Genomic DNA, 115,343 nt, shown 5'->3' with positions numbered 1-115,343 from the left:
GTCGATGCGGTTGGTCATCGTGCCGGAGGTGACCAGCGTCTGGGTGAGCAGCTGCCCGGGGGAGAGCTGATAGGGGCTGCCGGCCCGGCGGAGCGCGGTGAGGACGTCGAACTCCCAGGGCTCCAGGCCGTGCTCCGAGAACGCCAGGCGGCGCGCGCGGTCCAGGTGCCGGGCCAGTCTGCTGACCCGGCTGAGCACCTCGAGCGGTTCCACGTCGAGGTCCGGGCGTTCCCTGCGCCACGCCGCGACCAACCGATCGACCTCGTCCTCCATGCGATCAAGTGTAGTGGTTGTGTCGACGTGAAGTCTCTTGATGTCGAATATCTTGACATCGAGATAGAGGGGCGGGGAGAGTGAACGTCATGACCGAACCCACCTGGGACCCCGCCCAGTACCTCCGACACGCCGACCACCGCGCCCGCCCCTTCACCGACCTGCTCTCCCGCGTGCCCCCGCTGCCCGGCGACCGGCCCCGCATCGCCGACCTCGGCTGCGGTCCGGGCAACGTCACCGTCCTGCTCGCCGAACGCTGGCCCACCGCCCACATCACCGGCTACGACAACTCCCCCGAGATGCTCGCGAGGACCGGCACCCGGGCGGGACCCACGCCCGGCGGCGGCCGCTTTGACTTCGCACACGCCGACGCCCGCACCTGGACGCCCGACGAGCCGCACGACCTGATCGTGAGCAACGCCACCCTGCAGTGGGTCCCCGGACACGCCGCGCGCTTCGCCGACTGGGTGACGGCCTTGAAGCCGGGCGGCACGCTCGCCTTCCAGGTCCCCGGCAACTTCGGCTCCCCCAGCCACCGGCTGATGCGCGAAGTCGCCCACTCCGCCCGCTGGAGGGACCGCCTCGCCGGCACCCTCCGCCACGACGACGCGGTCCTCACCCCCGAGGCGTATCTGCACCACCTCACCGCGCTCGGCTGCGAGACGGACGTCTGGGAGACGACGTATCTGCACCTGCTGCCGGGTGAGGACCCCGTCCTCGACTGGGTGAAGGGCACCGGGCTGCGGCCCGTCCTCACCGAGCTGGGGGAGGAGGCGGAGGAGTTCGTCGCCGACTACCGGACGGCGCTGCGCGAGGTGTACCCGGCGACCGAGCACGGCACCGTCTTCCCGTTCCGCCGCATCTTCGCCGTCGCCCGGAAGGGAGCCTGACCCGATGCTGACCGCCGTCGACCACGTCCAGCTCGCCGCCCCGCCCGGCTCCGAGGACCGGCTGCGCGCGTACTACGCCGGCGTCCTCGGCATGACGGAGATCCCGAAGCCGCCGGTGCTCGCTGCGCGCGGGGGCTGCTGGTTCCAGGCCGGGGCCGTGCGACTGCACCTGGGCATCGAGGATGATTTCCGCCCCGCGAAGAAGGCCCACCCGGGGCTGCGGGTCACCGGGATCGAGGCCTACGCGGCGCGGCTCGCCGAGCACGGCGCGCCGATCACCTGGGACGACGACCTGCCGGGGCACCGGCGCTTCTACGCGGAGGACCCGGTGGGGAACCGGCTGGAGTTCCTCGAGCCGTTCGCGACAACGCCCTGAGCCGGGGCGCCGAGGCCGCACCGGCGCGTGGAGGCTGCACCGGCGTGTGGAGGCTGCACCGGCGTGTGGAGGCCGCACCGGCGTGGAGGCCGCACGGGCGTGTGGAGGCCGCACCGGCGTGTGGAGGCCGCACCGGCGTGGAGGCCGCACCGGCGTGTGGAGGCCGCACCGGCGCGTGGCGGCCGCGCGGGCGCACCTCAGCTCTTGCGGTGACCTATCAGCCGCGGCTTCTGCTCCAGCCCGTCCAGCCCGTGCCACGCCAGGTTGACCAGATGCGCGGCGACCTCGGCCTTCTTCGGCCGGCGCACGTCCAGCCACCACTGACCCGTCAGCGCCACCATCCCGACCAGCGCCTGCGCGTACAGCGGCGCCAGCTTGGGATCGAAACCGCGGCTCTTGAACTCGCGGCCCAGAATGTCCTCCACCTGCGTCGCGATGTCGGAGATCAGCGACGCGAAGGAGCCAGTCGACTGGGGGATGGGGGAGTCCCGGACGAGGATGCGGAAACCGTCCGTGTACTCCTCGATGTAGTCCAGCAGGGCGAACGCGGCCTGCTCGCACAGCTCACGCGGGTGCCCGGCCGTCAGGGAGCTGGTCACCATGTCCAGCAGGCGCCGCATCTCGCGGTCCACCACCACCGCGTACAGCCCCTCCTTGCCGCCGAAGTGCTCGTACACCACCGGCTTGGAGACCCCGGCCTTCGCCGCGATCTCCTCCACCGACGTGCCCTCGAACCCCTTGGCGGCGAACAGCGTCCGGCCGATCTCCAGCAGCTGCTGGCGGCGCTCCGCACCGGTCATCCGGGTGCGGCGCGGGCGCCGCGGCTTGTCGCTGCTGGGAGTGCTCGAGTCGGTCGCCACACCGCCATCATGCCGTGCCGGAGGCCACCTTCCCGCCCGGGGAGCCACTCCCGTCACCGGAGCGACGCGAATCGATACGCGAGCGTGACGGCCAGCGCACGTCGTACGCCCACCCCAGCTGCTCGAACCAGCGGATGATCCGCGCCGAGGAGTCCAGCTGACCGCGCTCCACGCCGTGCCGCGCCGACGTCGGGTCCGCGTGGTGCAGGTTGTGCCACGACTCGCCGCACGACAGGATCGCCAGCCACCACACGTTGCCCGAACGGTCACGCGACTTGAACGGCCGCTTGCCCACCGCGTGGCAGATCGAGTTGATCGACCACGTCACGTGGTGCAGCAACGCCACCCGTACGAGCGACCCCCAGAAGAACGCGGTGAACGCGCCCCACCACGACATCGTCACCAGCCCGCCGATCAGCGCGGGCAGCGCCAGCGACAGGGCCGTCCACAGCACGAACTGGCGGGAGATCGCCCGCATCGCCGGGTCCTTGATCAGATCCGGGGCGTACTTGTCCTGCGGGGTCTGCTCCTCGTCGAACATCCAGCCGATATGAGCCCACCACAGGCCCTTCATCAGCGCCGGAACCGTCTCCCCGTACCGCCACGGGGAGTGCGGGTCACCCTCCGCGTCGGAGAACTTGTGGTGCCTGCGGTGGTCGGCCACCCAGCGCACCAGCGGCCCCTCCACGGCCATCGACCCCGCGATCGCCAGCGCGATCTTCAGGGGACGCTTCGCCTTGAACGAGCCGTGCGTGAAGTGACGGTGGAAACCGATCGTGATGCCGTGGCAGCCCAGGTAGTAGAAGAAGACCAGCAGGCCCACATCGAGCCAGCTCACACCCCATCCCCACGCCAGCGGCACTGCCGCGACAAGCGCCAGGAACGGGACGGTGATGAACAGCAGCAGCGTGATCTGCTCGATCGAGCGCTTCTGCTCGCCACCCAGCGTCGCGGAGGGCAGCGGAGAGTCGTCGTTCGCCTTCGGGGCGTCTTCGATCACATCGGAGCTCGTGGTCATGGGGGCGTCCCCTGTGGGGTCGAGGGTCAGGACAATTGTCCGGATACGGCACCCGTCGTGCTCCCGCCGGCTGACGGGAGACCTACGGTTCCGTAACCTACGGCGTCGTAAGTATGGCAGCGCGTCGCCCGGCGGCAAGGGCCCGAAAGCCTGCGCGTCCGCATCGCCACCTATCCTTGGAGTCGGTCGGACAGCGCGGTCCGCTCTGATTTCTTCCCGGATGCCCGGTCCGTATGCGGCACCCGCCGCGCACGGCACCCATCCGGGTTCCCCTCCCAGACGAGCTTCAACACTGCAAGGAGCCGCACCTGTGAGCAGTGCCGACGACCAGACGACGACGACCAGCAGTGAACTGCGCGCCGACATCCGCCGACTGGGCGACCTGCTCGGCGAGACCCTCGTCCGTCAGGAGGGCCCCGAACTCCTGGAGCTGGTCGAGCGGGTCCGCCGACTGACCCGCGAGGACGGGGACGCCGCCGCCGAACTGCTGCGCGGAACCGAACTGGAGACCGCCGCCAAGCTGGTGCGCGCCTTCTCCACCTACTTCCACCTGGCGAACGTCACCGAGCAGGTGCACCGAGGCCGGGAACTGCGCGCCAAGCGCGCCGCCGAGGGCGGGCTGATCTCCCGCACCGCCGACCGCCTCAAGGACGCCGACCCCGAGCACCTGCGCGAAAGCGTCCGCAACCTCAATGTGCGCCCCGTCTTCACGGCGCACCCCACCGAGGCCGCACGCCGGTCGGTCCTCAACAAGCTCCGGCGCATCGCCGCACTCCTGGAGACCCCCGTCCTCGAGTCCGACCGCCGCCGCCTCGACACCCGGCTCGCGGAGAACATCGACCTCGTCTGGCAGACCGACGAACTCCGCGTCGTGCGCCCCGAGCCCGCCGACGAGGCCCGCAACGCCATCTACTACCTCGACGAACTCCACGCCGGCGCCGTCGGCGACGTCCTGGAGGACCTCACCGCGGAACTCGAACGCGTCGGCGTCAAGCTCCCCGACGAGACCCGCCCCGTCACCTTCGGCACCTGGATCGGCGGCGACCGCGACGGCAACCCCAACGTCACCCCCGCCGTCACCTGGGAAGTCCTCATCCTCCAGCACGAGCACGGCATCAACGACGCCCTGGAGACGATCGACGAGCTGCGCGGCTTCCTCTCCAACTCCATCCGCTACACCGGCGCCACCGAGGAGCTCCTGGACTCCCTCAAGACCGACCTGGAGCTCCTGCCCGAGATCAGCCCGCGCTACAAGCGCCTCAACGCCGAGGAGCCCTACCGCCTCAAGTCGACCTGCATCCGCCAGAAGCTCGTCAACACCAAGCACCGCCTCGCCAAGGGCACCCAGCACGAGCCCGGCCGCGACTACCTCGGCACCGCCGAACTGCTGCAGGACCTCAGAGTCATCCAGACCTCCCTGCGCGCCCACCGCGGCGGCCTCTTCGCCGACGGCCGCCTCGCCCGCACCATCCGCACCCTGGCCGCCTTCGGCCTCCAGCTCGCCACCATGGACGTCCGCGAACACGCCGACGCCCACCACCACGCCCTCGGCCAGCTCTTCGACCGGCTCGGCGAGGAGTCCTGGCGCTACGAGGACATGCCGCGCGAGTACCGCCACAAGCTGCTCGCCAAGGAACTCCGTTCCCGCCGCCCCCTCGCCCCCACCCCGGCCCCGCTCGACGCGGCCGGCGCCAAGACCCTCGGCACCTTCGAGACCGTCAAGCGGGCCCTGAAGGTCTTCGGCCCCGAGGTCATCGAGTCCTACATCATCTCCATGTGCCAGGGCGCCGACGACGTCTTCGCCGCCGCCGTCCTCGCCCGCGAAGCAGGCCTGATCGACCTCCACGCCGGCTGGGCCAAGATCGGCATCGTGCCCCTCCTGGAGACCACCGACGAGCTCAAGGCCGCCGACACCATCCTCGAGGACATGCTCTCCGACCCCTCCTACCGGCGCCTGGTCGCGCTGCGCGGAGACGTCCAGGAGGTCATGCTCGGCTACTCCGACTCCTCCAAGTTCGGCGGCATCACCACCTCCCAGTGGGAGATCCACCGCGCCCAGCGCCGGCTGCGCGACGTCGCCCACCGCTACGGCGTGCGCCTGCGCCTCTTCCACGGCCGCGGCGGCACCGTCGGCCGCGGCGGCGGCCCCACCCACGACGCGATCCTCGCGCAGCCCTGGGGCACCCTCGAAGGTGAGATCAAGGTCACCGAACAGGGCGAGGTCATCTCCGACAAGTACCTCATCCCCTCCCTCGCCCGCGAGAACCTGGAACTGACGGTCGCGGCCACCCTGCAGGCCTCCGCCCTGCACACCGCCCCCCGCCAGTCCGTCGAGGCCCTCGCCCGCTGGGACGCCGCCATGGACGTCGTCTCCGACGCCGCCCACGCCGCCTACCGCAGGCTCGTCGAGGACCCCGACCTCCCGGCGTACTTCTTCGCCTCCACCCCCGTCGACCAGCTCGCCGATCTCCACCTCGGCTCCCGCCCGTCCCGCCGCCCCGACTCCGGCGCCGGCCTCGACGGCCTGCGCGCCATCCCCTGGGTGTTCGGCTGGACCCAGTCCCGGCAGATCGTCCCCGGCTGGTTCGGCGTCGGCTCCGGCCTGAAGGCCCTGCGCGAGACGGGCCTCGACACCGTGCTCACCGAGATGCACGAACAGTGGCACTTCTTCCGCAACTTCATCTCCAACGTCGAGATGACCCTCGCCAAGACGGATCTGCGGATCGCCCAGCACTACGTCGACACCCTCGTCCCCGACGACCTGAAGCACATCTTCGACACCATCCGCGCCGAACACGAGCTGACCGTCCGCGAGGTCCTCCGCGTCACCGGCGAACAGGAACTGCTCGACGCCCAGCCGGTCCTCAAGCAGACCTTCGCCATCCGCGACGCCTACCTCGACCCCATCTCCTACCTGCAGGTCGCCCTGCTCAAGCGCCAGCGCGACGCGGTCGCCGCCGGCGCCGACCCGGACCCGCTGCTGGCACGAGCCCTGCTGCTCACCGTCAACGGCGTCGCAGCCGGCCTCCGCAACACCGGCTGACCCCGACTCCGGCCCCGACACGACGGTGCCCCCGAGCCCTTGCGAGGCTCGGGGGCACCGTCACACCCGGCGGGCGTCAGCCCCTGGAGGCCCTGCGACGCCACAGCACCAGACCACCGCCGGCGGCCACCAGCACGGCCGCCGCACCGGACAGCAGCCCCACCGGAGCACTGCTGCCGGTCTCGGCCAGACCACCGCCACCGGCCGGCGACGACGGCGACGCGGACACCGACGGCACCGCGCCCGCCCCGGAGGACGACGGACTCGGCGAGGCGCTCGCCCCCGCCGTCCCCGACGGAGAGGGGGACGCGGAGGGCGAGGCCGACGGCGAGCCCGACGGCGTGGCACCGCCCCCGCCGGAGTCCTCGCACTTCGTCCAGAACACCTTGTGCTTGGCCGCGCCCTTCTCGCCGTCGAAGTTCCAGAACAGCTTGTAGTGTCCGTCGGGCAGCGTCATGTCGGCCGTACGGCCATGGCCGTCGGCGTCCAGGGTGATGTCACCGGTCTTCACCGTCGCGCCCTTGGGCTTGCCGGTCGGGGCCCAGGCCTCGATGTGCCAGTCCACCTGCTGCCGGCCGTCGAAGTGGAAGGCGTCCAGGTAGAACGAGCACACGTGCGGCTCGTTGCGCTGGTCGTACTCGTCCGTCGCGGCCTTGTGGATCTTCACATCGCCGTTGTCACCCCGAGCCGAGGCGTGGGCGGACGGAGCGGTCAGCAGCGCTGCTGAGGCGACGGCGACAAGGGCGCCGGCGCGCATGAGGGTACGCATGGGCAGTCCATCTTCGGGAAACGGAACGGAAGATGTGGAGGGGGCCGGCTCAGCTTCCTGCCCACTCGGGAACCTGGTCAAGCCACAGGAACTTCCCTCACGCTCCATCTGTGACCATACGCCTCGAACGTCCCAGTAACGATCAGGGAACGCAAAGGTTTTCTACGAAATAGTGAGCGAAAAAGACCACCGGCCTCGGCCCCCACCTCACAACGCCACGAACGCCGCCGTCACCAACGCGACCCCGGCACCCGCCAGCACCCACGCCGCCCGTGACAACCGCAGACCACCCGCCACCACCACCGACGCCAGCAACAGGGCACCACCCAGCGGCAGCCACGCGCACAGCACCCCCGCCGGACCGGACCGCACCACCTCAGCCGAATCCGGCTTCACCACCACCGCGTACGTCCGCCCACGCCGCACCGCGACCGACTTCTCGATCACCACACTCCTGCGCGCCGTCGCCCCCGCCGACAACGGCCTGAACGGACCACTGCACGCCTGTGCCCCACACCGCTCCACCGTCACCGTGCCCCGCTCACGGCCCTTGGTCAGCATCACGTACTGCGCCGTGCCCCAGGAACCCCACACACCCGCGACCACGATGAGCACGGCGACCGCACCCATCACCGCGAGCCGCCCGAACCGCAGCACCGCGACCGCACCCTGAGAGGACGAGACGGCAGAAGGCATGCGGGCGATCCTTGGCCATGCCCACGCGCCCGGTCAACTCCAGCAGGACCCGGTGGGCCCACATATCACGAGTTGTACGTGCTCTGCGCCCGCTCCAGCCCATCGATCACCAGACACTCCACCGCATCCGCCGCCCGGTCCACGAGGTAGTCCAGCTCCTTGCGCTCCGCGGAGGAGAAGTCCTTCAGCACGAAATCCGCCACCTGCATACGCCCCGGCGGACGCCCGATCCCGAACCGCACCCGGTGATAGTCCGACCCCAACGCCTTCGTGATCGACTTCAACCCGTTGTGACCGTTGTCGCCACCACCGAGCTTCAACCGCAGCGTCCCGTAATCGATGTCCAGCTCGTCATGCACCGCGACGACGTTCCCCGCCGGCACCTTGTAGAAGTCCCGCAGAGCGTTCACCGGACCACCCGACAGGTTCATGAACGACATCGGCTTCACCAGGACCACCCGGCGGCTTCCCGGACCCGGCGGCCCGATCCGCCCCTCCACCACCTGCGCCTGCGCCTTCCCCGCCCGCTTGAACTTCCCCCCGATCCGCCCAGCCAGCAGATCCGCCACCATGAACCCCACGTTGTGCCGGTTCATGGCGTACTCGGGCCCCGGATTGCCGAGCCCCACGATGAGCCAGGGCGCGCCTGGATCGGTCGTCACGTCCACGTCTCCTTGATACACGCCGGCCGCCACTCCCGAAGGAGCGGCGGCCGGCGAAACAGTCTCGGGTGAGGATCAGGCCTCGGCAGCGGCCTCTTCGCCCCCGGCCTCGCCCTCAGCGGCCTCCTCGGCCTGCGCGGCCAGCACCTGGAGCACCACCGCGTCCTCCTCGACGGCCAGCGTCACACCGGACGGCAGCGTGATGTCCTTGGCGAGGACCGAGGCACCGGCCTGCAGCCCCTCGACGGACACGGTGACGGCCTCGGGGATGTGCGTGGCCTCGGCCTCCACGGGAAGCGCGGACAGCACGTGCTCCAGCAGGTTCCCGCCCGGGGCCAGCTCACCCTCGGTGTGCACCGGGATCTCGACGTTGACCTTCTCGCCGCGCTTCACCAGCAGCAGGTCCACGTGCTCCAGGAAACCCTTCAGCGGGTCACGCTGCACGGCCTTCGGAATCGCCAGCTCGGTGCTCTTGCCGTCGATGTCCAGCGCGATCAGGACGTTCGGCGTACGCAGCGCCAGCAGCAGGTCGTGACCCGGGAACGTCAGGTGCAGCGGGTCCGAACCGTGCCCGTAGAGCACACCCGGAACCTTGCTGTCACGGCGGATACGACGCGCGGCACCCTTGCCGAACTCGGTGCGCGTCTGGGCGGCGATCTTCACCTCGGACATCTCTCACTCCTCGTAGTAGTACGTAGGACAAACGGTCGGGGTCACCCGGCCACGAACGGCCTGCTACGAAGAGCGCGTCGATAACGGACCACCGCATCCCGAGAACGGGTGCGGCCTCCCTCGCCGAGCAACTGCAGCAGTTTACTCGGAGAAGGAGGCCACACCCAAAACGATCTCCACCGGCCCCAAGGGCCCGGGACCTACTGCTCGTCGAACAGGCTCGTCACCGAACCGTCCTCGAACACCTCACGCACCGCACTCGCGATCGTCGGCGCGATGGACAGCACCGTGATCTTGTCCAGATCCCCGCTCAGCTCACCCGGCGTCGGCAGCGTGTCCGTGAACACGAACTCACTCACCCGCGAGTTCTTCAGACGATCCGCCGCGGGACCCGACAGCACACCGTGCGTCGCCGTCACGATGACATCCTCCGCGCCATGCGCGAACAACGCGTCCGCCGCCGCACAGATGGTGCCACCCGTGTCGATCATGTCGTCGACCAGGACGCACACCCGGCCCTCGACCTCACCCACGACCTCATGCACCGTCACCTGGTTCGCGACATCCTTGTCCCGCCGCTTGTGCACGATGGCGAGGGGCGCGCCCAGCCGGTCGCACCATCGGTCCGCGACGCGCACCCGGCCCGCGTCCGGCGACACCACCGTCAGCTTGTCCCGGTCCACCTTGCCGCCCACATAGTCGGCGAGCAGCGGAAGCGCGAACAGGTGATCCACCGGACCGTCGAAGAACCCCTGGATCTGGTCCGTGTGCAGGTCAACGGTCAGGATGCGGTCCGCACCCGCCGTCTTCATCAGATCAGCGATCAGACGCGCCGAAATCGGTTCACGTCCCCGGTGCTTCTTGTCCTGCCGCGCGTAACCGTAGAACGGCACGATCACAGTGATCGAGCGCGCCGACGCACGCTTCAGCGCGTCGATCATGATCAACTGCTCCATGATCCACTTGTTGATCGGCGCCGTGTGGCTCTGGATCAGGAAACAGTCGGCACCCCGCGCCGACTCCTGATAGCGAACATAGATCTCACCGTTCGCGAAGTCGAAGGCTCTCGTCGGGACAACCCCGACACCCAGCTCATGGGCGACCTCCTCGGCAAGCTCGGGGTGGGCGCGGCCGGAGAAGAACATCAACTTCTTCAGGCCGGTCGTCTTGATCCCGGTCACGACACTGTCTCCTCAGAGGTGTTCGCAGCTGGCTGCCGAGACGACCGTGTCCACCACATACGAGGGGCCGTCTCAGCTGATGGGGGGTGCAGGTGTGCACTTATCACGGTACGCCGTCCCAGACGCACCCGTTTCCGGTCAGGCCTCGCCCTCCGGCTCCCGGGAAGCCGCCTCGGCCGCCTTCGCCGCCGCGCTCCCCGGACGCTTACGAGCCACCCAACCCTCGATATTCCGCTGCTGACCACGGGCCACGGCCAGCGAACCGGGCGGCACATCCTTCGTGATCACAGACCCGGCAGCGGTGTACGCGCCGTCCCCGATCGTGACAGGGGCCACAAACATGTTGTCCGACCCCGTCTTGCAGTGAGACCCGACGGTCGTGTGGTGCTTGCTCTCCCCGTCATAGTTCACAAAGACACTCGCAGCACCGATGTTCGAGTACTCGCCGATCGTCGCGTCACCGACATAGGACAGATGCGGAACCTTCGTACCCTCACCGATCGAGGCGTTCTTCGTCTCCACATAGGTACCGATCTTGGACTTCGGACCGAGACGGGTACCGGGGCGGAGGTAGGCGTACGGGCCGACGGACGCCTGCGGTCCGACCACCGCGCCGTCGGACACGGTGTTGTTCACCCGGGCCCCCGCGCCCACCTCGGTGTCCTTCAGCCGCGTGTGGGGACCCACCTCGGCACCCTCACCGACATGCGTCGAGCCCAGAAGCTGTGTCCCCGGGTGCACGACGGCGTCCTGCCCGAATGTCACGGTCACATCGACCCAGGTGGTGGCGGGATCCACGACGGTCACACCCGACAGCATCGCGGCCGTCAGCAGCCGGTCATTGAGGACCCGGCGCGCCTCCGAGAGCTGCACACGGTTGTTGATGCCGGCGATCTCACGGTGGTCGGCCGCGACCGACGCCCCCACCCGATGCCCGGCCTCCCGCAGAATCCCCAGCACATCCGTCAGGTACTCCTCACCCTGACTGTTGTCCGTCCGGACCTGCTTCAGCGCCTCGGCCAGCAGTCGGCCGTCGAAAGCGAAGACACCCGAGTTGATCTCACGAATCGCCCGTTGCGCGTCACTGGCGTCCTTGTGCTCCACGATCGCCGTGACCGCACCCGAGTCGTCCCGCACGATCCGGCCGTAACCGGTCGCGTCCGGAACCTCGGCCGTCAGCACCGTCACCGCATTGCCGTCGGCGGAGTGCGTGGCGGCGAGCCGCTGCAACGTCTCACCCGTCAGCAACGGAGTGTCGCCGCACACCACGACGACGGTCCCGTCCACGGAACCGCCGAGCTCCTCCAGGGCCATCCGCACGGCATGCCCCGTACCGTTCTGCTCGGCCTGCACAGCCGTACGCACTCCCGGGTCGATCTCGGCCAGGTGCGCCGAGACCTGCTCCCGGGCGTGGCCCACGACGACGACGAGATTCTCGGGCTTCAACTCGCGCGCGGAGGCGAGCACATGCCCGACGAGGGAACGGCCGCAGATCTCGTGCAGAACCTTGGGTGTGGCCGACCTCATACGGGTGCCCTCACCCGCTGCGAGAACAACGACGGCGGCCGGGCGGTTGGCGCTCACGGGGATGCCCTTCGGCTTCAGGGGGTGGGGTGGACATCCGCAGGATACCGGGGGGTTTCTTGGGGGACATGCGAGCGGGCCCTGACGGTGTGGTCAGGGCCCGAGCGCGAGCAGCTCCCCCATCAGGATTTGAACCTGAACTTAAGGGACCAAAACCCTCAGTGCTGCCGGATTACACCATGGGGGATTAAGCCCGACTAAACCGGACATTCGGTTGGCTCGCCGAGTCGGCACCCCACACTATGCCGTACCAAGAGCCCTTGATGCGACGGTACATCTCGGCGCCCTTCGGAACTTTGATCAGCCGAGCAGGTCGAGCCGGGCGAGGAAGACTTTGATCATGCCGGGACCGCTGTTCACGACACCGACTTGCTCGCGGCGGTCGTACGGCTTGTCCTTGCCGCCCTCGGCCCTGTAGGGACTCGCGCCCGGCAGGAACGGTTCCCGGGCCGACGGGTTGCCGATCGCCTGCTTGGCCGCTTCCTTGGTTTGCTGCCGTTCCTCGTCGCTGGAATCGGGCCTTCCGGGGTCGAACGGTGTGCGATTCAGCAGTTCGAGGGATTCCGGGGCGTTTCGCTTCTGTTCGGTTACGGAGTGTGGTGTGGCGCAGTCGTGGAAACTCGCCGGAAAAGCCGCGCCCGGCGCCCGTAGGCTGGTGCCATGACCACGTCGGGGGAAGTGCACACCGCGGCCGGGGGGCCGTGGTGGTGGGTGCGGTGGCGTAGTGCCGCGCTCGATGTCGGGCTCGCGGCGGTGTCCGCCGTGGAGTGTGCGGCGGAGGGACTCCAGTTCTCGCGGGATGCCGGGTTGCCGGCTCCGGTGGGGATGGTGTTCGGGTTGTTCGCCGGTCTCACGTTGTTGCTGCGGCGGCGGTGGCCGGTTGCCGTCGTGCTGGTGAGCATCGCGATCACGCCGGCGCAGATGGGGTTCCTGATGGGCCTCGTGGGGTTGTACACCCTGTCCGCTTCCGAGCTGCCTCGGCGGATCATCGGTGCGCTGACGGGTATGTCGTTCGTGGGGATGTTCGTCGTCACGTATGTGCGGGCGCATCAGGGGATGGTTCGCGGTGATCTGTCGATCGCCGGGGGGTTCATCCCGTTTCTGTCGGTGACCACTGCTCTCGGTATGACCGCTCCTCCTGTGTTGCTGGGTTTGTATGTGGGGGCTCGGCGGCGGCTGATGGAGAGCTTGCGGGAGCGGGCCGATTCGCTGGAGCGGGAGCTGGTACTGCTCGCGGAGCGGGCGGAGGAGCGGGCGGAGTGGGCGCGGAACGAGGAGCGGACGCGGATCGCGCGGGAGATGCATGACGTCGTCGCGCATCGGGTGAGTCTGATGGTCGTGCATGCCGCCGCTCTTCAGGCTGTGGCGCGGAAGGATCCGGAGAAGGCGGTGCGCAATGCCGCGCTGGTGGGGGACATGGGGCGGCAGGCACTGACCGAGTTGCGGCAGATGCTGGGTGTGCTGCGGACCGGGGACGGGGTCGTGGAGCGGCCGGGTCGGTCCGCTGTGTCTCTGGCGGCGGTGGGGGCGGCTGCGGTCGCCGCCGCCTCCCGGGTCGCTGAGGCGAGGTCGTCCGACGGGCCCTGTCTGTCCGAGTTGGAGGAGCTGGTCGGGCAGTCCGCGGCGGCGGGCATGGTGGTGGACCTGTCGGTGGAGGGGGAGGTGCGGTCGTATGCGCCGGAGGTGGAGCAGACGGCGTACCGGGTGGTGCAGGAGGCGTTGACGAACGTCCACAAGCATGCGGCGGGGGCGAAGACGCATGTGCGGTTGGCGCATCGGAGTGCGGAGATCGCGATGCAGGTGGAGAACGAGCCGCCGCCGGAGCCGGGTTCGGTGCAGACGGCGCGGTTGCCGAGCGGGGGCAATGGCCTGGTGGGGATGAAGGAGCGGGTCAGTGCGCTGGGTGGGGTGTTCGTGTCGGGGCCGACGGATGCGGGTGGGTACCGGGTGTCGGCGGTGATTCCGGCCCAGGCGGCCTGACGCGGTTCCGGTGGGCTGTCACCCGGCTGTGAGGCGTACGGGTTCGATTCCGGTCAGCAGGGTGGTGAGGCCGTGGTCGATGTCGGGGCCGAGGTACCAGTCGCCGGTGTGGTCGAGGGCGTAGGTGCGGCCTTCGGTGTCGATGGCGATGAGGGCGTGGCTGTCGGTTTCCTCGCCGAGGGGGGTGACTTCGGTGTCGAGGGCGCGGCCGAGGTCGCCGAGGGTGCGGGCCATGTGGAGGCCGTGGAGGGGGTCGAGGTGGAGGGTGGCGGGGGCGAGTTGGCGGCCGGGGCCTTGCGCGGTGATGTGGAGGCCGCCGAATTCGGCCCAGGCCTCGACGGCGGCGGGGAAGACGGCGTGCCGGTGGCCTGCGGGCGAGGTGTGGTTGCGCAGGGTGTCGGCCCAGATTTCCGCTTGCTTTATGTCCCAGCGGCCTGGTTGCCAGCCCGCGGCGCGCAGTGCGGCGTCGACGGGGACGGAGAAGCGTGTGGTGGCGGTGCGGTCGGCGTGCATGTGCGGGTCAGTCCTGGCGGGTGGGGTCGATGATGCGGACGCCGAAGTGGGCGCTGAGTGCGGTGCAGGCACGGCAGGGTGGGGCGAAGCCGCCGTGGAGGGGGTCGCCGTCCTCGCGGATGCGGCGGGCGGTGAGCTTGGCGTGTTTGAGGGCTTTGCGGGCTTCGCCGTTGGTCATGGGCTTACGGGCGGCGCGTTTGCTGCGGGCGGCGTCGGCGGCGGTGATGTGGCGGGAGATGAGGATGGTTTCGGCGCAGCGCCCGGTGTAGCGGTCGCGTTGGCCGCTGGTGAGGGTGTCGAGGAAGTCCTGGACGAGGGGGTGCAGGGCGGGGGGCTGGTCGCTGCGGGCGGCGGTGCCGGTGAGGGTGGTGCCGCGGACGGAGAGGGCGGCGGCGATGGTGGGGAGGATGCCGTCGCGGCGGTGGCGGAGGGTGGGGGCGGGGGGTGTGTCGGTGGCGCTCCAGCCGATGCGCGGGTCGCCTGACGTGTCCGTTGCTGCCGTGTGCATGATCGTCTTTCCCCTCCGTGCATCCCCCCGGTGGGGACACAGACTGCCAAATGCCGTGGCGGGTGCGGAAGCTGGGGCGGTGTGACACGCCCGTGTCGGGGTGTTGCGTCACGGTGGGGTGACGGCTGGTCACGTGAGGGTGTCCAGCCGGGGGCCGGGGGAGTGGTGGGCCGGTGACCGGTGTCGTCGTACCGCATAGGCTGTCGGCGTCCGTGATCCGTTTCGCCGTAGAGGCCAGAGGAGAAAGCCGCAGGGGGCAACCGTGAGCACAGGTCGGCTCGGGCACCAGGCCGCGCCGCCGAATGCGGCATACGCCGGGCAGGTCGTGCACTTTCCGGATCCGGTGAGGGCGGCTCGGCATCCGAGGGGGGTGCGGGTCGACGAGTACGGTTATCCGGATTTCTCGCCGTATGCCCGTGCGGCCGCGGAGATCGCGGAGCCGCCGGAGGGCTTCGGTGTGGACGAGTTGCGGTTGACGGACCATGTGTCGGCGAACGCGGCGCTGGCGGCGTCGGGGCACGAGTTGTGGGACACGGTCGCGTCGGTGGCGACCCCGCATGGCTGGACGTGGCATCACGTCCGGGGGTCGCGGCGACTGGAGTTGGTTCCGGTCGAGGTGAAGGCGCTGCTGCGGCATCACGGCGGGATCGCGACGGCGAACGTGGATCACGGCAAGCGGGGGACGCGGCCGTTGCAGGAGACGCGGCCGGCGCATTTCGGGTTGCCGAAGTCGTCGGTGGCGGTGACGGAGTCGCAGGTGCAGGGGGTCGAGGAGGACCTCGGGTATCGGCTTCCGGGCGCGTACCGGTCGTTCCTGAAGGCGGCGGGGGGCTGTGCGCCGGTGGGCACGGCACTGGACGCGGAGTTGGGGCTGCTGGTGGACCAGCCGTTCTTCACGGTGCGGGACGAGGCGGCGGTCAATGATCTGGTCTATGTGAACAAGTGTCTGCGTGACCATCTGACGAAGGACTATCTGGGCGTCGGTTTCGTGCAGGGCGGGCTGCTGGCCGTGAAGGTGAAGGGCGACCGGATCGGTTCGGTGTGGTTCTGCGCGTATGACGATGTGCGGGACGTGGATGCGTCGTGGTCGCCCGCCGAGCGGGTGGAGCGGTTGTTGCTGCCGTGCGGTGACGACTTCGACGAGTTCCTGGGGCGGCTGGCCGGTGATCCGCCGGAGTTGCAGACCGTGGCGAATCTGATGGTGGACGGCGGGTTCGCGCGGGCGGTGCCGGTGTCGTCCGGGCCGTCGGCGTCCTCGGTGGGGGAGTGAGTTCGGGCGATGGTGACGTTCGCGCAGGCGCAGGAGCGCGCGGAAGAGTGGATCAACGGGGACGTGCCGGCGTATCTGCACCGTGAGGTGCGGGTGCGGGAGTTCGAGCTCGGGTTCGTGGTGTGGGCGGAGGACCGCGAAGGGGGGCCGCGATCGGACGGGGGCGCTCAACGGCTGGTGATTGCCCGGGACAGTGGTGAGGCGACGCTGTGGCCGGGCCTGCCGGTGGGTGAGGTGATCCGCCGTTACGAGGAGGAGTACGGGGCGCGGGACGCGCAGCCGCCGTCGGTGCCGGCGTCTGCGGCACGGGTGGATCTGAACCAGACGTCGTTCCTGTTGACGCCGCCGGAGTGGCTGCAGGAGGCGGCGGACCGGAGGGGGGTTCCGGATCGCCGGGCGTCCGGTGACGGTGTGCCGGAGGGCGCGGGTGCGTCTCCGGTCGCGGCGGCTTCTTCGGACGGGTCGGGTACGGCGTGGCCTGCGGCCGGGGGTGGTGAGGAGGTGCCGGAGACGTCCGCGGGGGATACGCCGTGGGCGGGGACCGACACCAACGCGGAGGCGGGCGAGGACGGTTCGGTGCCGCTGCCCCGAACCGTGTTCGCGCCGCCGTTGAGCGACGTGGACGAGGGCGTCGCGCCCGGTGCCCCCGGTGAGCCGGGCGCGCCGGGTGCCGCGGCACCGCCGGCGTACGGCCGTCCGCAGGGTCCGGGCACGCCCGCGCCCGCTGGGCCTGCGCCCGGCGTGCCGCAGGCTCCCGCGCCGAACGCCGCGGACATCGCGGACGCCGCGACCAGTAAGGCGGCGCCCCCGCGGGGGACGCGTGCGGGGGGCCCGCCGCATCCGCCGGGCGCGCCCGGGGTTCCGGGTGCGCGGCCGGGTGCCGCACCTCCGCCGTCGCCCGCACCGGGGGCTGCGGCGGGCGGGTATGTGCCGACCCGGTTCGTCGCGCAGCCCGGCCCGGACGGCCCCGAGGGGACGGCGGGTCCCCGCAAGCCCCCGCTCACGCCGGAAGTACCGCCGCCGGGCGGCCCCCGGCCTCCGGGTGCGCCGAACCCTCCGGGTGCGCCGAGCACGCCCGGCGCGCCGCCCTCTGCGGGTGGCGTGCCCCCGGACGCCGTACACCACGCGCCCACCATGCTCGCGGACCCAGGCCGGCCCGGTCCGGGCGCTCCGGGCGCCCCCACGCCCCCGGGCGCGCCGGGCCGCGGGGCCCTGCCCGCGGCTCCCGGGCAGCCCGGTGCCCCCGCCGCGCCGAACCCGCAGGGTCCCCCGCAGCCGCAGGGCACCCCCGGTGCCGTGCATCACGCCGAGACCGTGCTGGCCGCCCCACCGGTCGCAGGCCCCGGTACTCCCCCGCCGCCCCCGGGCGCGCCCGGCACGCCGACGGGCGCCCCGCAGTCGCCGGGGCAGCCCCTGCCCGGGCAGCCGCCGATGCCCGGACAACAGCCGCCGGGGCAGCCGCCGATGCCCGGACAGCAGCCGCCGGGGCAGCCCGTGCCCGGTGCCCAGCCGTCGTACGGTTATCCGCCGCAGGCCCCGCCGACCGTCGGCCCCGGCTACCAGGCCGTGCTGCGCTACCGTGCGCAGGACGGCTCCGAGCAGCAGCTGATCCGGCGTTCGGCGCCGGGCATGCCGCATCCGGAGTGGCAGATCTTCCATGAGCTGCGTGCCATGAACGTGCCGCCGGACCAGGTGCTGGAGCTGCACACGGAGCTGGAGTCGTGCGAGCTGCCAGGCGCGTACTGCGCGCGGATGATCCGGGAGAACTGGCCGCAGGCGCGGATCACCAGCATCGCCCCGTACGGCACCGACCACGCCTCCCGTCAGCAGGGCATGCGCCAACTGCTCGCTCACCAGGGCGAGTTGCACCAGGTGGCGGACGGCCCGGCGCGACCGGGCCCGGTGCGTGCGCCGCTGCCGGCGGTACAGCCGGCGCCGCCGGTCCCGCCGGAGGGCATCGCGCAGGAGCTGGCCGGGGTCTTCGGTCCCGGGATCTTCCGGTCCGAGCAGGCGGCGGTGTCCCGGCAGGGTGTGCCGCCGATCGTGGCGCACACCTTGGTGGTGGCGGGACTGCCGTTCGACATGGGCCCGTTCTTCTGGGCGCAGGCCCAGCCGGGCCGTCCGGTGCCGACGCTGGCGGAGCTGGCGCAGGAGCGCGGGGTGCAGCCGGCCTCGGACGCGGGCTCGTACCTGGTGATGGGCAGTGACTTCGGCAAGGCGATCTGTGTGCAGTACGGGACGGCGAACATCGTCGCGGTGCCCGTGGAGCCGGGGCCGGGTGGCGCTTCGGCGCCGCCGCAGTTCGTGAACACGGGTCTGCCCGAGTTCGTGCGCTGTCTGGCCCTGCTCGGCCGGATGTGGCGGTTGCGCTACGGCCTCAACCAGGAGCAGGCGGGCCGCTGGACGGTCGACTTCCAGGCCCAGCTCGCCTCGCTCGACCCTGCGGCGCTGGCTTCTCCGGAGAGTTGGTGGTCGGTGCTGCTGGAGCAGATGTGGGACGGGTTGCTGTGAGCTCTTCCCGAACAGCCTCTTTCTGACGCCTCGTCAGTTCCGGGCCCGGTCGTGCGGACGACCGGGCCCGGCTGCATTTTCGGGTGATCTTCGGGGCGATCCGTTGCTTGTGCGTGGAGTGTCGCGTTATGAACGATTCCGGCTGATCCATCAAGATGTGCGCAAAATCATCGATTCGTGGGTCAGGTGGAGAGGGGTTCCACGATGAGCAGCGCATCCGCGGTGCCGTACGGCTTCGCGTCCGTGCGGCGCGGCTACCGTCGCGACCAGGTCGACGCCTACACCTCGGCCCTCTCGCGGGAGCGCGACGCCGCCTGGGAGCGGGCCGCCCGGCTGACGGTGCTGGCCAGGGAGATGGAGACCGCTCTGCTGCGGCTGAGCGAGAGGGCGGCGCAGCTTCCCGCGCAGACCTACGAGGGCCTGGGCGACCGGGCCGGGCGACTGTTCGACCTGGCGCGGGAGCAGGCCGGGACCGTGCGGGAGGAGGCGCGGCAGGAGGCCGGGCGCCTGCTCGCGGAGGCGGAGGAGGAGGCGCGGCGGGTGCGGGAGGAGGCGCAGGCGTACGCGGACGAGGTACGCGGTGACGCCGAGGAGCGGGTCCGCACCCGGCTGCTTGCGGCGCGGGCCGAGGCCGACGACGTGCGGATCACGGCGCGGCGCGAGGTGAAGGAGGGGCGCGGGGAGGCGCTGGCGGCGCTGCGTGAGGTGAGGCAGCGCACGGCGGCGCTGCTCGCCGAGCAGGAGCAGGAGCAGGCCGAGCGCCGGGCGGACGAGGAGCGGGTGGCTGCCGAACGGGTCGCGGAGGTGGAGGCGTGGGAGGCGGAGCGGGTGGCGGGTGCCGAGGCCGCGCTCTCGGAGGCGGAGCGGGCACTGGCCGGGGCCCGGGAGTCGGCCCGGCAGGTGCAGCGGGACGCCCAGGCGCGCGCCGCCGAGGTGGTCGCGGAGGCGAGGGTGCGCGAGGACCGGATCGCCCGGGAGACGGAGCGGGTGCTGCGGGAACACGGTGAGACCTGGGACTGTGTGCAGGCCCAGATGGACCATGTGCGCAACAGCCTGGCCATGCTGACGGGCCGGGCCCCGGCGGAGTAGGCGGCCTCCGGCGGGCCCGGCCGTTCGTCAGCCGCTCCCGCGGGCGGCCCCCGCCAGGATCCGGCCTTCCACCGCCTCGTACTGGCGGCGCTGCTCGGCGGCCTTGTCGCGGCCGGAGGCGAGCGTGCCCAGCCAGCCGTAGGCGAAACCCAGCGGGATGGAGACCAGACCGGTGGTGGTGAACGGGAACCAGTTGAAGTCGGCGTCGGGGAAGGCCGCGGCGGGGGAGGCGGAGACCAGGTTGGTGCCGGTCATCAGCACGAGGGTCGTCAGCGTGCCGCCGATCAGCGTGCACAGCAGGCCGGTTCTGGTGTAGCGGCGCCAGAACAGGCTGTACACCAGGGCCGGTGCGATCGCGGACGCGCCGATGCAGAAGGAGAGCGTGGCCAGCGGTTGCAGACTGCGGTGCTGGACGAGGGTGGCGAGCAGGATCGCCACGGCACCCACCGCCATCGCCGACAGGCGTGCCGCGGTCATCTCGCGTCGCGCGGGCATCTCGTGCTTGCGGGCCGCGAAGACGTCGTGTGCGAGGGAGTTGGCACAGGCGAGGATCATTCCGGCCACGGAGGCGAGGACGGTCAGGAAGATCGCCGCCGTGACCGCGGTGAACAGCAGTGTCGCGCCGGTCGACACGTCCGTCCCGAACGCGGCCCGGGAGCCCAGCAGATACGCCGTACGGCCCTGGGGGTCGGCCGCCGCGATGGTGGCGCGTCCGATCAGGGCGGTCGCGCCGAAGCCTACGACCGTGATGACGGGCACGAACAGGGCCACCGACGGCACCGCCCAGGACATCGAGCGACGCACCTGCCGGGCGCTGTTCGCCGTGTACATCCGCATGGTGATGTGCGGCAGACAGGCGCCGCCGAGCACCACCGTGAGCTCGGAACTGATCATGTCGAGGCGAGGTGCCGGGCCGCCCGCGAACTCCAGGCCCGAGTGCAGGAAGGCGGGGCCGACGCCGCTGTTCTTGGCGGCGGTCGCGAACAACGCGCCCGGGTCCCAGTCGAAGCGGTGCAGGATCAGCGCGGCGACGGCCGCGCCGGAGCCGAGCAGCATCACGATCTTCAGGATCTGGATGAGGGCTGTGCCCTTCATGCCGCCGATCGCCGCATAACTGATCATCAGCGCGCCGAGTCCGATGATGCAGCCCGTCTTCAGGGCATCGCTGGAGAAGCCGAGGATGAAGGCCAGCAGGTCGCCGGTGCCGGCCAGTTGGACGAGCATCAGCGGCAGCAGTGCGGTGAGGGTCACGGCGCACGCCGTCATGCGCACCGCCCTCCCGGGCATCCGCCGTGCCAGCACGTCGCCCATGGTGAACCGGCCCGCGTTGCGCAGGGGTTCGGCCAGCAGGAACATCAGCAGCATCAGCGACAGTGCCGTGCTCAGTGCGAGGACGACACCGTCGTATCCGGCGAGGGCGATGATCCCGCTCGTGCTGAGCACGGTGGCGGCGGAGATGTAGTCGCCCGCGATGGCGAGGCCGTTGCGCATCGGGGACAGGGAGTTGTAGCCGGTGTAGAACTCGGCGAGGTCGTCCCGGTCGGGTCCGGTCATCACGCACAGCAGGAGCGTGATCGTGGCGACCGTGGTGAAGGCCACGAGTGACATGGCCTGCGCGGAGCTGCTGAACCCGGTCATGCCTCCCGGCAAGCTCGCCGTGGTCATCGTGCCGCCCTCCGCCCGGTGTCCAGTTCGACCTGTCTGCGGATGCGGTCGGCGATCGGGTCGACGCCGCGGCGTGCCGTGTACTCGTACACGCCGATCGCGACGCAGGCGACGGGGAGCTGGAGCAGTCCGAGCAGCAGGCCCATGGTGAGGCCGCCGGAGACGGTGGCGGTCATGAAGGAGGGCGCGAACGCGGACAGCAGGAGGAACAGCACGAAGTAGCCGAGGGCGGTCAGGGTGGCCACGCGCCGCTGCCACCGGTAGGCAATGCGCAGCAGGCGCAGGTCGCTGTGGTGTCCGAGCGGCGGATGGGCCGGCATCCGGGGCCGGGCCGGCGGGGCGGGCGGCTGCTGCCAGGGGTACGCCGGGTACTGCGGGTACGGCGGGGGTGAGTGGTGCGGTACTGAGTACTCGGGGGACGAGTGCCGCGGTATGAACGCGTCGGACATCCCGGTTCTCCTTGCGTGGCTCGGATCCGGTGCGGCGGACCGCAGGGAGCGGGGGGTGAGCGACGCACGTTACTCGGGGGAACCGGGCGGCGTAAGCCTTTCGGCAAACTGGCCGGTCGGTATGCGCTTACTACACCGACCTGTGATGTTACCCGTGGTTACACCTGGTCGCGCCGAGGGGCGGGGGTCCGGCGGGCCGACGGGGGCGGGCGGATAGGGTTACGGGCGTGTTCGTACTTGAACTGACCTACACCGCTCCGCTCGAAGCCGTCGACGCCGCCCTGCCGGAGCATGTGGCCTGGCTGGACGAGCAGTACGCCGCAGGTGTCTTCCTCGCCTCCGGCCGCAAGGTCCCGCGCGACGGCGGGATCATCCTGGCCGTCGGCGAGGACCGGGCGGCGATCGAGCGGCTCACGGCGACCGATCCGTTCGTGGCGGCGGGCCTGTGCACGTACCGGATCACCGAGTTCCTGGCGACCGGAACGGCGCCCGCGCTCGCCGCGTACCGGCAGCGGCCGCCCTCCTGAGGCCGATGTGCGCCACCGGCGCAGGTGGGCTACAGTTGATCACGTGCTGGTCGCCGGAACTCCCGGTGCCCGGTGACGCGTTGGTGGTCCAAGGAAAGACGCCCCGCTTCCTGCGGGGAGATGCAGGTGCAAGGCCTGCCCGGCGCTCCGACACGAAGCCCCGTCCCGCGGTATGCGGGACGGGGTTTCGTCGTTCCGGCGCGGCCGTCACGCCGTTACGTCAGCGTCCACTTCTGGTTGCCGCCGCCGTTGCAGGACCACAGGACGAGAGCGGGGCCAAGTCAACGGCTTCGACAGGAGCGCATGTGGTGCGGCCGACAGGGCTCGCCGTGGAAGGTTGACCCTCACGCGACGGAAGGGTGGAGCCTGGGTGCGCCGGAGGATGGAGGCGACCCCGAGAAGAACTCCACCCAGCGGTGGACTGCCCCTAGGGGTTACTCCGTATCAAGGCCCGGGGCCCTCTCGTCCCCCCGGAGGACGAGAGGGCCGGGCCCGTTCCTTAGCCTGGCTTTACGTCGCCGGGGAGCGGCCGGGGCGCACGGGGGTCGCTTCGGCCGCACCGGAGGGGGTGGGGTTTTCCCCAGCGGAAGAAGGGGCCCGGCACCAGCGCGCCGGACCGGGCCCCGGCAGCAGACTGACCGGCGTACTCATCGCGCCGATCGGTCCCGTCGATCGGCCGTACCGATCGGCTCACTCGAGCGCACTGTCGTTCACTGACGAACAAAAGGGGACTCACCATGACATCGGCCGTGACCATTCCCAGGCACGGGGGTACTGGAGGGCGTACGGCCGTTGCCGCGCGGGCTCGGCAGGTCGTGAAGGCGTACGGCGCGGGGGAGACCCGGGTCGTCGCCCTCGACCACGTCGACGTGGACATCGTCCGCGGCCAGTTCACCGCCATCATGGGCCCCTCGGGGTCCGGCAAGTCCACACTGATGCACTGCCTCGCCGGACTCGACACCGTGACCAGCGGCCAGATCTTCCTGGACGAGACCGAGATCACCGGCCTGAAGGACAAGAAGCTCACCCAGCTGCGCCGCGACCGCATCGGCTTCATCTTCCAGGCGTTCAACCTGCTGCCCACACTGAACGCCCTGGAGAACATCACGCTGCCCATGGACATCGCCGGCCGCAAGCCGGACAAGGCGTGGCTGGACCGGGTCGTGGAGACCGTGGGCCTGGCCGGGCGGCTCAAGCACCGGCCCAGCCAGCTCTCCGGCGGCCAGCAGCAGCGCGTCGCCGTGGCCCGGGCCCTGGCCGCCCGGCCCGAGATCATCTTCGGTGACGAACCGACCGGAAACCTGGACTCCCGCGCGGGCGCCGAAGTGCTGGGCTTCCTTCGCCGCTCGGTCGACGAGCTCGGCCAGACGATCGTCATGGTCACGCACGACCCGGTCGCAGCCTCGTACGCCGACCGGGTGCTGTACCTCGCCGACGGCCGGATCGTCGACGAGATGTTCAAGCCGACCGCGGACACCGTCCTGGACCGGATGAAGGACTTCGACGCCCGGGGGCGCACGTCATGACCGTCCTGAAGACCTCGCTGCGCAACTTCTTCGCGCACAAGGGACGCATGGCCCTGTCCGCCGTCGCGGTGCTGCTGTCGGTGGCGTTCGTGTGCGGCACGCTCGTGTTCACCGACACGATGAACACGACGTTCGACAAGCTGTTCGCGGTGACCGCGTCCGACGTGACCGTCTCGCCCAAGGCCGCGAAGAACGACAAGGCCCCGCAGGGCGGCGTGCCCGAGTCGCTGCCGGCCTCTCTGCTGGACCAGGCCCGCAGGGCTCCGGGCGTCAGGTCGGTCGAGGGCGGTGTCAGTTCGCCGAACGTGACCGTCGTGAACGACGACAACGAGAACATGGGCTCCTCGACCGGCGCTCCGACGATCGCCGGGAACTGGACCGGCAACGACCTGAAGTCGATGGACCTCACCTCCGGTCACGCCCCGCGCGGGCCGGCCGAGATGCTGGTCGACGCCGACACCGCGGACAAGCACCACCTGAGGATCGGCGACGAGCTGCGCACCATCGCGCAGACCGGTGACTTCAAGGCGCGGATCGTCGGCATCGCCACCTTCAAGGTGACCAACCCCGGCGCCGCGATCGTCTGGTTCGACACCGCCACCGCCCAGCGGGAACTGCTCGGCAGCACCGGCAGGTTCACGCACCTGGACATCACCGCCGCGTCCGGTGTCTCGGACGAGCAGCTCAAGCAGAACGTGACGCGGGCGCTCGCCGGGACCGGGTCGTACAGGATCCAGACGGCGAAGGAGAACGCCGACGAGAACCGCAAGAGCGTCGGGTCGTTCATGAACGTCATCAAGTACGCCATGCTCGGCTTCGCCGGGATCGCGTTCCTGGTCGGCATCTTCCTGATCATCAACACCTTCTCGATGCTGGTCGCCCAGCGCACCCGCGAGATCGGGCTGATGCGGGCGATCGGCTCCTCGCGCCGCCAGGTCAACCGATCGGTGCTGGTGGAGGCGCTGCTGCTGGGCGTCGTCGGCTCGGTCCTGGGCGTCGGGGCCGGGATCGGCATCGCGATCGCTCTGATGAAGCTCATGGGGTCCGTGGGCATGGACCTGTCCACCCAGGACCTCACGGTCAAGGCGACCACCCCGATCGCCGGACTGGTCCTCGGCGTCGTCGTCACCGTCCTGGCCGCCTATCTGCCGGCCCGCCGCGCCGGCAAGGTCTCCCCGATGGCCGCCCTGCGGGACGCCGGCACCCCGGCCGACGGCAGGGCGGGCCGGGTGCGCGCTCTGGTCGGCCTGGTCCTCACCGGTGCCGGTGCCGCCGCCCTGTACGCGGCGGCGAGCGCCAAGAAGGCGAGCGACGGCTCGCTGGTCCTGGGCGTCGGCGTGGTGCTGACCCTGATCGGCTTCGTGGTCGTCGGCCCGCTGCTGGCGGGCGGAGTGGTCCGGGTGATCAGCGCGGTGCTGCTGCGCATCTTCGGCCCGGTGGGCCGCATGGCCGAGCGCAACGCCCTGCGCAACCCGCGCCGCACCGGCGCCACCGGTGCGGCCCTGATGATCGGCCTCGCGCTGGTCGCCTGCCTCTCGGTGGTCGGCTCCTCGATGGTGGCCTCGGCGACCGAAGAGCTCGACAAGTCGGTCGGCGCGGACTTCATCGTCCAGGGCAACCAGCGGATCGTGCCCCAGGCCGAGAAGGCCATGCAGGACAGCCCGGGACTGGCCCATGTCACCCGTTACAAGGTGCTCGACGCCACCCTGACCGCCCCGGACGGCAGGGCCGACGACACCGGGGTCACGGCCGCGGACCCGTCGTACGCCGAGGACCTGCGCCGTACGACGACGGAGGGCACCCTGTCCGCCGCCTACGGCGACGACGCCATGTCGGTCGGCTCCGACTACGCCAAGAAGCACGGCGTGCACGTCGGCGACACCGTCACCGTCGCCTTCAAGGGCGGACGGACGGCGAAGCTCAAGGTCGCGGCGATCACCAGCGACGACACGTCCCTCGACCGGGGCGCGCGCTACATGAGCATCGCGACCATGGAGAAGTACGTCCCCAAGGACAGGATCCCGCCGAACCAGATCATGTTCGCCAAGGCCAGGGACGGCCGGGAGAAGCAGGCGTACGCGGCCCTGAAGCAGGCGATGAAGCCGTACCCGCAGTACCAGGTGCGCGACCAGACCGACTACAAGAAGGAGCTGAAGGACCAGGTCGGCCAACTGCTCAACATGGTGTACGGCCTGCTCGCCCTCGCGATCGTCGTCGCGGTCCTGGGCGTGGTGAACACGCTGGCCCTGTCGGTGGTGGAGCGGACGCGGGAGATCGGTCTGCTGAGGGCGATCGGCCTCTCCCGCCGCCAGCTGCGCCGCATGATCCGCCTGGAGTCGGTGGTGATCGCCCTCTTCGGTGCCCTGCTGGGTCTCGGCCTGGGCATGGGCTGGGGCGCCACCGCGCAGAAGCTCCTCGCCCTGGAGGGCCTGAACGTCCTGCAGATCCCGTGGGGCACGATCACGACCGTCTTCATCGCCTCGGCCTTCGTGGGCCTGTTCGCGGCCCTGATCCCGGCGTTCCGGGCCGGCCGGATGAACGTGCTGAACGCGATCGCGACGGAGTAGCCGGGAGACGGGGGCCACGGGGACGGGCCGGGTCCGGTGGGGTGCCACCGGACCCGGCCGCTTTCACGACCTCACCGCCGGCCTGCCGGGAACGTCGTCGTGCGGCGCAGGCGGAAGCCGAGCGACTCGTAGTGGCGTATGGCGTCGGTGTTGCCCGCGCCGCCGTGCAGGGCACCGCGCCGGCGCCGGCTGATCCTCCAGGTCCTCCAGTCGCGCCTCCGGCTCGGCGGGCTCCGTCGGGTCGATGAACACGGCAGCCGGCCGGCCGTGATCAGTGGTCGTGATCCGTCGGCGCGCGTGCGCGGTCCGTCGGACCGGTGATCCGAACTGTGCCCGGGCTTCGGTGACGGGGAATGCGGCATCCGTGCTGGGAGGCGTGACACCCGTGCACAGAACCGTACGGAGCGAGGATGCACCGAGACGATCACTCGGAGGGTGAGTCCCACGCCGCTGCCGCCCCTCGGCCGGGGTTGTCCACAGCCCCGACGGCCACGAGCGCGGCGTCGTAGGCTGGACAACCCGGTCCCCGAAATTCTCGCGGCCGGGTGTTCGTGTTGCCCACTCCCGGGACGGGATGCCCCCTCATGAGCCTGCACGGTCTGCTCGACGCCGTCGTCAAGGACGCCGCACTCGCGGAAGCGGTCAAGGCCGCGACCGACGGCAACCGCATGCACGTCGACCTCGTCGGCCCCCCGGCGGCCCGCCCCCTCACCGTGGCCGCCCTGGCCCGGGACGCGGGCAGGCCCGTCCTCGCCGTGACCGCGACCGGCCGCGAGGCCGAGGACCTCGCCGCCGCGCTGCGCTCCCTGCTGCCACCCGACGGCGTCGTGGAGTACCCGTCCTGGGAGACCCTCCCGCACGAGCGCCTCAGCCCCCGCAGCGACACCGTCGGCCGCCGTCTCGCCGTCCTCAGGAGGCTCGCCCACCCGAGCCCCGACGACCCCGAGACCGGCCCCGTCTCCGTCGTCGTCTCCCCCGTCCGCTCCGTGCTCCAGCCCCAGGTCAAGGGCCTCGGAGACCTTGAGCCGGTGTCCCTGAGAGCCGGCCGGAGCGCCGACCTGAACGATGTCGTGGACGCCCTCGCCGCCGCCGCGTACTCCCGCGTGGAACTGGTGGAGAAGCGCGGTGAGTTCGCCGTGCGCGGCGGCATCCTCGACGTCTTCCCGCCCACCGAGGAACACCCCCTGCGCATCGAGTTCTGGGGCGACGACGTGGAGGAGATCCGCTACTTCAAGGTCGCCGACCAGCGCTCCCTGGAGGTCGCCGAGCACGGCCTGTGGGCGCCGCCCTGCCGCGAGCTGCTGCTCACCGACGACGTACGGCAGCGCGCCGCCGCCCTCGCCGAGGACCACCCCGAGCTCGGCGAACTGCTCGGCAAGATCGCCGAGGGCATCGCCGTCGAGGGCATGGAGTCCCTCGCGCCCGTCCTCGTCGACGACATGGAACTGCTGCTCGACGTGCTGCCCGCGGGCGCCATGGCCGTCGTGTGCGACCCGGAGCGGGTGCGCACGCGCGCCGCCGACCTGGTGGCCACCAGCCAGGAGTTCCTGCAGGCGTCCTGGGCCGCGACCGCCGGATCGTGGCGCGCGGGCGAAGCCCGCTCGGCTGAGGGCGGTGGCGGGCCACGGGCGGGAGGCGAGGCTCCCATCGACGTCGGCGCCGCCTCCCTGTGGTCCCTCGCGGACGTCCGGGACCGGGCCCGCGAGCTGGGCATGCCGTGGTGGTCGGTGTCACCGTTCGCCGCCGACGCCGACCTCGACGCGGACACCCTCACGCTCGGCATGCACGCCCCGGAGACCTACCGCGGCGACACCGCGAAGGCACTCGCCGACACCAAGGGCTGGCTCGCCGACGGCTGGCGCACCGTGTTCGTCACCGAGGGCCACGGTCCGGCGGCCCGCACGGTCGAGGTGCTGGGCAACGAGGGCATCGCGGCCCGCCTCGACGCCGACCTCGGGGCGCTGTCCCCGTCGGTCGTGCACGTGGCGTGCGGTTCGATCGAGCACGGCTTCGTGGACCCGGCCCTCAAGCTGGCCGTGCTCACCGAGACCGACCTGTCCGGCCAGCGGACGGCGACCCGCGACGGCGCCCGGATGCCGGCCCGCCGCCGCAAGACGATCGACCCGCTGACCCTGGAGGCGGGCGACTACATCGTCCACGAGCAGCACGGCGTGGGCCGCTACATCGAGATGGTGCAGCGCACGGTCCAGGGCGCCACCCGCGAGTACCTGGTGGTCGAGTACGCCCCGGCCAAGCGCGGCCAGCCCGGCGACCGCCTCTACATCCCGACCGACCAGCTGGAACAGATCACCAAGTACGTCGGCGGCGAGGCCCCGACGCTGCACCGCCTGGGCGGCGCCGACTGGACGAAGACGAAGGCGCGGGCGAAGAAGGCGGTCAAGGAGATCGCCGCGGACCTGATCAAGCTGTACTCCGCACGCATGGCGGCCCCCGGCCACGCCTTCGGCACCGACACACCGTGGCAGCGGGAGCTGGAGGACGCGTTCCCGTACGCGGAGACCCCGGACCAGCTCACCACGATCGCCGAGGTCAAGGACGACATGGAGAAGACGGTCCCGATGGACCGCCTGATCTGCGGCGACGTGGGCTACGGCAAGACGGAGATCGCGGTTCGGGCCGCGTTCAAGGCGGTCCAGGACGGCAAGCAGGTCGCCGTCCTGGTCCCGACGACCCTGCTGGTGCAGCAGCACTTCGGGACGTTCAGCGACCGCTACTCCCAGTTCCCGGTCAACGTGAGGGCCCTGTCCCGTTTCCAGACGGACACGGAGGCCAAGGCGGTCCTGGAGGGCCTGCGCGACGGCTCGGTGGACGTCGTCATCGGCACCCACCGGCTGTTCTCCTCGGAGACCAGGTTCAAGGACCTGGGCCTGGTCGTCGTGGACGAGGAGCAGCGCTTCGGCGTCGAGCACAAGGAGCAGCTGAAGAAGCTGCGCGCCAACGTCGACGTGCTGACGATGTCCGCGACCCCGATCCCCCGGACCCTGGAGATGGCGGTGACGGGCATCCGGGAGATGTCCACCATCACCACCCCGCCGGAGGAGCGGCACCCGGTGCTGACCTTCGTCGGGCCGTACGAGGAGAAGCAGATCGGCGCCGCGATCCGCCGTGAGCTGCTGCGCGAGGGCCAGGTCTTCTACATCCACAACCGGGTGGAGTCCATCGACCGGGCGGCGGCGCGGCTGCGCGAGATCGTCCCCGAGGCGCGGATCGCCACGGCCCACGGCCAGATGTCGGAGCAGGCGCTGGAGCAGGTCGTCGTCGACTTCTGGGAGAAGAAGTTCGACGTGCTGGTCTCCACGACGATCGTCGAGTCCGGCATCGACATCTCCAACGCCAACACGCTGATCGTGGAGCGCGGCGACACCTTCGGCCTGTCCCAGCTGCACCAGCTGCGCGGCCGGGTCGGCCGTGGCCGCGAGCGCGGCTACGCGTACTTCCTGTACCCGCCGGAGAAGCCGCTCACGGAGACCGCCCACGAGCGGCTGGCGACCATCGCCCAGCACACGGAGATGGGCGCGGGCATGTACGTGGCGATGAAGGACCTGGAGATCCGGGGTGCCGGAAACCTCCTGGGCGGCGAGCAGTCCGGCCATATCGCGGGCGTCGGATTCGACCTGTACGTGCGGATGGTCGGCGAGGCGGTCGCGGACTACCGGCGTCAGCTGGAGACCGGCGAGATCGAGGAGGAGGCCGCGCCGCTCGAGGTCAAGATCGAGCTGCCCGTCGACGCCCACGTTCCGCACGACTACGCGCCCGGCGAGCGGCTGCGCCTGCAGGCCTACCGCGCGATCGCCTCGGTGAACTCGGAGGAGGACATCAAGTCCGTCCGCGAGGAACTCGTCGACCGCTACGGCAAGCTGCCCGAACCGGTCGAGAACCTCCTGCTGGTGGCCGGTCTGCGCATGCTCGCCCGTGCCTGCGGTGTCGGCGAGGTCGTCCTGCAGGGCACGAACATCCGCTTCGCACCGGTGGAGCTGAGGGAGTCCCAGGAGCTGCGGCTCAAGCGCCTGTACCCCGGCAGCATCGTCAAGCCGGCCGTCCACCAGGTCCTGGTCCCTCGCCCCAAGACGGCGAAGGTGGGCGGAAAGCCGCTGGTCGGGCGGGAGTTGCTCGGCTGGGTCGGGGAGTTCCTGACGTCGATCCTGGGCTCGTAGGCGTGGGCTCCCGGGGGACGATCGCCTCCCCCGGAGCCCGAACGGCGATCGCCTGGCAGGACCCGTCCCGGTCCGGGAGGCTCCGGTGACGAGGTACGTGCTGACGGCTGCGTCGCCGCATGCCGTGCCGCCTGTCAGGTGGGCGCCGTGTCCGCCGTGGTCGACCGTCACCGGGCGGGCCCGCCGGCCGAGCGCCTCCCACATCCTGAGAGCGCCGAAGTACGGTGCCGCCGGAGCAGCCCGTGGCGAAGACGGTGTGTCATACGGGCAGGGCTCACCGATCTGCCATCCACCCGGCCGTGGCGAACACCCCCCGACCGTAAGGCGGTTGGCCCCTGGCCGACTCGCGCGGAGTCGTTCTCCCCACCGGCGACACGCCCTGCGTGCACCCGTTGCCCCGGCGGGTGGTATGGACATGACTGATCCCCGGCTACCGTGAAACCCGGTAGAACGTGCCCGGCACGGGCCGTACGGCAAAGAAGGGGCGTCACGTGATGCGTCTGAGGGGTGGGGTCGCCACCGTCGCCGTGGTGCTGGCCACCGGTTTCACGCTCGCCGGTTGCAAGGGCGGTGCCGCGCCCGCGGACGGTGGCCCCTCCGGCTCCTCCGTCTCGACCGTCGGCAACGGCCGGGCTGTGAGCCCGCTGGACAATCCGGACGGCACGAAGCCGGGGCTTGCGGCGATCAGTTCGGCGGCGGACAAGGCGAAGGCGCGGTCGTTGATCGGGAAAGTGGCCACGAAGGGACGGGGTCCCAGGACGGGGTACGCCAGGAACGAGTTCGGCTACGCCTGGATGGACTCGGCTCCGGGCGGTATCCCCTTCTCTCACAACGGCTGTGACTCGCGGAACGATCTCTTGAAGCGCGATGGTGAGAAGGTCCGCTTCCGGGCCGGTTCGAACTGCGTCGTCACCTCCATGACGCTGCACGACCCGTACACCGGCAAGACCATCGAGTGGACCAAGTCCCACGCCACGACGGTGCAGATAGACCACGTCATGCCGCTCTCCTACGACTGGCAGATGGGCGCCGCGCACTGGACCAAGGGCAAGCGCGAGGACATCGCCAACGACCCGCTCAACCTGATCCCGGTGGACGGACCCAGCAACGGCGCGAAGGGCGACTCCGGACCGGCGACCTGGCTGCCTCCGAACCAGCAGATCCGCTGCGCCTACTCGGTGCGTTTCGCCCAGGTGTCGCTGAAGTACGACCTTCCCGTGACGGCGGCCGACAAGCAGATGATGCTGCGGCAGTGCGGCGGGTGACGCTGCGGCAGTGCGGCGGCTGTTGCTGCGGGCAGTGCGGCGGGTGAGGCAGCGGTCTCGCGGCCGGCTGCCCCTGGTCGTCGTCGTCATGACCCGGCCGGGGAGGTACCGTACGGCGTCCCGTCCGTGTTCGTGTACGTGGACGGGCCTCCACGTAGACATGATCCCGAGAGACGAAGGTGAACGGCCGTGAAGCAGGAGATGGGCGCCGCGCGCGCGACTGAAGCGGTGACAGGCACCGTGCCCGGGCTGCTGTTCCGGGCGGCGCTGGCGGTCGTCCCCCTGGTGAGTCTGGGAATGCTGGGTGCCGTGCCCTCGCTTGTGCTCGCCTTCCGGCGGGGCACGCGCGCCGACTGGCTGGCGGCGTCGGTCTTCAGCGTGGTGAACGTGGCATGGCTGTTCCAGGCCGTGCTCACACCGGTGGACACCCACGGCCTGCAGTACGCCGCCGACGTCCTGCTGCTGTTCGCCTCCACGCTCGGAGCGGCGCTGCACTGTCTGCTCGTCAGGCCCTCGGGCGGCGACGCACGATGAGGACCCGGTGTGGTCGGCGGCGGGCACGGCGGAGAGCGTCCCCGTCGCCGAGCCCGGCGAAAGTCTCAAGGAGACGATGACGCAAGCGATCAGACGGGCCGTGCGCGCGCCCAACGCGTGAACTGCGGCTCGGGTTCCGGTTGGTTGATAAAGATCGGCTAACGTTGCCGATCTCATGTAGAACCTTTGCGTGCTCTTGGGGCAGGCTTGCGAAGCTTTTGTCGGCTCGTGAGTAAAGGCTGCCCATGCGTGTGCGCTGGGTCCGCAGTCCTCGCTTGTTCCCGCCGGGTGGTACCGGCAGGCGCAGAGCGAGGGCTACGGCACTTTCTGTTCTTGTCTCCCTCTCCTTCATGCTCACCACCGAGACGGCGGAAGCCACCGGTGCCACGCTGTCGCCGCTGAGCATGCCCGAGTTGTCCCTGTCCGGTTTGTGGAGGTGGGCCACCGAGTCCCCGCTGGACACCCCGGATCAGGAAGGTGGCACCGCCCGCGGCAAGAGCCACCGCGCCTCCTCCGAGGCGACCGACGCCGACCGCGGCGTCGGCCGCAGGCCCGGCAAGGGCAAGGGTGAGCTCGACCCGTACAAGCGCCCCGTCGAGAAGGCCGGGAAGGTCACGACCGGCCCTGCCAGGGGCACGGCGAAGAGCTTCGACCCCCGCACCAGCAGGCGCAACGCCAAGAAGTCCACGGCCACGTCGGACTACTACGTCAACACCGACGGCTCCGTCACGATCCGCCACTACAGCGGTCGTACCAACTTCAAGGCGGCCGACGGCAGCTGGAAGCCGATCGACACCAGCCTGGTCACGGGCGAGGACGGCCGGTTCGAGCAGAAGGCCAACTCCCTCGGCGTCGCGTTCGCCCCGAACGCCGCCGACGAGCAGCTGGCCTCCGTCGACTTCGGCGCCGGCCGGTCCCTGACGTACGCGCTGCGCGGCGCGGGCAAGGCGGCGGCGACCGAGGACGAGAGCGGCAGGGTCGTCTACGACGGCGCGCTGCCCGAGACGGACGTCCAGCTCGTCCCGATCGCCGACGGCTTCAAGGAGAACCTGGTCCTGCGCTCCCGCGACGCGGCCGACTCCTGGCTCTTCCCGCTCGACGCCAAGGGCCTCACCCCGCGTCTCGCCGAGGACGGCGACGTGGAGTTCACCGATGCCGACGGCAAGGTGACCGCCACCATCCCGCACGCCTACATGGAGGACTCCCGGATCGACCGGCGCTCCGGCGAGGGCACCCGCTCCGGGAAGGTCTCCTACCAGCTGACCACCGTGGACGGCGAGCCGGCGCTGCGGATGACCGCCGACCGGGCGTGGCTGGACGACCCGAAGCGGGTCTACCCGGTCACCGTCGACCCGACGACGGTCCTCGCGAGCGAGGCGACGTACGTCGAGAACGACTACAGCGCCAACCGCTCCGCCGAGACCCAGATCAAGGTCGGCTCCTACGACGCGGGCACCACGAAGGCCAACTCCTTCCTGCAGTTCTCGTCACTCGGCACGACGCTCGCCGGCCAGAAGGTCTCCGCGGCGACCCTGAACGTTTGGGCGCTGTGGTCCTCGACCTGCACCGCTGAGCCGTTCTCCGTGTACCCGGTGACCCAGTCGTGGTCGCCGACCACGACCACCACCTACCCCGGTCCGTCGTACGGCTCCGCCATCGGCTCCGCCACCGTCAATCCCGGTGCTTCCTGCACCAACACGAGCGGCAGCGCCAGCGTCGGCGTGAAGATGCCGGTGACGCTGTCGACGTCCTGGTTCACCCAGGTGGCCACCGGCGGTGCCAACCGTGGTCTGGCGCTCGCGGCGCCGACGAACGACAACCTGCACTGGAAGAAGTTCCACTCCGACGACTCGGTCACGGCGAGCTGGCGCCCGTCGCTGGACCTGACCTACGCGCCCAACACCAAGCCGCAGGTCAACGCGCAGTACCCGCCGGAGAACTTCCAGGCCCACACCCTCCAGCCGGAGCTGCTGGTCTATGCGAGCGACGCGGACAAGTGGCCGAACGCGGCTCTGACGTACACCTTCGAGGTCTACGACGCCGACTCCGGCAGCACCACGCCGGTGGCCACCTCCGGCGCGATGTCCAGGAGCAGCTGGAAGATCCCCGCGGGCAAACTCACCTGGTCCAAGAACTACGTCTGGTACGTGGGGGTGAGCGACGGCTACGACGAGGTGACGTACTCCAGCCGCTTCACCACCGCCGTGCCGCAGCCGCCGGTGACCTCGGGCCTGGCCCAGAACACCGACGGCCACGACTTCGACCCGTCCGAGGCGAACTACACCACGGACGACAGCGACGCGGACGTGGAGGTGGTCGGTCCCTCGCTGGAGATCGACCGCTCGTACAACAGCATCGACCCGCGGATCGACAGCGCCTTCGGCGCCGGCTGGTCGACGGTCGTCGACATGAAGGCGGCCGAGGACAAGGACCCGTCGGGCACGGTCACCAGCGTGATCGTCACCTACCCGGGCGGTGAGCAGGTCGCCTTCGGCCGCAACAGCGACGGAACGTTTCAGCCTCCGCTGGGGCGCTACGCCCGTCTGCAGTCGGTGAGCGGCGGCTACACGCTGACGGACAAGGACTTCACGGAGTACGCCTTCAAGCAGGCGACCGCGAAGGCCGGTATCTACGCGATATCCAGCATCAAGGACTACGCGGGCCGCACCGAGACGTTCACCTACAACACGTCCGAGCAGCTGACCAAGATCACCAACGAGACGTCCAAGCGCTCGCTGGGCATGACCTGGCAGACCCCGACCGGAGCCACCACCGCGCACGTCGCGACGGTCTTCACCGACCCCGCCACGGCCGGCGACTCCAGCACCGTGCAGACCTGGCAGTACAGCTACTCGGGTGACCAGCTGACCAAGGTCTGCCCGCCGGCCGACTGGGCGCACTGCACCTCGTACACGTACGCCACCGGCAACCACTACCGCACCACGGTGCTGGACGCCGACCCGTACGCGTACTGGCGGCTGGGTGAGGCCGCAGGTGCGACCGTCGCCAAGGACGCGGTCGACACCAACCAGGGCCGCTACAACGGCCTGTACCACAACGTGACCCTGGGCGGCTCGTCCGTGCTCGCGGGCTCCACGCAGACCACGGCCACGTTCAACGGCACCACGTCGTACGTGGAGATGCCGTCCGCGCCGGGGGCGACGCCGTCGTACATGACGGTGTCGCTGTGGTTCAGGACCACCACGGCGGGAGGCGTGCTGTTCTACTACGGCGACAAGCCGCTGAGCGATGCCGACCCGGCGAACAACACGACGAAGAACACCCCCGCGGTGTACGTCGGCACCGACGGCAAACTGCGCGGCTGCCTGGCCATGTCACCCAGCTGCAGCCCCAACATCGTCTCCGGCGCCACCGTCACCGACGGCCAGTGGCACAACGCCGTCCTCACCGGTCAGGCCACCAGCCAGACCCTGTACCTCGACGGTGTGGCCCAGGGCTCCCTCTCCGGCACCATCAACGACTGGAACCAGCCCTACATCTCGCTCGGCGCGGGCGTCAACACCCAGGGCTGGCCGGCGATGAACCCCAACGACCAGCTCGGGCACTACACCGGCCAGATGGCGGAGGTCGCCATCTACTCCGAGCCTCTCGACCCGTCGGTGATCACGGCGCAGTACCAGGCCGCCAAGCGGTCCGCCGGTCTGCTCAGCAGGGTCACCACACCGGGCCTGAAGACCCAGTCCCAGGTCGTCTACAGCACCACCGACGACCTGGTCACGCAGGCCACGGACGGCGACGGCGGCACCTGGAAGCTCAACCCGCCCACCGTCACCGGCTCCTCGCAGGTCTACCGCTCCGCCGTGATGGGCTCCGCGCCCACCGGCTACTGGCGGCTGGCCGACACCCAGGGCGCCGCGCAGGCCGCCAACGAGATCCACACCGGCTTTGGTACCTACAGCACCGTCACCCAGGGCGTCACGGGCCCCTTCGGTACCGGTGACGTCACCGCCGCGTCCTTCAACGGCACGTCCTCCTACGCCGAGATCCCGTTCACCCCGTGGCATGGCTCCTCCTCGCGCGCCGTCGAGCTGTGGTTCAAGACCGGCAGCCCCGGCGTGATCATGTCCGACCAGTCGCAGCCGCCCACCCTCGCCACTCCGTCCGGCACCTGGAACCCGCTGCTGTACGTGGGCGCCGACGGCAAGCTGCACGGTCACTGGTGGAGCGTCTCGGGCTCCGGCGGCACCGCCTTCGGGTCCACGGGCACCGTCGACGACAACCAGTGGCACCACGCGGTCCTGTCCGCCTCGGGGACGACCCAGACGCTGTACCTCGACGGCACCAGGCAGGCCGATTTCAGCGGACAGGCGGGCGACCAGTCCAACACCCGCACCTTCGTCGGCGCGGGCTTCGGCAAGTACTGGTACCAGTCCCCGGGTGACGTCAGCTTCTTCAACGGCTCGATCGCCGAGGTCGCGGCCTACGACCACGCCCTGAGCGCGGACGACGTCGAGCAGCACTGGTCGGCGTACAAGGCGTCCTCGGGCGTCGCGCCGGTGCGCACGGTGACGCTCACCGACCCGACCGACAAGACGCTGACGTACGTCTACGACGCGGAGATGAGCAATCGTCTGCTGGCCGCGATCGACACCAACGGCCGGCGGACCACCTACGGCTACGACACGGGCGGCTTCCTGCACACCGTGACCGACGCCAACGGCAACCGGAGCACCACCGGGCACGACGTCCGCGGCAACACGGTCTCCCAGACCGACTGCCAGGACACGGCCGCGAACAAGTGCGCCACCGAGTACTACACGTACTACCCGGACGCGACCACCGCGTTCCCGCCGATGGACCCCCGCAACGACCTGCTCCTGACCGAGCGGGACGCCCGGTCCGCGTCCGCCACGGACAACACCTACCTGACCAGCTACACCTACGACAGCGGCGGCAACCTGCTGTCGGTGACCAGCCCGCCGGTGGCCGGCCATCCGAACGGCCGCACCGCCACCACCGCCTACACCACCTCCTCGACCCCGGCGGCCGAGGGCGGCACGGCGGTGGCGCCCGCGGGTCTGGTCGACACGGTGACGACACCGGGCGGCAGGACGACGAAGTACGCCTACTTCGCCGACGGAGACCTGGCCCAGGTCACGGACGCCAACGGCGCCGAGATCGAGTACACCTACGACAACCTGGGACGGAAGACGGCGCAGACCGAGATATCGGACGCCGACGCGGACGGTCTGACCACGACCTGGTCGTACGACAAGAACGACCAGGTGATCACCGAGACCGACCCGTCGGTCACCAACCGCGTCACCGGGGCGGTGCACCAGGCGCACACGACCACGGCCTACGACTACGACGGCGATGTCACCTCCCAGACCGTCTCCGACCTCACCGGCGGTGACACCTCGCGGACGACGTCGATGACGTACGACGCCCACAACCGCGTCGCCACACGGACCGACCCGGGCGGCGACGTCACGTCGTTCGAGTACGACGTCTACGGCAACAAGGTGAAGGAAACCGACCCCGAGGGGAACGTCAACACCTACACCTACGACGCCGAGGGTCGGCAGCTCACCAGCAACCTGGTCAACTACACCGGCGACCCAAACAGCCCCTCGTCGCCCACCACGCTGGTCCAGGAGTCCCGGGCGTACGACCCGGCGGGCCGGCTCGCGTCGATCACCGACGCGATGGGCTGGGTGACCGAGTACACCTACACCGACGACGGCCTGGCGGCCACGGTCACCCGCAAGGACCCGGCCGGCGGCAAGCAGTTCGTGGAGGAGTCCAACACCTACGACATGGCCGGGAACCTGACCAAGCAGGTGACCAACGACGGCCGGACCACCACCACGTTCGCAGTGGACGCGGACGACCGCGTCACGTCCTCGGTGCTCGACCCGACCGGGGCCAACCGCTCCACGAAGGTCTCCTACGACCCGGACGACAATGTCGTCAGCGAGACGGAGACCGACCCGGCGACCGGCGACGTCAGCACCTCGGACACGCTGTACGACAACCTGGGCAACGTCACCGCGACCACCGTGCACGACGGCACCACCGCTCCGGTGGCGCGCTGGAAGCTGTCGGAGTCCAGCGGTCCCACGGCCGACGACTCCTCCGGCGGCAACCGCAAGGTGACGCTGGGCAGCGCCGTCACCCGCTCCACCGAGCACGGCGGCTCCGCGGTCTTCAACGGCACCACCGGCGCCTACGGCCAGGCCGACGGTCCGGCAGTGAACACCAGCGGCAGCTTCACCGTCTCGGCCTGGGTCAAGCTCGGCTCGACGAGCGCGAACAGCACCTTCCTCGCGCAGGACGGCAAGGTGGCCAGCGGCTTCCAGCTGTACTACTCCACGGCGTACGGCTGGACCTTCAACCGCCACGGCTCGGACATCAGCGGCGCGTCGACCATCCGGACCTACTCCGGCACGTCGGCGGTGACGAGCGGTACCTGGACCCACCTCACCGGTGTCTACGACCAGGCGACCGCGTCGCTGAAGCTGTACGTCAACGGCTCCCAGTCCGGGACCACGACCGCCTTCACCTCCCCCTGGGAGGCCACCGGCCCGCTGCAGATCGGACGACGGCTCTACAACGGGACGTACGCCGAGAACGCCGACGGCTCGATCGCCGACGTCCAGATCTACGGTGAGGCACTGACCGCCTCGCAGGTGTCGTCGCTGTACGACGGCACCCTGCCGGCGGCCGGCAGCTCGATCAGGTCCACCACGTGGAAGCTGGACCAGCGCGGCCTGCCCGTGTCGATGACCGACCCCAACGGCAACACCACCGACTACGGGTACGACGAGGCCGCCCAGCAGACCACCGTCACCGAGCCGGTCGTCAACGCCGAGACGAACGGCGGCACCGCCACGGCCGTCCGCCCCATCTCGATGACGGGGTACAACACGTTCGGTGAGGTGACCGAGACCTCCGACCCGACCGGCAACGTCACGGTCACCGCCTACGACGCCGAGGGCCAGGAGACCTCGACGAGGCTGCCGGACTACACCCCGCCGGGCTCCTCGACGCCGATCACGGCCACCTCCTGGAACGAGTACAACAAGCTCGGCCAGGTCACGGCGGAGGTCGACCCGCTGGGCAACCGGACGACGTACACGTACACGCAGCTCGGCGACGTGGCCTCCGTCACGGAGCCGGGCGGCGACAAGTCGACGTTCGTGTACGACACCAACGGCGACCTGCTGTCGACCACCCGCCCGAACGGCGCCCGGGAGGAGTCCACCTGGGACTACCTCGGCAACGAGCTGACCAGCACGGACATCGTGCGCCAGCCGACCCAGCGGGCCTACACGGCGATCAACGAGTACAACGCGCCCGGCGGTGACCTGTCCCGGCGGGTCAGCCCGACGGGTGTGGCGGAGTCGTACCAGTACAACGCTCTCGGCGAGGTCACCGAGGCGACCGACCCCGCGGGCAACGTGTCGACGTTCACCTACAACATGGACGGCCAGGTCCTCACCGCGAAGGACCCCGACGGCACCAGCACCAAGAACACCTACGACGGTTACGGCCAACTGGTCACCACCCAGGACCTGGACGCGCAGGGCGCGGTGCTGCGCACCAGCCGCTCCACGTACGACCGTGCGGGCAACCCGCTGTCGGTGACCGACTACCGGGGCCACACCACCACGTTCACCGTGGACCCCACGGGCCTGGTCACCAAGGCGGTGGAGCCGGTCTCCGCGACCGAGTCGATCACCACGACCTACGGCTACGACGCGGCGGGCAACCGCACACGCTTCACCGACGGCCGCGGCAACCCGTTCATCACCACCTACAACACCTGGGGGATGCCCGAGTCACTGATCGAGCCGTCCACCCCGGCCCACCCGGACCTGGCGGACCGCACGTTCACCACGGTGTACGACGCGAACGGGCGGGTGAAGGAGCAGCGCTCCCCGGGCGGTGTGGTCGTCACCAACGAGTACGACGCCAAGAGCCGGCTGACGAGGACCACCGGCACGGGTGCGGAGGCCGCCACGGTCGACCACACCTACGCGTACGACTCCGACGACCGCGTCACGGCCGTCGCGGGTGCGGACACGGATCTGAACACCTTCAGTTACGACGACCGCGGTCTGCTGCTGTCGACGTCCGGCCCGTCGGGCACCTCGTCCTTCGCCTACAACGGCGACGGCGCGATGACGTCCCGCACGGACGCGTCGGGCACGTCGACCTACGGCTACGACACGGCCGGCCGGCTCAAGACGGTCGACGACGGGGCCACCGGCTCCACGCTGACCTACACCTACGACGTCAACAACAACGTCAAGCAGGTCGACTACGGCACCGCCAAGTCCAAGCGGGAGTTCTCCTACGACGCCCTGGACCGGATCACCAACGACAAGCTGACCTCGCCCACCGGCAAGGTCCTCGCCTCCCTCTCCTACGGATGGGACGAGAACGACAACCTGACGTCGAAGACGACGACGGGTGTCGCGGGCGCGTCCAGCAACACGTACACGTACGACTGGGCGAACCGGCTGACCTCCTGGAACAACGGCACGACGACGGAGACCTACGGCTACGACGCCTCGGGCAACCGCACCCGCGCCGGCGGCGACACGTACACGTACGACGCCCGGAACCGGCTCACGTCGGACGGGCACAACTCGTACACGTACACCGCGCGCGGCACGCTGAAGACGATCACGGACGAGAGCGGGACACAGACCTCGCTCAAGGCCGACGCCTTCAACCGCGTGATTAACGAGGGTGACCGGACGTACACCTACGACGGTCTGGACCGTGTCCTGAGCGCCAAGGACGGCACGGGTTCCGACGTCTTCTCGTTCAAGTACAGCGGTGTGGGCAACGACGTGGCGTCGGACGGTGCGACGTCCTACAGCCGCGACGCCGACGGCTCGCTGCTGGGCGTGAAGACGGCCCTCTCGTCGGTGCTGGCGCTGACGGACATCCACGACGACGTGGTGGCCCAGTTCACCGACTCCGCGGAGGCGCTGACCGGGTCGGCGACGTACACGCCGTTCGGCAAGACGTCCTCGGCGGCCGGGATGCTGGGCAACCTGGGCTACCAGTCCGGGTGGACCGACCCGCAGACGGCCAGGGTCAACATGGCCGCGCGCTGGTACTCGCCGCAGACCGGGCAGTTCAACAGCCGTGACACGGTGAGCAACGACCCACTGCCGGACTCGGTGAACGCCAACCAGTACGCCTACGCCAACGACAACCCGATGACGGGCACCGACCCGACGGGTCACTGGTTCGGGTTCATCAAGAAGGCCATCAAGAAGGTCACCAAGAAGGTCAAGAAGGTCGCGAAGTCGGCCTGGAAGAAGACCAAGAGCACCGTCAAGCGCGCCGCGAAGGCCGTCCGCAAGGCCGCCAAGAAGATCAAGAAGGCGGTCAAGAAGGTGGTCCGCAAGGCCCGCCGGGTGGTCCGCAAGGCCGTGCACTATGTGCACGACAGCGTCAAAAAGATCAAGAGATACGTCAAACGCACCTATAAACGCGTCAAGAGGTACGTCCACAAGGTCGTCCAGCACGTCAAGAGAACCGTCCGCAAGGTCGCCAAGGCCGTCAAGAGCGGCGTCTCCAAGGCCGTCAAGGCAGCCAAGAGTGCCGTCAAGAAGATCGGCAGAGGCGTCAAGAAGGCGGTCAAGGCCACGGCCAACTACGTGAAGCAGCACGCCGCGACCATCGCCGCGGTGGCGACGGGCGTGGTGGTCTTCGCGGGCTGCACGGCCGCCAGCTGGGGCGTGGGCGCGGTCGGCTGCGCGGCTCTGGCCGGCGCCGCCGCCAACGCCGTCGGCTACATGATGAGCGACGGTCCCAAGTCCGTCGGGGGCTTCGTCGGGGCGGTCGCCATCGGTGCCGTGACCGGTGCCCTGGGCGGCGCGGCAGGCGGTGCGGCCTCCGGCGCGGTGGGCCGCCTGCTCGCCGGTGTCGGCGGCAAGGTGCTGCAGGGCGCGGCCATGGGTGCCGCGGGCGGAGCCGCGGAAGGCGCGGTGAGCTACGGCGTCACCTGCGGGATGAGCGAGGAGGGCTGCAGCGCGAGCGGTGCGGCCAAGGCGACTGCCACGGGCGCCGTCACGGGCGGCATCTTCGGCGCGGCGGCCAGCAAGTTCGGCCGCAAGGGCTGCACCCCGCACAGCTTCACCGGCTCCACCGGCGTGCTGATGGCGAACGCGATCGCCAAGCCGATCTCCCAGGTGAAGGTCGGGGACTGGGTCCTGACCGCCGAGCCCGGCAAGAAGACGAAGGAGAAACACCGGGTCAAGGCGGTGATCGTCACCAAGACCGACCGTGACTACGTCGATGTCGTCGTGGCCACCAAGTCAGGTCCGAAGACGATCCAGACCACCAAGCACCACCAGTTCTACGAGGTCAGCCACAACGCCTGGACCCAGGCCGGCGACCTGAAGAAGGGCTACAAGCTCCAGAACGGCGACGGCGGCTCGACCGGCATCCTCGATGTCAAGGCGTACACGGCACAGCGCGTCACGTACGACCTGACCATCGACGGTCTGCACACCTACCAGGTGGCGGCCGGTGCATCCGACGTCGTCCTCGTCCACAACAACGACGGCGACGCCTGTCCGATCGCAGCGGGGCCGCGATTCGAGGTGGGCTCCGATGGCACTGTGACGGACTTGCAGCCACAGCCCATGCCGAAGAACAGGTACAACCGGAAGCGTGACTACGGCGGCGCGCAGACCCGAGGCCCTGCGGGGCGCGCTGCTCGCGCGGCCGGTGAGGGTCAGCGGTGCCTGGACTGTGGGGAGGTGATGATCTCGGGGACCCCTACCCAGCCTGTTCCTGAGCATGATCCGGAGCTCGGTATTCACTACTACTTCCGCGATGGATGGCAGATGACGAATGCTGAGCGGCGGGAGTATGCCAGGAACCTGGGTATCAACGGGGTGAGATGCCGACGATGCCAGAGCAGTCAGGGCGGTAGGTTGTCCGGGGCCCTGACAAGACTGGCAGAGGCCTTCGGAATGGAAAGGTGACCATGGATTCTTTGATCGAAGGCCGCCAGGCGGCGCTCGACCGACACCTCCGGACCATGTGGCCGAGTGGCATCCACTCGGACGCGCGCTGGGAGGCGGGGCCCATCGAGAAGGAGATTCCAGGGTTTCATGTCCGCCGCATTCAGCCGACTGACGCGTCCGAGCCCTGGATGTACGTTTCGATGGGAGCGTCAGCCGCCGGTGAGGGATTCCACGAGTTCGCCCTGCTGTCCCCCTACGAGTTCCCCCGCCATGTCGAAACGGTGACCATGGTCGCGGACTGGCAGGCTGCGGGGCGCAACGCACACGTGGGTACGCTGCTGAGCATTGGGTGGCCGTGGATCCAGGGGAGCGAAGCGGATCAGCTGCTTGTCTCTGAGCTGTACGCATACCCTCCGGAATTCGGCACTTTCCAGGACGCAGGCCAGGAGATTTCAATTCTGTGGCTTGTTCCTGTCTATGCCAATGAGGCAGCCTATGTCCGTCGACGGGGTCAGGAGTCCCTGGAGGACAGGTTCGAGAGGAATGATGTCAACTTGCTGGACCCCCGGCGCGGATCCGTGCTGGGTACGGCAGAGATCTCGTGACCGGTCGTTCCGTAGGTGCCGAGTAGCGGCATAATGTGAAGAGCCCCGGCCTCTGCCGGGGCTCTTCGCTGTAATGAGCCTTTCCCAGTGACTTGTCGTCGCTCTGCACCATGCCACGCGTCCCTCGCTGTCGGTGACCACTATGGATTTGACGGCGTTCTGCCTGCTCTTCCCGGAGATGAAACCTGGGCAGTGCCATGGGCAAGCGAAGCCTGGGGCTCGGGAAGGCATCATCCGCGACGTCCCGGTCCGCGTCATCGACAGCGTCGCGCAATTGGTTCGGCAGGATCCCGATCTTCTCGATCTGCATCGCGCGGAGATCGCGCTCGCAGAGATCGCGCTCGCGCTCCGGCTCTGCGGCGCCGCCCGCACGGAGTCTGCCCGAGCGTGCGGCGTTCGGGACACGTCAGTGACCGACGGACGGCCCGGCCTGCCGCGCTCATGGACTGCGCGAGGCGGGCGCAGGCGATGAACGGGAGCTCGAGTTACCCGGTGACGGGTAACCGACCGGGCGCCGGCCCCACCCCCGCCGACCGCTGGGCCGGCGCGCCTCCGGTCAAGAACCTCCGTTACCTGTAAAGGAGTTATCAAGACCCAAAGGGACGAGCGAGCGCGAACCCGGGCAGGTTCATCCAGGACTGGTCAAGTCCGGGGCAAGATCATTCCTCTGATCTGTGCACGGCAGGTTCACAACAGGCAGGATCAGCGCGCTTCTTGTGCCCTTCTTGACCGTTGGAGTCGTTGCTGTGCGCGTTCGGTCGTTCCGCCGCGTCCATCCCGCTCGCCGTGCCCACCGAGTGCGCCGTCGCCTCGCTGTGCTGCTTCTCACGGCCCTGGCCCTGTCGTTGACGACGAATCAGGCCATGGCCGAGGGCATGGAGCTGGGCTCGGTCCAGATGCCGGAGCTCAGCCTCGGCTCCATGGCACGCTGGTTCACCGACCCGCACTGGGGCGACCTGCCGCGTCAGGAGTCCGGGACGGCCGCCGGGCACGCGCACCACGTGTCGGCGAAGGCCACCGAGGCGGGCCGGGGCGCCGGCCACGCACCCGGCAAGGGACGCGGTGAACTGGCCGCGTACCACCCGCACCAGCCGGCCATCAAGCAGGGCCGCAGCCGCAGCGGCAGCTTCAACGCCCGCACCAGCAAGCGCGACGCGGCCAAGTCCTCGCGCACCGCGACGGTCTACGACAACGCCGACGGCTCGATCACCCGCCAGATGCATCTGACACCGGTCAACTACCAGGTGCGCAAGGGTAGATGGGCGCCGATCGACGTGGACGTGCGGGCCGGCCCCGACGGCCGCTGGCACGAGAAGGCCAACTCCCTCGCCGTCGACTTCGGCGTCAGGGCCACCGACCCCGCCCTCGCCTCCCTCGCGACCGACTCCGCACACCGCGTCGCCTACGCCCTCAAGGGCGCCGCTCCCGTCGAGGGCACCGCACACGGCTCCACCGTCACCTACGCGGGCGTCCTCGGCGCCACCGACCTGAAGCTCGCCCCCACCGCCACCGGTGTGAAGGAGTCGGTCGTCCTGCACTCCGCGGACGCCGGCAACACCTGGACCTTCCCGCTGACCCTCAAGGGGCTCACCCCCGTCCAGCGCGACAACGGCTGGATCGACCTGACGGACTCCGCCGGCAAGACCGTCGAGCGCATCCCTCCGGCGTACGCCTACGACTCGAAGGTGAACCGCCGCTCCGGCGACCCGGCCACCACTCACGAGGTCACCACCGAGCTGGTCCACGACAAGGACGGCTACGCGCTGCGGGTCACCCTGGACAGCCGCTGGCTGCACGACGCGCACCGCGTCTTCCCGGTCACCGTCGACCCGACCGTGGACGACGGCTGGACCACCACCTACGCCGAGTCCGGATCCGGCAACAACGTCGACCACTCCTACGAGCAGACCATCAAGGTCGGCTCCTACGACTCCGGCACCCACGCGGCCAACAGCTTCGTCAACCACTGGGACACCGCCTGGGACGGCAGCAAGAACACCGTCACCGCCGCCAACCTGCACCTGTTCGACACCTGGGCCTCCACCTGCACGGCGGAACGTTTCGACGTCGCCCTCGTGACCAGTTCCTGGTCGCCCGAGTCCGTCACCAGCTACCCGGGGCCGTCCAAGGGCTCCTCGATCGGCAACGCCACCCCGAGCGTGCCCGACGCCTGCGCCAACACCGGCGCCGACCGCAGCGTCGGCGACTGGGTGACCGTCGCGCTGTCCACCTCGGCCATCCAGGGCTGGTTCAACGGCACCACCAACGACTACGGCCTGGCGGTCTACGCGTCGACGACGGACAACCTGCACTGGAAGCAGTTCGGCTCCTTCAACGACCCGAGCAAGGGCCCCTGGATCGAGGTCACCTACAACGGCAACACGGCGCCCCAGCTGTACGAGCAGTTCCCGAACGACAACGCGGTCGAGTACACCACCACGCCGGAGCTGACCGCGTGGGCGGGCGGCGCCAACTCCAGCAGCGGCAGCAGCAACCAGTACCTCTTCCAGGTCTTCGACTCCACCGGCACCAAGGTCGCCGACTCCGGCCTGGTCTCCACGGGTGACTGGACGGTCCCCGCCGGGAAGCTGGCTTGGGGCAAGACCTACACCTGGGCCGTCCAGGCGTACGACTCCGCCACCAACCTCTACTCCACGGCCACCCCGTACGCGATGTCCGTCGAGGTGCCGCAGCGCGTGATCACCTCGGGCCTGTCGCAGAACAGCAGCGACCACGGCTTCGACGCGGCCATCGGCAACTACACCACGTCCGACACCGACGCCTCGATCTCCACCGTCGGCCCGTCCCTGGACGTGCAGCGCGACTACAACTCCCGCGACCCGCGCTGGGCGGGCGCGTTCGGCTCCGGCTGGTCGAGCATCTTCGACTCCAGGGCCACCGAGCAGTACAACGCCTCCGGCGCGGTCACCAGTGTCTACGTCACCTACCCCGACGGCTCCGAGGTCGGCTACGGCAAGAACAGCGACGGCACCTTCACACCCGGCAACGGCCGCTTCGCCACGTTCAAGTCGGTCACCGGCGGCTACACGCTGACCGACAAGGACGACACCGTCTACACCTTCACCCAGTCCCTGGGCTCCGGCGCCTACGGCCTGACCTCGGTCACCGACGCCAACGGGCGGTCGGTGAACCTCACCTGGGCCGGCGGCCTCGTCACCAAGATGACGTCCGCGGTCTCGGGCCGTTCGCTCAACCTCACCTGGTCCACGCCCACCGGCGCCCAGGCCGCCCACGTGGCGACCGTGGTCACCGACCCCGTCACACCCGGCGACTCCTCCACCGTGCAGACGTGGACCTACGGCTACAGCGGCGACCAGCTGACGAAGGTCTGCTCGCCGGTGTCCACCACCAAGTGCACCACGTACGGCTACACCAGCGGCTCCGGCTACCGCAACGCCGCGCTCGACCTGGACCCGCACACCTTCTGGCCGCTGTCGGAGTCCTCGGGCACCACGGCCAAGGACAGCGTCCTGGCCAACGAGGGCACCACCGACGCCACCTACGAGAACGTCACCCTGGGACAGCCCGGCCCGCTGACCGGCTCCTCGGCGACGGCGGCCGGCTTCAACGGCACCACCTCCGACATCTCCCTGCCGAAGAACCTCGGCAACGACACCGACTCCGGTGCGCTCTCCCTGTGGTTCAAGACCTCCCAGGGGCCCGGCGTCATCTACTCCTACGCCTCCCAGCCCGTCAGCTCCGGCCAGGCCGCCGGCTTCTACACGCCGTCCATCTACGTAGGCACCGACGGCAAGCTGAACGCCGAGTTCTGGTACAGCGGCGGCGTCAACCCGATCGTGTCCTCCGCCTCGGTCGCCGACGGCAGGTGGCACCACGTGGTGCTGTCCGCAGCGGGCAACTCCCAGAGCCTGTACCTGGACAACACCAAGGTCGGCTCGCGCACCGGTTCCGTCTCCATCAAGAGCGCCACCGCCTTCGGCAAGAACCAGTCGTTCAACTACCTCGGCACCGGCTTCCTCGGCGGCAGCTGGCCCGACGAGCCGCACTACTCCACCTCCTCCGGCTCCGGCTACCCCACCTACTTCAACGGCTCCATCGCGGACGCCGCCTGGTACAGCCGCCCGCTGCAGGCCGCCGACGTCAGCGAGCTGTACAAGTACGGCACGCACAGCACCAGCCTGCTGACCTCCATCACGCGCCCGTCCGGCAAGACGTTCGCGGCGATGACGTACGACTCGGCCACCACCCTCACCCAGCTCACCGACGAGAACGGTGGCGTGTGGAAGCCGGGCGCCCCCACGGTCACCGGCTCCAGCAACACCTACCGCGGCGCGGTGCTGGGCGCCGCCCCGAACCAGTACTTCCGCTTCGGTGAGACGGCCGGCGCCTCCCAGGCGCTGAACGAGGTGCGCGGCGGCACCGGTACCTACAACGCGGTCACCCTCGGCGCCGCGGGACCGTTCAGCGACCACACCACGGCCTCCTTCAACGGCAGCACCTCCTACGTGAGCCTGCCGGGCGGCGCCGTGCCCGGCTCCGGCGCCGAATCGGTCGGTCTGTGGTTCAAGACCACGACCGCGGGCGGCGTGCTGCTCGGAGCCTCCCGCGACCCGCTGAGCTCGGGGACGACTCCCGGCAACTACACGCCACTGCTGTACGTCGGCAGCAGCGGCAAGCTGTACGGCGAGTTCTGGTTCTCCGGCGGCACCACCAAGCCCCTCGCCTCCTCCGCCGCCGTCACCGACGGCAAGTGGCACCACGTGGTGCTGTCGTCGTCGGCCTCCAGCCAGTCGCTGTACCTCGACGACACACTGGTCGGCACCCAGAGCGGCACCGCCGCCATGAACAACCAGCCGTACCTCTCCGTCGGCGCGGGCTTCATCGGCGGCTACTGGCCCGACGAGACCCACCACAACACCTCGGACAACACCGGCTACGCGACGTTCTTCAACGGCTCGATCGCCGAGGCGGCCGTCTACCGGTCCGACCTGTCCGCGGGCGACGTCAACGAGCAGTTCCAGGCGGCGAAGAACTCCACCGGCCTGCTGCCCGTCGAGACGGTCAGGGTCACCACACCGACCAACGCGACGCTCACCTACACCTACGACGTCACCCACGGCAACCGCGCCCTGACCGAGACCGACGCCCTCGGCAACAGGACCAGCTTCGGCTACGACACGGCCGGTTTCGAACACACCGTGACCGACCCCAACGGCGCCATGACCGTCACCGGCCATGACGTGCGCGGCAACATCGTCTCCTCGACGACCTGCCAGGACCAGGCCGCGAACAAGTGCAACACCGAGTACTACACGTACTACCCGGACGACACCACGGCCCAGCTGACCACCGCCGACCCGCGCAACGACCAGCTGCTGACCGCACGTGACGGCCGCTCCTCGTCCGCCACCGACAACACCTACCTGACCTCGTACACCTACGACTCGGCCGGCAACCAGACCGCCGTCACCGGCCCCGCAGTCCCCGGCTTCCCCAGCGGTCGCACCACCACCACGGTCTACAGCGACGGAACCAGCACCTACCCGTCCGCCGACGGCGGTGTGGTGCCCAAGGGCCTGCCGGTGAAGACCATCAGCCCCGGCGGCGCGGTCAACCAGGTCTCCTACTTCTCGAACGGCGACGTGGCCTCCACCACCGACGCCATCGGCCTGGTCACCCAGTACACCTACGACGGGCTCGGCCAGGTCACCAGCCAGAAGAGCATCTCCGACACCTACCCCGACGGTCTGACCACCACCTACCAGTACGACGCGGCCGGACAGGTGACCGAGGAGCACGACCCGCAGCTCACCGACCGCGTCACCGGCGCCACCCACTCCGCCGTCACCACCACCGTCTTCGACGACGACGGCAACGTCACCTCGCAGACCGTCTCCGACGGCAGCGGCGGCGACCAGGCCCGCACCAAGACCTGGACGTACGACGACTACGACCACGTGGCGACCGAGTCCGACGCCAACGTCGCGGCGGGCGCCTCCTACGGCAACACCACGACGTACTCGTACGACACCTCCGGCAACAAGACCAAGGAGGTCTCGAGCGCGGGCAACGAGATCGACTACACGTACGACGCCGAGGGCCACCTGCTCACCCAGGGCCTGATGTACAAGGGCGACCCGGTCAATCCCCAGACGCCGTCCTTGCTGATCGAGTCCTCGCGCGCCTACGACCCGTCCGGACGCCTCGCCTCGGTGACCGACGCCATGGGCAGCACCACGTCGTACACCTACACCGACGACGGCCTGCTCGCGACGGCGACCAAGAAGAACGCCGACGGCTCCAGCAGCTACGTCCTGGAGTCCAACACCTACGACGCCGCCGGCAACCTGATCTCCAAGACGACGGACAACGGCGAGAACGTCACCGACTACACCGTCGACGCGGCCGCCCGCACCACCTCCACCACCATCGACCCGACCGGCGTGGACCGCGTCACCTCGGTCTCGTACACGCCGGACGACCAGGTCGCCAGCCAGAACGACCACGACTCCTCGGGCTACGACCGCACCGTCACCAGCACCTACGACGACATGGGCAACCTGCTCAGCGAAACGCTGTACGGGGACGCCTCCGGTCACCCCGCGGGCTGGTGGAAGCTGAACCAGACCTCCGGCACCAACGTCACCGACTCCTCCGGCACCGGCAACACCGCGCAGGCCACCGGCGTCACCTGGAGCGACAACGCGGCGAACTTCGCGGAGACCTCCGGCCAGCAGATCGCCACCAACGGACCGGTGCTCGACACCACCTCGTCGTACACCGTCTCGGCGTGGGTGAAGATGAGCTCGCTGCCGACCCACAACGCCACGGTCGTGGCGCAGACCGGCACCACCAACAGCGCGTTCATGCTCCAGTACAACTACGCGCACACCAGCGCCCCGCTGTGGAGCATGGAGCAGACGAGCAAGGACGCCTCGGGCCCGTCGTTCCCGGCGGCGTACTCCACCGCAGCGCCGACCAGCGGAGACTGGACGCACCTGGTGGGTGTCTACGACTCCACCACCGGGGCCATCAAGCTGTACGTCAACGGCGCCCTGGCCGGCAGCGGCAGCAACACCACCCCGTGGAGCGCCACCGGCCCGCTCACCATCGGCCAGGCCAAGTACGCGGGCAGCGCCACCGACCTGCTGCCCGGCGCCGTCTCCGACGTGCAGGTCTACCAGCGCGCCCTGTCCGCCTCCGACGTCTCCTCCCTGTACGGCAAGGGCCGCACCGGCGGCACGGTCGGCTCGTCCGACGAGCAGACGACGAAGTGGACGTACGACAAGCGCGGCCTGCCGACGTCCATGACGGACGCCGAGCAGAACACCACCACCTACCAGTACGACGAGTCCGGCAACCTCGTGGTGACGACCGCACCGGCCGTGCAGGCGGAGGCGGACGGGACCAACCCGGTCACCGTCCACCCGGTCACCACCTCCGGCTTCAACACCTTCGGTGAGGCCGTCGAGGAACAGGACCCCAACGGCCTGACCACGACGACGGCGTACGACGCGGTCGGCAACAAGGTCTCCGAGACCCTGCCGCCGTACACCCCCGCCGGCGCCTCGACGCCGAACGCGGGCACCACGGTGTGGACGTACGACAGCGAGGGCAACCAGACGTCGGTGACGACGCCGGGTGGCCGGACCACGTCGTACCTGTACGACCAGATGGGCAACGTCGCCCGGATCACCGAACCGGACGGCACCACCACGCATGCGACGTACGACGCGGCCGGTGACGAGCTGTCGGCGACGGACGGCACGGGCGCGCAGACCCAGGCGACGTACGACTTCCTGGGCCGCCAGGTGACCCAGAGCACGCTGGAGCGCTACCCGTCGACGAAGACGCTGACGACCACGAACTCCTACGCGGTCACGTCCGGCAACCCCTACGGCGCGCACCTGGCGTCGACCACCACACCCGGTGGTGTGCAGATGTCCTACGGCTACAACCGGGCCGGCGACATCACCTCGGTGACGGACGGGGCGGGCAACACCACCCAGTACACGTACGACTTCGAGGGCAACCGGCAGAAGACGATCCTGCCGGACGGCACCTCGTCGGAGACGGACTACAACGCCTCCGGCGCCCCGGTGCAGAGCACCCAGTACGACGCGAACAACAACGTGCTGGCCCAGACGTCGCAGAGCTACGACGGCAACGGCAACGTCATCTCCGCGACGGACGCCAACGGCCACACCAGCCACTTCACGTACGACGCGGCGGGCACGCTCACGCAGGAGATCCAGCCGGTCGACGCGTCCACGTCGATCACGACGTCGTTCGGCTACGACGCGGCGGGCCGGCGGACCCGGTTCACCGACGGTCGCGGCAACTCCTGGCGCTACACCTACACGCCGTGGGGCCAGCAGGAGAAGGTGACCGAGCCGACGACGGCGAAGTACACCTCGGCGGCGGACTCCACCACGACGTACGCGTACGACGCGGACGGGCAGCTCACGAACGTGACCCAGCCGGGCGGCGTGACGACGTCCATGACGTACGACACGCTGGGCCAGCTGACCCAGATGTCGGGCACCGGCGCGGACGCCGCGACGGCCACCCGCAGCTTCACCTACGACGCGGACGGCCGGGTGCTGACCGCGGACACCACCGAAGCCGGCACCACCGGCGCGGCGGACCACCAGGCGGCCACGCACGACGCCTTCACCTACGACGACCGCGGTGACCTGCTCACCACGTCCGGCTCGGCGGGCTCGTCCAGCTTCTCGTACAACGACGACGGCCAGGTGCTCTCCCGCACGGACGCGGCAGGCACGACGAACTACGGCTACGACTCGGCGGGCCGTCTGGCCTCCCTGGACGACGCGGCCACGGGCACGCACCTGACGTACGGGTACGGGGTGCTGAACGAGCTGAAGTCGATCAAGTACGGATCGACGGGCCAGACCCGCACGTTCACCTACGACAGCGCCCACCAGCTGACGGGCGACACCCTGGTCCAGGGCGCCTCCACGCTGGCGAGCTTCTCCTACGGCTACGACAAGAACGGCAACCTGACGTCGAAGACGACGACGGGTGTCTCGGGCGCGTCGGCGAACACCTACACCTACGACTGGGCGAACCGCCTGACGTCGTGGAACGACGGCACGACGACCACGCAGTACGCGTACGACGCCTCCGGCAACCGCATCCGCAACGGCGCGAACGTGTACACGTACGACGAGCGCGACCAGCTGACGTCGGACGGAGTGAACTCCTACGACTACTCGGCGCGCGGCACGATGACGCAGCAGTCGTCGGCGAGCGGCACGATGGCGTTCAAGGCGGACGCGTTCGGCAACCAGATCGTGGCGGGCACACAGTCCTACACCCTGGATGCGACCGGCCGGAACATCACCGACACGGACACCACGACCGGGTCGCCGCGCACCTTCCAGTACTCGGGCGCGGGCAACACGATCGCCTCGGACGGTGACAACACCTACAGCTACGACCCCTCGGGCGGCCTGATCGGCATCAAGCCGACCGGCGGCACCGGCGTCCTGGCCCTGACGGACCAGCACAACGACGTGGTGGGCACGTTCACCTCGGGCGCGACGGGGCTGGCGGGTTCGGTGTCGTACGACCCGCTGGGCAAGGTGGTCTCGCCGACGAACACGATCGCCGGGCACCTGGGCTTCCAGTCCGGCTGGACCGAGCCCGGCACGGGTGACGTGGGCACGGCGTCGCGCTGGTACGACCCGGGCACGGGCGAGTTCCGGAACAAGGACAGCTTCTCGCCGAACCCGGTGCCGAACTCGGCCGCCGCGAACCCGTTCGCCTACGTCGCGGACAACCCGATGGAGGGCACGGACCCATCCGGTCACTGTTCCTGGTGGACCGGGTCGTGCGAGGTGCAGGCGGTCAAGCACGTGGCGAGCAAGGCCAAGAGTGCCTGGCACGCGGCGAAGAAGGCGGCGACCCACCTGTACCACCGGGCGCGTCAGGCGGTGCACCACGCGGTGAGCGCGGTCAAGCACGCGGCGCACCGGTTCGTGCAGCACGTGCGGGATGTGTACCGGGCGACGGTGCGCTACACGCGGCGGATCTATCACTACGCCGCACGGCATGTCAGACGCTGGTATCGCCATGTGGTGCATGCGGTGCACTCGGCCTATCACCGGGTCTCGAGTGTGGTGCACCGGGCGTGGCGGGCGGCCAAGCACTACGCGCACGAAGCGGTGAGCGTGGTGAAGAAGGCGGCGCACAAGGTCGCCTCGGTGGCCAGGACGGCTTACCACGCGACGGTGTCGGCCGTGAAGACGGCGGCGACGTACGTCAAGCACCACGCGGCGGCGATCACGTCGTTCGTGGTCTCCACGGCGGTGTTCGCGGGCTGTGAGGCGGCCACGTGGGGTGTGGGCACGATCGGTTGCGCGGCGCTGGCGGGCGCGGCCGGCTCCCTGGTGGAGCAGGGCTTCAAGTGCGCGCAGAACGGCGGCGGCGACTGCAGCGTGGGTGCGTTCGCGGGCTCGGCGATCGAGGGCGCGGCCACGGGTGCGCTGGGCGGCGCGATGGGCGAGCTGGGCGGCAAGCTGCTGGCCAAGGTCGCGCCGAAGGCGATGAGCGTGGTGGGCGGCCTGTTCGGCAAGGGGGCAACCGAGGCGGCTGATTCAGCGACGGCGGATGCCACGGACGAGGCGGCTGCGACGGCGGAGTCGCAGGGGGCCGGGACCAAGGCTCAGTCGCATTCGGACGAGCCGGGTGGGTCGGCCGAGGAAGAACGGCCGAGTGGATCGCGCCAGAAATGTGAGGACGAGCCCCACAGCTTCACCGGCTCGACCCGGGTCCTGATGGCGGACGGCACGACGAAGGCCATCGACCAGGTGAAGGTCGGTGACACGATTGCCAACTCGGTGCCGGGTGTGGCGGGCACGGAGGCCCACAAGGTCACCGCGGTCATCGTCACCCACACTGACCACGACTTCGTGGACCTGACGATCAAGGCATCGGCCGAATCCGGTGCCCAGCAGGCGGTCAAGGACGGGACGAAGACCGGTCTGAAGGCCGGGGCGAAGTCCCTGGCGAAGAAGGCGGCCCGCAAGGCGGCCTTCGGCCTGGCGGCCTCGGCGGCGGTGCTGGGCGCACTGGCGGCGGGCCACGGCCACACCGACCAGTCGGCAACGGCACCGGTGGCAGCGGTCAGCCCGGTCGCGGCGGCGCAGCACGCCAAGGTGGACACGGGTGAGAAGGACGCGCAGGGCGCGCACCTGACGACGACCTTCCACCACCCGTTCTACGACGAGACCCGGTCGGCGTTCGTCCAGGCCAAGGACCTGAAGGCCGGCGACGTCCTCCAGACCCCGACCGGCACGGCCCAGGTCACCGGTGTCCGCCTCTACCACGCCCACACCACGACCTACGACCTCACCATCGGCACCCTCCACACGTACTATGTGGAGGCCGGGGACACACCGGTTCTGGTCCACAACTGCGATGTCTACGAACATGGCAATGCTGTCCGCTATCACGCCTTGGACGACGACGGCAGAGCCACTGGGGTCTCTGCGACAATCACGAAATCCATGCTGCGTAAGGGGACGCCGGCGAACAAGGCAATCGACCCTTCGGGTTGGAGCGGCAACGGGAGCCTCTACAACGAGGCGCGGGGTCACTTGCTCGCAGACAAGTTGGGCGGTAGCGGAGATCTGGAGGAAAACCTCGTCACTCTCACTCAGGACCCCATCAATACTCCCATCATGAGGGATGAGGTGGAGAAACAAGTGGCCGATGCAGTCGACGCTGGTGAGACGATCCAATACAACGTCAGGGCGATCTATGACCGAGCCGGTGACGTTGCCCCTATCAGGTTGGAAATCAGAGCTTACGGAAACCGTGGGTTCAAACTTGAAAGGGATCTCCCCAACCCGGCTGGAATGTTCCACATAGATGAATGACGGTAGGAAGTCATGTTCGATACGCAGAGGTTTCGGGAAGTAGTGGAACCGGCCGCGCGGCCCGCGGTCGAGATTCCGTGGAACCAGGTCGAGGCCGATCTTGGTCACGAGCTTCCATCCGACTACAAGTGGCTTGTGGAGAATTACGGTCCCGGTACGATCGATGGGTTCCTTGAAGTTCTGCAACCCGTCACCAAATTCGCGCCCATTCGACTGCAATCCCGAGTTGCTCGATCGCGGGAGATCTTGCATACTTATATTGACCACGGGGAAGTGATCCCGGCAGATCCGAGCGAGTTGGTTGCGGTTGCGGTGACGGATAACGGCGACACCGTGTACTGGGTGGCCAGACCGCAACGTGCCCCTGACAGATGGACGATCGCACTGAATTCTGCAAGGAATGACGTGTGGGAATTCTTCGATGGTGGTATTGTTTCATTCCTGACGGCGACATTGACGCGAGAAGTTACTTTTTCGTCATTCCCGAGGAACTTCCCGGAGCGCATCCCGGCCACCTTTACCGCGCACGCCTGAGTTTGTTTTCTTCGGTTTGTCCCTCTTCTGCTGTCAAGGCCCACGGGGGCACAGGTGCTGTAAGTAGTTGCTACTGACGTTTTCTCAGCGAAATGATCTACGCGAGGCTGGGTGAACCGCCTCATGCGTGAGCAGGTCGGAGGAGCCGGACCCGGCTAAGAACAGACGTAAAGCCCCTGGTAGGACAGGTCTCACCACAAGATCATGTCCGTAACCACCAGAGGCTTCACGTTGGTCACCTATGTTGCCACGCTCGACGTCCCCCGCCACGTCGTGGAGTACCTGTCCCGTCTCCTGGCCGCCCACCGGCGGCACATCGGCACTCCGCGCGGCAGCCGCGCGCTCGGCCCGTTCCGCCAGGCCGTGCTGGTGCTGCGCTGGTTCCGCGAGCGCTGCTGCGTGCACTGCCTGGCCCGCGACGCCGGCGTCTCTCAGGCCACCGGATACCGCTACCTACACGAAGGCATCGACGTCCTGGCCGCCCAGGCCCCCGACCTGCACGAGGTCCTCGACCGCTGCCGGCGCGAGGGCATGACCCACGTGATCCTCGACGGCACGCTCATCGAAACAGACCGTCTCGCCGGTGTCCGCGACAACGGCAACGACCTGTGGTTCAGCCAGAAACACAAGGCATTCGGCGGCAACGTGCAGTTCCTGGCCGCCCCCGACGGCACCCCGCTGTGGATCTCCGATGTCGAGCCCGGCTCCACGCCCGACATCACCGCGGCCCGCATCCACGCCCTGCCCGCGCTGTACAAGGCAGCGGGCAACGGGCTGCCCACGCTGGCCGACAAGGGCTACATCGGCGCCGGAATCGGCATCCTCGTCCCGGTCCGCCGCCCGAAGGGCCAGTCCGAGCAAGCTCTGCACCCCAACACGCGAACCACGAACAGCCTGATCAGGGGCATCCGAGCCCTCGGCGAACGCGCCGCAGCCGAACTCAAGCAGCGCTGGCGAACGTTGCAGCGCGCGTCACCATCAGCCCCAGCCGGATCGGCGGTATCGCCCGCGCCGCCCTCGTCCTCAACGGAATCTGGAAGTGATCACCGCTGAGAAAACGTCACTGAACTTGAAAGGGTGATGTCGGGCTGGACGGCTGCACTTGGTTCCTGCTGAGATCTGAGTCAGATGTGGGCTCTGATCTGCTTCACCGGGTGCCCGAGTGTGTCGCCGATAGTGGCCATTTCCTCATCGCCGAACCAGTCACGTTCGGGGTTCCAGACGGCGATCTCGAAGCGGGCGAAGCCGCACGGCCAGTCGTAGTCCAACACGTCCAACGACGTGGCGGCGCCGCAGCAGGGCACTTCCACGGCCAAGGTGGCGAAGCCGTCCTCACAGTGGCTTTCCAGCAGGTCGGCGTACCACTCGGTGTCGATCGAGGCACCGCAGTGCGGGCAGCCGATCCGTTCGAGGTTGTCGCCGCAGTCGATGGGGGTGAGGGTGTCGTGCCAGGTGACATCGATCTCGACCTCCGCGCCATCGGGCAGGCCGGGAGCCAGGTCCGCGGCGAGTGCGGCAGTCCGCTCGGCCGCCGCCCGGTCGGGCTGCCATTGGGGATCGGTCGGAATGATCGACAGGACATCGTCGCTCATGGGCTCACTACTCAATTCGTCGGGCACAAGCGTTCGGCGGGGTGCCGTGATCGTAGGGCCACGTGGCAGGCCGACCGTTCCCTGGGTTCGTTACTCGTGGAAGGCAAGGCCAGTGCCGGCGAGGCAGCCGTCGACTATGTCCGGTCGGTACTGGATCTGCTTGAGCCTGCGCTTGACGGCCTTGGTGATCTGGGCGAGGTCGGCCGCGGCGAGGTTGCCGACCTCTCGCTTGACCAGCGACCAGATGCCTTCTTACGGGTTGAGGTCAGGTGCATATGCGGGCAGTTGGAAGATGGTGAGCCAGTGCACGTTCGCGGCGGCCCACTCCTTCATCCCGGCGGTCAGGTGCAGGCGCACGTTGTCCCACACGAGCACGATCGGGCCGCCGAGCTGGATGCGGGCTCGAACGAGCAGGTCTCGCAGATCGCGCCAGCCGAAGCCCTTCAGCTCGTCTTTGCGGCCGTGGTACTCGCGGACGGCGTAGATCAGCCGCGACCGTTCCCCTCGCCTGTAGCAGACAATGCCCGCCATCGAGACCCGTCCGGATCCCCGGCCGCGGACCCGCACCACCGGAGTGCGGCCGACCCGGCCCCAGGTCCTGGCACGCGGCGGCGTCATCGACTGCCCGGCCTCGCTGGAGCTGGCACTCGCCGCCATCGACCTACTCGCCTGGACTCAAACGCTGCTGCTGGAAGGCGAGTTGGCCACCGCCGAGCCGAAGAAGCTCCGCTACCGGCTCCTGCACGCAGCTGCCCGCATCACCCGGGGCGGCCGCCGCCTCCACCTGCGCATCTCCGCAACCTGGCCCTGGCGAAACGAGCTGACCAGCGCATTCGTACGCCTCACGGCCCTGCCCCGGCCAGCCACCTAAACCATGACACCGCCCCTGCCCGCCCACGACCCGAGGAACCCTGGAGCACCCGACCCGCGCGTCGGCCCACGGCCATGCCCGCCGACAACGAGCAATCGAAACCACCACTGCACACCCGCGCAGACCGGCTCAGCCGCTCGAAGCGAAACAGGCAGGCTAGACCTCCTTCTTCCACAGCTCGACGGCTTCGTCATCGCGCTCGATCGCCCGCCGAGCTGGCTGCTGCCATGACCAGCCGTGCCGCTTCAGTAACCGCCAGGTGCCCTCCACCGTGTACGAGACATGGAAGAGGCGGCCGATCAGGGTCTTCACCCGCGCCAGCGTCCACCGCTGATCTGCCCAGCCGTGGGCCAGCGGTCCCCGCTCCAACTCACATTCCAGCTTGTCGACCTGGGCCGCGCTGAGCTTGGACCGTCCAGGCGAGCCTGCGGACAGCAGTCCCAACTCGCCCTGCTCCCGCCAAGCCCGGCGCCATCGCTCAACCGACCGCTCACTGACCCACAGCGCGGCCGCGACCTTCCCGGTTCTTCTCCCCGCGTTCGAAGCGTTCCACGGCCTGCAGCCTGACCCGCTCCCGGGCGGCCCTCCCCGCGGCGGTCAACCCGCCGCCCTGCGCGTATCTCACGCCCAGATGGCCATCAGCGCTGATCAGCACCCGTCAGGCAAATCGACCCGACATCACCCGTTCAAGTTCAGTAGCGATTGCAAAAAGCGGCCCCGTCAGGCGTGTCCGGCGGGGCCGCTGCATTGGAATGCCGCAGCGGTAACCAGGACGCCCTCCAGCGCACTTCGGGGGACGCCGACGGACCATTGATTTCTCCCTCACCTGTGAAAACGCAGGCAGGAACGGCCCGCCTTCCACACGTACTATGTGGAGGCTGGCGCCACACCGGTTCTGGTCCACAACTGCAATGTTGCGGTCCAGAACGAGTTGGGCCAGATGCGTCAGGACATGGGAATGGATTCTGTTGCGCAGGAAGACGCGGACGTCGCGGCCGGCGTGAAGGGCGCCAAGAAGAACACTCTTGGGAAGATGGTCTTCGACGGCGACCGGGAAGCCGTGTACGGACAGAACGGTAAACTTCCGCGCCCGGTCCCGTTCCCGGGTAAAGGCTACCGGATGACGGCCACCTCGTACGAGGATCATGCCGAAGGAGATATGGTTACACAGGCTCTGGATCGCGGGTACTCCGGAGGAAATGCAAAGATATACACAGACCGAGTCACCTGCCGGTTCTGTCGGAACTCCATGGCCGGTTATGTCGAACAACTAGACCTGGACACACTCGAGGTCTACGACCCTCTCGGTCATGTCGGTACGTACATTCGGAGTGTGGGGAAGTTCGTTCTCGCTCCTGGAAGGTAAGACAATGTCCAATGTGGTGACCGTCGAGGTTTGGAACCCCTCGTACCAACACACAAAGGTTGGTCTGTCGAACCTGCCTGAGGTTTATGGAGCACTTCCGAAGAACGTGTCCATGGGTCTGACGTTGGATGACGGGGAGGACGACTGTGTCATTGTGACTGTGGAACCAGATTTCTCCACGGTCACGATGCTCCGGGATCGGACGTTCTATAACCTTCAAATCTCTGAGGCCACCGAGGACGTAGAAATCGACGTCGCCGGAGAGGAGATCACCTGGCCGAAGGGATGCCTACTCCCACGGCCTATGGGGTTCCAGGTCCTCTTGGAAGCCGGAGACCGGGAAGCGGTGTGGAATAGGTATACCTGGGTCGAACAGTGAGCATTCCGGTCTCACGGGTCGATGTCGGGGAATGGTTAGTGGAAATCCGTAGGCATTGAAGCGAGGCCCTCCCGAACTTCTCGGGAGGGCCTCGTGTTGTTTGACGCGCGGCAACCGGGACGCACTCCAGCGCACATCGACCGACGCCGACGGACCATTGATTCCTCCCGCACCTGCGAAAACGCGAGCAGGAACGGCCCGCCTTCCACATGTACTATGTGGAGGATGGCAGCACACCAGTCCTCGTCCACAACTGTGGCACTGGTTACAACTCAGCCGGGAAGCCGTGCGGGTGCGGGGCTCCGCGAATTTTCGCCGTTGATTCCGCCGGCGAGGCCACCGCTATGCCGGTCCACGAGATTGACACAGCAAGGTTCCCGGATGTGGCTGACAATTTCGACAATGCGATCGGAAATGGTGAGAGCCCGATCGTGAACCGTATGGCGGGCAGAGCTAAGATCAGGGCGAACCGTAATGCCGCGCAAGCGGGACAGCCGCGCCCCAACAGCTTGGGCACCGATGCCAATGGTGGTGCGTTGTCTTGGGAGGAGTATCCGTTCGCGTCAACAACCCAAGGTGGTTCCGGTGCAACCCTGAGGCTGATCAATCGTACGCAGAACACAACGCATGGACGAGAATCTCTGTGGCCGTTCCTCCGGGATAACGGAGTAAACGACGGAGACCCGTACTATCTGCGGACCAAATAAGGATTTGGCGAAAGATGCTGGATGTCGAACTTGAACGATTGACTGCCCGTCTTGACAGTTTGGGCAGGCCCGTCGTCGCATGGATGCTGCCGGGGGTGGACATGGATCATGTCTCATCGGTCCTTGGCGAGCCTGTTCCGGATTCTGTTGCGCGATGGTTCCGCTGGTGCAACGGCATTGCCAGCGTGGAAGGTCAACTTCAGGACGATGTCAACGCTATCCCGGGCTACAACCCACTTTCCATCGAAGAAGGCGCTCGCATGATGGCCTCCTACACTGGTGATCCGGTGCTGGGGGACCACTGGGTGCCACTCCTCGGAGGTGCAGGCGGCGACCTCTATGCTGCCGTCTGGACCCCTGGAGAAGAGGCAGTGGTTGCCGGAGTTTTGATCGGGGAACCGACTGAGGTCGAGTTCTCGACGATCGAGCAGATGGTGATGTTCTTCAACCGCTGCTTCGACAGCGGAGCCTTTTTCGTGAACGAAGAGGGGCGATTGGCCATGTCTCCGGATCAATACGACGAGATCTACGCGCGCACTGTTGGATAGAGATCCACCTCTGTCGTAGATCGAAGAAAGCACAGGGCCGGCGCCGCTGAGGCGACGGCCCTGTGTGTTGGTGTCAGCAATAAGGGCGATGATGTAGATCTCACCCGAGGATCACCCACGACCTCACCTTCTGCGAACTCCACACGTACTATGTGGAGGCTGGCGCCACACCGGTTCTGGTCCATAACAACAACGGAAGTATTCCCGGTGCCTGCCCCTGGCCAAGTGTTCCGGCTGGCAAGACATCGGTGTGAATGCCGGGAGGTGACTCGGACGCACCACGCTGAAGTGGCGGCGGTCCAGGGTGGCGATGTTGACCGCCCGGTACTTCTCGGCGACCGCCACAACGAAGGCGTCGGCGGTGCCCAGGGGCAGGCTCGCGTACTGCTCGACCAGGTCAGCGGCCCGGCTGACCTCGGAGGACGTCACGGGCACCAGTTCGTACACGCCGTCCGCGACGTCGCGAAGGAAATCGGCCTCGGCCGTGGCCCCGGCGCGACTGGCGAGCATGTAACCGATCTCGGTCAGCAGTGGGGCGGGCAGTAGAAGCGGGCCGGGGAAGTTCTGGAGCATGTCGACGCCAGGGCCCCGGCGTTTGCCCGGCTCATCCGGACTTGGGTCGTTGATGTCGGCGGCGAGCCCCGGAAGCAGACGAACACGACCCCTGTGGATCATGGAGTTCTCTACGCTTCAAGATCCACGAAGGTGTCGTGTTCGTCCGGTCATCATCCCCCATCGCTGCTCCCGCTTGCCCCGCGCCCCGTCTGCAGGCCCTGCGTGAGGGCACAGCGCGGGATCAAGTCCGCAGCCTGGTCGCCGAGTTCGAGTCGCTCACCGATCCGCGCGGAGCCAGCGGGGTGTGCTACCGGCTCTCCTCCCTGCTGGCCCTGGTGATCTGCGCGATGACACCCGTGGGCCACGACTCGATCACCGCGGCAGCGGAGTGGTGCCAGCGTGCGGCCCCTGAGGAACTGGCCGCCTTCGGCCTGCCCTACCACCCGCTCCTGGGCCGCTACCGGGTGCCGAGCGAAAAAACCCTGCGCAGCGTGCTGGGGCGCCTGGATCCGGCCGAGCTCAGCGCGGCCGGGTTCGCCTACCTGACGTCCCTGCTCCCCGGCGAGCCCGCAACTCCGGCGCCGCTGATGCCCGACGGTGGCCCGGAGCGCGAACAGCGCCGGGCCCACCAGGCTGCCGCCCAGGCCGCTCCGGTGCGCCGCAGGCGCCGGGCGATCGCGGTGGACGGCAAGTGCCTGCGTGGCGCACGACGCCCTGACGGCAGCCGGGTCTTCGTGCTGTCCGCGGTCCGCCACGGCGACGGCATCACCCTCGCCTCGCGTGAGATCGGCGCGAAGACGAACGAAATCCCCGAGTTCCAGCCCCTGCTCGACCAGGTCGACGACAGTGACCTCGCCGGAGCGGTCATCACCGCCGATGCTCTCCACGCCCAGCACTCCCACGCCACCTACCTGCGCGAACGCGGCGCCCACTACCTCCTCACGATCAAGAACAACCAGCGCGGTCAGGCCCGCCAGCTCCACCGGCTGCCCTGGAAGGAGGTCCCCGTGATCCACCGTGACGACGCGCGCGGCCACGGCCGTCACGAGCAGCGCCGCTGGGCTCGCGGGCACTGGACCGTGGAGAACACCGTCCACTGGGTGCGTGATGTCGTCTTCGCAGAGGACAAGTCCCAGGTCAGGACCCACAATACGCCCGCCGTGCTCGCTGCCGTCCGCGACCTGATCCGCGGCGCGCTCAAGCTCGCCGGGTACGTCAACACCGCCGCCGGACGCCGAGCCCACACGGAACGCCACCGCGTCCTCGCCCTCTACGGCATCACATGATCAACCGGGACATCCGAGGCAAACGCCGGGGCCCTGATGTCGACGCACTGCAGGTGGTAGTCGTCCTTGCGGTTGGCGGCTGCCACCACGGGGCCGGTATCGATGACGATCACGCGCTCCGAGGCTCCCCACTGGTCCAGGCGTCCCGGACGACCTCCTTGGAGCGGGCCGCGAGGTCGGGTTCGCCGTCGAAGACGCCAGTCGTGCGGAATCGGCGGCGGGGGCGCTCGCCGCGCTCCACCTCCGCCCACTGCCGCAGCAGCTCTATGGCGTCGGGCAGCCGGCCCTCCGGCACCGCGTCGAGCAGCCGGTGTGCTTCCTCGCGTACGGTCATGCGCTCAGTGTAAGGTCCGGAGCCCCCTGCAGCCCAGGAGCTGCCGGACCACCCCGCCTTTGCATAGAGGTCTACACCTCTGACGGCAGCGTCGCCCGAGTTTGGAACCGGGAGACGGGGGAGTTCGAAGAGTGGGTGGCAACTCATCTGGCCGAAATGCCCGCCGAGATTAAGGATAATCTGAATGGTGCTCGGTGCATATTCGGCGACGGGGATGTTGAGGCGTCAATCGTGGGCGCACTGGAGGGAGGCAAGCATGACCTGCTCGGCATCGCTTCGAGTACGCGCATCTGTCCCAGTTGCTATGACGCAATAAAAGGCGTTCCTGGCATGGTGGAAACCATGGTTGGGTGAGGTACCCAGCAGCTGCCAAAATTCACGCAATGGCGTACTGCGATAAACAGGAGATTCTGGGACGGGACGTGAGCTGTCGAATCCGACTCCAGAGCTTGTGCAAGCGTGCGTTGGGGGATCTTCCTGCTGGCGGTACCCGAGGGCTGTTTCAATCAACGGCCGTGTGAGAGGACTGGACTGTGATCTGTGACGTATGCGGACACCGGATGCGGCGGTTGTCGATAACGTCGAACCAGCACCAGGACGAGGAGTGGTTGTGCTCCTGGTGTTATGCGGTAACCGTCGTTGGGTCCGGCTCGCAGGAGGTATCACGGCTGGCATACATGCCGATGAACTTGCGCTGGCAACGGGCAGTTGCCGAAGGACTGCCCGCTGACATCTCTCATGCGTACGGGTACTTCAGCGCGACCCTTTGCGGAATCCGTCGAGATGGCATGTCTCCTTCGCCGTACCCGTGGATTCCAGGATGGGACGATGCGTGCCAAGCCTGCAAGGACGCTGCTGTCGTCATCGACCAGCGCTGGCCGTTGGAAATGCGGGAGGGGAACCGCCTGCAGATAACGCCTCCGTCCGGTCCGGAGCGGCCGCCCTTTTAAACCTCGCGCTTTCACGTGGCAGGGCGTCCGGTGGGTGATCAGAAACGCGGAGAGTGCTCCTGAACTGCAACGATGGGACTTGTCTAGGGTCCGGGTCGTCGCATGAAAGAAGCACTCTCCAGGTGAAGAAGCGTATCGGGTCCTACCCGCGTGTCCGTACTGAAGGTGGTGGTCGCGGGGTGGTCTCCCAGGCCGGCGGGGTGCTGCTGGTGGAGACGATCCGCGAAACCGGCTTGGAGCAGGCGATATCGGCGGCATTGACGCCGTGGCGCAAGCCGCGGACGGTGCATGATCCGGGCAAGGTCCTGCTGGACATAGCCCTCGCGGTCGCACTGGGCGGAGACTGCCTGGCAGACGTGGGCATGCTGCGGGCCGAGCCCGCGGTGTTCGGGCCGGTGGCCTCCGATCCGACGGTGTCCCGGCTGATCGACACGCTGGCTGCGAGCGGGAAGCGCGCGCTGACCGCACTGCGGCAGGCCCGCGCTCAAGTCCGCGAACATATATGGGTATTCAAAGTTGAGCGGTGCGGAAGTGTCCGCGGGCTCGGCGAGTGGTGACACGGCGTGTCCGCAGTCTTTGGTTCTCGGCGTTGCGGAAGCCGTACGTGTTGCGGGCGACGAGCTTGATCACGCGGTTGATCCCTTCGCTCTTGGCGTTGCTGTGTCCGGTGTCGATGAACGCGGCGATCTCGGGCCACCAAGGGTCGATGGTGGTGGCGAGCACGAGGTGAGGAGCTTCCAGCGGGCGTGGCCGACTTGTTGGCGGTCGGAGCATCTTGTTGGCGATCTGGACCACGCGGAATTGGTCGACCACGACGGTGGCGTGCGGCAGGCCGATGCTGATCGCGGCGCGGTAGGTGGCCGACATGTCGATGGCGACGTAGCGGATGCCCTTTCTCCAGTCCAGGTCGGTAGTGGCGAGCCAGGCCAGGACGTCGGCGACAGTGCGGCCCTCGATCTGTCCGAGCACCCCGCCGTGGCCGAGGGCGTCGACGAAGCCGGTGTGCCACCGGTCCGGGCCAGGTGCCACTTGCCGGTACCCGCATCCTGTTCCCAGCGGGGTCGTCGGCGCGGTCGAAGGGCAGCGGAACGACCAAGGCGCGGTCATCACTCTGCCCGCTCGGGACAGACATCCCCGGCCAATCCCGTTGTCACCGCCCTCCCTTAATATCCGCGACATGTCGCTCCCCTCCGCTCCCTCCGCTCCCTCCCTCCCGCCCCCCGACTTCGAGCTCGCCTCCGCCTTCCCGGAGGCCGCCTGGCTGCGGCAGGCCGCCGCCGCGTGGGACTGGGCGGCCGTACGGCAGTACGTGTACGGGCTGCCGCAGGGCACGGACCGCAGCTTCGCCGTCGGGGTGCTGTCCGAGGTGAAGGGCGTCGAGGAGTGGATGCGCGACATCCTCGCCGCCGCGCCCGACGACGTGCTCGCGCTCACCGTCCTCGGCAGCCGTGAGGTGAAGATCGGCTGGGAGATCCGGACCGACGCGCCCGCCAAGCAGGTCAGCCGCGAGCAGTTCGCCGGGCTGCACGCGCACCTGCGGCAGGCCGAGCAGCATCTGATCCGGGCCACCGCGCTCGACCCGACCTTCGACGCGGCCTGGGCCTCGCGGCTCACCACCGCCATGGGGCTGCAGCTCGGGCAGAACGAGGCGCGGCGCCGGTACGACCGGCTGGCCGCGTATCACCCGCACCATCTCAGCGCGCAGGGCCGGCTTCTCCAGCAGTTGTGTCCCAAGTGGGGCGGGAGCTGGGAGGCGGCCCACGGCTTCGCACGGGAATGCCTCGTCAAGGCCCCCGAAGGCGCCATGAACGGAGGGATGGTGGCCGAGGCGCACATGGAGCACCGGTCCACCCTGAAGGCCGATCAGCGCGAGGACTACCTGCGGCAGGACGCCGTACGCGCCGAACTCGTCGAGGCCGCCGAGCGGTCCGTGCTCCACCCGCACTTCCACCGCGGCTACGGCTGGGTCACCGTCGCCGGCTACTTCGCCGCCGTTTTCTCCCTCATGGGGGACCTGCCCCGGGCCGCCGCCTGCTTCCGCGTACTCGGCAACCTCGCCTCCAAGTACCCCTGGGCCGAACTGGGCCGCGACGCCACCGCCGCCTACGTCAAGCACCGTGACGCCGCGCTCGCCAGAGGATGACCCGGATGACCACGACGAACACGCCGAACAGAGGCCCCAGATGAACCCCCAGGCCGCCATCCACCCCACCGAGGTCGACGGCATACCCACCCTCTTCGCGTACGCCACCGGGCCGATGCGCGCCGGACTCGTCTTCCGGGTCGGTGTCGCCGACGAGACGCTCGCCCGGACCGGTGTCACGCACCTGGTGGAGCACCTCGCCCTGCACCGCCAGGGGCTGGCCGACTACCACCTCAACGGTGCGACCAAGGCCGCCTTCACCCACTTCCACGTGGAGGGCTCCGAGCACGAGGTCGTCGCCTACCTCCAGGGGGTCTGCGCCTCGCTCACCGACCTGCCCATGGAGCGCCTGGAGACCGAGAAGGAGATCCTGCGCACCGAGGAGTCCCGGCGCGACGTCGGCCAGCTCGCGCTGTGGCGCTACGGCGCCCAGGGGTACGGCCTGGTCAGCTATCCGGAATGGGGCGTGCGGGGGCTGCGGCCCGACGACGTACGGGAGTGGGCGTACACCTGGTTCACGCAGGGCAACGCCGCGCTGTGGATCGCCGGTGAGCGGATGCCCGCCGGGCTCACCCTCAAGCTGCCCGCCGGCCCGCGGCGGACCCTGCCCGCCGTCACCTCCGCGCTGCCCACCACTCCCGCCTACTTCTCCGACGGCAAGGGCGGTGTCCTGTTGGACGCCGTCGTCACCGACTCCACGGCGGCCCGGGTCTACGCGGGCGTCCTCGAGCGCGAACTGTCCCGGGCCCTGCGGCAGGAGGGCGGCTACTCCTACACGGCGGCCACCGACTACGCCTCGCGCCGCGACGGCTTCGCCCTCGTGACCGCCTTCGCGGACGCCCTGCCCGCCAAGCAGGACGCGGTGCTCGGCGGCTTCGTGGACGTCCTCGCCGGGCTCCAGGCGGGCCGGATCGGGCAGGGCGACCTGGATGCGGTGCGCTCCCGGGCCGACGGGGCGCTGACCGTGCAGGACGCGGCCGTACGGAGGCTGCCGGGGGCGGCGGAGGACCTGCTCGCCGGGCGGCCGGTGCGCAGCCTGGACGAACTGCGCTCCGAGCTGTGGGCGGTGACACCCCGGCAGTTGCACGCGGTGGCGCTGGAGGCGGCAGGGACGGCCCTGATGCAGGTGCCCGCGGGGCACAGCGCGGACTGGGCCGGGTACACGGCCGCCCCCACGCGCTCGTCGTACGCGGTGACGGGGCGGCGGTTCGCCTCGGTGGGCGGGGACGGTTCCGCGCTGGTGTTCGGGGACGAAGGCGTCAGCATGACCGTGCGTGCGAAGGACGGGACGGAGAACGCGGTCACCGTGGCCCACCGCGCCTGCGCCGCGGTGCTGAGCTGGCCCGACGGCGGCCGTCAGCTCATCGGGACCGACGGTCTGGTCCTGGAGGTGGAGCCGGGCCTGTACGGCGTCGACGCGCACACCATGGCCGCTCTCGACGCCGCCGTACCGCAGTCCGCGGTGGTGTGGCTGCCACCCCGGCAGCAGCAGCCGAAGCCGCGACCGGCCGCGGCGGCCCAAGGAAACGGGGCGGCCCGGGGCAACGGCGAGCAGCGGCCCGCGCCCGTCCGGCGCACCGGGCGGCAGACGGCGGCGGTGGTCGTGTTCGCCCTCCTCGCCGGCCTGTTCGGCTTCCTGGCCCTCGCGGTCACGGTCTTCGGCCACGACCCGCAGACCGGCACCGGAGCGTGGCTCGGGCTTGCGGGCTTCATGTGGGGCGTCACCGCCCTGCTGGCCTGGCCCGCCCTACGGATCCTGCGGGGGACGCGGAGGGCGTGAGGCGTCCTGCGGGACGGTACCGGGCCGTGCGGGGCGGCACCCGTACGGTGACCGGGTGTACGGGCGTACGGCGCCGTGCTACCGCATGTACGGGTTCCGCTGCATCGGTTGCGGCGGCGGCGGCTGCGGCTGCGGCACCGCCCCGTACACCGCCGCCGGCCTGGGTGTCCGCCCGTCGAACAGGGCGAACAGCAGCAGGCCCGTCGCCGTCAGCAGGCTCACCATCACGACCACGCTGAGGACGGGGTCGCCCTCCCCCTGGCCCGCGTTCGCCGCCCACGGCAGGGTCACGCACTCATAGAGCATGAACGACCCGAAGGCGCCCCAGTCCGACGACCGCCTGCGGCGGATCGCCACGTACAGGAACGGCACCCACACCAGCAGCCCCAGCGATCCCCACACCAGCGCCGCCCAGGCGATCCGCTGGAACCAGCCGGCCTCCGCCCGTCCTTCCATGTGAACCCCCCAGCTCTCGATCCCCGGCTCTCCGCCGCACGAGGCGGAGAGCGCAGGGGGCAAGGGTAGAGCAGCGGGGCCGCGCGGATGCGGGGCCCGCAGGGGCCAATCGCGTCTCAGGCGGGGTTCTTCGCCGCCTTCTTCAAGGACTCCACGATGTGCTGCACGACCTTCGTCGCGGTGGCGACGCCGTTGTCGTTGCCCGCGGTCGAGATGACCGTGGCCACGGCGGTGCCCTCGCGGACCGCGATCAGGGTGGTGCCGCTGTCCCAGGCGCTGCTGGTGAGCGTGAGGGTGTACGCCTCGTCACCGAGCCCGGCCCTGGACCGGCCGGAAACCTTCACCTTGGCGTGCGCGTCGGTGTCGGTGAACGCCGGGCACGTGGTCGCGACGCTCCGTACGTCCTTCATGGCGGTCTCCGCGGTCGTGCCCGGGAACTCGTCGACCTCCTGGGCCATCTCCGCGGTCTTGCTCTTGTTCATGTAGTCGTCGTTCGCGAAGGAGACACCCCCGCTGCTGCCCGTGACGGTCATCCAGGCCGTCGTCTCCAGCTTGGTGCAGTCAGCAGGCTTGGCCTTGGCGGCGGCGCTCGGAGTGACGAACTGGCTGCCGCTGTCCGAGGCGCCCTGCGGGACGGGGACAAATCCCGCCGGGAACAGCGACGCCGGTGCCAGGGCCTTCTTCAGCTGTGTACCCGTCAGGAGACCGGCGTTCGGGTCCTTGGTCGCCGACGCCGAGGGGCCGGGCTTCGCGGCGGAGTCGGAGGAGCCGGAACCGCAGGCCGTCAGGGCCAGGGCCAGGGGAAGAGCGGTGAGAGCGAGTGCCTTCGCGGCACGCGACGGGGTACGCATGAGGTCCTCTCGGGAGGAAAGAAGCGTTGGGGAAACGGCAAAGGGCCCGTCTGCGGGGCGCCGCGCCGACCGGACCCTACGCGGACCGGGTCATGTGCAGGTCACGTGTCCTTCTGCACTTGCCCAAGTGATCGCCAAATCGTGCGGGGCGACGCGGCGGGCCGGGGCGCCGTTCCCCGGAACCGGTGGTTTTGCCGTTCCGTGAGAGAATCTTGTGGCGGTGGAGGGGATCCGTTTCCCAAGCGGAAGGGCGCCGTCGGTTACGGTGCGATCCGCTTCGGACGCTCAAGTCCCGTGTGCCCGCGTACGTTTCCCTGTGGACCCCGACAGGTCCGTACAGACGTCGTCGTGCCGGACCCGCGTCGCTTCAGGGGCTTCAGAAGACTTTCCGGCGGACGCCGCACGCGTCCGCCTTGTGTGAATCAGGGGTGGGGATGGCCGGCCATCGGCAGTCGAAGAAGTTCAGGTACATCACCTGGTCAGTGGCGGGTGCCGCCGTCGTCGCCGGGGCCGGGATCGCGGCGCAGACGTCGATGGCGGCCACGACCTGGCCGGCCCAGAGGACGTTCACCGGACACGCCTTCGACACGTGCACCGCGCCCTCGGCGGCCGCGATGAAGGCCTGGCACACAGGCTTCTACGGGGCGGCCGCCGTCTACGTCGGGGGCAGGAACCGCGGGTGCGGCCAGCCCAACCTCACCGCCTCCTGGGTGAAGTCCGTCAGCTCGATGGGCTGGAAGCTCATCCCGATCTACGTCGGCGCCCAGCCGCCCTGCCAGAGCGGCTCCAACCCGGAGAAGCTCACCGCCACCACCGCCGCCACCCTGGGGACGAGCGACGCGAACGACGCGGTGGCCAAGGCGTCGGCGCTGGGCATGAAGGCCGGCAGCCCCATCTACCTCGACATGGAGCCGTACGCCATCACGAACACGTCGTGCAACAACGCCGTGCTGACGTACGTCCGCGCCTTCGACAAGCAGCTGCGCGCCAAGATCTACCGCGCCGGGTACTACGGCTTCAGCAGCTCCAGCGCCAAGGCCATCGCCACCGCGAGCAACAGGACCGACCTGCCGGGCAACCTCTGGTACGCGCTGTGGGACAAGCAGTACACGACGACCACGGACTGGCCGTGGGGCTCCACCCAGTACACCAACCACAGCCGCGCCCACCAGTACATGGTGAACAGCAAGGAGACGCGCAACGGCTACACGATCACCGTGGACCGTGACGCCTGGGACGCGCCCGTCGCCATCACCGGCTGACCCGGCTTCCGAGCCACGACACGAGGGGCGGTACATGCGGTACACGAAGGTCCTCGCCGTACCGGCGGTGCGGCTGCTCGCCGTACGGGCGGGCATCGCCGCGCTGCCCGTGGTCAGCCTGGGGCTGCTGTGCCCCGTGCCGTCCCTCGTCCTCGCCCTGCGCCGGCGCAGGGCGACGGACTGGTGGGCCTTCGCGGCGTTCAGCGCGGTCCTCGCGGCCTGGGTCGCCGAACTGGAGCTGACGCCGGAGACGACGCACGGGGCGCTGTTCGCGCTCGACACCCTGTTGATCCTGCTGTCGATGGCCGGGGCCTCGGTCCACGCCTGGAAGGTCTGGCCGCGGCGGGCCGGCGGCCGCTGACCCGGACGTACGGCGGGAGAGCTGACACACACGGACGGCAGAGGAGAGCGGAAAGCGGTGGCCAAGCAGGTCAGGCAGGTGGCGCAGGCGCGCTCGGCGAAGGCGGGGCAGGCGGGAGCCGCTGGGCGGACCGCCGCGGCGGGACGCGCCGTCGTCACCTGGCTGCGCTCGCTGCGCGGACGCACCATCGCGCTGACGGCGGGCTCGCTGGCCGTCGTCGCCGCGGTGGTCGCGGCCGGCACGCTGCTCTTCCGGCACGACGGCCGGCCGCCGATCCCGGACACCCGGGCGAGGCACTACAACGACGTGGACGCCTGCCTGCTGACCGACGACAAGGGCATCACTGCGGGTACCACCGCCGCCGAGGTCTGGCAGGGCATGCAGGACGCCTCCCTCAAGACGCACGCGCGCGTGAGCTACGCGCCGGTGACCGGGGAGCAGAGCGCCGCCAACGCCCGCCCGTACCTCAACGGTCTGCTGCAGCGTTCCTGCGATGTGGTGCTCGCCGTCGGTCGGCCGGAGATCTCGGCCGCCGCGCAGACGGCACCGCGGTACCGGAAGGTCGGCTTCGTACTCGTCGGGACCGGGGGCGGCGAGACCGCCGGTGCCAATGTGACCAGGCTCGAGACCGGCGACAAGCTGCGCGCCGACGTCGCCGGGGCGGTCGAGCGAGCGGTGGACGGGCGGGCCTGAGCGGCCGGACGTGGCTCACCCAGCCGCGGACGGTGCCCGAAGTCCCGGTGAATCGTTGGTCGAATGGGTTGGCCGGAGCCGATCTGCTCCTTACCATCGATCACCGCAAGACCTTGTGCACCGTCGCACAAACCCCCTCGGGAGGTCACTTTGCACCGCCGTCGCCCCGCGATCGCCCTCAGTGCCGCCCTGGTCGCGGCCCCTCTCCTCACCGCGTGCGGCGGCACCTCGCACCCGGGTGCCGCGGCCGTCGTCGGAGGTGAGCGGATCACGGTCGCGCAGCTGGAGAGCCGGGTGGACGAGGTGCGCGCGGCCCAGCGCGCCGCCACCTCGGACGACGCCCAGTACGCGCAGGCGGTCGCCCAGACCGGCAGCCTGACCCGCGACACGCTGCACAGCCTGGTCCTGGACCGGGTCCTGGACCGCGCCGCCAGGAACGCGGGCGTGAGCGTCACCGTCAGGGAAGTCGAACAGATGCGGGCGAACCTCCAGGCGCAGGCGGGCGGCGCGAAGGAGCTGCAGACCGCGTGGCTGCAGCAGTACGGGGTGGCTCCCCGGCACCTCGACGACAGCCTCCGCACGGAGGTCGAGGCGCAGAAGCTGGCCGCCGCGCTCGGGGCCGACATGAACACGGCCGAGGGCAAGGCCGCGTTCTGGAAGGCGATGTCGCAGGCGTCCCGGGAACTCCACGTCGATGTGAACCCGCGCTACGGCACGTGGGACGTGCAGAAGAGCAGCCGGGTGGACGCGAAGACCCCGTGGGTCAAGGAGGTCACCGCGGCGGCTGCGCAGCAGACGGCGTAAGGGCTTGGCGGCGTCGTCGGGGCGTACCGGCGTGGACGGGCGGTACGGGAGCGGGCACGGTGCTCGGGGCTGTGGACGACCTCGCGGGCGGTGGTCCATGCCTGTGGACGACCTCGCGTCTGGTGGTCCATGCCTGTGGACAACTCCGAAGGCCGTCCGTGGCGTGCGTTACGTTCGGAGGGTGAACGCAACCAGCTTCGAATCGGTCCCGGGACCGGAGGCGACCGCCGAGCCCGGCCGGATCGTCCTCCTCACCACCAGCCACCGCGTCGCGCCCGGCCTCCTGTCCTGGCCCGCCTGGCGGGTGCTGCACGCCGGCGACCGGGTCCTGTGCGCGGACGGCGCGCACCCGCAGTTGCCCTATCTGCGCGAGGCGGGCATAGCGGTCGAGGAGTCCGCCCCGAGCGCACAGGAGCTGGTCGACGCCTGCGCCGGCGGCCGCACGGTGGTCGTCGTCGCCACGGGTGAGGGTGAGCCCGCGCTCACGGACGGCCTGGCACGCCTCGCCGGATCGGGCCGCGTCCACATGCCGGAGCTCGAGCTGCTGCCCGCGTCGTACGACCTCCCGGGCGCCCGTCTGCTGGACCTGGTGCAGGTCATGGACCGCATCCGCGCCGAGTGCCCCTGGTCGTCCCGGCAGACCCACCTGGGCCTGGCCAAGTACGGCATCGAGGAGGCGTACGAACTGGTCGAGGCCATCGAGGCGGGCGACCGCCAGGAGCTGCGGGAGGAGCTGGGCGACGTCCTGCTCCAGGTCGTCTTCCACGCCCGGATAGCCGAGGAGCACCCGGACGCGCCCTTCTCCGTCGACGACGTGGCGGGCGGCATCGTCGCCAAGCTGATCCACCGCCACCCGCACGTGTTCGGCGACGCGACCGCGACGACACCGGAGGAGGTCAAGGAGCACTGGCTGCGGACCAAGGCGGTCGAGAAGCGGCGCACTTCGGTGACGGAGGGCATCCCGCTGGGCCAGCCGGGCCTCGCCCTGGCCGCGAAGCTGCACTCCCGCGTCCGCACGGCGGGCCTGGACGTCCCGCTCCCGCGGGGCGAGGGCATCGGCTACGAACTGCTCGCGCTGGCCGCGCGCGCGGAGACGGAGGGTGTGGACCCGGAGGCGGCCCTGCGCGCGGCGGCTCGCGCGTACCGGGACGCGATCCGGGAGGTGGAGAGCGGGGGCCCGCAGCAGTGAACAGCCGGACCGCATCCCCCGCCCCTGAACTGTTCACCTGGGAGTTCGCCGCCGACCCCTACCCCGCCTACGCATGGCTCCGCGAGCACGCCCCCGTGCACCGGACGAGGCTGCCGAGCGGTGTGGAGGCCTGGCTGGTCACCCGGTACGCGGATGCCAAGCAGGCGCTCGCCGACCCACGCCTGAGCAAGAACCCGGCGCATCACGACGAGCCCGCGCACGCCAAGGGCAGGACCGGCATCCCCGGCGAGCGCAAGGCCGAGCTGATGACGCATCTGCTCAACATCGACCCGCCGGACCACACCCGGCTGCGCCGTCTCGTCTCCAAGGCCTTCACGCCCCGGCGTGTCGCGGAGTTCGCGCCGCGGGTGCAGGAACTGACCGACCACCTCATCGACCGGTTCGCGGGCAGGGGAGAGGCCGACCTCATCCACGAGTTCGCCTTCCCGCTCCCCATCTACGCCATCTGCGACATGCTCGGCGTCCCGCGCGAGGACCAGGACGAGTTCCGGGACTGGGCGGGCATGATGATCCGGCACGGGGGAGGACCCCGGGGCGGCGTCGCGCGGTCGGTGAAGAAGATGCGCGGCTACCTCGCCGACCTGATCCACCGCAAGCGCGAGGCGCTGCCCGCCGAGCCCGGCCCCGGTGAGGACCTCATCTCCGGGCTCATCCGCGCCTCCGACCACGGCGAGCACCTCACCGAGAACGAGGCCGCCGCGATGGCCTTCATCCTGCTCTTCGCCGGGTTCGAGACCACCGTCAACCTCATCGGGAACGGCACGTTCGCGCTCCTCGGCCACCCCGAGCAGCGGGCCCGTCTGCAGCGGTCGCTCGCCGCCGGGGAACGCGGCCTGCTGGAGACCGGCGTCGAGGAGCTGCTGCGTTTCGACGGACCGGTGGAGCTGGCCACGTGGCGGTTCGCCACGCGGCCGCTGACCATCGGCGGGCAGGACATCGCCCCCGGCGACCCCGTCCTGGTGGTCCTGGCCGCCGCGGACCGGGACCCGGCGCGGTTCACGGGCCCGGACGTCCTCGACCTCGCCCGCCGCGACAACCAGCACCTCGGGTACGGGCACGGCATCCACTACTGCCTGGGCGCGCCCCTGGCCCGTCTGGAGGGACAGACGGCGCTCGCCACGCTCCTGACCCGCCTGCCGGACCTGCGGCTCGCGGTCGACCCCTCCGACCTGCGGTGGCGCGGTGGGCTCATCATGCGGGGCCTGCGCACGCTGCCCGTGACGTTCACACCGGTTGCGGAGAAAGATCCCGAATCTCCCGTCGACGCCCCGATATGACACGGCAACACGCCGATGGTCACAGGAAGGTGACAGTGCCTCACCTCTGTGATCTTCACGTGATCTGCGCTGCATTGACTTGTGACAAGTGATCTCCTGCCGATACGTTCACGCAGCAACGCGGCGGTCCGCACTGCCACGGCCGGCCGCCGCGTCGGTCGATGCTGTCGTGTGAAAGGCAACCGCATGCTCTCCGGGAACGGTCGTCACCGTCGCCCCCGTCAGGCTCCGGCTCTCCTCGTCGCGGCAGGGGTGACCGGATCAGCGATCGCGATCCCGCTGCTCGGCGCCACCGGTGCGAGCGCGGCCACCGGTACCACCTGGGACCAGGTCGCTCAGTGCGTCAGCGGCGGCTCATGGAGCGCGGACAGCGGCAACGGTCGATACGGCGGGCTGCAGTTGACGCAGGACGAATGGGACAAGTACGGCGGTCTCGACTATGCGCCGAGTCCGGACCAGGCGAGTCGCTCGCAGCAGATCGCCGTCGCCGAGAAGGTCCTCGCTGCCCGGGGTGTCGGGGCCTGGGGCACCTGCGGCCTGCTGAACGGCCTGGGCAAGGACTCCGGCTCCGCCGACGTCGACACGGGCGTCGCCGGGGACGCGTCGTCCGGCAGCGGACCGTCCTCCGGCTCCGACTCGGGTCTGGACTCCGGTCTCGACTCCGGTCTCGACTCCGGCCTGTCCGACTCGTCCGGATCTTCTGCGCCGACCGATCCGTCACCTTCTGCCTCCTCTTCCTCTCCTTCGTCCTCGTCGCCCTCGCCCTCGTCCGGGACGTCGGTCGACGGCGCCGCCAAGGGTGCGCAAGGGTCCGGCAGCGCGCCGACGGCCACGACGAAGCGCGACGAGTCGGACAAGTCCGCACAGAACGATGCCGCGTCCGAGGGGAGTTCGACCGAGGCCGCGGGTGCCGGCCGTCATCGCGGGGGCAGTGCCGACGAGGGCGCCGCGGACGGCCGCACCGAAGACGCGTCCGGCCGGCACACCTCGCGCGGCACCACTGACGCGCGCCACGCCGTCGACGGCTCGTACACCGTCCGCCCCGGGGACAATCTGTCGTCCATCGCCGACTCCCTTGACCTCAGCGGCGGATGGGCGGCGCTGTACGAGGCGAACAAGCAGACGGTCGGCGGCGACCCGAACCTCATCCTCCCCGGTCAGAGCCTTGCGCTCGACGCCGGCCCGGCAGGCGGCTCGTCCTGAACTGCCCCTTGCGTGGCGGAAGTTCGCGACCTACTTCGGGCTGAATGTCCTGTTTGGTGAAAGTGAGATATGGGTCTCATAAGCCCTGATCGTCTTTGAAATTCCGGCGATCGACTGCTTACGGTCGTGATCGCTCGCCACAGCGAGCACCTGCGGTCGCAACGCCGAATCCTGCCAGCGGCCGTACGGGAACAGTCGTCGCGTCAAGCGCCGTAGGCAGGAGCGGGGGACCCAAGGTAGGCGCCGCGTCCGGAAGTTGACCGGAAGCGGCTCGGGGTGAAGCCGCGTCCCGCAAGGGGCGCGGCCGGGCAACTCAACCGGCCCGAACCCGACAGCTCACCTCGCAGGCGTCGGTGAGGGGAACGAACCATGCTGTGTTCCGGCAACGGCAAGCACCGCCGCCCGTCCAAGTCCACCCGTGCCGTAGCGCTCGCCGGTGTCGCCGGCGCTGCCATCGCCGGCCCGCTCCTCGCGGCCGGGAACGCCTCCGCGGCCACCGCCGCCCAGTGGGACGCCGTCGCCCAGTGCGAGTCCGGTGGCAACTGGCACATCAACACCGGCAACGGCTTCTACGGTGGTCTGCAGTTCACGAACTCGACCTGGGCCGGGTACGGCGGCACCGCCTACGCCTCCCGTGCCGACCTGGCGACCAAGGACCAGCAGATAGCCATCGCCGAGAAGGTCCTCGCGGGCCAGGGCAAGGGCGCCTGGCCGGTGTGCGGCAAGGGCCTGACCAACGCCGCGTACAACGGCTCCGCGGCCACCTCGAGCGGCGCGAAGAGCGCCACCCCGAAGAACACCACCACCCGCTCGACCGGGCAGCAGGCCGCCAACCGCTCCGCGCAGCGCCCGGCCCCGCAGAAGAAGACCGTCACCACCCCGACCGGCCGGAAGGTCGAGAAGGGCGACGGCGAGTACAAGGTGGTCAAGGGCGACACCCTCAGCGCCATCGCCGCGAGCCACCACGTCAAGGGCGGCTGGAAGAAGCTGTTCGAGCTGAACAAGGACATCGTCCGGAACGCCGACCTGATCTACCCGGGCCAGCAGCTGCACCTGAAGTGACAGCCACCCGGTAGCCGGGCCGCGGGCCACCGACAGCCGTGACCCCCACAGTGGGGTCACGCGAGGGCCCACCTCCGTCCCCACGGCTCCCCGCTCCGGTGCGTGTTCCCCCGTACGCGCCGGAGCGGGGCTTGTTGCTGTCCGGCCCCTTCGTCGTCCGGCCCCTTCGTCGTCCGGCTCCTTCGCCGTCCGGCCGCGTGGATTTCACCGCACCTTTCCCCCCTCCTTTGTTCCGCGAGGGAACAATGTGTACCGTCACCCTGTCCACGGGACGGTCGGTCGGTCGGCCGGCACCCCGCGGCGGTTAGGCTCTAGTCGCAAGGCGCAGCCGCAAGGCACACAGCCCCGCACTTCCAGCGTCACATCCAAGAAGGAGATGCTCGTGCCGTCCATCGACGTCGTCGTAGCCCGGGAAATCCTGGACTCCCGAGGCAACCCCACGGTCGAGGTCGAGGTCGGCCTCGACGACGGCAGCACGGGTCGTGCCGCCGTCCCGTCCGGCGCCTCCACCGGCGCCTTCGAGGCCATCGAGCTCCGCGACGGTGATCCCAACCGCTACCAGGGCAAGGGTGTCGAGAAGGCCGTCCTCGCCGTGATCGAGCAGATCGGCCCGGAGCTGGTCGGCTACGACGCCACCGAGCAGCGGCTGATCGACCAGGCGATGATGGACCTGGACGCCACCGACAACAAGGGCTCCCTCGGCGCCAACGCGATCCTCGGTGTCTCCCTCGCCGTCGCCCACGCCGCCTCCGAGGCCAGCGACCTGCCCCTGTTCCGCTACCTGGGCGGCCCGAACGCGCACCTGCTGCCGGTGCCGATGATGAACATCCTCAACGGCGGCTCGCACGCCGACTCCAACGTGGACATCCAGGAGTTCATGATCGCCCCGATCGGCGCGGAGTCCTTCTCCGAGGCGCTGCGCTGGGGCACCGAGGTCTACCACACGCTGAAGAAGGTCCTGAAGAGCAAGGGCCTCGCCACCGGCCTCGGCGACGAGGGCGGCTTCGCCCCGAACCTCGGCTCCAACCGTGAGGCCCTCGACCTCATCCTCGAGGCCGTCAAGGAGGCCGGCTACGCCCCCGGCCAGCAGATCGCCCTCGCCCTCGACGTCGCCGCCTCCGAGTTCTACAAGGACGGCAAGTACCTCTTCGAGGGCAAGGAGCGCTCCGCCGCCGAGATGACGGAGTACTACGAGGAGCTCGTCGCGGCCTACCCGCTGGTCTCCATCGAGGACCCGCTGTTCGAGGACGACTGGGCGGGCTGGAAGGTCATCACCGACAAGCTCGGCGACAAGGTCCAGCTGGTCGGCGACGACCTGTTCGTCACCAACCCCGAGCGCCTGGCCCGCGGCATCGAGGAGGGCGCCGCCAACGCGCTGCTCGTCAAGGTCAACCAGATCGGCTCGCTGACCGAGACCCTGGACGCCGTGGAGCTCGCCCAGCGCAACGGCTTCAAGTGCATGATGTCCCACCGCTCCGGCGAGACCGAGGACGTCACCATCGCCGACCTGGCCGTCGCCACCAACTGCGGCCAGATCAAGACCGGCGCCCCGGCCCGCTCCGAGCGCGTCGCCAAGTACAACCAGCTGCTCCGCATCGAGGAGATCCTCGACGACGCCGCGGTGTACGCCGGCCGCTCGGCCTTCCCGCGCTTCAAGGGCTGAGGCAAGGCGGCGGACAACGCCGGAGCAGGGCGCTGAGACAAGCCTGAGCAAGGCTTGGCCGGTCGTACGTACGTCCCCGTACTCGGTCCCGTACCGTGTGCGGGGACGTACGCGCGTGTGAAGGGGAGGCGGGAGACATGGCCGGGAAGGACCGCGACCGGTTCTCCACCGCGACCAGGCTCAGGCTGCTCGGCGAGCAGACCGCCGCCCGGGTCTACCGCTCCCAGACCCGGCGCCAGGCCCGCCGCTCCCGGCTCACCGGCCGGGCCGCCCTCCTCGCGCTCGTCCTGTGCACGCTGATCCTGGCGCTGGCCTACCCGATGCGGCAGTACGTCTCCCAGCGCGGCGAGATCGCCGACCTGGAGCGGCAGCAGAATCAGGCCCGCAAGCGGGTCGAACAGCTGCGTGACCTCAAGGCGCGCTGGCAGGACGACGCCTACGCGAAGCAGCAGATCCGGCAGCGGCTGCACTATGTGATGCCGGGGGAGACCGGCTACATCATGATCGACCCGGACGCGGTCAAGCAGCCGCGTGCGGACCGGGCGACGGCCGCACGCCCCTGGTACGCCGGCCTGTGGGACGGCGTGGACAGGGCCGACGGGGTGGACCGGGCCGACGGCCCGGCCGGGACGCACACACCCGCACGCGCCCGCACGCGCCCGTGACGCACCCATGAGAAAGACAGCCTGAAAGAGAGCCATGGAAACCCCTCCGCCGCCCACCCCGCGCACCGAGCCGACGGACGCGGACGTCGAGGCCGTCGAGCAGCAACTCGGGCGCCCCCCGCGCGGACTGCGCGCGATCGCGCACCGCTGTCCCTGCGGGCAGCCGGACGTCGTGGAGACGGCGCCGCGGCTCCCCGACGGCACCCCGTTCCCGACGACGTACTACCTGACGTGCCCGAAGGCCGCCTCGGCGATCGGCACGCTGGAGGCCGACGGCGTCATGAAGGAGATGACCGAGCGCCTGGCCACCGACCCGGAGCTGGCCGCGGCCTACCGCGCCGCGCACGAGGACTACATCGCCCGCCGCGACGCCGTCGAGGTCCTGGAGGGCTTCCCCAGCGCGGGCGGCATGCCGGACCGGGTGAAGTGCCTGCACGTCCTGGTCGCGCACTCCCTGGCCGCGGGCCCGGGCGTCAACCCGCTCGGCGACGAGGCGATCGCGATGCTCCCGGAGTGGTGGCGCAGGGGTTCGTGTGTGGGGACCGAGCCTTCCGAGGAGGGCACCCAGTGACGCGGGTCGCCGCCATCGACTGCGGTACGAACTCCATCCGGCTGCTGGTCGCGGACGCCGACCCCGACACGGGCGAACTGACCGAGCTCGACCGGCGGATGACCATCGTCCGGCTGGGGCAGGGCGTGGACCGCACCGGGCGTCTGGCGCCGGAGGCGCTGGAGCGCACGTTCGCCGCCTGCCGGGAGTACGCCGAGGTCGTCAAGAAGCACGGCGCCGAGCGGATCCGCTTCGTCGCCACGTCCGCCTCCCGGGACGCGGAGAACCGGGACGAGTTCGTCCGTGGGGTGGTGGACATCCTGGGTGTCGAACCGGAGGTCATCTCCGGCGACCAGGAGGCCGAGTTCTCCTTCACGGGGGCGACCCGGGAGCTGATGGGCCGCACCGATCTGGCGACGCCGTTCCTGGTGGTGGACATCGGCGGCGGCTCGACGGAGTTCGTCGTCGGCGACGGGCAGGTGCGCGGCGCGCGGTCCGTGGACATCGGCTGCGTCCGTATGACCGAGCGGCACCTCGTGCGGGACGGGGTGGTCGCCGACCCGCCGACCCGGGAGCAGATCGCGGCCATACGGTCCGACATCGAGGCCGCGCTGGACCTGGCGGAGCAGACGGTGCCGCTGCGGGAGGCGCACACGCTGGTGGGTCTCGCGGGGTCGGTCACCACGGTCTCGGCGATCGCCCAGGAGCTGCCGGAGTACGACTCGGCGCGGATCCACCACTCCCGGATCTCCCGCGACCGGGTGCGGGAGATCACCGAGCGGCTGCTGCGGTCCACCCACGCCGAGCGCGCGGCGATCCCGTCGATGCACCCGGGACGCGTGGACGTCATCGGCGCGGGCGCCCTGGTCCTGCTGGCGATCATGGAACGGATCGGCGCGGCGGAGGTCGTGGTCAGCGAACACGACATCCTCGACGGCATCGCGATCAAGACGGCGGAGGACGCCGAGTAGCGTTCAGCGGGATTCTTCGGTCGGCGAGGGCGGCGGCGTACCACAGGTTGCGGTGGACGTCCCGCCGATCGCCCACCTTGACGACGAGGACGACGAGTTCACCGTCGTTGATCCGGTAGGCGACCCGGTAGCCGCCGACCCGGAGCCGGTAGAGCCCCGACGGGCCGGTGAGCTTCCTGATGTCGGCGTCCTCGCGGTACGGGTCGTCACCGAGCGCGGTCGGCGCGGCCGGAATGCGCATGGCATCGGGCCGGCTGACGGCCCGGAGTCCGACTCCTGCCGGGCGCCTCCGCCCTGACAGCCCCTCACCCGTCCTCATACCGAGATTCTTCTACCCGCCAGTAGCCTCTCCTGAGCAGGTTGGGTAACGTATGAGCACGGCCCCGAGGGCCTTTCCGGTCCCCGGCCGGCACCCCGTCGGAAAAGTTCGTGAAGTTCTTCACAAGAGAAACGTCCCTGCTGGGCGACCTTTCGCGGCCACTGGGCCGTCCGTGTGGCTCAAGGGGCCAGGGAGGCTGCTCGCACGAGCGCGTCGGAGGGCGTCGTAAGGAGGCCGGAGAGGCGCTGTGCGAAGATCGGGCACGCTGCTTCGGAGGCCGGAAGGGCAGCTCACGCGGCCTTGACAACGGACAGTTCCCCCGGGGGCTCGCCGCCCGACACCATGACCTTGGTCACGTGGGCGGCGGAGTGTAGCAGATACCCTACCCATGCTTGTGAAGGGGCGCACGAGCGACCCCCCTGGGGCGGGTGGATACTCGATGGCATGAGCACCACGGAGCGTCCCAGGATCCTCGTAGTAGGCGGTGGGTACGTAGGCCTGTACGCGGCTCGTCGCATTCTGAAGAAGATGCGCTACGGCGAGGCGACCGTCACGGTCGTCGACCCCCGCTCGTACATGACCTACCAGCCCTTCCTTCCCGAAGCCGCCGCCGGCAGCATCTCCCCCCGGCACGTCGTCGTCCCGCTGCGGCGCGTGCTGCCGAAGGCGGAGGTCCTCACCGGCCGGGTCACCACCATCGACCAGGACCGCAAGGTCGCCACGATCGCCCCGCTGGTCGGCGAGGCGTACGAGCTGCCCTTCGACTATTTGATCATCGCGCTCGGCGCGGTCTCCCGTACCTTCCCGATCCCCGGCCTCGCCGAGCAGGGCATCGGCATGAAGGGCATCGAGGAGTCCATCGGCCTGCGCAACCACGTTCTCGAGCAGCTCGACAAGGCCGACTCCACGACCGACGAGGAGATCCGCCGCAAGGCGCTCACCTTCGTCTTCATCGGCGGCGGCTTCGCCGGTGCGGAGACCATCGGCGAGGTCGAGGACATGGCCCGGGACGCGGCCAAGTACTACAAGAACGTGTCCCGCGAGGACATGCGCTTCATCCTCGTCGACGCCGCCGACAAGATCCTCCCCGAGGTCGGTCCCAAGCTCGGCCAGTACGGCAGGGAGCACCTCGAGGGCCGCGGCGTCGAGGTCTACCTGTCCACCTCCATGGAGTCCTGCGTCGACGGCCACGTGGTGCTCAAGAACGGCCTCGAGGTCGACTCCAACACCATCGTGTGGACCGCCGGCGTCAAGCCGAACCCGGTGCTGGCCCGCTACGGCCTGCCGCTCGGCCCGCGCGGTCACGTCGACTGCGAGCCCACGCTCCAGGTCAAGGGCACGGACTACATCTGGGCCGCCGGCGACAACGCCCAGGTGCCCGACCTCGCCGCCCGCAAGGCCGGTGTGGAGAACGCCTGGTGCCCGCCGAACGCCCAGCACGCGCTGCGCCAGGCCAAGGTCCTCGGCGACAACGTGGTCTCCGGTATGCGGGGCTTCCCGCAGAAGGAGTACAGCCACGCCAACAAGGGCGCGGTCGCGGGCCTCGGCCTGCACAAGGGCGTCGCGATGGTCGTCATGGGCAAGATGAAGATCAAGCTCAAGGGCCGCCTCGCCTGGTACATGCACCGCGGTTACCACGGTCTGGCCATGCCGACCTGGAACCGGAAGATCCGGATCTTCGCCGACTGGACGCTCGGCATGTTCCTCAAGCGCGAGGTCGTCTCGCTCGGCGCGATCGAGTCTCCGCGCGAGGAGTTCTACGAGGCCGCCAAGCCGGCTCCGGTCGCCGCCGTGAGCAAGCCGGAGGAGAAGGCCAAGGCCTCCTGACCTCCGGTCAGGGCACAACGCCGAAGGGGTCGCCCGCCATCCGTGGTGCGGGCGGCCCCTTCGGCGTACCCGGGCCCTGCCCCCTTCCGGGTGTGCGCAGGCGTTTTGCACAGTCGTAACGCCAACGGGGGACTGCGGCCGGGCCCCGCAGGTGTTTACGTGGTGTTGGACATTCCGGGATCCACCGTCACGGAGGTGTGCACCATGGCCGACGCCGCGTCGCGGCTGAAGAGCCTCATCGAACAGCTGTTGGGAGCCCCGCTTCAGGTGCGCATCCGCGCCTGGGACGGTTCCGAGGCCGGGCCCCCGAGCGCTCCCGTCCTCGTCGTGCGCAACCGCCGCGCCTTGCGCCGTCTGCTGTGGAAGCCGGGTGAACTGGGTCTCGTCCGCGCCTGGGTCGCCGGGGACCTCGGCATCGAGGGCGACCTGTACACCGCCCTCGATCTCATGGCGGGCCTGGTCTGGGAGCGCGGGGAGGACGCCCGCACCCTCGCCCAGGCACTCCGCGACCCGGAGGTCCGCGCCGCCGTCCGGGGGCTGGTGAAGCTGGCCGGCCCCTTCCCGCCGCCCCCGCCGCCCCGTGAGGAGGTCCGCCGGGTCCGCGGCCACCTGCACACCCGGTGGACCGACAAACGCGCCATCAGCCACCACTACGACGTCGGCAACGACTTCTACGAGCTCGTCCTCGGCCCGTCCATGGTGTACTCCTGCGCCTACTGGGAATCACCGGACAGCACTCTCGAGGACGCCCAGCGCGACAAGCTCGAACTCGTCTGCCGAAAGCTCGGCCTGAAGGCCGGTCAGCGCCTGCTCGACGTCGGCTGCGGCTGGGGCTCCATGGCGATCCACGCCGCCCGTGAGCACGGCGTGAGCGTCGTCGGGGTCACCCTCTCCCAGGAGCAGGCCGTCCACGCCCGCAAGCGGGTCGCCGACGAGGGTCTCGCCGACCGGGTCGAGATCCGGGTGCAGGACTACCGCGACGTCAGCGACGGCCCCTACGACGCCGTCTCCTCCATCGGCATGGCGGAACACGTCGGCGCGGAGAGATACCTGGAGTACGCCCGCGTTCTGCACGCCCTGCTCAAGCCCGGCGGGCGGCTGCTCAACCACCAGATCGCCCGGCGCCCCGGGCAGGACGAGTCCGCGTACTCCGTCGACGCGTTCATCGACGCCTACGTCTTCCCCGGCGGCGAACTCGCCCCCATCGGCACCACCGTGACCCAGCTGGAGCGCGCCGGGTTCGAGGTCCGTGACGTGGAGTCGCTGCGCGAGCACTACGGCCTCACCCTGCGCCGCTGGGTCGCCAACCTGGAGGCCGGGTGGGTGCGCGCGCAGGCGCTCACCAGCCCCGGCCGGGCCCGCGTCTGGCGCCTGTACATGGCCGCCTCCGCCCTCGCCTTCGAACGCAACCGCATCGGCGTCAACCAGGTGCTAGCGGTACGGACGCCGGAGTCGGGCGCGTCCGGGATGCCGTTGAGGGCCCGCGCCTGGGACGCCTGATCCTCGTGCGGGCGCGACGACGAAGGGTTCCCGTTCCGCCCGGAACGGGAACCCTTCACCTCTTGCGCCTCTTCGGCGCGTACGGCTACTCCGACTTGATCGCGGTCAGCATGTTCAGGCGTGCCGCGCGCCGGGCCGGCCACAGCGCGGCCAGCACGCCGACCACCGCCGCCAGGAGCAGGAAGACGGCCATCCGGGCCCAGGGCAGGACCAGTTCGTACGTCGCCATCGACGAGCCGATCAGCCTACCGGCCGCCCAGCCGAAGAACACGCCGAGACCGATGCCGAGCACCCCGCCGAAGAGCGAGATCACCAGGGACTCCAGCCGGACCATCCGCTTGATGCCACGGCGGTCCAGGCCGATCGCGCGGAGCATCCCGATCTCCTGGGAACGCTCGAACACCGACATGGCGAGGGTGTTGACGACGCCGAGGACCGCGACGATCACGGCCATGGCCAGCAGGCCGTAGAGCATGTTCAGCAGCAGGGTGAAGCCGTGCGAGATGCCGTTGGAGATGTCCTTCCTGTCCTCGACCTTGATGGCCGGATTGTCGCCGAGCGCCTTCTGGAGCCCGTCCTTGGCGGAGGCCGTCGCGCCGCCGGACGTCTTGACCATGATCTGCATGTCCAACGGGTGGCGCTGGTGCGGGGCGAGGAGCGCGGTGTCCACGACGATGCCGTGCATGAGCCGGGTTTCCTGGTAGACCCCGGAGACCGTGAGCTGCTGCTTGTGGCCGTCCTCGTAGGAGAGGGTGAAGCGTGAGCCCGTCGTCCAGTGGTAGGCCTTGGCGGTGTCGTCGTCGACGGCGACCTGCGTGCCGCCCACCTCGAAGGCGCCGGCCTCGACCGTCGGCTCGGTCAGTTCGCCGATCGTCGCGCCGTCGACGCCGGTCAGGTACTCGTCACGTCCGTCGATCCGGGCACGCGCGGTGCGCAGGGGGCTGGAGGCGGTGACGCCCTCGGCGGACTTCAGCGTCTTCTCGACCTCGGGCGAGAGCAGGTTGCCCGTCGCCATGGACACCACGTAGTCCGCCCTGATGGAGGAGGCGGCCATCTTGTCGATGCCCTTCTGCACACTGTTCGCCAACACCGTCAGGCCGGTGATCAGGGTCAGGCCGATCATCAGGGCGGAGGCGGTGGCCGCCGTACGGCGCGGGTTGCGCACCGAGTTCTGCCGGGCGAGCTTCCCCGCGATCCCGAAGCCGCGCAGGACGGGGGCGGAGGCCGCGATCAGCGGGCGGGACAGCAGCGGGGTCAGGACGAAGACACCGATGACGAGGAGCACGGCGCCGACGCCCATCGGCTTCTGGCCGTCCTTGCCGCTCATCGTGGTGGCGGCCAGAACAATCGTGATGCCGGCCGCGGCGAGCAGGGCGCCGATGGTGTTCCGTACGACCAGGGACTTGGTGGTGGCCTTGGCGTGGACGCTGCCCATCGCGGCGACCGGTGGGATCCTGGCGGCCCGGCGGCCGGGCAGCCAGGCGGCGAGCATCGTGATCAGGATGCCGACGGCCAGGGCGGACACGACCGTGCCCGGGGTGATCACCAGTGGACCGTCGGGGACGCTGCCGCCGAGGGAGCTCACCAGGGACCGCAGCCCCGCCCCGATGCCGATACCGGCGAGGAGACCGGTGACGGCCGCGACCGTGCCGACCACGAACGCCTCGATGAGCACGGACCGGGTGACCTGCCGGCGGGACGCGCCGACGGCCCGCAGCAGCGCCAGCTCCTTGGTGCGCTGGGCGACCAGCATGGTGAAGGTGTTGGCGATGATGAACGTGCCGACGAACAGCGCGATGCCCGCGAAGACCAGCAGGCCGGTGCGCATGCTGCTGGTCGCGTCGGCGATCCGGCGGGCCTGGGCGTCGGCGAGCTGCTTGCCGGTGGTGGTGGAGGCGACGTCCTTCGGCACGATCGCGTCCAGTGCGCTTAGCAGGGCGGTCTGGCTGGTGCCGGGGGCGGCCTGGACGTCGATCTCGTCGTAGGAGCCCACCTTGTGGAACAGGCGCTGGGCGGTGGCCGTGTCGAACAGGGCGAGGCTGCCGCCGGCGGCGACGTTGCCGTCGTCGGTGGTGAAGATGCCGGTCACCCTCGGCGTCAGGACCGGGCCGTCGATGGACAGGCGCACGGTGTCGCCGACCTTGTACCCGGCGCGCCTGGCGGTCTCGGAGTCCAGGAGCACCTGGTCCTGTCCGTGCGGCGCGTGCCCGCTGACGATCGGGTACCGGGGGTCCTTGGCCCCCCAGTAGTTCCCGCCCTGCGACTGGAACCCGTTGCCGATGAGATTGCCGTGCTTGTCGGCGATGGCGGTGAACCCGCTGACGACACCGATCGCGCTCTCGGCGCCGCGGACCCGTGCGGTCCGGTCGAGAAGGGCCTGGGTCAGCTCGGCGTCCTGGCCCGAGACATCACCCCTGCCCCCGCCGTCGGGCTGGACGGCCACGTCCACGTGGTCGAAGCCCTTGGCGGAGCTCTTCTGGTAGGCGTCCGAGACGGTGTTGGTGAACACCAGGCTGCCTGACACGAATGCCACGCCGAGCATCACGGCGAGCACGGTCATGAGCAGCCTGGCCTTGTGCGCGAGCACGTTGCGCAGGGCGGTACGGAACATGTGTGTGTCCAGGGCTTGGTTGCTGGTTTTGGGCCGTCCGGCGAGTGGGGACGAGGCCGCAGGCCATGACAGGGGGTCCCGGGGCAGGCCCCGGGGTGGGGCGCAGCAGGGTCAGCTGGTGCGACCCTTGGCGTCGAACCGCTTCATGCGGTCCAGCACCCCCTCCGCGCTCGGCTCGTGCAGTTCGTCCACGATCCGACCGTCCGCCAGGAAGACGACCCGGTCCGCGTACGCCGCCGCCACCGGGTCATGGGTGACCATCACCACCGTCTGCCCCAACTCCCGTACGGAGTTGCGCAGAAAGCCCAGCACCTCGGCCCCCGCGCGGGAGTCCAGGTTGCCGGTGGGCTCGTCGCCGAAGATGATGTCCGGCTTGGACGCGAGCGCCCGCGCCACCGCCACGCGCTGCTGCTGGCCACCGGACAGCTGCGCGGGCCGGTGGCTCAGCCGGTCCGAGAGGCCGACCATACGGATCACCGTGTCCAGCCACTGCTTGTCCGGCTTGCGGCCCGCGATGTCCATCGGGAGGGTGATGTTCTCCAGCGCGGTCAGTGTCGGCAGCAGGTTGAACGCCTGGAAGATGAACCCGATCTTGTCCCGCCGCAGCCGGGTGAGCTGCTTGTCCTTCAGCGCCCCCAGCTCGACGTCCCCGATGCGGACGGAACCGGAGGAGAAGGAGTCGAGCCCGGCCACGCAGTGCATCAGCGTCGACTTGCCGGAGCCGGAGGGTCCCATGATCGCCGTGAACTGGGCCTGCTGGAAGTCGACGGTGACCCGGTCCAGGGCCACCACCTGGGTCTCGCCCTGACCGTAGACCTTCGACAGATCCGTGGCGCGGGCGGCCACCGCGGTGGTCCGGTCGGCGAGAGGGGTGCTGGTCACGGGAGACGCTCCTGTCGGGACGACGACGGTGAAGAGGACACGTCCCATCGTCGCGGCCCGTCGCCGCCGTGGCGTCAGCCGCTGCTCCGGTTCCCACGGCAGCCTTCGGTCGGACCGGCACGGCCCGGGTCATACCTGGGGAGGACACGGTCCCCTGAGCCGCCGTACGGGAAAGCGGTTGTTCAACCGCAAGTGGAACGCTTCGGACTCCCTCCTTCAGGGCGGTGAAATTCCGTCATTTCACATACGGCGGCGGCGCTTCCCCGAAAGGCTATTGGCAAGTGCGGATGGCCCGTACCGGGTGCTGATGCACCCTCAGACATCAATAAAATAAGACAACATCGCATCGTGGGGCCGCTGTTCGGGGGATGCGCCCCGATAGGCTCGGAACGCTCGATGCGGAGCCCATGGCCTGCCCGGATGGTGGAACGCAGACACGGCGAGCTTAAACCTCGCTGCCCCTTCGCGGGCGTGCCGGTTCGAGTCCGGCTCCGGGCACTTCTTTCCCCGCGACGCGTGGCGCGGGCCACAGTCGGAGCAACTCATCGGTGGCCTGCTGGTCGTACTTCCCGCCGCTGTCCCCCTCCGGTACGGCGGTGCCCGAACGCCGGCCCTGCGGGCAGGCGGTGTCAGGGGCGTGTGGTCAGAGGTGGGTTTCGTCGAGGTGGGACGCGGGCTCCGTGGTCCGGGCCCCCGGCAACCGCAGCGAGAACCAGCCGACCTTGTGGCCGAACAGCCAGACCAGGCCCAGGTACAGGTTCGGGGCCACCTGGCGCACCTCGTCCCGTAGGCCCATGGCCAGCAGGGACGTCCGGGAGTAGTCGATGACGATGCACTCCCTGCCGTCCAGCCGGCTCGGCCCCACCCCGACCCTGGCGACGACGGCGAGCACGTCCAGGGCCGTGAACCGGTTGCTCAGATGGCCGTCCGGACTGAAGACCTTGCCCCGCCACAGGCCGAGGCTCACGAACACGGCGAGGAACCGGGCGCCCGCCGACCCGGCCCACGGCAGGATCGCCGTGCCCTCCAGCGGGCCCCTCGGGACCTCACCGGGCGGACTCGTACGGAAGATGTCCTCGAGCCGCTGCTCCCCAGCCTTGAGCAGCTGGACCTCATCGAGTACCACGCGCGTCCTCCCGGCCTTCGCTCCCTGCCACGCCCCGCCAGCTCCACCTTGGGTACGGCCGGCGCGGCCCACCACCGCTGATGAGCCGAACGGCGGTTCCCCCGGGTGCCCCCGTCACGACAGCTCCCGCTCGGTCCGGGTGATCCTTCCGCCGGCCGCGTACGAATACCCCGGCGGTGGGCGAGCTGCGCCCAAAGCAGTCGTTGACAGGAGGACCGTGCGGCCGGAGACTCTCTCCAGCAGGAGTGAACTAACTTTCACCTTGCGAACCAACGGGACCACGGGGCACGAAGGGATGTCGGGATGCGTACCACCGTCGGCATCATCGGAGCGGGGCCCGCCGGGCTGCTGCTCGCGCGGCTGCTGCACAACGCCGGCATCGACTCCGTCGTGCTGGAGGCCCGCGATCGGGCCTATGTCGAGCGGCGCCAGCGGGCCGGGATCCTGGAGCAGGGGTCCGTCGACGTGCTGCGGGCCGCCGGAGCGGGCGAGCGCATGGACCGCGAGGGGCTGCGCCACGACGGGATCGAACTGCGTTTCGCGGGCCGCCGCCATCGCGTCGACTTCCCCGCGCTGACCGGCGGGCGTTCCGTGATGGTGTACGCGCAGACCGAGGTCTGCAAGGACCTCATCGCGCTCCAGCTCAAGGACGGCGGCCCGCTGCTGTTCGAGGCCGAGGCGCTCGCCGTGGAGGGTGCCGACGGCGACAGCCCGCGGGTGCGCTTCCGGTACGAGGGGAGCGAGGACCTCCTGGAGTGCGAGTACGTCGTGGGGTGCGACGGCTTCCGGGGTGTGTCCCGTCAGGCGGTTCCGGCCGGACTGTCCCGTGTGTTCGAACGTGCGTACCCGTTCGGCTGGCTCGGCGTCCTCGCCGATGTCGCGCCCTCGCACGACGAACTCGTCTACGCCCGCCACGACCGCGGTTTCGCCCTGCTCAGCATGCGCTCCCCGGCCGTCTCCCGCCTCTACCTCCAAGTGCCGCACGGCACCGACGTCGGGGACTGGGCCGACGACCGGATCTGGGACGAGCTGGAGCGCCGCTTCGAGACCACCGACGGCTGGCACCTGGCCCGGGGTCCCATCAGCTCCAAGTCCGTGACCCCGATGCGCAGTTACGTCCACGAGCCGATGCGCCACGGCCGGCTCTTCCTCGCCGGGGACGCCGCCCACATCGTGCCGCCCACCGGTGCCAAGGGGCTCAACCTCGCCGTCGGTGACGTCGTCACCTTCGCGCGGGCACTGGCGCACCAGCGGGGGACGGGCTCCGGCGAGCTGCTCGACGCCTACTCCGGGACGTGTCTGCGCCGCGTCTGGCAGGCCGAGCGGTTCTCGTACGAGCTGACCACGCTGCTGCACCGCGCCCCGGGCGCCACGCCGTTCGACGACCGCATCCAACTGGCCCGGCTGGAACGGCTCACCACCTCGCGCGCCGCCGAGACCGAGCTCGCCGAGGGGTACACGGGCTTCCCGCTGGGCTGACGTCCGGCGACGGGGCGGGGGGAGTACCGTCACCCGTCCGGGGGTGCGAAGGCCCCGGTCACCCACCCGGATGATCAGTGGCCGGTCTCGACTCCGTACCGGCTTCGTCATGGATGAGACGGATCCTCGCCGGGAATCACACCAGCGCGTAGCGTGTTGCGCGCGAGGAGGAGGGAAAGATCCTCCTCAGGTACTGGGGCAATTCTTTGCCCGTCCATTACTCTTGAGCCAAGGCCACGAAGGGTGGTCATGGAGGAGTGAAATGAGGAGCAGCAACCCGGTCTTCTCGCGACGGGGGTTCAGCCGCGACAACGGCTACGCGGGCTTCAACACCGCGCCGCAGGCCGGGGGAGCCGCCGTCGGCACGCAGGGCAACCCGTACGCGCAGAACCCGTACGCGAGCGGCAACCCCTACGCGCAGAACCCTTACGCCCAGAACCCGTACGGACAGCAGACGCAGTACGGCGCCCCGCCGCAGGCTCCGGCCACCCCCGGCCGGATGACGATGGACGACGTCGTCATGCGCTCGGCGATGACGCTCGGCACGGTCGCCGTCGGCGCGATCCTGGCCTGGGCGCTGCTGCCGGTCTCGTCCACCAGCTTCGGACTCGCGTTCGGTTCTGCGCTGGTCGCGTTCGTCCTGGCGATGGTGCAGTCCTTCAAGCGCACGCCGTCACCCGCGCTGATCCTGGGGTACGCCGCCTTCGAGGGCGTCTTCCTCGGCGTCATCAGCGAGATGTACAACGCGCAGTGGCACGGTGCACCGTTCCAGGCCGTGCTCGGCACGATGGCGGTCTCGGGCGCGACCCTGCTCGTCTACCGGGCGGGCTGGATCCGCGTCACCGCACGGTACGCCCGGATCGGCATGGCCATCGCCATCGCCTTCGTCCTGACCATGGCGGTCAACCTGCTGCTCGTCGCGTTCGGCGTCGCGCCGGGCGGCGGGCTGCGCAGCATGGGCCCGCTGGGTGCGCTGGTCGGTGTCGTCGCGATCCTGCTCGGCGCGTTCTTCCTGACGCTCGACTTCAAGCAGATCGAGGACGGGATCGCGTACGGCGCGCCGCGCGAGGAGGCGTGGCTGGCGGCGTTCGGCCTGACCATGACCCTCGTGTGGATCTACGTGGAGATGCTCCGGCTCGTCGCGATCTTCAGTAGCAACGACTAGTCGCCGCGGGCACTCCCGGATCCTTCCCGGCGCTCCCGGCACCTTTGAAGGGCCCGTGAACCGTTGTTCACGGGCCCTTTCGCTGTGCGCGGCTCACAGCAGCTTGCGCGCCGCCCTCCTCAGGTCGTACTCATGGATGATCGCCTTGGCGTGGCCGTACGCGAGATTGTGCTCGTGCCGGAGCCAGCTGACCTTCTCCTCGAAGCAGAGAGCGGGGCCTTCGTCGACGGTTCGCAGCCAGTCGGACACTTCACGACCGGTGCACTGGGGGATGCGGGCGAGCAGATTGCGATGGGTCTCCTCGGAGAAGACTTGGGACATCGGCGCCTCCGGACGCACTCGATGAAGCCGGTCCTTCAGGTCACCGTGCCTGAGTGTTCGCCCGTTGGCAACAGTGCTGCCGCGGCGCGTACGCTCGCCGCGTGCTTGATACGACGCCTTTGACCCGGGCCGTGGACCACTTCGCCGACCGGTTGCGGGCCGCTCCGCAGAGCCGGCTGCAACGGGGCGCGGCGGCCGAAGCGCTCGCGCTCGCCAGGGAGTTGGCGCGTCGTGCCCAGCTTCTGGAGGACCCTTCGGCCGAGCCGCGGGAGATGCCGGACGCGGGCATGTTCGCAGCCGCCGACCAGATCACGGTCGCCGGACACGATCTGTCCGTCGTCCTGCGGGACGAGACGGAACTCGCCGATGCCGTGGCGCAGGTGCGGGAGGCACAGAAGCGTGCGGGGGTGTGAGGGAGACAGGAGCGCGCCGGGCGGGGGAACACCAGCGCGCCGGGGGCGCGACGGGCGACTCCCGTTCCCCGGCGCGATCCGTGCTGCCAGGGGCCACAGGGCGGCGGGACGCCGCGACGCCGGGACAGCGTGAGGTCCGGACTACAGCGTGAGGTCCTGACTACAGGGACGCGATGACGCGGTCCGCGAGGACGTACACGGACTCCTCGCCGCACGCGAACGTGAGTGCGTACCCGGCCGAGATCCCCGAACCGCCGAGCAGGACCGGGGCGTGGCCGGCGGTCAGGGCCGCGGCCAGGCGCTCGGAGGTCTCGCGGTGGCCCGGGGTCATGCACAGCGTCGTACCGTCCGCGAAGACGTACACGTCCAGGGTGCCCAGGGGGCCCGGGCGGACGTCGGCGAGTTCGGTGCCGGCGTCGGCCAGCCGCTCCAGGCAGGCGATCGTGCGCTCGTGGTCGGCCGCGACGGGGGAGGAGGCCGGGACGAAGTCGGGGTGCGAGGGGTGACGACGGCGGGCGGCGGCCAGCTCGGGGGAGTCCCCGGGGAACTCCGTCTCCTCGGTGCCGGCCTCGGTCACCGGTTCCAGGCTGTCGTGCTCCAGGCCCGCGAAGTCCGCGGGACGGGGCAGGAACAGCTCGCTGTCGGGCAGGCCGAACAGCGTGGGGGCGTCGGCGATGTCGCGGGCCTCCTGGGCGGCCCAGAAGGCGCGTGCCTCGGCCAGCTCCCGCTCCCGCTCCTCGGCCAGCGCCTCGGCCACGGCGGCCCGGATCTCCTCCGCGTCGGCGGGGGTGCGGGCTACGGGCACCAGCCCGCGCACCTGCGTGGCACGGCTCTCGGCGAATTCGGCGTGCAGGGCCGCGACCTGCCGGCGCAGCGCCCGCACGCTGCACAGGACGGCGACGCCCACGCCCGCGGTCGCGGTGGTGGTGAGCAGCAGAGCTATCGGCATGGCGCTCACTGACGTACTCCTGGTTGAAGGTCGACCCCCGACTTCCTACATCAGCTTGAAGGGTGGACTAACCGGTTGTCAGTGCGTAACGTCACGAAACGGACATGAACTTGCCCTCACTGTGCACCGGTAGAGCTGCTCTGACCTGCACAGACCCCCTTCGGAGGGAGATAGGTCACATCCTGGGGGAGATTAGGTCTCGAAAGCGGCCCGAAGCTTCGCCGGATCCTGGGGACGACGGAGCTCCGGGCCGTCGCACGAGCGGCGCGGGACCGGATCAGCTGAGGCGCTCGATGACCATGGCCATACCCTGGCCGCCGCCGACACACATCGTCTCCAGGCCGAACTGCTTGTCGTGCCACTGGAGGGAGTTGATCAGGGTCCCGGTGATGCGGGCGCCGGTCATGCCGAAGGGGTGGCCGACGGCGATGGCACCGCCGTTGACGTTCAGCTTCTCCAGCGGGATGCCCAGGTCGCGGTAGGACGGGATCACCTGGGCGGCGAAGGCCTCGTTGATCTCGACGAGGTCGATGTCGCCGATGGTGAGCCCGGCGCGCTTCAGGGCCTGCTTGCTGGCCTCGACGGGCCCGTAGCCCATGATCTCGGGGGAGAGGCCGGAGACACCGGTGGAGACGATCCGGGCGAGCGGCGTGAGCCCCAGCTCCCGGGCCTTGGTGTCGCTCATGACGACCAGGGCGGCGGCGCCGTCGTTGAGCGGGCAGCAGTTGCCCGCGGTGACTCGGCCGTCGGGACGGAAGACGGGCTTGAGTCCGGAGACGGCCTCCAGGGTCACCCCGGGCCGCGGCCCGTCGTCCTTGCTGACGACCGTGCCGTCCGGGAGGGTCACCGGGGTGATCTCGCGCTCCCAGAAGCCCTTGGCGATGGCCTGCTCGGCGAGGTTCTGCGAGCGGACGCCGAACTCGTCCATCTCGGCGCGGGTGACGCCCTTCAGACGGGCGAGGTTCTCGGCGGTCTGGCCCATCGCGATGTACGGGTCGGGCAGCAGGCCGTCCTCGCGCGGGTCGTGCCAGTCGGCGCCCTCGGACTCGGCGACGGCGGCGGTACGGGCCTCGGCCTCGGCGAAGAGGGGGTTGTGGGTGTCCGGGAGACCGTCGGAGCTGCCCTTGACGCTGCGGCTGACCATCTCGACGCCCGCGGAGATGAAGACGTCGCCCTCGCCGGCCTTGATGGCGTGCAGTGCCATGCGGGAGGTCTGGAGGGAGGAGGAGCAGTAGCGGGTGATCGTGCAGCCGGGGAGGTGGTCCATCCCCATCTGCACGGCGACGACACGGCCGAGGTTGTGGCCCTGCTCGCCGCCGGGGAGGCCGCAGCCGAGCATCAGGTCGTCGATGTCCTTCGGGTCCAGGGCGGGGACCTTGTCGAGGGCGGCCTGGATGATCGTGGCGGTGAGGTCGTCCGGGCGGAGATCCTTCAGGGAGCCCTTGAAGGCACGGCCGATCGGGGAACGGGCGGTCGAGACGATGACGGCTTCGGGCATCACGGCTCCATTGCACGAGGATGAGCAGGGCTGTGGGCGAAGTTACCCGTACGTATGGTGGAGGTCACGGGCGCGGGCGTGTGACTCCGGCCGCAATTTTCTAAGCGCTTGCTTGGTTCCTCGGTGTGTGAGCCGGGAACGGCGCGGGTGGGACTGCGGTCCGGGGCCGCGCCCCTGCCCCCGCGCGGCGGACGGGGCGGCGCCGGCGGGTGTGGCGGCCGTGGGCTGTTCGGGGCTGGTCGAGCCCGCGCGGCGGAGCCGCACAGCGACGCAGCCCCGCGCCCCGCTGGGGCGCGCTCGTCCGCCGGACGGGGGCAAGAGCGCTGCCCCGGCGGTTCCGGGACGCGGCCCGTGAGGGAAGCAGGGGACACCCCCGCCGGGGCCGGGGGGAGCCCTGGCCGGGTCGAAAGGGCCGAGCGCCGGAGCCGGGACGGGCAGGGACGGCGGGGGCGGCGCGGGCGAGGAGACGCCCCCGGCGTCACGCGGACGGTTCCGGGGCCGTGGTCGGCGTCGCCTCCGGGGTCGGCAGGCGGCGGCGACGGCGGCGCTTGAGCAGGGCCCACGGCCCCCGCGGGCCCGTCGGCATCGCGGCCGTGACCTCCGTGCCCGCCTCGTCCACGGCCTCCGCCGCGGCCCGGGCCACCGGCAGGAAGCCCTCGCGGCGGGACGCGTCCGGGCGCTCCTCGTCCGCCGGCCACAGGCCGAGCGCCGCGCACACCGTCGGCAGGACCGCCATCGCCGCCGTGGCGTATCCCTCTGCCGAGGGGTGGTAGTTGTCGGGGCCGAACAGTTCCCGAGGGTTCGCCGCGAACTCCGGACCCAGCAGATCGCCCAGCGACACGGTCCGGCCCCCCTGCTCCACGACCCCGATCGTCTGGGCCGCGGCCAGCTGCCGGGAGGCCCGCCGGGCCAGCCACCGCAGCGGCTGCTGCACCGGCTCGATCGTGCCCAGGTCGGGGCAGGTGCCGACGACCACCTCCGCGCCCGCCGTGCGCAGGCGCCGCACCGCCGCCGACAGATACCGCACCGACCGTGTCGGCGGCATCCGGTGCGTCACGTCGTTCGCGCCGATCATGATGACGCAGATGTCGGGGATCCGGTCCTGGTTCTCGAGCGTGAGCGCCACCTGACGGTCCAGGTCGTCCGACTGCGCCCCCGGATGGGCCACGACGCGCAGAGCCACCGGCCGCTCCGCCACCGCCGCCAGCCCCGACGCCAGCAGCGCCCCCGGTGTCTGGCGGGAGCGGTGCACGCCCTGCCCCGCGGCGGTGGAGTCGCCGAGCATCACCAGCCTCAGCGGTGGTTCGCCCAGGGCGCTGTAGCCACGTCCGTACAGGCCGTCCGCGCTCGGCGGATGCGGGCTGTGTCCGTTGCCCACATGGCGCTTGGCCAGCTGCACCTCGGCGACCAGCAGCCCGACGGCGGCCGCCCCGACCAGGCCGATACCGCCGCCGCCGTACGCCGCGCCCGCCGCGATGCGCCGGGCCACCCTCGCCCTCGACATGCTCGACATGCGTCGCCGCCACCTCCTCGTAGCCGTACACCCAGTGCTTGCCCCGTTCGCCCAGTCGCCCAATCTCAACGGAGCGTGAACGCCCGGGACGGCCCGCGCCCGGGGGCTCGTTCCGGTAAGCGTCCGTCCCGGACCTACGAGCGCTTACGCTGGCGGAACCATCACGACCACTTCCTGTGCAGCAACCGGAGACAACGGTGCAATTCCACGACTCGATGATCAGCCTGGTCGGCAACACCCCGCTGGTCCGGCTCAACCGCGTGGCCGCCGGCATCAAGGCGACCGTTCTCGCGAAGGTCGAGTACTTCAACCCCGGCGGTTCCGTCAAGGACCGCATCGCCCTGCGCATGATCGAGGCGGCCGAGCAGAGCGGCGAGCTGAAGCCGGGCGGCACGATCGTCGAGCCGACCAGCGGCAACACGGGCGTCGGCCTTGCGATCGTGGCCCAGCAGAAGGGCTACAAGTGCATCTTCGTCTGCCCGGACAAGGTCTCCACCGACAAGATCAACGTGCTGCGCGCGTACGGCGCCGAGGTGGTCGTGTGCCCGACGGCGGTCGCCCCGGAGCACCCGGACTCGTACTACAACGTCTCCGACCGGCTCGTCCGTGAGACCCCCGGCGCCTGGAAGCCGGACCAGTACTCCAACCCCAACAACCCCCTGTCGCACTACCACTCCACCGGCCCCGAGCTGTGGGAGCAGACCGAGGGGAAGATCACCCACTTCGTCGCGGGCGTCGGCACCGGCGGCACCATCTCCGGCACCGGCCGCTACCTGAAGGACGTCAGCGACGGCCGGGTCAAGGTCATCGGCGCCGACCCCGAGGGGTCCGTCTACTCCGGCGGCTCCGGGCGCCCGTACCTCGTCGAGGGCGTCGGTGAGGACTTCTGGCCGACCGCCTACGACCCCACCGTCGCCGACGAGATCATCGCCGTCTCCGACAAGGACTCCTTCCAGATGACCCGGCGGCTGGCCCGGGAGGAGGGCCTGCTGGTGGGCGGCTCGTGCGGCATGGCCGTGGTCGCAGCCCTGCGGGTGGCCGAGCGGCTCGGGCCGGACGACGTCGTGGTGGTGCTCCTGCCCGACAGCGGGCGCGGCTACCTCAGCAAGATCTTCAACGACGAGTGGATGGCCGACTACGGCTTCCTCGAGGACACGGGGACGAGCGCGCGCGTCGGGGACGTGCTCAGGGACAAGGAGGGCGCCATCCCCTCCCTCGTCCACATGCACCCGGACGAGACCGTGGGCCAGGCCATCGAGGTGCTGCGCGAGTACGGCGTCTCGCAGATGCCGATCGTCAAGCCGGGCGCGGGCCACCCGGACGTGATGGCCGCCGAGGTCGTGGGGTCCGTCGTCGAACGGGAGCTGCTGACGGCACTGTTCACCAAGCAGGCCTCCTTGGACGACCCGCTGGAGAAGCACATGTCCCCGCCGCTGCCGCAGGTCGGCTCCGGTGAGCCGGTCGCGGACCTGATGTCCGTGCTCGGCGCGGCCGACGCGGCGATCGTCCTGGTCGAGGGCAAGCCGACCGGAGTGGTCAGCCGGCAGGACCTGCTGGCGTTCCTGGCCAAGGGGGGGAAGCAGTAGCGAACGTCCGGTGAACCGGGTGCGTCGCCGGGGAACTTCCGGTGACGCGCGGGAAGAGCTGCTTCTCGCAAGTGGTACGAGCGCGTCACGTCCGCGCAGCACCCGCTTAACACGGGTCCGGCACAGTGGTGGCTGTCGGCAGGCGGCGGGAGCGGCTCCCCGCCCCGGTCGGCAGCGAACGGCGCCAAGGACCTCCGGAGCGGCTCCCGGACCTCCATGGACGCCAAGGACGCGCAAGCCCGGCCCTGACCCGGCCCGCGTCCCCCGCGGGGACCGCCGTCGTCCCGCCCCCCGGTCACGGGGGTGCGGCGGTCCCCGCTGTTTTTCACGCCCAAGCCGGCGCCGCTCTCGCGGACCCGGTGGTTCGCCGCCGGGGTTTCCCCATCGAGGGTCGCGGTGATCGTCGCTCGTGTCCTCCGCGCAGGGGTGTTTCCCCCTCCTCGCGGGAGCGCCGGGCCTGTGGCGGTCAGTCCTCCCACTCGCCGTCCTGGCGCGAGGTGCGGCGGCGGGAGAAGAGGGTGGGGTTGGTGCGGGCGGCCTGGGCCACGTTGACGCCGACGATGCCGACCCAGGTGGCCAGGAGGCCGGACATGCCTCCGAAGGCGCCGCCGATCGCCGAGAGCGGGATCGCCACCACCAGGGACACGATGCCGAAGCCGAAGCGCTCGCCCCAGGAGTCCGTCGCCCGGGAGGACCGTGCGCCACGCGCCACGACCATCTGCCGCTCCGCCAGCTGCCGCCGCACCCGGCGGTCGATCGCGCCGTCGATGCGCTGGTCGACCTTCTCCAGGAAGGATTCGACCAGCGCCGACTCGTACTCCTCGCCCAGTTCCCTGCGGGCCTGCAGGGTGGCGTCGAGTTCCTTCTTCAGGTCGGCGTCCCGCGCCTCCAGTCCGGTCATGCGCACAACGGTAGGGAGAGGGGAACCCCGGCGCACTGGGGACAGCCCCCCGTTTCCGCGGGGGCCTGCCGGCAGGACGGACAACCGATTGCATATCGCCATGCAGGGTTCTCGGTGCTTGAATAGTCGGGCGGTGATCACGGGACCCTGGGAGGGGGGAGCACGTCATGAGCGTGGCCGACAGCCCTGCCGCACGGCTGCAGGCGCTCTTCGAGGGGCACAGGCTCACGCCGACCCAGCGGCGCATCGCGCACAGCATGGTGCGACGGGCCGCCGACGTGCCGTTCCTGTCGAGCGTGGAACTGGCCGAACTCGCCGGTGTCAGCCAGCCCTCCGTGACCCGTTTCGCGGTCGCCCTCGGCTTCGACGGCTACCCGGCGCTGCGCCGGCACCTGCGCGAGGTCGCCCCGCCGGAGCAGACGGCGGGGGCCGGGGCGTACAACGGGTACCAGCAGGCCGTGCAGGCCGAGATCGAGAACCTGAGGCATCTCGCGGAGGCGCTGGCCGACCCGCAGCCGGTGCACAAGGCCGGCCGGATCCTCGCCGCCTCGCGCCCGCTGCCCGTGGTCGGCCTGCGCGCCGCGGCCTCCCAGGCGTACGGCTTCTCGTACTTCGCGGCGAAGGTCCACCCGGACGTCCGGCTGCTCGACGAGGGCGGCACGATGCTCCAGGACCGTATCGACGCGGCCGTCCGGGCGGGCGCGAGCGCACTGCTCTGCTTCGCGCTGCCCCGGCACCCGCGCGAGGTCGTGGACACGCTGGCGTATGCCCGGGAAGCGGGCCTGACGGTGGTCACGGTCGCCGACTCGGCGTTCGCGCCCGTGGCCAAGGTGTCCGACCTGCTGCTGCCGGCTGCCGTCGGTACGGGGCTCGCCTTCGACACGGCGTGTGCGCCGATGCTCCTCGGCCGGGTCCTGCTCGAAGCCATGTGCGACGACCTCCCGGACGCGCAGGCACGGCTGGAGCAGTTCGACACACGGGCCGCGGCCCGGGGGCTGTTCGTCGAGTAGGCCGTTCCCCCCCCCGTCCCGGCGCGGGATTTTCAGACTCGTCTCAGGTTCCCTCGCTAACCTCCCCGCACTGAGGCGCTGCACAGGAGAGACGGGAGGCCGGACGTGGTGCGCGGAGGACAGGGACTGGCTCGGGTGGCCGTCGTCGTGCGGGCGGGGGCGGCACCGCTGTGGTGGCCAGGGGTGTTCGCAACCGGTGCCGGGGCGTTGGTGCCGGGCCTCACCGGGCGCCGGATCGGCGTCCTGGCGGGGGCCGCGCTGTTCCTCGTCGCGGCCCTCGTCGTCGCCTTCTCCCGTCGCAAGCGGTACGCCGCCCTGGCCCGCGGTGCCGCCCGTGCCGGGAAGTACGACGTCCTCCAGGACCGCGCGGTCACCGTCCGCACCTGGCGGCGCGGCCACCGCTGGTGGCTGCTCGCCGCCTTCGCCGCCGCGCTCGGCAGCTCCTTCGCGGTGCCCGCCGCCGGGGGCATGCTGCTCGCCGGAACCGGCGCCGGGCTGCGCCTGAAGGCCGCCTGGCTCGGGCGGCGGGAGAAGGCCGACGACGTCCTGCTGTGGGTGCGTGTCGACTGGCTCGGCCGCCGGGGCGGCGGCCCCGCGGGCAAACCGGTCAAGGGCTACCGCAGCACCGGCATCGCGGCCGGCGACGCGGCCCCGGGCGGGGCGCGCCGCCGTACCGCCGAGCTGGTGTAGGGCTCCTGTTCAGGGCACCGGCGCGGGGAGCGGCCGGGCGCAGGGTCAGACCTCCAGATCCTCCTCGATCTTCTTCAGCTGGTGGCGGGCCATCGCCAGGTTGGCCCGCTTGGCGTCGAGCACCAGGTAGAGGAACAGGCCGTTGCCGCCGCGGCCGGTGAGCAGCCGGATCAGGTGGTACTGGTCGGACAGCGTGATCAGGATGTCCTCGATCTGGCCCTTGAGCCCGAGGTGTTCCATGGTGCGCAGCTTGGCCCGTACGACGTCGGTGTTGCCGGCGGCCGCGACGGTGAGGTCGAAGCTCTTGCTGCCGCCCATCGTGCCCAGCGCCATGCCACTGGTGTAGTCGACCAGGGCGACTCCGGTCGCACCCTCGATGGAGGCGAGCGCCTCTTTCAGCGCGGTTTCGGTGTTGGCCATTTCGGGATGAGTCCTTTCAACTCTCGGTGGTGGTGCGCGCGTTCGCGGCCGGGCGTGGGCTCGCGGGGGTGCGCGCGGTGCGGGTCCGCGTGGGGGCGGGCCTGGTGGGTGGGGGCTGGGTGGGGGTCCATGGGGCGGGCGGCTGCGGCGGCTGCGGCGGTGGCGGGGGTGGCTCGGCGCGGGCGGCGGCCTCGTCGACCAGCTCGCCGATCCGGGCGCTCGCGCGGCGGCCCTCCAGATGCAGACGGCCGACGTTGACGCGGTCCTGGGCGAGTACGGTCAGGACCGCGTTACGGCCCGCGGCGTACGTGGCCACGTAGCCGTGTACGCCGCGGACGAGCACCTCGCGGAACTCGCCCTGTCCCGTCGCCTGCGCCAGCCGTACGGCCACGCCCAGCGCGGCCGCGGTCAGCGCGGCGACGCCTTCCGGTTCGACGCCGGGGGCGTCCTGGGCGAGGACCAGGCCGTCGACGCTGGCGGCGAGGGAGCCGGTCAGCTGGGGGATGCGGGATCTCAGTCGGCGGAGTTCGTCGAGGACGTCCGCCTCGGCTGTCATCAGCTGTCTCCTCTCGGCGCGAGGTCGCTGCCGCGCGGGGCGGTCAAAGGGCCTCCAGCGCATCTCTCAGCCTTTTCAGCAAGGTGATGTGGGGGTCTTGGTAGAGCAGCAGCTCTGCGGTGGGTGCGGGTGGTACGTCGGCGGGTGCGGGTGCGGGTGCGGGTGCGGGTGCGGGTGCGGGTGCGGGTGCGGGTGCCGGCGTCCGCGCCGTGGGGCGGGCCGCCACGCAGCCCGCCGCGGCCAGGCGCCTTATGTCCACGAGCGTGTGGAAGGCCGGGCGGCCCAGCGCCCGGGAGATGTCCGCCGCCGTTCGGGTTCCGTCGACGCGGCCCAGTACGGCTTCCTGGCGGGGCGTGACCGTCGGCACCGTCGGACGGTCGGCGCGGACCAGCGGGGCCTCGTCGACCGCCGGGTCGGGCCAGATGGTCTGCAGCAGGTCGCGGCGGCGCAGCGTCTCGCGCTCCACCGCGGTCACCGGAACCGGGTGCACCGGTCCCATCCAGTGGGCATCGCCGTAGCGGAAGCGGGCGGGGGCGCTGCTCGGGCCGAGGACGAAGTACGCCGCGTCGAACAGCGCCCCCAGATGGCACAGCTCCAGCGCCCCCTGGCCGATCCGGCCGCTGTCGACCAGGAACCGGCCCACCAGCCCCTGCGGGCCCGCCTGTGCCAGCGCCTCCCGCCAGCCCTCCTCGTCGAGCACGCCGTGTGCGACGAGGAGGGAGTCGAGGCCCGGGGTCGAGGGGCTCTCCGCGTACACCACCTGGCCCTCGTACAGGTGGAGCATGCCGCCCTCGCGCATCAGCACACCGGTGGCCCGCTCGGCGGCGAGCCGGCTGAGCATGGGGGACAGGCCGCCGCCCGGGATCTGCGTCCCCTGCCGTACCGGCAGCGGGGGCGGTGAGGGGAGTCTGACCGCCGTCATCCCAGCACCAGCCGTCCGGCCATCTCGCCGAGCCGGATGCGGGCGAGGGCGAGGTTGCCGTCCTCGCGCGCCAGCCACAGGTGCAGGAAGACGCTGCTGTCGAAGGTCGTCGGGACGAAGCGGAGCAGGTGGTAGCTGTCCCGGTTGGCGACGATCAGGTCCTCGACCGGGCAGGCGTCCTCGGACCAGTCGGCGTCCCCCTCCGGCGCGAACGCGCGGTGCTCGGCCGCCAGCCGGGCCAGTTCCGCCGCCTCCGCGGCGGTCGTCTCGTGGTCACCGCCCGGCGCGTCGCCGACCGTGCCCAGGGCGAGCCCGCTCGTCCAGTCGACCACCGCGGCGCCCCGGGCACCGGGCAGGCGCATGGCTTCCAGCAGACACTCGTCGATTCCGGGCACAGCGGCTCCCCTCCCGCCTCGGGTACGGCTGAGTGACACAGACGCTACGCAACGTATGCGCGAGGGGTGAGGGATCTGGCATTTTCCAGTGGAACATGCGCGGGACGACTAAGGTGGGTCAACTGACCCTGTTTACAGGGGCATTGGGCACGTCAGAGTCTGCTCCTCGCTGACGTGCGGATATGCGGGCAGGCTGCATGCGGTAGGAGCGCCCGGACGGGCGCGCGTACCCCCTCAGAGCTCTGTCAGCGCTCCCGCGCGCCCCCCGCCCGACTCCGCCACGATCTCCTCGACCGACTGGGGCTCCCGCACGACGGCGAACCGGGTCCCTCCGCTTCCGTCCGGCGCGTAGCCGTACACCCCCGGCCGGGCGAGGGAGTTGTAGCCGTAGTGGTGGGCGAAGTAGTAGGCGCCGGTGTCCAGTACCGCCACGTGGTCGCCCTGTTCCAGCCGGGGAAGTGCCCGTGCCTCGGCCAGCAGGTCGCCCGCGAAGCAGGCCGGTCCCGCCACGTCCTGCACCACGTCGGGCCCCTCCTTGGGGCGCCCCTTCGCGTCGTAGGCGGCGATCCGCAGCGGCCAGGACGCCGGCGCGTACACCGTCCGCACCGCGACCTGCACCCCCGCGTGCGTGACCGCGACGGCCCGGCCGCCCGCGCTCTTGGTGTACTCCACGCGCGCCACCAGCGTCCCGTGCTTGGCGAGCAGCGACCGCCCGAACTCCGTGACCAGTCCGTACCGCCCGTCGAACAGCCCCGGCACCGCCTCGGCCAGCAGCCGCGCGTACTGCGCGTACGTCGGCGTCGTGACATCGGAGCGGAAGTTGACGTGCAGCCCGCCGCCGACGTCGATCGTGTCGATCTGCCGGCGCCCGACATGCGCGTTGATCTCCTCGGCGAGCGCGTACGTCTCCGCGATGCCCCGCGCCATCAGCGACAGCGGCACCCCCTGCGAACCGGAGTGCGCGTGCAGCCGCGTCAGCCAGGGCCGCTCCGCGCAAGCGCGCACCACCCACTCGCGCGCCCCCTCGTCCCGCAACGCCACCCCGAACTTCGAGGTGGCCGTCGCCGTCGACAGGGCCTGGATCGAACCGGCCCCGGTCTGCGGATTCACCCGGATCCCGAGAGGCGAGTCCGTCCGGACCGTCCGGACCAGCTCATCCAGCCGCCCCAGCTCCTGCTGACTGTCCGCGTTGACGGCGACGCCCAGCTGAAGAGCCTGGCGCAGCTCGGCCGCCGTCTTGGCGGGCGAGTCCAGCACGATCCGCTCGGGCGCCACCCCGGCCGCCCGGGCCAGCGCCAGCTCTCCCGGGCTCGCCACCTCGGCGCCGATGCCCGCCTGTCGCAGCAGCCGCAGCACGGGCACCAGCGGGGTCGCCTTCACCGCGAACGCGTGCAGGACCGGCGTCCCCGGCGCCACCACCGCGTCGAAGGCCGCCCGCAGCGCCGCCGCCGAGTCCCGGATGCCCGCGACGTCCAGCAGGCCGACGAGGGGCGCCTCCGGCCCCAGCAGCCCCTGCTCGACGGCGCTCCGCACGGCCTCGTCGCGCCGCGCCACCCGTTCGGCGTCGCCGGGGATCCCGTCCCCGCTGCCGTGCCCCGCCGCCCCGATGCCCCTCGTCTCCACCGCGTCCCCCGTCCCCGTGTCGCCGTCTGCGGTCATGCCTCCAGCCAAACACCCCGGCCCCCCGCCCCGCTGGCGCAAGGGCGTATTGACTAGCTCTATTCAGGGCGCGAGGATATGAATAACCACTGCAACAGTCCCGCGCGCTCCCGCCGCGTGACGTCGTCCACCAGGAGGCAGACCATGTCAGGACCCCGGCCCGTCCGAGCGCCCCGCGGCACGGAACGCAGCGCCCTGGGATGGCAGCAGGAGGCCGCCCTGCGGATGCTGCAGAACAACCTCGACCCCGAGGTCGCCGAGCACCCCGACAAGCTGGTCGTCTACGGCGGCACCGGGAAGGCCGCGCGCGACTGGCGCTCCTTCGACGCGATGGTCCGCACCCTGAGGACGCTCAAGCAGGACGAGACGATGCTCGTCCAGTCCGGCCGCCCCGTCGGCGTCATGCAGACCCACGAGTGGGCGCCGCGCGTCCTCATCGCCAACTCCAACCTCGTCGGGGACTGGGCCAACTGGGAGGAGTTCCGCCGCCTGGAGGCCCTCGGCCTGACGATGTACGGGCAGATGACCGCCGGCTCCTGGATCTACATCGGCACCCAGGGCATCCTGCAGGGCACCTACGAGACGTTCGCCGCCGTCGCCGCCAAGAAGTTCGGCGGCTCGCTGGCCGGAACCATCACCCTGACCGCCGGCCTCGGCGGCATGGGCGGTGCCCAGCCGCTCGCCGTCACCATGAACGACGGCGTCGCGATCTGCGTCGACTGCGACCCGCGGGCCATCGAGCGCCGCATCGAGCACCGGTACCTGGACGTGAGGGCCGACTCCCTGGAGCACGCCCTCCAGCTGGCCGTCGAGGCGCGCGACGCCCGCCGTCCACTGTCCATCGGCGTCCTCGGCAACGCCGCCGAGCTGGTGCCGCAGCTCCTCGCCATGGGCGCGCCCATCGACATCGTCACCGACCAGACCTCGGCCCACGACCCGCTGTCGTACCTGCCCGTCGGCGTGGCCTTCGAGGACATGGCCGCCCACGCCGCCAAGGACCCGGCCGGCTTCACCACCCGCGCGCGTGAGTCGATGGCCCGGCACGTCGAGGCCATGGTCGGCTTCCTGGACGCCGGTGCGGAGGTCTTCGACTACGGCAACTCGATCCGCGGTGAGGCGCAGCTCGCGGGCTACGAGAGGGCGTTCGCCTTCCCCGGGTTCGTCCCCGCCTACATCCGGCCGCTGTTCTGCGAGGGGAAGGGCCCGTTCCGGTGGGCGGCGCTGTCCGGCGACCCGGCCGACATCGCGAAGACCGACCGGGCGATCCTCGATCTGTTCCCCGAGAACGAGTCGCTCGCGCGCTGGATCAGGATGGCGGGGGAGCGGGTGCACTTCCAGGGGCTTCCGGCGCGTATCTGCTGGCTCGGGTACGGCGAGCGGGACAAGGCCGGTGAGCGGTTCAACGACATGGTGGCGAGCGGGGAGCTGAGCGCGCCGATCGTCATCGGGCGCGACCACCTCGACTGCGGGTCCGTCGCCTCGCCGTACCGCGAGACGGAGGCGATGCTCGACGGATCGGACGCCATCGCGGACTGGCCGCTGCTGAACGCCATGGTCAACGTGGCGTCCGGCGCGTCGTGGGTGTCCATCCACCACGGCGGCGGCGTCGGTATGGGCCGGTCCATCCACGCCGGGCAGGTGACGGTGGCCGACGGCACGAAGCTCGCCGGCGAGAAGATCCGCCGGGTGCTGACCAACGACCCCGGGATGGGCGTCATCCGGCACGTCGACGCCGGGTACGACATCGCGGAGTCCGTCGCCGGGGAGCGGGGCGTGCGGGTGCCGATGCGCGAGGGTGACGACGCGTGACGTTCCACAGCATGTGGGCGGAGTTGCTGCCGGTCGGCCGCAACTCCGCCTCCGGTGGCTACCGCCGCTTCGCCTGGACCGGTGCCGATGCCGAGTGCCGGGCCTGGTTCAAGGACCAGGCCGAAGCCCGGGGACTGGTCCACGAAGTCGACCGGAACGGGAACCAGTGGGCCTGGCTCGGGGACCCCGCCCGGGGGGATGCCGTGGTCACCGGGTCCCACCTCGACTCCGTGCCCGACGGCGGGGCCTTCGACGGGCCACTCGGGGTGGTGTCCGCCTTCGCCGCGCTCGACGAGCTGCGCAGCAGGAACGGCCGGTTCGCCAAGCCTTTCGGCATCGTCAACTTCGGCGACGAGGAGGGCGCCCGGTTCGGGCTCGCCTGCGTCGGGTCGCGGCTCGCCGCCGGGCAGCTCACCCGGGACCGGGCGCACCGCCTGACCGACGGTGACGGAGTCACGTTGCCGCAGGCCATGGAAGCCGCCGGGTACGACCCCGACGCCATCGGACCCGATCCCGAGCGGCTCGCCCGGATCGGCGCGTTCGTCGAGCTGCATGTCGAGCAGGGTCGGGCACTCGACATCGGCGGGGACCCCGTCGGGGTCGCCAGTGCCATCTGGCCCCACGGGCGGTGGCGGTTCGACTTCCGGGGCGAGGCCAACCACGCGGGCACCACCCGCCTCGTCGACCGGCGCGACCCCATGCTGCCGTACGCCGGGACCGTGCTCGCCGCCCGCCGCGAGGCCGAACTCGCCGGTGCCGTCGCCACCTTCGGGAAGGTCGCCGTCGAACCCAACGGGGTCAACGCCGTCCCCTCCCTCGTCCGCGGCTGGCTCGACTCCCGCGCCGCCGACCAGGCGAGCCTGGACACCGTCGTCGGCGGCGTCCGGGAGGCGGCCCGGGAGTACGCCGAGGCGCACGGTGTCGATCTGGACGTGGTGCGCGAGTCGTTCACGCCCGTCGTCGAGTTCGACCACGCCCTGCGGGACGAACTGCTCCGCATCCTCGGCCGGGACACCGGCCTGACCGTGCCCGTCCTCGGCACCGGGGCGGGACACGACGCCGGGATCCTCTCCGGGAGTATCCCGACCGCCATGCTGTTCGTGCGCAACCCCACGGGCGTGTCGCACTCCCCGGCCGAGTACGCCGCCGAGGACGACTGCCTGGCCGGGGTGACCGCGCTCGCCGACGTACTGGAAGGGCTGGTGTGCAGGTGACACGGACGTACTGGCTGGAGCACGCCTGGCTCGACCCGGCCGTTGAGCCGGGCGTCGCCCTGGAGGTGGCCGACGGGCGCATCACCGCGGTCCGCACCGGCGTCGACGCGCCCGAGCCCGGCGCCGAGGTCCTGCGCGGGCTCACCCTCCCCGGACTCGCCAACGCCCACAGCCACGCCTTCCACCGCGCCCTGCGCGGCACCGTCCAGGTCGGCTCGGGAACCTTCTGGACCTGGCGGGAGGTCATGTACTCGTTCGCCGACGGACTGACCCCGGACACGTACCACGCGCTCGCCCGTGCCGTGTACGCGGAGATGGCGCTGGCCGGGGTCACCGCCGTCGGCGAGTTCCACTACGTGCACCACGCTCCCGGCGGCACCCCGTACGCCGACCCCAACGCCATGGGGGAGGCGCTCATCGCGGCCGCCGCCGAGGCCGGCATCCGGATCACCCTCCTGGACACCGCGTATCTGTCCTCCGGCTTCGGACAGCCGCCCAACACCCACCAGCTCCGCTTCTCCGACGGCACCGCGGAGGCCTGGGCCGAACGCTGTTCAGTTCTCAAGGAACGCGATCACGCGCGGATCGGTGCGGCCGTCCACTCCGTACGGGCGGTGCCCGCCGACCAACTGGCGACGGTGGCGCGCTGGGCCGAGGAGCGGCGGGCCCCGCTGCATGTGCACCTGTCCGAGCAGACCGCCGAGAACAACGCCTGCCAGGAGGCACACGGCCGCACCCCGACCCGGCTCCTCGCCGACCACGGCGTCCTCGGGCCGCGCACCACCGGAGTGCACAGCACGCACCTCACGGACGAGGACATCCGGCTGCTCGGCTCCACCTCCACCGGCACCTGCATGTGCCCCACCACCGAGCGGGACCTCGCCGACGGCATCGGCCCGGCACCGGCCCTCCAGGCGGCCGGCTCGCCGCTCAGCCTCGGCTCCGACAGCCACGCCGTCATCGACCTGTTCGAGGAGGCCCGCGCGATGGAGCTGAACGAGCGGCTGCGCACCCGCACCCGCGGCCACTGGACGGCGGCCGCCCTGCTGCGCGCCGCCGGTGCCGACGGGCACGCGGCGCTCGGCTGGGACGGCGCGGGCTTCCTGGAGCCCGGCGCGCTCGCCGACTTCACGACGATCGCGCTCGACTCGGTCAGGACCGCCGGTCCGCTGCCACGGCTGGGCGCCGAGACGGCCGTATTCGCCGCGACGGCAGCGGATGTGCGCCATACGGTCGTGGGCGGCCGGCACGTCGTCCGCGACGGAGCCCACACGCTCGTACCGGACGTGCCGCAGGCGCTGGCGGACGCCGTCGCGGCACTGCGCGCCTGACGACCCCGAGCCGCACGTCCCCGAGCCACACGTCCACGACGCCGTCCGCCGACCGCCCGGCCACCCACGAGGAACCCATGAGCAGCACGGTCATCACCAACATCGCCAGTCTGGTCACCAACGACCCCTCCCTCGGTGACGCCTCCCCCCTCGGACTGATCCGGGACGCGGCCCTCGTCATCGACGGCGACCGCGTCTGCTGGATCGGTGAGTCAAGCAAAGCACCCGCCACTGACAACCGGGTCGACGCCGGAGGCCGCGCGGTGATCCCGGGTTTCGTGGACTCCCACTCCCACCTGGTCTTCGCGGGCGACCGCACCGAGGAGTTCAACGCCCGCATGTCGGGCCGCGGTTACTCGGCGGGCGGCATCCGCACCACGGTGGCCGCGACCCGGGCCGCGACCGACGCGGAACTGGAGGCCAACCTCGTCCGCTACCTGACCGAGGCCCTCCGCCAGGGCACCACCACCCTGGAGACCAAGTCCGGCTACGGCCTCACGGTCCACGACGAGGAACGGGCCCTGCGCATCGCCGCCGCGCACACCGACGAGGTCACCTACCTGGGGGCCCACATCGTCTCCCCGGACCACGCCGACGACCCGGCCGCGTACGTGGCCCTGGTCACCGGTGAGATGCTGGACGCCTGCGCACCGCACGCCCGCTGGATCGACGTCTTCTGCGAGCGGGGCGCCTTCGACGGCGACCAGGCCCGCGCGATCCTCACCGCCGGCCGGGAGAAGGGCCTGCACCCGCGCGTCCACGCCAACCAACTGTCGTACGGACCGGGCGTGCAGCTCGCCGTCGAGCTCGGCGCGGCCAGCGCCGACCACTGCACGCACCTGACGGACGCCGACGTCGACGCCCTCGCGAACAGCGACACGGTCGCCACCCTGCTGCCGGGCGCCGAGTTCTCCACCCGCGCCCGGTGGCCCGACGCCCGCCGCCTCCTCGACGCGGGCGCCACGGTCGCCCTGTCCACCGACTGCAACCCCGGCTCGTCCTTCACGTCGTCCGTGCCGTTCTGCATCGCGCTCGCCGTGCGGGACATGTGCATGACCCCGGACGAGGCACTGTGGTCGGCCACCGCGGGCGGCGCCCGCGCCCTGCGCCGCACGGACATCGGCCGCCTCACTCCCGGTGCCTGCGCGGACCTTGCGATCCTCGACGCCCCGAGCCACGTCCACCTGGCCTACCGCCCGGGCGTGCCCCTGGTCGCCGAGGTCTGGCGGAGGGGCCGAAAGGTCGCCCGGGAGTCAGGCAGCCGTCAGGACGCCCCCGCCTTCCACCGCTGGCCGTCGTCGCCCTGATCCGGGACCAGGAACACCGTGTCACCGTCGTAGGGCGTCACCGCGTGGTCGGGGGCGATCGCCGGGCGGATCACGCCGCGGGAGTCCACGGTGAAGCGCAGGTTCTGCCCGTTGCGGCCGTCCACCGCCGAGCACTCCCAGATGCCGACGCCCCGGTCGGTGGAGCCGCGGCTGTCCAGGCAGAAGTCCGGGTCGGCCTCCGACTGCAGCACGCCGCGCGAGGCGTCGACGCGCCAGCGCTGCGTCGGGGACGACGTGCAGGGGGCGGTGATGACGTCCGTGCCCAGGTCCATCACCCCGTCGCGGATGTCCAGGCACAGCCCCGACGCGACGTTCACCACCTGGGCGTACGTGCCGTTCGGCGGGTGCGCGGCGGGAGGTTTCGGTTTCGGGGAGGCCGGGTGCGTCGTCGCCGTTCGCGAGGGCGTCGGTGCGGGGCTCGGCGACGTCGTCGCCGGGGTGGGGGAGGGCGAGGGGGAGGGCGAGGACGACGGCGTCACGGAGACCGTCGCCGTCACCGTCACCTCGGGCGGCGTCGGCGGGCGGATGGCACTCGCGGCCCGCTCCGGCTCCGAGCCGCCCGAGGCCATCAGATAGACCAGCAGCGGAGCCAGTGCCAGGCCCAAGGCCGTGGCCGTCAGCGCGAACCCCCGCGACGGCCACCAGTCGGCGAGCCGGGCCCCGGCAGCCGCGCACTGCTCCTCCCCGTGGCCCCTCACGTACGCCGCGCCGCCCCACGGCAGCAACCCCTCCGCCAGTGCCGTGCGCCGGGCGTCCCGCAGGTGCGACAGCTCCTCGTACGCGGTGGCACAGTGCACGCAGTACGCCATGTGGGCGTGCAGATCGGCGCTGTAGCGCGGTTTGTCGGGGCGCACCGACTCCTCGACGAGCCGCCGGAAGTCCTGGCAGCGCGGGTTGCCGGAGCCGGCGAGCCGGGTCTTCAGAACGGACTCGCGCAGCGCCTTGACCGCCGGTTCGATGTCGTACGCCACGTCCTGCGGGGTCAGCCCGAGAAGGACCGCCGTGCGCTCCGGCGGCTCCTGGTCGACGACGCCGTACCAGACCAGGCCCTGCACCCGCACCGGGAGCGCCTGGAACGCCGTCAGCATCGCCGGGGCCACACCCTCGGGTCCGGCGGCGCGCAGATGCGCGAGCAGCCCCGGGTCGAGCCGGGCGGCACGCTCGTCCGTCGCCCAGGACGCGGTCACCCGGCCTGCGAGCAGAAGGAGTTGATGGCGCCAGGGGCAGCGCGGTTCGATGCCGCGGGCGGTGTCGCGGGCTGCGAGCGCGAACGCCTGCGCGGTCAGCTGCCGGGCCGCCGCCTCGTCGACCGTGCACAGCCGTGCGTAGGCGAGGACCGCGGGGCGGTGGCGCATGCGTAGTTCGCGCAGAGCTGGATACGCGGTCGGGGTGTCCGTCCTCAGCAGATCGGTGAGGCGGGCGTCGGGCACCGTAGCGTGCATGCCGCCGCCGGCCTCGACATCGTCGTCGTCGTCCCGCTCCGCCCGGGTCATCCCGCTGCCTCCTCGCAGCCCGCGTCTGTCGGCGGGCACGCCTGGGACCCAGACGTACCGGCCGGTAGCGAGTGACCATAGTGAGGGAAGTCACGTCGCGGGAAAAGGGGTTCCCGCGGGTAACCGGGCAACGGGTTGTGAGCATGTGACGAACGTCCGGGAAACAACGTGTGGGACACCTGTCGCACGCAAGTCGCCCGGTGCCCGGTCGAGTTCTGGGATTCGGCCGGACACCGGGCGGCCGGCACCACTTGGCTGGTACCCCTCGGCAGGTGCCGCTCGGCAGATGTCACTCACCGCGTGCCGCGGCGGGACTCACTCCTCGACGGTGAGCCCCTTCCGCAGGCGCCCCAGAGTGCGGGACAGCAGCCGTGACACGTGCATCTGCGAGATGCCCAGTTCCTCGCCTATCTCCGACTGGGTCATGTTGGCCACGAAGCGCAGCGAGAGGATCTTCCGGTCACGCGGCGGAAGTTCGGCGATCAGCGGCTTGAGCGACTCGACGTACTCGATGCCCTCGAGCCCGTGGTCCTCGTAGCCGATGCGGTCCGAGAGCGCGCCCTCGGAGTCGTCCTCCTCGGGCTGGGCGTCGAGGGAGCTGGCCGTGTAGGCGTTCGACGCGGCCATGCCCTCGACGACCTCCTCGTTGGAGATGCCGAGGCGCTCGGCCAGTTCGGCCACGGTGGGTGCGCGGTCGAGCCTCTGGGCCAGTTCGTCGCCGGCCTTGGCCAGGTCGAGACGCAGCTCCTGCAGCCGGCGCGGAACGCGGACCGACCACGACGTGTCGCGGAAGAAGCGCTTGATCTCGCCGACGATCGTCGGCATGGCGAAGGTGGGGAACTCGACGCCTCTGCTGAGCTCGAACCGGTCGATGGCCTTGATCAGGCCGATCGTGCCCACCTGGATGATGTCCTCCATCGGCTCGCTGCGCGAGCGGAAGCGGGCGGCGGCGAACTTCACCAGGGCCAGGTTCAGTTCCACCAGTGTGTTGCGGACGTACGAGTATTCGTGCGTTCCCTCTTCGAGGGACTCGAGCCTCTCGAAGAGAGTCTTGGAAAGGGCCCGGGCGTCGACCGGTCCCACTTCCTGGTACGGGGGGATCTCCGGTAGGCCGTCGAGGCCGGCGAGGCCTTCGTGGTCGGTGAGGCCGTAGGCATGGTCCGGTCGTTCCAGGGGTGTTGTCGACGTCGCCCTCTGGGTATGCGATTCGTCGAGCCGGGGTGACATGATGTCCTCCATCGTTGTCGGCATATGGCCGCCGATGCCCATATGTGCACTGCGGTGTGCGGCGCCCTCCAAAGCCGGCCGTGTTGAATACGTGTCTGTACTAGCCCTACCCGCTTTCGTTGACCGTTCGCAAGTGCGTACTGTGGCGAAATGTCCGATTTGGTCGGGTTGTTCGGGTGTTGAGAGGCGTGTAGAGGGCGTAATGTTCGAGGGCGTCCATCAGGAACCACGACGGTCGGGAGAGAGACGGCATGGACCGCGGGACGGTCGGCAGCGCACAGTCGGGCCGGCTTCTGGTCGAGGTGCGGCAAGAGGGCACGAGCGCCGTCGTGACCCCGGCGGGTGAGCTGGATCACCACACCGCCGATCTGCTGCGCGAACCTCTCGAGGACTGCCTTGAGAAGGGTTCCTCACGCCTGGTCGTCGACTGCTCACAGCTGGAGTTCTGCGACTCCACCGGGCTGAACGTCCTGCTCTCGGCCCGGCTGAAGGCCGAGTCCGCGGGTGGTGGGGTCCATCTCGTGGGGATGCAGCCGGTCGTGGCCCGGGTCTTCGAGATCACCGGGGCGGACGCCGTCTTCACCGTCCACGACACGCTGGACGCGGCGCTGGCCGAGTGACGCCGCCGATGGTTCGTGTCCCGGACGCCGCCGCGTTATCGACGCGTTACGCGCGTCACAGCTCCCCGGCGGAATCCATGTGTGTTCCGGCGGTCCGGTCGGGCAGGAGACATGCTGACCATGTCGGCAGTGCGGGCGAAGGCCGCCAGGAACGGGCCCGAACGCACGGCATGAGCAACAACCGACGGATACGACGTCGACCCACGTACTGAGTCTTGAATCGTGAACTGGTGAATCGGTGAGGTGAAGCGCTGATGAGCACCACCCGGCCCTACTCGCCGGGCGACCGCGGCCCCGAGCCCAGCGGCGCTTCCGGAACGCCCGCGCAGGGCCCGCCGGGCGAGGGCGCCTCGTCCGGCACGCCCGGGGAGGCGGCGCCCTCCTCCCGTCGGCAGGTCCGCAGGATGAGCTTCGCGGGCGAGAGCGGTGTGGTGCCGCTCGCCCGGGAC

The 115,343-nt window shown here is 70.2% G+C and carries 88 protein-coding genes, 1 tRNA gene, 8 pseudogenes and 1 riboswitch (2 of these 98 only partly in view); of the genes and pseudogenes, 56 read left to right on the top strand and 41 right to left on the bottom strand.

All coding sequences use genetic code 11. From position 1 onward, the window contains the following. Positions 1-273, bottom strand: the 5' portion of a protein-coding gene (tamR, locus tag AC5WS8_RS23210) for a MarR family transcriptional regulator TamR (protein WP_496105368.1). 225 nt of this gene lie to the left of the window's left edge; only the first 273 of its 498 coding nucleotides appear in the window; the start codon lies at positions 271-273; the stop codon falls past the left edge of the window. 89 nt (positions 274-362) lie between these two features. Between tamR and AC5WS8_RS23205 the strand changes: the two genes are divergently transcribed. Further along, on the top strand, positions 363-1,163 hold the full coding sequence (locus AC5WS8_RS23205; RefSeq protein ID WP_496105367.1) for a trans-aconitate 2-methyltransferase: 801 nt from the start codon (positions 363-365) through the stop codon (positions 1,161-1,163). A gap of 4 nt (positions 1,164-1,167) precedes the next feature. Continuing rightward, entirely contained in the window at positions 1,168-1,539 is a 372-nt protein-coding gene (locus AC5WS8_RS23200) for a VOC family protein (RefSeq protein ID WP_496105366.1), read from the top strand. A 197-nt stretch (positions 1,540-1,736) separates the two neighbouring features. Here the strand turns inward: AC5WS8_RS23200 and AC5WS8_RS23195 are convergent, their stop codons facing one another. Next, the gene (locus AC5WS8_RS23195; RefSeq protein ID WP_388575637.1) at positions 1,737-2,339 is read right to left on the bottom strand and encodes a TetR family transcriptional regulator; all 603 of its coding nucleotides are present in this window, start codon (positions 2,337-2,339) and stop codon (positions 1,737-1,739) included. Between the two features lie 67 nt (positions 2,340-2,406). After that, positions 2,407-3,417, bottom strand: coding sequence for an acyl-CoA desaturase (locus tag AC5WS8_RS23190; protein WP_496105365.1), 1,011 nt, complete (start codon positions 3,415-3,417; stop codon positions 2,407-2,409). Positions 3,418-3,727: 310 nt separating this feature from the next. On the opposite strand from AC5WS8_RS23190, the gene ppc reads away from it, so the two are divergent. Beyond that, positions 3,728-6,460 carry a phosphoenolpyruvate carboxylase gene (gene ppc, locus AC5WS8_RS23185; RefSeq protein WP_496105364.1) on the top strand — a complete coding sequence of 911 codons (2,733 nt, stop codon included), beginning with the start codon at positions 3,728-3,730 and terminating at the stop codon, positions 6,458-6,460. 76 nt (positions 6,461-6,536) lie between these two features. On the opposite strand, the gene AC5WS8_RS23180 is transcribed toward ppc, so the two are convergent. The 7 genes from AC5WS8_RS23180 to AC5WS8_RS23150 form a co-directional block, all read right to left on the bottom strand. Beyond that, on the bottom strand, positions 6,537-7,229 hold the full coding sequence (locus tag AC5WS8_RS23180) for an LPXTG cell wall anchor domain-containing protein (protein WP_496105363.1): 693 nt from the start codon (positions 7,227-7,229) through the stop codon (positions 6,537-6,539). A gap of 207 nt (positions 7,230-7,436) precedes the next feature. After that, positions 7,437-7,925: a hypothetical protein gene (locus tag AC5WS8_RS23175; RefSeq protein WP_496105362.1), complete on the bottom strand. Its 489-nt coding sequence runs from the start codon at positions 7,923-7,925 to the stop codon at positions 7,437-7,439. Between the two features lie 65 nt (positions 7,926-7,990). Continuing rightward, a complete protein-coding gene (gene pth, locus AC5WS8_RS23170) occupies positions 7,991-8,593 on the bottom strand; it encodes an aminoacyl-tRNA hydrolase (RefSeq protein ID WP_496105400.1) in 603 nt (200 codons plus the stop codon). A gap of 69 nt (positions 8,594-8,662) precedes the next feature. Continuing rightward, the gene (locus AC5WS8_RS23165; protein ID WP_496105361.1) at positions 8,663-9,259 is read right to left on the bottom strand and encodes a 50S ribosomal protein L25/general stress protein Ctc; all 597 of its coding nucleotides are present in this window, start codon (positions 9,257-9,259) and stop codon (positions 8,663-8,665) included. 200 nt (positions 9,260-9,459) lie between these two features. Further along, positions 9,460-10,440: a ribose-phosphate diphosphokinase gene (locus tag AC5WS8_RS23160; RefSeq protein WP_496105360.1), complete on the bottom strand. Its 981-nt coding sequence runs from the start codon at positions 10,438-10,440 to the stop codon at positions 9,460-9,462. Positions 10,441-10,578: 138 nt separating this feature from the next. Continuing rightward, positions 10,579-12,024 (bottom strand): bifunctional UDP-N-acetylglucosamine diphosphorylase/glucosamine-1-phosphate N-acetyltransferase GlmU, encoded by a 1,446-nt coding sequence (gene glmU / locus AC5WS8_RS23155; RefSeq protein WP_496105359.1) that lies wholly within the window; start codon positions 12,022-12,024, stop codon positions 10,579-10,581. 300 nt (positions 12,025-12,324) lie between these two features. Continuing rightward, on the bottom strand, positions 12,325-12,708 hold the full coding sequence (locus AC5WS8_RS23150; RefSeq protein WP_496105358.1) for a hypothetical protein: 384 nt from the start codon (positions 12,706-12,708) through the stop codon (positions 12,325-12,327). Between AC5WS8_RS23150 and AC5WS8_RS23145 the strand changes: the two genes are divergently transcribed. Further along, a complete protein-coding gene (locus tag AC5WS8_RS23145) occupies positions 12,685-14,004 on the top strand; it encodes a sensor histidine kinase (RefSeq protein WP_496105357.1) in 1,320 nt (439 codons plus the stop codon). The two genes, AC5WS8_RS23150 and AC5WS8_RS23145, sit on opposite strands and share 24 nt — an antisense overlap. 18 nt (positions 14,005-14,022) lie before the next feature. On the opposite strand, the gene AC5WS8_RS23140 is transcribed toward AC5WS8_RS23145, so the two are convergent. Next, positions 14,023-14,517 carry an SUKH-3 domain-containing protein gene (locus tag AC5WS8_RS23140; protein ID WP_496105356.1) on the bottom strand — a complete coding sequence of 165 codons (495 nt, stop codon included), beginning with the start codon at positions 14,515-14,517 and terminating at the stop codon, positions 14,023-14,025. Positions 14,518-14,524: 7 nt separating this feature from the next. Continuing rightward, on the bottom strand, positions 14,525-15,025 hold the full coding sequence (locus AC5WS8_RS23135) for a YwqJ-related putative deaminase (protein ID WP_496105355.1): 501 nt from the start codon (positions 15,023-15,025) through the stop codon (positions 14,525-14,527). 262 nt (positions 15,026-15,287) lie between these two features. Between AC5WS8_RS23135 and AC5WS8_RS23130 the strand changes: the two genes are divergently transcribed. From AC5WS8_RS23130 to AC5WS8_RS23120, 3 genes are all read left to right on the top strand, one after another. Further along, entirely contained in the window at positions 15,288-16,295 is a 1,008-nt protein-coding gene (locus tag AC5WS8_RS23130; RefSeq protein WP_496105354.1) for an SMI1/KNR4 family protein, read from the top strand. Between the two features lie 9 nt (positions 16,296-16,304). Continuing rightward, positions 16,305-18,806, top strand: coding sequence for an SUKH-4 family immunity protein (locus AC5WS8_RS23125; RefSeq protein WP_496105353.1), 2,502 nt, complete (start codon positions 16,305-16,307; stop codon positions 18,804-18,806). A 204-nt stretch (positions 18,807-19,010) separates the two neighbouring features. After that, positions 19,011-19,895 (top strand): cellulose-binding protein, encoded by an 885-nt coding sequence (locus tag AC5WS8_RS23120; RefSeq protein WP_496105352.1) that lies wholly within the window; start codon positions 19,011-19,013, stop codon positions 19,893-19,895. 27 nt (positions 19,896-19,922) lie between these two features. On the opposite strand, the gene AC5WS8_RS23115 is transcribed toward AC5WS8_RS23120, so the two are convergent. Next, positions 19,923-21,533 (bottom strand): sodium/solute symporter, encoded by a 1,611-nt coding sequence (locus AC5WS8_RS23115; RefSeq protein ID WP_496105351.1) that lies wholly within the window; start codon positions 21,531-21,533, stop codon positions 19,923-19,925. A 23-nt stretch (positions 21,534-21,556) separates the two neighbouring features. Further along, complete coding sequence (locus AC5WS8_RS23110; protein ID WP_496105350.1) at positions 21,557-22,009, bottom strand: DUF485 domain-containing protein; 453 nt, start codon at positions 22,007-22,009, stop codon at positions 21,557-21,559. 227 nt (positions 22,010-22,236) lie between these two features. Here AC5WS8_RS23110 and AC5WS8_RS23105 point away from each other — a divergent pair, with 227 nt between their 5' ends. The 3 genes from AC5WS8_RS23105 (at position 22,237) to AC5WS8_RS23095 (ending at position 26,629) form a co-directional block, all read left to right on the top strand. After that, positions 22,237-22,536 carry a YciI family protein gene (locus AC5WS8_RS23105; RefSeq protein ID WP_496105349.1) on the top strand — a complete coding sequence of 100 codons (300 nt, stop codon included), beginning with the start codon at positions 22,237-22,239 and terminating at the stop codon, positions 22,534-22,536. 737 nt (positions 22,537-23,273) lie between these two features. Then, complete coding sequence (locus AC5WS8_RS23100) at positions 23,274-24,062, top strand: ABC transporter ATP-binding protein (RefSeq protein ID WP_496105348.1); 789 nt, start codon at positions 23,274-23,276, stop codon at positions 24,060-24,062. Further along, positions 24,059-26,629, top strand: coding sequence for an ABC transporter permease (locus tag AC5WS8_RS23095; protein ID WP_496105347.1), 2,571 nt, complete (start codon positions 24,059-24,061; stop codon positions 26,627-26,629). Before AC5WS8_RS23100 ends, AC5WS8_RS23095 begins: the two co-directional genes overlap by 4 nt. A 71-nt stretch (positions 26,630-26,700) precedes the next feature. Here the strand turns inward: AC5WS8_RS23095 and AC5WS8_RS23090 are convergent. Next, a pseudogene (locus tag AC5WS8_RS23090) lies at positions 26,701-26,799 on the bottom strand (GNAT family N-acetyltransferase); the annotation flags it as partial. 414 nt (positions 26,800-27,213) lie between these two features. On the opposite strand from AC5WS8_RS23090, the gene mfd reads away from it, so the two are divergent. Continuing rightward, on the top strand, positions 27,214-30,804 hold the full coding sequence (gene mfd / locus AC5WS8_RS23085; RefSeq protein ID WP_496105346.1) for a transcription-repair coupling factor: 3,591 nt from the start codon (positions 27,214-27,216) through the stop codon (positions 30,802-30,804). Between the two features lie 138 nt (positions 30,805-30,942). On the opposite strand, the pseudogene AC5WS8_RS23080 reads toward mfd, so the two are convergent. Continuing rightward, positions 30,943-31,008 (bottom strand): annotated as a pseudogene (locus AC5WS8_RS23080) (hypothetical protein); the annotation flags it as partial. 290 nt (positions 31,009-31,298) lie between these two features. Here AC5WS8_RS23080 and AC5WS8_RS23075 point away from each other — a divergent pair. From AC5WS8_RS23075 to AC5WS8_RS23040, 8 genes and pseudogenes are all read left to right on the top strand, one after another. Next, complete coding sequence (locus tag AC5WS8_RS23075) at positions 31,299-32,069, top strand: HNH endonuclease family protein (RefSeq protein ID WP_496105345.1); 771 nt, start codon at positions 31,299-31,301, stop codon at positions 32,067-32,069. A gap of 189 nt (positions 32,070-32,258) precedes the next feature. Next, on the top strand, positions 32,259-32,603 hold the full coding sequence (locus tag AC5WS8_RS23070; RefSeq protein WP_496105344.1) for a hypothetical protein: 345 nt from the start codon (positions 32,259-32,261) through the stop codon (positions 32,601-32,603). A 350-nt stretch (positions 32,604-32,953) separates the two neighbouring features. Continuing rightward, the gene (locus tag AC5WS8_RS23065) at positions 32,954-43,582 is read left to right on the top strand and encodes a LamG-like jellyroll fold domain-containing protein (RefSeq protein WP_496105343.1); all 10,629 of its coding nucleotides are present in this window, start codon (positions 32,954-32,956) and stop codon (positions 43,580-43,582) included. A 2-nt stretch (positions 43,583-43,584) separates the two neighbouring features. Continuing rightward, complete coding sequence (locus AC5WS8_RS23060) at positions 43,585-44,169, top strand: suppressor of fused domain protein (RefSeq protein ID WP_496105342.1); 585 nt, start codon at positions 43,585-43,587, stop codon at positions 44,167-44,169. A 133-nt stretch (positions 44,170-44,302) separates the two neighbouring features. Continuing rightward, positions 44,303-44,641, top strand: a complete 339-nt coding sequence (locus tag AC5WS8_RS23055) for a hypothetical protein (RefSeq protein ID WP_496105341.1) — start codon at positions 44,303-44,305, stop codon at positions 44,639-44,641. A 343-nt stretch (positions 44,642-44,984) separates the two neighbouring features. Beyond that, complete coding sequence (locus AC5WS8_RS23050) at positions 44,985-56,057, top strand: LamG-like jellyroll fold domain-containing protein (RefSeq protein ID WP_496105340.1); 11,073 nt, start codon at positions 44,985-44,987, stop codon at positions 56,055-56,057. 12 nt (positions 56,058-56,069) lie between these two features. After that, positions 56,070-56,591 (top strand): SMI1/KNR4 family protein, encoded by a 522-nt coding sequence (locus AC5WS8_RS23045; protein ID WP_496105339.1) that lies wholly within the window; start codon positions 56,070-56,072, stop codon positions 56,589-56,591. A gap of 231 nt (positions 56,592-56,822) precedes the next feature. Further along, a pseudogene (locus AC5WS8_RS23040) lies at positions 56,823-57,634 on the top strand (transposase family protein). 81 nt (positions 57,635-57,715) lie between these two features. Here the strand turns inward: AC5WS8_RS23040 and AC5WS8_RS23035 are convergent. Beyond that, positions 57,716-58,183, bottom strand: a complete 468-nt coding sequence (locus AC5WS8_RS23035; RefSeq protein ID WP_496105338.1) for a hypothetical protein — start codon at positions 58,181-58,183, stop codon at positions 57,716-57,718. Positions 58,184-58,273: 90 nt separating this feature from the next. Continuing rightward, positions 58,274-58,852: pseudogene (locus AC5WS8_RS23030) on the bottom strand (transposase); the annotation flags it as partial. Here AC5WS8_RS23030 and AC5WS8_RS23025 point away from each other — a divergent pair. Next, positions 58,812-59,054, top strand: a pseudogene (locus tag AC5WS8_RS23025) (transposase); the annotation flags it as partial. The pseudogenes AC5WS8_RS23030 and AC5WS8_RS23025 overlap by 41 nt on opposite strands. A gap of 177 nt (positions 59,055-59,231) precedes the next feature. On the opposite strand, the pseudogene AC5WS8_RS23020 reads toward AC5WS8_RS23025, so the two are convergent. Further along, positions 59,232-59,679: pseudogene (locus tag AC5WS8_RS23020) on the bottom strand (winged helix-turn-helix domain-containing protein); the annotation flags it as partial. Positions 59,680-60,012: 333 nt separating this feature from the next. Here AC5WS8_RS23020 and AC5WS8_RS23015 point away from each other — a divergent pair. The 4 genes from AC5WS8_RS23015 (at position 60,013) to AC5WS8_RS23000 (ending at position 62,054) form a co-directional block, all read left to right on the top strand. Further along, a complete protein-coding gene (locus tag AC5WS8_RS23015) occupies positions 60,013-60,420 on the top strand; it encodes a hypothetical protein (protein ID WP_496105337.1) in 408 nt (135 codons plus the stop codon). Positions 60,421-60,433: 13 nt separating this feature from the next. Continuing rightward, positions 60,434-60,799, top strand: coding sequence for a hypothetical protein (locus tag AC5WS8_RS23010; protein ID WP_496105336.1), 366 nt, complete (start codon positions 60,434-60,436; stop codon positions 60,797-60,799). 209 nt (positions 60,800-61,008) lie between these two features. After that, positions 61,009-61,506: a NucA/NucB deoxyribonuclease domain-containing protein gene (locus tag AC5WS8_RS23005; RefSeq protein ID WP_496105335.1), complete on the top strand. Its 498-nt coding sequence runs from the start codon at positions 61,009-61,011 to the stop codon at positions 61,504-61,506. Positions 61,507-61,520: 14 nt separating this feature from the next. Continuing rightward, positions 61,521-62,054 (top strand): SMI1/KNR4 family protein, encoded by a 534-nt coding sequence (locus tag AC5WS8_RS23000; RefSeq protein WP_496105334.1) that lies wholly within the window; start codon positions 61,521-61,523, stop codon positions 62,052-62,054. 123 nt (positions 62,055-62,177) lie between these two features. Here the strand turns inward: AC5WS8_RS23000 and AC5WS8_RS22995 are convergent, their stop codons facing one another. Next, positions 62,178-62,729 (bottom strand): type II toxin-antitoxin system VapC family toxin, encoded by a 552-nt coding sequence (locus AC5WS8_RS22995; protein WP_496105333.1) that lies wholly within the window; start codon positions 62,727-62,729, stop codon positions 62,178-62,180. Positions 62,730-62,764: 35 nt separating this feature from the next. Between AC5WS8_RS22995 and AC5WS8_RS22990 the strand changes: the two genes are divergently transcribed. Further along, complete coding sequence (locus AC5WS8_RS22990; protein ID WP_496105332.1) at positions 62,765-63,895, top strand: ISAs1 family transposase; 1,131 nt, start codon at positions 62,765-62,767, stop codon at positions 63,893-63,895. Here AC5WS8_RS22990 and AC5WS8_RS22985 read toward each other — a convergent pair. Together AC5WS8_RS22985 and AC5WS8_RS22980 are read right to left on the bottom strand one after the other, a co-directional pair. After that, the gene (locus AC5WS8_RS22985) at positions 63,880-64,008 is read right to left on the bottom strand and encodes a hypothetical protein (RefSeq protein WP_496105331.1); all 129 of its coding nucleotides are present in this window, start codon (positions 64,006-64,008) and stop codon (positions 63,880-63,882) included. The two genes, AC5WS8_RS22990 and AC5WS8_RS22985, sit on opposite strands and share 16 nt — an antisense overlap. Continuing rightward, positions 64,005-64,229, bottom strand: coding sequence for a hypothetical protein (locus AC5WS8_RS22980; RefSeq protein ID WP_496105330.1), 225 nt, complete (start codon positions 64,227-64,229; stop codon positions 64,005-64,007). Before AC5WS8_RS22980 ends, AC5WS8_RS22985 begins: the two co-directional genes overlap by 4 nt. Positions 64,230-64,364: 135 nt before the next feature. Here AC5WS8_RS22980 and AC5WS8_RS22975 point away from each other — a divergent pair, with 135 nt between their 5' ends. Both AC5WS8_RS22975 and AC5WS8_RS22970 read left to right on the top strand, forming a co-directional pair. Further along, positions 64,365-64,583 (top strand): hypothetical protein, encoded by a 219-nt coding sequence (locus AC5WS8_RS22975; protein ID WP_496105329.1) that lies wholly within the window; start codon positions 64,365-64,367, stop codon positions 64,581-64,583. A 718-nt stretch (positions 64,584-65,301) separates the two neighbouring features. After that, positions 65,302-65,685 (top strand): annotated as a pseudogene (locus AC5WS8_RS22970) (transposase); the annotation flags it as partial. Positions 65,686-65,689: 4 nt separating this feature from the next. On the opposite strand, the gene AC5WS8_RS22965 reads toward AC5WS8_RS22970, so the two are convergent. After that, complete coding sequence (locus AC5WS8_RS22965) at positions 65,690-66,208, bottom strand: ISL3 family transposase (protein ID WP_496105328.1); 519 nt, start codon at positions 66,206-66,208, stop codon at positions 65,690-65,692. Positions 66,209-66,356: 148 nt separating this feature from the next. Here AC5WS8_RS22965 and AC5WS8_RS22960 point away from each other — a divergent pair, with 148 nt between their 5' ends. Together AC5WS8_RS22960 and AC5WS8_RS22955 are read left to right on the top strand one after the other, a co-directional pair. Further along, complete coding sequence (locus AC5WS8_RS22960; RefSeq protein ID WP_496105327.1) at positions 66,357-67,322, top strand: hypothetical protein; 966 nt, start codon at positions 66,357-66,359, stop codon at positions 67,320-67,322. 40 nt (positions 67,323-67,362) lie between these two features. Then, the gene (locus AC5WS8_RS22955) at positions 67,363-69,102 is read left to right on the top strand and encodes a peptidase M16 family protein (RefSeq protein WP_496105326.1); all 1,740 of its coding nucleotides are present in this window, start codon (positions 67,363-67,365) and stop codon (positions 69,100-69,102) included. A gap of 78 nt (positions 69,103-69,180) precedes the next feature. Here AC5WS8_RS22955 and AC5WS8_RS22950 read toward each other — a convergent pair whose 3' ends face one another. After that, positions 69,181-69,558, bottom strand: coding sequence for a hypothetical protein (locus tag AC5WS8_RS22950; protein ID WP_496105325.1), 378 nt, complete (start codon positions 69,556-69,558; stop codon positions 69,181-69,183). Positions 69,559-69,674: 116 nt separating this feature from the next. Next, on the bottom strand, positions 69,675-70,409 hold the full coding sequence (locus AC5WS8_RS22945) for a hypothetical protein (RefSeq protein WP_496105324.1): 735 nt from the start codon (positions 70,407-70,409) through the stop codon (positions 69,675-69,677). A gap of 434 nt (positions 70,410-70,843) precedes the next feature. Here AC5WS8_RS22945 and AC5WS8_RS22940 point away from each other — a divergent pair, with 434 nt between their 5' ends. From AC5WS8_RS22940 to AC5WS8_RS22885, 12 genes are all read left to right on the top strand, one after another. Next, positions 70,844-71,671, top strand: a complete 828-nt coding sequence (locus tag AC5WS8_RS22940) for a glycoside hydrolase domain-containing protein (protein ID WP_496105323.1) — start codon at positions 70,844-70,846, stop codon at positions 71,669-71,671. A 34-nt stretch (positions 71,672-71,705) separates the two neighbouring features. After that, on the top strand, positions 71,706-72,032 hold the full coding sequence (locus tag AC5WS8_RS22935; RefSeq protein ID WP_496105322.1) for a hypothetical protein: 327 nt from the start codon (positions 71,706-71,708) through the stop codon (positions 72,030-72,032). Between the two features lie 57 nt (positions 72,033-72,089). Then, a complete protein-coding gene (locus tag AC5WS8_RS22930; protein ID WP_496105321.1) occupies positions 72,090-72,725 on the top strand; it encodes a hypothetical protein in 636 nt (211 codons plus the stop codon). A 150-nt stretch (positions 72,726-72,875) separates the two neighbouring features. Continuing rightward, positions 72,876-73,529, top strand: coding sequence for a SurA N-terminal domain-containing protein (locus AC5WS8_RS22925; RefSeq protein WP_496105320.1), 654 nt, complete (start codon positions 72,876-72,878; stop codon positions 73,527-73,529). 181 nt (positions 73,530-73,710) lie between these two features. After that, the gene (locus AC5WS8_RS22920) at positions 73,711-74,718 is read left to right on the top strand and encodes a nucleoside triphosphate pyrophosphohydrolase (protein ID WP_496105319.1); all 1,008 of its coding nucleotides are present in this window, start codon (positions 73,711-73,713) and stop codon (positions 74,716-74,718) included. Further along, complete coding sequence (locus tag AC5WS8_RS22915; RefSeq protein WP_496105318.1) at positions 74,715-76,016, top strand: cytochrome P450 family protein; 1,302 nt, start codon at positions 74,715-74,717, stop codon at positions 76,014-76,016. The genes AC5WS8_RS22920 and AC5WS8_RS22915 overlap by 4 nt, the downstream gene beginning before the upstream one ends. A 186-nt stretch (positions 76,017-76,202) precedes the next feature. After that, entirely contained in the window at positions 76,203-77,219 is a 1,017-nt protein-coding gene (locus AC5WS8_RS22910) for a transglycosylase family protein (protein ID WP_496105317.1), read from the top strand. Between the two features lie 198 nt (positions 77,220-77,417). After that, positions 77,418-77,584: riboswitch (cyclic di-AMP (ydaO/yuaA leader) on the top strand. A 4-nt stretch (positions 77,585-77,588) separates the two neighbouring features. Further along, positions 77,589-78,281 carry a transglycosylase family protein gene (locus AC5WS8_RS22905; RefSeq protein WP_496105316.1) on the top strand — a complete coding sequence of 231 codons (693 nt, stop codon included), beginning with the start codon at positions 77,589-77,591 and terminating at the stop codon, positions 78,279-78,281. A 376-nt stretch (positions 78,282-78,657) separates the two neighbouring features. Next, positions 78,658-79,944 carry a phosphopyruvate hydratase gene (gene eno, locus AC5WS8_RS22900; RefSeq protein WP_103837632.1) on the top strand — a complete coding sequence of 429 codons (1,287 nt, stop codon included), beginning with the start codon at positions 78,658-78,660 and terminating at the stop codon, positions 79,942-79,944. A gap of 137 nt (positions 79,945-80,081) precedes the next feature. Continuing rightward, a complete protein-coding gene (locus AC5WS8_RS22895; RefSeq protein WP_496105315.1) occupies positions 80,082-80,609 on the top strand; it encodes an FtsB family cell division protein in 528 nt (175 codons plus the stop codon). A gap of 34 nt (positions 80,610-80,643) precedes the next feature. Continuing rightward, positions 80,644-81,180, top strand: coding sequence for a DUF501 domain-containing protein (locus AC5WS8_RS22890; protein WP_496105314.1), 537 nt, complete (start codon positions 80,644-80,646; stop codon positions 81,178-81,180). After that, entirely contained in the window at positions 81,177-82,130 is a 954-nt protein-coding gene (locus AC5WS8_RS22885) for a Ppx/GppA phosphatase family protein (RefSeq protein ID WP_496105313.1), read from the top strand. Before AC5WS8_RS22890 ends, AC5WS8_RS22885 begins: the two co-directional genes overlap by 4 nt. A gap of 43 nt (positions 82,131-82,173) precedes the next feature. On the opposite strand, the pseudogene AC5WS8_RS22880 reads toward AC5WS8_RS22885, so the two are convergent. Further along, positions 82,174-82,449 (bottom strand): annotated as a pseudogene (locus tag AC5WS8_RS22880) (type II toxin-antitoxin system RelE family toxin); the annotation flags it as partial. Between the two features lie 444 nt (positions 82,450-82,893). On the opposite strand from AC5WS8_RS22880, the gene AC5WS8_RS22875 reads away from it, so the two are divergent. Continuing rightward, a complete protein-coding gene (locus AC5WS8_RS22875; protein ID WP_496105312.1) occupies positions 82,894-84,276 on the top strand; it encodes an NAD(P)/FAD-dependent oxidoreductase in 1,383 nt (460 codons plus the stop codon). A gap of 204 nt (positions 84,277-84,480) precedes the next feature. Then, entirely contained in the window at positions 84,481-85,776 is a 1,296-nt protein-coding gene (locus AC5WS8_RS22870) for a class I SAM-dependent methyltransferase (protein ID WP_496105311.1), read from the top strand. 85 nt (positions 85,777-85,861) lie between these two features. Here the strand turns inward: AC5WS8_RS22870 and AC5WS8_RS22865 are convergent, their stop codons facing one another. Together AC5WS8_RS22865 and AC5WS8_RS22860 are read right to left on the bottom strand one after the other, a co-directional pair. After that, positions 85,862-88,387 (bottom strand): ABC transporter permease, encoded by a 2,526-nt coding sequence (locus tag AC5WS8_RS22865; protein ID WP_496105310.1) that lies wholly within the window; start codon positions 88,385-88,387, stop codon positions 85,862-85,864. 111 nt (positions 88,388-88,498) lie between these two features. Continuing rightward, positions 88,499-89,269, bottom strand: coding sequence for an ABC transporter ATP-binding protein (locus AC5WS8_RS22860; RefSeq protein WP_496105309.1), 771 nt, complete (start codon positions 89,267-89,269; stop codon positions 88,499-88,501). 414 nt (positions 89,270-89,683) lie between these two features. Here AC5WS8_RS22860 and AC5WS8_RS22855 point away from each other — a divergent pair. Next, a tRNA-Leu gene (locus AC5WS8_RS22855) sits at positions 89,684-89,767 on the top strand. Between the two features lie 145 nt (positions 89,768-89,912). Here AC5WS8_RS22855 and AC5WS8_RS22850 read toward each other — a convergent pair. Continuing rightward, entirely contained in the window at positions 89,913-90,395 is a 483-nt protein-coding gene (locus AC5WS8_RS22850) for a hypothetical protein (protein WP_496105308.1), read from the bottom strand. Between the two features lie 303 nt (positions 90,396-90,698). Here AC5WS8_RS22850 and AC5WS8_RS22845 point away from each other — a divergent pair, with 303 nt between their 5' ends. Further along, positions 90,699-91,874: a 4-hydroxybenzoate 3-monooxygenase gene (locus tag AC5WS8_RS22845; RefSeq protein WP_496105307.1), complete on the top strand. Its 1,176-nt coding sequence runs from the start codon at positions 90,699-90,701 to the stop codon at positions 91,872-91,874. Between the two features lie 262 nt (positions 91,875-92,136). Next, positions 92,137-93,039 (top strand): Bax inhibitor-1/YccA family protein, encoded by a 903-nt coding sequence (locus AC5WS8_RS22840; RefSeq protein WP_496105306.1) that lies wholly within the window; start codon positions 92,137-92,139, stop codon positions 93,037-93,039. 93 nt (positions 93,040-93,132) lie between these two features. On the opposite strand, the gene AC5WS8_RS22835 is transcribed toward AC5WS8_RS22840, so the two are convergent. Then, positions 93,133-93,360, bottom strand: a complete 228-nt coding sequence (locus AC5WS8_RS22835; protein ID WP_496105305.1) for a DUF4287 domain-containing protein — start codon at positions 93,358-93,360, stop codon at positions 93,133-93,135. Between the two features lie 101 nt (positions 93,361-93,461). Here AC5WS8_RS22835 and AC5WS8_RS22830 point away from each other — a divergent pair, with 101 nt between their 5' ends. Then, positions 93,462-93,773, top strand: coding sequence for a hypothetical protein (locus AC5WS8_RS22830; RefSeq protein ID WP_496105304.1), 312 nt, complete (start codon positions 93,462-93,464; stop codon positions 93,771-93,773). 160 nt (positions 93,774-93,933) lie between these two features. Here the strand turns inward: AC5WS8_RS22830 and AC5WS8_RS22825 are convergent, their stop codons facing one another. The 3 genes from AC5WS8_RS22825 to AC5WS8_RS22815 all read right to left on the bottom strand — a co-directional run bounded on the left by AC5WS8_RS22825 (position 93,934) and on the right by AC5WS8_RS22815 (position 97,733). Further along, positions 93,934-94,722: a hypothetical protein gene (locus tag AC5WS8_RS22825; protein WP_496105399.1), complete on the bottom strand. Its 789-nt coding sequence runs from the start codon at positions 94,720-94,722 to the stop codon at positions 93,934-93,936. Between the two features lie 277 nt (positions 94,723-94,999). After that, complete coding sequence (locus AC5WS8_RS22820; RefSeq protein ID WP_496105303.1) at positions 95,000-96,220, bottom strand: acetyl-CoA C-acetyltransferase; 1,221 nt, start codon at positions 96,218-96,220, stop codon at positions 95,000-95,002. A 478-nt stretch (positions 96,221-96,698) separates the two neighbouring features. Continuing rightward, positions 96,699-97,733, bottom strand: a complete 1,035-nt coding sequence (locus tag AC5WS8_RS22815; protein ID WP_496105302.1) for an SGNH/GDSL hydrolase family protein — start codon at positions 97,731-97,733, stop codon at positions 96,699-96,701. A gap of 197 nt (positions 97,734-97,930) precedes the next feature. Here AC5WS8_RS22815 and AC5WS8_RS22810 point away from each other — a divergent pair, with 197 nt between their 5' ends. Further along, positions 97,931-99,319, top strand: coding sequence for a cystathionine beta-synthase (locus tag AC5WS8_RS22810; RefSeq protein ID WP_496105301.1), 1,389 nt, complete (start codon positions 97,931-97,933; stop codon positions 99,317-99,319). Positions 99,320-99,785: 466 nt separating this feature from the next. On the opposite strand, the gene AC5WS8_RS22805 is transcribed toward AC5WS8_RS22810, so the two are convergent. Next, positions 99,786-100,220 (bottom strand): hypothetical protein, encoded by a 435-nt coding sequence (locus AC5WS8_RS22805; RefSeq protein ID WP_496105300.1) that lies wholly within the window; start codon positions 100,218-100,220, stop codon positions 99,786-99,788. 167 nt (positions 100,221-100,387) lie between these two features. Between AC5WS8_RS22805 and AC5WS8_RS22800 the strand changes: the two genes are divergently transcribed. Together AC5WS8_RS22800 and AC5WS8_RS22795 are read left to right on the top strand one after the other, a co-directional pair. Beyond that, positions 100,388-101,230, top strand: a complete 843-nt coding sequence (locus AC5WS8_RS22800; protein ID WP_496105299.1) for a MurR/RpiR family transcriptional regulator — start codon at positions 100,388-100,390, stop codon at positions 101,228-101,230. Positions 101,231-101,335: 105 nt separating this feature from the next. Continuing rightward, positions 101,336-101,920, top strand: coding sequence for a hypothetical protein (locus AC5WS8_RS22795; protein WP_496105298.1), 585 nt, complete (start codon positions 101,336-101,338; stop codon positions 101,918-101,920). Positions 101,921-101,965: 45 nt separating this feature from the next. On the opposite strand, the gene AC5WS8_RS22790 is transcribed toward AC5WS8_RS22795, so the two are convergent. From AC5WS8_RS22790 to AC5WS8_RS22770, 5 genes are all read right to left on the bottom strand, one after another. After that, the gene (locus AC5WS8_RS22790; protein WP_496105297.1) at positions 101,966-102,340 is read right to left on the bottom strand and encodes a roadblock/LC7 domain-containing protein; all 375 of its coding nucleotides are present in this window, start codon (positions 102,338-102,340) and stop codon (positions 101,966-101,968) included. Between the two features lie 16 nt (positions 102,341-102,356). Then, positions 102,357-102,896, bottom strand: a complete 540-nt coding sequence (locus AC5WS8_RS22785) for a roadblock/LC7 domain-containing protein (protein ID WP_496105296.1) — start codon at positions 102,894-102,896, stop codon at positions 102,357-102,359. 43 nt (positions 102,897-102,939) lie between these two features. Further along, entirely contained in the window at positions 102,940-103,818 is an 879-nt protein-coding gene (locus AC5WS8_RS22780; RefSeq protein ID WP_496105295.1) for a transcriptional regulator, read from the bottom strand. Next, positions 103,815-104,213 carry a hypothetical protein gene (locus AC5WS8_RS22775; protein ID WP_496105294.1) on the bottom strand — a complete coding sequence of 133 codons (399 nt, stop codon included), beginning with the start codon at positions 104,211-104,213 and terminating at the stop codon, positions 103,815-103,817. The genes AC5WS8_RS22780 and AC5WS8_RS22775 overlap by 4 nt, the downstream gene beginning before the upstream one ends. Before the next feature lie 234 nt (positions 104,214-104,447). Further along, positions 104,448-105,872, bottom strand: coding sequence for a type III PLP-dependent enzyme domain-containing protein (locus AC5WS8_RS22770; RefSeq protein WP_496105293.1), 1,425 nt, complete (start codon positions 105,870-105,872; stop codon positions 104,448-104,450). A gap of 144 nt (positions 105,873-106,016) precedes the next feature. Between AC5WS8_RS22770 and hutU the strand changes: the two genes are divergently transcribed. From hutU to hutI, 4 genes are all read left to right on the top strand, one after another. Beyond that, positions 106,017-107,681, top strand: coding sequence for a urocanate hydratase (gene hutU / locus AC5WS8_RS22765; RefSeq protein WP_496105292.1), 1,665 nt, complete (start codon positions 106,017-106,019; stop codon positions 107,679-107,681). Beyond that, a complete protein-coding gene (locus tag AC5WS8_RS22760) occupies positions 107,678-108,895 on the top strand; it encodes an allantoate amidohydrolase (RefSeq protein ID WP_496105291.1) in 1,218 nt (405 codons plus the stop codon). The genes hutU and AC5WS8_RS22760 overlap by 4 nt, the downstream gene beginning before the upstream one ends. Further along, on the top strand, positions 108,886-110,226 hold the full coding sequence (locus tag AC5WS8_RS22755; protein ID WP_496105290.1) for a formimidoylglutamate deiminase: 1,341 nt from the start codon (positions 108,886-108,888) through the stop codon (positions 110,224-110,226). Before AC5WS8_RS22760 ends, AC5WS8_RS22755 begins: the two co-directional genes overlap by 10 nt. A gap of 77 nt (positions 110,227-110,303) precedes the next feature. Next, positions 110,304-111,533 carry an imidazolonepropionase gene (gene hutI / locus AC5WS8_RS22750; protein ID WP_496105289.1) on the top strand — a complete coding sequence of 410 codons (1,230 nt, stop codon included), beginning with the start codon at positions 110,304-110,306 and terminating at the stop codon, positions 111,531-111,533. Here hutI and AC5WS8_RS22745 read toward each other — a convergent pair. After that, positions 111,491-113,047 carry a ricin-type beta-trefoil lectin domain protein gene (locus tag AC5WS8_RS22745; protein ID WP_496105288.1) on the bottom strand — a complete coding sequence of 519 codons (1,557 nt, stop codon included), beginning with the start codon at positions 113,045-113,047 and terminating at the stop codon, positions 111,491-111,493. The two genes, hutI and AC5WS8_RS22745, sit on opposite strands and share 43 nt — an antisense overlap. 315 nt (positions 113,048-113,362) lie before the next feature. Next, positions 113,363-114,274 (bottom strand): RNA polymerase sigma factor SigF, encoded by a 912-nt coding sequence (locus tag AC5WS8_RS22740; RefSeq protein WP_496105287.1) that lies wholly within the window; start codon positions 114,272-114,274, stop codon positions 113,363-113,365. Between the two features lie 251 nt (positions 114,275-114,525). On the opposite strand from AC5WS8_RS22740, the gene AC5WS8_RS22735 reads away from it, so the two are divergent. Next, positions 114,526-114,894 carry an STAS domain-containing protein gene (locus AC5WS8_RS22735; protein ID WP_496105286.1) on the top strand — a complete coding sequence of 123 codons (369 nt, stop codon included), beginning with the start codon at positions 114,526-114,528 and terminating at the stop codon, positions 114,892-114,894. Positions 114,895-115,148: 254 nt separating this feature from the next. Beyond that, positions 115,149-115,343: the start of an ATP-binding protein gene (locus tag AC5WS8_RS22730; RefSeq protein WP_496105285.1), read on the top strand. The gene runs 348 nt beyond the window's last position; 195 of the gene's 543 nt are visible here — the first part of the coding sequence; its start codon is at positions 115,149-115,151; the stop codon falls past the right edge of the window.

The organism is Streptomyces sp. PTL18 (assembly GCF_059510295.1).
The sequence above is the reverse complement of the archived record's forward strand: the minus strand, read 5'-3'. Positions and strand labels throughout refer to the sequence as shown.

Coding starts and splice junctions, on each gene's coding strand:
- AC5WS8_RS23000 (WP_496105334.1), top strand. CDS start 61,521: ATGCTGGATGTCGAACTTGAACGATTGACTGCCCGTCTTGACAGTTTG.
- AC5WS8_RS22865 (WP_496105310.1), bottom strand. CDS start 88,387: ATGTTCCGTACCGCCCTGCGCAACGTGCTCGCGCACAAGGCCAGGCTG.
- AC5WS8_RS22995 (WP_496105333.1), bottom strand. CDS start 62,729: ATGATCCACAGGGGTCGTGTTCGTCTGCTTCCGGGGCTCGCCGCCGAC.
- AC5WS8_RS22960 (WP_496105327.1), top strand. CDS start 66,357: ATGTCGCTCCCCTCCGCTCCCTCCGCTCCCTCCCTCCCGCCCCCCGAC.
- AC5WS8_RS22840 (WP_496105306.1), top strand. CDS start 92,137: ATGAGGAGCAGCAACCCGGTCTTCTCGCGACGGGGGTTCAGCCGCGAC.
- AC5WS8_RS22745 (WP_496105288.1), bottom strand. CDS start 113,047: ATGACCCGGGCGGAGCGGGACGACGACGACGATGTCGAGGCCGGCGGC.
- AC5WS8_RS23165 (WP_496105361.1), bottom strand. CDS start 9,259: ATGTCCGAGGTGAAGATCGCCGCCCAGACGCGCACCGAGTTCGGCAAG.
- AC5WS8_RS23140 (WP_496105356.1), bottom strand. CDS start 14,517: ATGCACGCCGACCGCACCGCCACCACACGCTTCTCCGTCCCCGTCGAC.
- AC5WS8_RS22785 (WP_496105296.1), bottom strand. CDS start 102,896: ATGACAGCCGAGGCGGACGTCCTCGACGAACTCCGCCGACTGAGATCC.
- AC5WS8_RS23075 (WP_496105345.1), top strand. CDS start 31,299: ATGCGTCTGAGGGGTGGGGTCGCCACCGTCGCCGTGGTGCTGGCCACC.
- AC5WS8_RS22735 (WP_496105286.1), top strand. CDS start 114,526: ATGGACCGCGGGACGGTCGGCAGCGCACAGTCGGGCCGGCTTCTGGTC.
- AC5WS8_RS22945 (WP_496105324.1), bottom strand. CDS start 70,409: ATGCGTACCCCGTCGCGTGCCGCGAAGGCACTCGCTCTCACCGCTCTT.
- hutU (WP_496105292.1), top strand. CDS start 106,017: ATGTCAGGACCCCGGCCCGTCCGAGCGCCCCGCGGCACGGAACGCAGC.
- AC5WS8_RS22835 (WP_496105305.1), bottom strand. CDS start 93,360: ATGTCCCAAGTCTTCTCCGAGGAGACCCATCGCAATCTGCTCGCCCGC.
- AC5WS8_RS22815 (WP_496105302.1), bottom strand. CDS start 97,733: ATGTCGAGCATGTCGAGGGCGAGGGTGGCCCGGCGCATCGCGGCGGGC.
- AC5WS8_RS23135 (WP_496105355.1), bottom strand. CDS start 15,025: ATGCACACGGCAGCAACGGACACGTCAGGCGACCCGCGCATCGGCTGG.
- AC5WS8_RS22905 (WP_496105316.1), top strand. CDS start 77,589: ATGCTGTGTTCCGGCAACGGCAAGCACCGCCGCCCGTCCAAGTCCACC.
- AC5WS8_RS22820 (WP_496105303.1), bottom strand. CDS start 96,220: ATGCCCGAAGCCGTCATCGTCTCGACCGCCCGTTCCCCGATCGGCCGT.
- AC5WS8_RS23045 (WP_496105339.1), top strand. CDS start 56,070: ATGTTCGATACGCAGAGGTTTCGGGAAGTAGTGGAACCGGCCGCGCGG.
- AC5WS8_RS22955 (WP_496105326.1), top strand. CDS start 67,363: ATGAACCCCCAGGCCGCCATCCACCCCACCGAGGTCGACGGCATACCC.
- AC5WS8_RS23060 (WP_496105342.1), top strand. CDS start 43,585: ATGGATTCTTTGATCGAAGGCCGCCAGGCGGCGCTCGACCGACACCTC.
- AC5WS8_RS22870 (WP_496105311.1), top strand. CDS start 84,481: ATGGCCGACGCCGCGTCGCGGCTGAAGAGCCTCATCGAACAGCTGTTG.
- AC5WS8_RS23065 (WP_496105343.1), top strand. CDS start 32,954: ATGCTCACCACCGAGACGGCGGAAGCCACCGGTGCCACGCTGTCGCCG.
- AC5WS8_RS23035 (WP_496105338.1), bottom strand. CDS start 58,183: ATGAGCGACGATGTCCTGTCGATCATTCCGACCGATCCCCAATGGCAG.
- AC5WS8_RS23125 (WP_496105353.1), top strand. CDS start 16,305: ATGGTGACGTTCGCGCAGGCGCAGGAGCGCGCGGAAGAGTGGATCAAC.
- AC5WS8_RS23110 (WP_496105350.1), bottom strand. CDS start 22,009: ATGTCCGACGCGTTCATACCGCGGCACTCGTCCCCCGAGTACTCAGTA.
- AC5WS8_RS23145 (WP_496105357.1), top strand. CDS start 12,685: ATGACCACGTCGGGGGAAGTGCACACCGCGGCCGGGGGGCCGTGGTGG.
- AC5WS8_RS22895 (WP_496105315.1), top strand. CDS start 80,082: ATGGCCGGGAAGGACCGCGACCGGTTCTCCACCGCGACCAGGCTCAGG.
- AC5WS8_RS23175 (WP_496105362.1), bottom strand. CDS start 7,925: ATGCCTTCTGCCGTCTCGTCCTCTCAGGGTGCGGTCGCGGTGCTGCGG.
- AC5WS8_RS23200 (WP_496105366.1), top strand. CDS start 1,168: ATGCTGACCGCCGTCGACCACGTCCAGCTCGCCGCCCCGCCCGGCTCC.
- AC5WS8_RS22845 (WP_496105307.1), top strand. CDS start 90,699: ATGCGTACCACCGTCGGCATCATCGGAGCGGGGCCCGCCGGGCTGCTG.
- hutI (WP_496105289.1), top strand. CDS start 110,304: ATGAGCAGCACGGTCATCACCAACATCGCCAGTCTGGTCACCAACGAC.
- eno (WP_103837632.1), top strand. CDS start 78,658: ATGCTCGTGCCGTCCATCGACGTCGTCGTAGCCCGGGAAATCCTGGAC.
- AC5WS8_RS22800 (WP_496105299.1), top strand. CDS start 100,388: ATGAGCGTGGCCGACAGCCCTGCCGCACGGCTGCAGGCGCTCTTCGAG.
- AC5WS8_RS23115 (WP_496105351.1), bottom strand. CDS start 21,533: ATGACCGGGTTCAGCAGCTCCGCGCAGGCCATGTCACTCGTGGCCTTC.
- AC5WS8_RS22910 (WP_496105317.1), top strand. CDS start 76,203: ATGCTCTCCGGGAACGGTCGTCACCGTCGCCCCCGTCAGGCTCCGGCT.
- AC5WS8_RS23095 (WP_496105347.1), top strand. CDS start 24,059: ATGACCGTCCTGAAGACCTCGCTGCGCAACTTCTTCGCGCACAAGGGA.
- AC5WS8_RS22825 (WP_496105399.1), bottom strand. CDS start 94,722: ATGCCGATAGCTCTGCTGCTCACCACCACCGCGACCGCGGGCGTGGGC.
- AC5WS8_RS23100 (WP_496105348.1), top strand. CDS start 23,274: ATGACATCGGCCGTGACCATTCCCAGGCACGGGGGTACTGGAGGGCGT.
- AC5WS8_RS22805 (WP_496105300.1), bottom strand. CDS start 100,220: ATGACCGGACTGGAGGCGCGGGACGCCGACCTGAAGAAGGAACTCGAC.
- AC5WS8_RS22935 (WP_496105322.1), top strand. CDS start 71,706: ATGCGGTACACGAAGGTCCTCGCCGTACCGGCGGTGCGGCTGCTCGCC.
- AC5WS8_RS23190 (WP_496105365.1), bottom strand. CDS start 3,417: ATGACCACGAGCTCCGATGTGATCGAAGACGCCCCGAAGGCGAACGAC.
- mfd (WP_496105346.1), top strand. CDS start 27,214: ATGAGCCTGCACGGTCTGCTCGACGCCGTCGTCAAGGACGCCGCACTC.
- AC5WS8_RS23015 (WP_496105337.1), top strand. CDS start 60,013: ATGGATTCTGTTGCGCAGGAAGACGCGGACGTCGCGGCCGGCGTGAAG.
- AC5WS8_RS22950 (WP_496105325.1), bottom strand. CDS start 69,558: ATGGAAGGACGGGCGGAGGCCGGCTGGTTCCAGCGGATCGCCTGGGCG.
- AC5WS8_RS23120 (WP_496105352.1), top strand. CDS start 19,011: ATGAGCAGCGCATCCGCGGTGCCGTACGGCTTCGCGTCCGTGCGGCGC.
- AC5WS8_RS22770 (WP_496105293.1), bottom strand. CDS start 105,872: ATGACCGCAGACGGCGACACGGGGACGGGGGACGCGGTGGAGACGAGG.
- AC5WS8_RS22980 (WP_496105330.1), bottom strand. CDS start 64,229: ATGACCGTACGCGAGGAAGCACACCGGCTGCTCGACGCGGTGCCGGAG.
- AC5WS8_RS22740 (WP_496105287.1), bottom strand. CDS start 114,274: ATGTCACCCCGGCTCGACGAATCGCATACCCAGAGGGCGACGTCGACA.
- AC5WS8_RS22790 (WP_496105297.1), bottom strand. CDS start 102,340: ATGGCCAACACCGAAACCGCGCTGAAAGAGGCGCTCGCCTCCATCGAG.
- AC5WS8_RS22780 (WP_496105295.1), bottom strand. CDS start 103,818: ATGACGGCGGTCAGACTCCCCTCACCGCCCCCGCTGCCGGTACGGCAG.
- AC5WS8_RS23205 (WP_496105367.1), top strand. CDS start 363: ATGACCGAACCCACCTGGGACCCCGCCCAGTACCTCCGACACGCCGAC.
- AC5WS8_RS22940 (WP_496105323.1), top strand. CDS start 70,844: ATGGCCGGCCATCGGCAGTCGAAGAAGTTCAGGTACATCACCTGGTCA.
- AC5WS8_RS22890 (WP_496105314.1), top strand. CDS start 80,644: ATGGAAACCCCTCCGCCGCCCACCCCGCGCACCGAGCCGACGGACGCG.
- AC5WS8_RS23005 (WP_496105335.1), top strand. CDS start 61,009: ATGTACTATGTGGAGGATGGCAGCACACCAGTCCTCGTCCACAACTGT.
- AC5WS8_RS22875 (WP_496105312.1), top strand. CDS start 82,894: ATGAGCACCACGGAGCGTCCCAGGATCCTCGTAGTAGGCGGTGGGTAC.
- AC5WS8_RS23195 (WP_388575637.1), bottom strand. CDS start 2,339: ATGACCGGTGCGGAGCGCCGCCAGCAGCTGCTGGAGATCGGCCGGACG.
- AC5WS8_RS23180 (WP_496105363.1), bottom strand. CDS start 7,229: ATGCGTACCCTCATGCGCGCCGGCGCCCTTGTCGCCGTCGCCTCAGCA.